The following is a 115,343-nucleotide window of genomic DNA, read 5'->3' as shown; positions in this document are numbered from 1 at the left end:
ATCGGCGGCGCATCTTCGGGGTCGAGCCTGGCGCCGACATGCAGGGCAAGGCCCAGCTTGCGGGCCGAGACATGGGCCCGGACCACGCCGGCCAGGCTGGACCGGTCGGCGATCGCAACCCGGTCATAGCCGAAGGCGGCAGCGGTCGCGACCAGTTCCTCTGGATGCGACGCCCCGCGCAGAAAGCTGAAACAGCTGGTGATCTCGAACTCGACATGGGGGACGGGCTGCATCGGTGCGGAACCTGTGCCGACAGCTGAGGGTCCAGGGACAATGGTCTGAAAAATCAGGCAAAGATGCCGTGGACGAACCAGTCGTCTGCGGCTGCGGCGTCATCGGCGGCCCCGTCCCCGTCGAGCACCAGCCCGGCCGAGCCGCGGCTGCGGAATACCCAGAGCCTGAGCCCGTCCTCGGTCTCGACCCGGTAATAGTCGCGGGCCTCGGCCGGGGCGCCGGGGCTTTCCCACCAGGGGCCGGTCAGCCGTTCGGGGCCATCGGCCAGATGCACCCGATGCAGCCGGCCGCGCCAGCGCAGCCGGGCTGGCGGATCATCGGGCAGGGCCGCCACCACCAGGGCCGGTTCGGGCCGGGCGAGCAGCCGCGCCGGCCGGGGTGCCGTTACCCGATGGGGGCCGTCGTCGATCCGGACAGCCCGCTGCGGGGCGATGGCAGCGGGGATCAGCCTGATCGCCGTTTCGGGCATCACCCCGGCTTCGATCCTGACCGCCCGGACCCGGCCATTGCCGAGCCGGGCATCGATCCGGTCGATCAGGGCGGCGACGGCAGCGCCGCCGGTACCGGTTGAAAGCGGGGCCTGGCCAAGCCCCGGCAGCGATCGGTCCAGATCGGCGAGCGGCTGGACCACGGGTGCCGCCAGAACCATGACCTCGATCCCGAGGCCGGGATCGATCCGGTCCAGCCGTTCGGCCAGCAGCCGCATCATGTGCCGTGGCTCCCGGCTGGCGAGCGCCAGGCCCAGCTCGGCGCGCTGCAGGCGGCCGTCGACCAGATGGACCGACAGCGCCAGCCGCCGGGCACCGAGGCCGGCGGCACCCAGATCTGCCACCAGATCATCGACCAGGGCGGCGGTGGCGGCAGCGATATCCTCGGCCCGTCCGATCGGCTCCGCCCAGCTGATCCGCACCTCGACCGGTGCCGACGGCCGGCGGGGATGCAGGGGATCCGGCGCCCGGTCGTACAGCCGGTCGAGCAGGTCGAGCAGCCCCGGCCCGAAGCGTTCGGCAACCGAACTGCGGGGCAGCGCATCCAGGGCATCGACCCGCCGGATGCCGAGCCGCGCCAGACCTTCCGCAACCCGCCGCAATCTTTCCCCATCGAGACTGATCATCTCCGGCGGCAGGGGGCCGACCAGCCGGGCGAGGGCGGCCCGGGTCTCCTCGGGACCGGCGCGGTCATGTGCCACCACCACGGCGGCATCGGCCGGGGGATATGCCTGTGCCTGTGCCTGTGCGTGGGCCTGGGCCTGGGCCCGGGCGAGGGCAGAGGCGGCGAGCGGTGTGGGGGCGATCGCCGCGGTCAGGCTGAAGCCGCGCCCGCGGATCAGGGCACCGGCCCGGGCGATCAGACCGGCCTCCCCCCGGAAGAGATGCGCAACCCCGGTGATGTCGAGAAGCAGCCCCTGATCGCCGTCGAGGCCGACTGCGGGCGAAAAGCGGTCGGCAAGATCGGCAAGCCAGGACAGGGCCCGACGGTCGCCCCGCGGGTCTGCCGGGGCGAGCAGGATATCGCCGGCGGTCCGCGCCCGGGCTTCGGCCAGCGTCATGCCCGTCCGGACCCCGGCGGCCCGGGCGGCAGGGTTGGGGATGGTGATCATCGGCCCGCGCGGGCCCGGGGCATGACAGGCGGCTGGGCCGTGGCGCCAGTGCCTGGCCGCATCGGCATCGCCGCCCGCCTGCGCGATCAGAATCTGGCGGTCGACGGCGAGCAATGGCAGATGCAGAGCCAGAATGCGCCGGCCGGAGCCGGTGCCGGCGGGGCGTGCGGGATCGGGGTGAGGGCTGGACATGAGAGATATTGAACCCCGGGGCAAGGCGGGACAGCGGCCCCGTGCCGGCGCGGGCGTCCGGTTGCGGGGGCGGGTCAGCCGGCGGTGAGCGGCCGGTTGCCCAGGCTGCGGGTGAGGGTACGGCCGAACCAGCCGCCGGTCCCGGTCTGGCGGGTCGGCAGGCCGTGTACGACCTGGCGTGTCGCCGCGGCACCCGGACCGTGGATCACGTCCAGCATGCCCGCACCGGTTGTATCGTCCCGGTTCGCCTCCGGCCCCTCGGCCGCCCAGGCGACGGTGAAGCGGGCGGGCAGGGCGCCGCGCGCACGGAGCAGGTCCAGCCGCCAGTGCAGCCGGCCGATCGGGCGGGCGGCATAGCCTGCCGCAGCCGGCCATTGCGCGGCTGTGCCGGGGGCCGTGGTCACCGCCCAGCGACTGGCGGCGGAACTGGCCGGCAGACGGTCGAGCAACAGGGCGGGATCGGCATCATGGGCGGCGGTGGCGGCAAGGATCCCGGTGGCGACCGGGCGGAGCATCAGGGCCGGTGCCCCGCCTTCGGCAGCGGCGAATTGCAGGCGCCGGGTGGCGAGCGGGTCGGCATCGGCGACCTCTCCCACCACGGCTGCGACCGCGCCGCTGCGCACCGCCTCTTCCATCACCCAGAGCCGTTCGGCACTACGCCGGGCCGGCACCACCAGCAGCCGGGAGGGATCGAGCCCGAAACCCGCCAGCCCCGGCGCATAAGGGGGCGGCCAGCCGCCGACCCAGAGAACCGGGCCGCTGCGCAGGCGCGCTGCCGCCGCGGCCCAGCTGGCGGCAAGCCCCAGCCCGGCACCATGGGCGGTGCCGGCCGAAGGATGATCCCCCGCTTCCGCGGTCACGATTTCATGCAGCCGGGCCAGGCTGAGCCCGCCTTCGCCCAGGCGGGCATCGATGGCGGCATGACCGGTGCCGATCACGGCGCCCGCCTGGCCACGGTCATCTCCGGTGGTGGCATTGCCGCGGGTCTCGATCCGGGCGATCACCGCCCGCAGCTGCTCGACCCGATCGGGCACCGGGGCTGCGGCAAGACCGGCTGCCGCCGTGTCGTCGAGCTGATCGTCCTTGGCCTGGGGGTCGGGGTCGACCGCGGCCCGCGCAGTTGCTGCGGCAGCGGCCGCGAGCAGGCGCGAAGGCCTGACCCGGATGGCGGGATCGCGCCGGGTGAGGGTGGAAGGGGGTGCGAGACGGGTCGCGGATCCGAAAGCCATGCCATCCTCCGTCGTTGGGCCGCCTTCCGGCACTGGCCACGGGGTGGAAGGAACACCGGCAGAACCGGCCGGTGACGAAAGGAGCGGTGGTGCCGAAATGAGAGCAGGGCAGGTGGTCCCGGCGACCATCAGGTGCAGCTCCGCCATGGCCAGGCTGTGCGGCCGGCCGGGCTGCACGGCTATGGAAGAGGCGGTGCCGGCGACCCGGTCATCGGCCGCGGCCGGTGTGCGCGGACGGCGGGGGCCATCCCTGAAGATGCGGACCACCCGGCCTGGTGCCGGCGCGATGGTCGTCGGCCTGATCGGTATCATCGCTGCCTTCCTGCAAGAGAGGCCGGCCTGCAAGAGGGGCCGGTGATGCAGGCCTGGCCTGTGCGGGCCGGGCTTGCGGGGCCGTTCCAGCGGACCGGGGGGGCGTCCGTTTGTTCTCTTTTTGTTCTAGTCCGGCTTGCGGGTGGAGTCAAGCAGGGGGCAGACATCCGGTGGCTGCGGCCGATGGCTGCGACAGATCGGCATCGGATGACGGTTTCGCTTGCCTCGACCGGCCGGCCGCGCGAGCATCGGAGTGTAACGAGGCCGTCATATCGCCGGATGGTGATACGGAACGGCCCGCGATCTGACGGGGCCGCCTTCGCTGCGGGCATCCTGCATCGCCGCCGACGGTTCCGCTGCCAAGGAAGGGACGGATCGTCCGATCCGCTCCGACGCGCGGCGCGCCTCTTCTGTGCCGACTTGTCCTGCTGCCGCCCGCGCCCGTGACACCCGACATCGGACGACCTCCATCCGTTCCGGATGCTGGGGAGGATGCCATGTCCACCAACACGGCAGAGGGCAGGCCCGCGGGGGCCCTGCCCGACAGAGTTCCGGCGGCGCCGCGGTGCGCCGTCCTCATCGGACCTTATGGAACCGGCAAGACCAGCCTGCTCGAGGCCATGCTGTGGATCTCGGGCACCACCGGCCGGCTGGGCCGGGTGGCCGACGGTACCGCCCGGGGCGACGCCTGGCCCGAAGCACGCGGCCAGATCTCGGGCGGGTTGACCCTCAACACCGCCCGCATCGACTATCTGGGCGAGCGCTGGACGATGCTCGATTGTCCCGGGGCCGCCGATTGCCGCCAGGATATGCGCGACTGCCTGACGGTCGCCGATGTGGCGGTGGTGGTCTGCGACCCCGATCCCGCCCGGGTCGAGGCGCTGGCGCCGATCTTTACCCTGCTTGAGGAAATGCGCGTTCCCCACATGGTGTTCATCAATAAGGTGGACACTTTGAGCGTGCGCGTCGCCACCATCCTCGACGCCCTGCAATCCGCCAGCCGCCGGCCGCTGGTGCTGCGCGAAGTGCCGATCCGCGAACGCGGCGCCTCGGGCGAGGAGCGGGTGGTCGGCCATGTCGATCTCGCCAGTGAACGCGCCTATCGCTATCGCCCCGGATCGGCATCGGAAGTCGTGCGGCTGCCCGCCTCGCTCAGCGCCCGCGAGCAGGAAGCCCGGCAGGTGATGCTCGAAACGCTGGCCGATTTCGACGATGTCCTGCTGGAACAGCTGCTCGAGGAAACCCATCCCGACCGCAAGACCATCTATCGCGACCTCGGCCGGGAATTCGGCCGCGAGACCATCGTGCCGGTGTTCTTCGGCAATGCGCTTGAAGGCTTCGGGGTCCGGCGGCTGATGAAGGCACTGCGCCACGAGACGCCGGATGTCGCCGTCACCGCCTGCCGCGAAGGCGTGCTCGACCCGGTCGATGCCGGGGACGAGGGGGAAGATGCGGTCCTGCGCGGTCATGACGACGGCCGGATGCGGGCCCGGCTGTTCAAGGTGCTGCATCTGCCACATCTGGGCCGGGTCGGGATTGCGCGGCTGTGGTCGGGCCGGCTGGCCGAAGGGGATGACTTTGCCGGCCAGCGTCTGGGCCAGATCGGCATGTTCGACGGCCCGGCCATGATCCGGCGCACCGATGCGGCGGTTGCAGGCGAAGTGGTGGTGCTGCCCCGGCTTGAAAACGTGCCGGTCGGCGTGACGGTCGATGCCAAAGGCGTGATCGCCGAGGGGGGAGCATCTGTGCCGATGCCGGTGGCCGGCCTGGTTCTGGCGGCGACCAGGGCTGCCGACGAAGCCAAGCTGGGCGCCGCCCTGGCGCGGCTGGTGGAAGAGGATCCGTCCTATCGGATCGATGCGCGCCCCGACATGTCCGAAACGGTGCTGATCGGCCAGGGGGCCCGTCATCTGGCCCTGGCGGTGGAGCGGTTGAAGCTGCGCTTCGGCATCGAGGTGGAGACCCGGCCACCCCGTATCGCTTTCCGCGAGGCGCCGCGCCGGCCGGCGGCTGCCCGGGCGCGCCACAAGCGCCAGAGCGGCGGCCATGGCCAGTTCGCCGATGTGTCCCTGGAGCTTACCCCCCTTGGCCGCGGCGAAGGTTTCCGGTTCGAGGACCGGACCGTCGGCGGCTCCGTACCGCGCAATTTCGTGCCCGCCGTGGAGGCGGGCGTGCGCGACGCGATGGTCAGCGGGCCGCTTGGCTTCCCGGTGGTCGATCTGGCGGTCTCTTTGACCGATGGCCTGCATCACGCGGTCGACAGTTCCGACATGGCCTTCAGGACCGCGGCCCGCATGGCGATGATCGAGGCTCTGGGCGAGGCGGATCCGGTGCTGCTGGAACCGGTGAGGCCGGTGCGGATGACGGCACCGGGCAGTGCCACTGCCCGCATGCATGCCGCCATTCAGTCCGCCCGTGGCCAGATCCTGGGCCTGGAAGCGGTGGCCCAGCCCGTGGGGTGGGACCGTCTGGAAGCGATGGTGCCCGATGCCGAATTGCCCCGGTTGATCGACGATCTGGCAGCCGCGACACAGGGTCTGGCGGTGATCGAGGCCGGTGAAGCCATGCTCCAGGAGGTGCCGGGCAAGCTGGGGGAGAAGCTGGCCAGAACCCACGCTGCCTGATCACCCCACCCGGCCATCCGCCATCATCCGTCATCACCCGGTCCCGCAGGGGCCGGGTGATGACGCATTTCGGGCATGGTCTGGAAAAATGCCAGGATGCCGGCCTCCGCCTTGCGTCCACCTCGGGGGCCTGCAACACTTTCCGGGCTGGATGAGGGAGCACGGTCGTGCGGGGACTGCGACCAGTGGGCGAGGACGGCAGGGGCCCCGTGGCTCCGATGGCGAGAGGGCATCGCGCAGGTGCGCATCGGCAGGCATCGGGACAAGACTCCATCCGCACCGACGGTGGCGGCCGGGGATGCAGATCATGATAACGGCGGGGCCTCGGCATCGCCGTCTTCTTCTGCGGCCACGCCGCCCGATGTCAGCTTCGGCCGGCTGATCCGGCCGATCCTGGGGGTGATGGCCATCGGGCTGGTGCTTGTAGGCGCCATCGTCGTGACCGCAGCCGGCGTACAGGACCAGACGGCGCTGAACCAGCAGCAGCGCCTGATCCGCGATCTGCTGAACGCCCGCATGTCGACGCTGGACCGGACCGTGGTCGATTATGCCTGGTGGGACGAGGCCGTCGCCGCAACGACCCCTCCCCTTGACGACGCCTGGCTCGACGATAATTTCGGGGCCTATCTGCGCCGGACCTTTGCCGTAGACGGCAGTCTGGTGATGGGAACCTCAGGACCACCGGTCTATCTTTCTGCCGGTGAGGGATTCTCGGCAGACGAGATCGATACCCTTCCGTCGATGCTGGCACCCTTGGTTGAAGCCGCCCTGGCGACAGGCAGGCAGGAACCGCAGCCTGTCAGACGGACGTTCAGAATCGGTGATGGTATCGTCTTTGCGGCGGCGGCCCGCATTGCGCCTTTCGTGACCGACGGCACCGTTCCGGCGACAGACGGCCCCGGTCAGGCACTGGTCATCTTTCAGCGTCTGGACCGGTATTTTCTGGGCCATGACATGATCGGCGGACTGCCCGACGTGACCCTGGCCCTGACGATGCCGCAGGATGACGCCGCCCTGGCGCTGGACGGTCCGGATGGCGCCCCCGTCGCCTGGTTCACCTGGAGGCCCGACCAACCCGGTCGGGCCCTTCTGGAGAGCACATTGCCGCTGGTCGTCATCGCGCTTCTGCTGATGTCGGCGCTGGTCTGGAGTGCGGCCGCCCGGGCGCGTCTGGCCGTGGGGAGCCTGACGCATAATGCGCGGCTGCTTGCAGACCGCAACCGCCGGCTCAGCGAGCAGGAACAGCGCTTTCGTGATGTCGCCGGCATCGCCAGCGACTGGATCTGGGAAACCGATGCCGATGGCCGGTTCATCTACGTCTCCCGCCGGATCGTGGATCGACTGGGGATTCCGGCCGACCGGCTGATCGGCACCCGTCGCGCCGATTTGCCGGCCATGGCCTGGCGGCGCGCCGAAGAGCGGCGCTGGCGACGGCACCTGGACGAGATGGCGGCCGGTGTCGCCTTCGACGGTCTGCGCTATGAATTGCTGGATGCCCATGGGCGTCGCCGGGTGATCGAAGAAGCGGGGCGGCCGATCCTGGATGCGCGCGGTCGGGTGATCGGCCATCGCGGTGTCTCGACCGACATCACCGATCGCATGGAGGCGGAAGCCCGGGCCTGGGCTGCACATCGCCTGATGCTGGATGCGCTGGACAGCACGCGCGAGGGCATCGCGATCTATGATCGCGATCTCAGGCTGGTGATCGTGAACCGCCGCATGGTCGATCTGTTTCAGGTGGTTGCGGATCTTCTGGTGCCCGGCACCCTGCTCGAGGATCTGGTGCGCGCCGCGGTCGATCGCGGCGCCTATGGCGGCGACAGCCGGTTTTCGGTCGAGGCGGCGATGCGCCGTTACGGCGACATCGTCCATCACCGCAGCGATGCGCTGATCGACGTCCACATGGCCGATGGTCGCCTGCTGGAGTTGAGCGAGCGCGCCACGGCCGATGGCGGGCTGGTGGTCGTCGCCCGCGACGCGACCGATGTTCGCCGGCGTGAACGCGCCCTGGCTGAAAGCGAGGAGCGGTTCCGGGCAATTGCCGAGGCGGCGCCGCTGCCGATGCTGATCGTGATGCAGGAGGGCCGGCGCCTGCTCTTCGCCAACCGTGCGGCGGTAGACGCCTTCGGACTGGACGATCTGGTCGGCGGCCAGACCGAAGGCGGGTTGATCTTCGACCGGCTGTTCGCAGACCCGGGGGCGGCGGCGCTGATCATGGCCGAGTTGACCGGCCGGGCCGCGGCGGAGCGGGTCGAAGCCCCCATGATCCGGGCCGGAGATCGTGCCTTCTGGGGCCTGCTCAGCGCCTGTGCCCTGCGCTATGGCGGTGCGGCATCCCTGCTGGTGGTGGTGCACGACATCACCGATCGGCGCATGGCCGAGGATGCGCTGCGGAGTCGCGAGACCCGCCTGCGCCGCCAGAACGGGGCTATCGCCGCGATCGCCCATGGTGGCGGCCTGTTTACCGGCGACCCCGCCAGCGTCATCCGGGTGGTGAGTGAAACGGCGGCGGAGATCATCGATGTCGGCCGGGTTTCCGTCTGGCTGGCGGATACGATGCAGGCCCGGGCGGGTACGCACGCTCCGGATCCGACCGATTTCATGTGCATCGATCATTTCGATGCGCGGGCCGGCAGTCATCTGCCGACCGACGGACAGCATATCTCGGTGGCCGGCATGCCGCGCTATTTTGAGGCATTGCTGCCTGAACGCGTGCTGGTGGTGGGGGATGCCCGTTTCCATCCGGCAATGACCGAGGTGATGACACTGCCGCGCTATGGCGACAGCCTGGGCGCGCTGATGGATGCGACCGTCCGGGTCGACGGCCGGGTGGTCGGCATCCTGTGCTGCGAGCATTTCGGCTCCCCCCGGCATTGGGCGCAGGACGAGGTCAATTTCGTGGGCTCCCTGGCCGATCTGATTGCCCTCGCCCTGGTAGGGGCAGAACGCAGGCGCGCCGAGGCAGCCCTGATGGAGGCCAAGGAGACGGCCGAGCTGGCCAATCGCGCGAAAAGCGAGTTCCTGGCCAATATGAGCCACGAGCTGCGCACCCCGCTGAATGCGGTGATCGGCTTTTCCGAAATGATCGCGCTTGAGACGCTGGGGCCGGTCGGCAACCCCCGCTATCTGGAATATGCCCACGATATCACCGAGAGTGGCGGCCATTTGCTCGCGGTGATCAGCGACATCCTCGACATGTCGAAGATCGAAGCGGGGCGCCTGGATCTCGACGAGCGGCCGGTCGATCTGCGGGCAATGGCATCGCGTGCCCGGGGGATGGTTCAGGCGCGTGCCGATGCCGGCGGCATCACCCTGGAGACCGAGCTGCCGCCCGGCCTGCCGCCGGTTCTGGTGGATGAGCGGCGCATGAAACAGGTGCTGCTGAACCTTCTTTCCAATGCGGTGAAATTTACCGAGCCGGGAGGCCGGGTGACCCTGGCGGCGGTGCCGGGCAGGGACGGCGGCATGGACATCACCGTGACCGACACCGGCATCGGCATAGCCCCTGAGGATCTGCCCAAGGTGTTGACCCCCTTCGGTCAGATCGAGAGTGCCTTGAGCCGTCGTTTTGAAGGCACTGGGCTCGGCCTTCCCCTGTCCAAGGCGATCGTGGAGTTGCATGGTGGCCGGCTGCTGCTTGACAGCCGGCCTGGCCAGGGAACCACCGTCACGGTTCATCTGCCTGCGGCGCGGGTGGTCGGACGCGGCGGGCTCTGGTTGATGGGCGCCCCGGGCCGGCATCCTGCACCGGGGTGATCACGCGCGGGACCAGGCCCTGCAGGACAGGCGGTCCCGGCTCTGGCGGCAGGGGATCCCCCGGTGGTGGTGGCGGCAGGGCCAGAGCCGAAAGGGCCGTACCCAATACCGCCACACGCGCCAATGCCGTCACCGGCGGACAGAACCGGGCCGATCTCACTACATCAGCACCTGAACGAGGCAGGTATCGGTTGCGGCCAGATTGTAGATATTGCTGCCGGTCACCTGACAGGCGGCCGTGCTGGTGACCACCGATCCGGTACCCGGCAGTCCGTCATCCAGTTCCACATCCAGCCGATGTGCCTGATCGACGGTCAGCAGGGGCGTGGAATTACCGGTGGTTGAGCCGGTGGTCATGCTGCCGATTCTGAGCCACACCCCGCTCGTTGCCCCAACCGTCGCCGAGACCAGCTGGTATTGCCCGCCCAGAGGCGTGGACGGCGCCGATGTGCCGCCTGGCGACATCTTGAGATTGGTCAGGAACTGAGCGGCGGTCAGATGGCGCCAGGCCTCGAGGCTCTCCTGATCGGCGCCACTGCCTGACAATGTGCCGTCACCGTTTCCTCTTTCCGCATCCATGGCCAGAATCGGGCCATCTTGATAGTCCCCGGGCAGGGCGCCATAGCGTTCCTGAAACTGACTGAAGGCGGTGCGGATGGCACCGACCTCCGATACGAAGGCCTGAACACGACTGTTCCCGACCATGCCCTGGGCCTGCAGAACGGTGCCCACCAGCAGGGCGATCACCACAAGCGCAATGGCCACCTCCACCAGGGTGAAGCCGCGATCGTCTTCGGTTATGCCGGGCCCGGCGGCGGGATGGCTCGGATCGGGATGGCCGGCTGCGGAACGGGTTCTGATGCTCGTCATTGTGGTGTGCTTTCACTTTCCGGGATGGACCGGCCGGGTGTCGGGACCGGTCTGGTGGATGGCGGTGTGATTGCAGGGGAGGGGGAAGGTGCAGGAAAGGGCAGGGGCCGCGGATCGGTGGTGAAGCCGCGATACAGGTCGATATCGGCGGGGGCGATCGTGCCGCCGGTGTCGTCGGGCAGAATCGTGGCGCGCAGGAAGACCACCAGTTCCACCGTATGGCTGGCATCGGTATCGGCGCGGAACAGCCGCCCCACCCAGGGCAGATCCTTCAGCACCGGGGCGCCGCTTTCGTCGAAGCGCGCGCGCTCTTCCATAAGCCCGCCCATGATCATGATCTCGCCCGACCGGATGCGCAGAACCGAGTCCAGCTCGCGGACCTCCACCACCGGCACCAGGCTTTCCACCTGGTTCTGAGAGGCGATGGCGACGCCCGGATCGGCGACCTCCCGGGCGATGCGGGTGATGGTCGGCCGGACGGTCATGACCACCGAGCGCTCGTCGGCCGCGATTGCCGGCTGCACGCTCAGCACCAGCCCGATGGGCACGGTGTTCAGCTTCGAATTGACCGTCAGGGTCACGTCGCCGGTGTCGTCATCGGTCTCACGCTCGACGTCCAGGGTGAAGTAGACCGCGTTCTCGGCGACCTTGAGCAGCGCCGTCTGGTTGTTGAGCACGGTGAGGCGTGGGCTGGAGAGCGTGCGCACCGCACCGAAGCGCGCGGCCAGCCCGACCAGGGCGTCGATGTCGGATCCGCTCACCCGGATGCCCAGGACATCGTCGACCCCGTTTGCGATCCGCGCGGCCGGGGCGCCGAACCGGCCGGCGATGGCGACGTCTCCCGACAGGATCGCGGACCAGTCGATTCCGGCCTCGTAGCCTTCGTCGAGTGCGACCTCCACGACACGGGCCTCGATCAGAACCTGCCGTCCGGTGGTCCGGCGCAGGCCGGCGATGACCCGGCGGACGATGTCCTGGGCGTGGCGGTCGCCATAGACGGCGATTACGCCGGTGCGTGGGTTGACGCTCAAACGGGGCCGGCGGTCATCCGCCGGATCGGCGACCTGGGCGGCATCATCGCCGGGAATACCAAGGGCGGCCGCCAGTGTGCGTATGGCATCGTTCCAGAAGGCGCCGTCCGTGTGATTGCGGATGGCGATGGACGAGCCGTTGCGGTCGGCCGTGCCGCCACTGCCGGTGCCGACGGTGTCGAGTTCCGATGAGGCCGCGACACCGCCATCCACCCGCCGAACCACGTCCGGCTGATCGATGCGGTAGATGCGGACCACCGGCCGGTCGCGTTCGACCAGAAGCACGCCGCCTTCGATCCGGTAGACGAAATTCACCTGACGGCCGATCGCCGCCAGCGCCTTGCCAAGCGGCACGCCCGAGAGGCTGACCCGGACCATGCCGGCAAGGGTCGGATCGACCACCACGCCTACACCCGCCTGATGGGCCAGATCTTCCACCACCTCGACAATCGGGATCTGGCCGGCGACCCGGATGTCGACCGGGCGGGACAGAATGGCCCGGGCTTCCGGACCGGGCGCCGGATCATCCAGCTCGCCATCCCCCTCCAGCGGGGGCAGTTGTGGCGGTATCGGCTGCGGAGCCGGCCTTGTATCCGGCGGTGGTGTCGCTGCAGGCACGCCTCCGATCGCCCGATAGTCGCGGCGCTCCAGACCCAGCGCCCGGTCGCGCGGATCGGCTGTGCCACAGGCGGTGAGAGCGAGGAGAACGAGGACGAGCAGAAAGGGCCGGGTGGCGGTCATGGACAGACCTCGTCAGGGAGGATGCCGTCGATGCCGAGACAGATCTCCCGCCCCAGGGCAAGAAGGACCGCACTCCTGCCTTCCGCCAGGCGGATGCTGACGGTGTCCCGGCCGACCGTATCGACCACGGGCTCGCCGGGACGGGCCGGCCCTGCCATTGCAATCCGCCGGCCGTTGATCCAGACCCGCCAGTCCGACCCCGGTCCGTGGGCAATGCCGTCGAGCTTGATGCGGCGTGCGACCGCAGGCGGCTCAGCCGCAGTCGGTCGGTCCGGGCTGCTCAGGCGGCGGCGGTGTTCCGACGGCTCCAGGGCAAGGGCGACAACGGTTCCAGGCGGGTCCGGCGGGATGGCGGGCGCCGCAAGGTCGCGGCGGGTAAGGAGAGGGGTCAGTGGATCCATGGCCTGGCCGTCGGGCAGGGAGGGCAGGCTGGCCGGATCGATGGTGGCGAAACGCAGAACGGCGCGGGCATGCGCCCTGCCTTCATCCGGGCGATCGGCCAGTTCCAGACGGTCGATCACGGCGCGGCCCGGCAGGGCGGCCCGCATGGCCGCAAGCCCGGCACGGATTTCGGCATCCGAGGAGGCCGTCAATTCGGCGGTGACCAGAACCGGCCTGAGCCGGGGCAGAGCCTCTGCTGCGGGCGGGTGCGGCAGCCGACGATCCGCCGGCCGGGGTGCCACCGCTTCGGCCGGGGCGTCGGAAAGCGACAGGCTGACGGTTCCGATGCCGGCCGCCATGGCCAGATCGTTCAACTGCCGGAGCAACGGGGCCGGCGCCGGCGGTGCGAAGAGTGGCCGCGGATCCGCGACAAGCCGCGCCACTCCCTGATCCAACCGCCAGGCCGCGGCTTCGGCCTGCCGGAAACGCCCCCGTGCCGCCTCGGCGGTCCGGGCCAGATCTTCGGCATGCGCCCGTACCCGTTCCACCTCCAGTGCCATCGTCAGATCTGCGGCGATCACGGCCAGGCAGCCCAGGGCCAGAGCCGCCAGCCGGGGCGCGCGCACGGCCAGGCGGCCAGCGGGATCTTTGTCCATGGCCGCGGGCTGGCGCCGGACGGCATGCCGTCGGAAGCGTCGGGCGGAAAGCCGCGGCCTGCAGGCCGTACCGGATCTGCCGGCATCGGCCGGAAGGGGGGTCAGGATCAGCCGGCCGCGGAACGGGCCACCTTCGGGGGCCGTGTCCCCGGCAGGGCCCGTGTCCCCGGCAGGGCCCGTGTCGCCACCGCCACTGAGTGCCGGAGCCTGGCGGATCAGGGGCGGGCGGGCGCCCGGGCCGGGTGGCGGGTCGGCAACCGTGGTCATGCCCAGCCCGGCGGCCGCGACGGTCTCGGCAAAACGCTGTCGCAGGGCGTCGGCCGCCGCGGCATCGTTGCGGGTGATCTCGATCTCGAGCGTCAAGCGGCCGGCCTCCGGGCCGGTCCCGTCGCGTCGATGATCCAGCCCCGTGATGGCCAGGCCTTCGGGCCTGAGCACCGCCAGGCGGTCGAGCACGCAGAGCAGGTCCACCGATGCCGCCTGTTCCATGGCGGCAAGCCCACCCAGTGCAGAGGCAACGCGCACGCCCCCGGCCAGACGTCCAGGATCGGTGCCGCCCGCCGCTGCCGTGCGCAGATCGAACTCCGTGGCGAGCATAAGGTCGCGCTGGGCAGCAACCATCGCCTCGTCCACCAGGCCGGCAGCCTGCAGGCCGGGCAGGATCAGGGCGGCAAACAGCAGACTTGCGGCCGCCAGCCCGGCCAGACTCCGGCTGCGGATCGGCTGATCACGCCAGGGCCGGGCAGCGACCGTGCCGGAGGCAGATATCGGCCCGAAGGTCCGGATACGCAGCGGCGGGGCCTCGTCAAGCAGGGCTGCGAGGGCGAGACGGGTGAGCGGCCCCGGCTGACGACCTCTGTCCGGGCTTGTGGGGCCGGAGATCGCGGCGACTGGCATGGCGACGACCGGCGGCCGATGATGGCGCAGCTCTGTCTCCTCCCCGTCAGGGGATGGGGTGACCAGCGGCGCATGGTCGTCGATCAGCAGCGTGATCAGATCGGGGGTGGTGTGATGCCGATGCAGGTGGCGACGGACTGCCCGGCTCCCGTCCATGGCGGCTTCGGCGGGGGTGAGGCCTGAAAGCGGGCGGCGGCTGGAGAAGACCGGCAGACCGGCTTCGCAAAGGATCTGATCGATCGCGTCGCCGGACGGCTGATCGGACGGCACCGGTACGTGCAGGGCCAGCCACTGCGCGTGGTGACTTTTTGCCAGGGCCATTCCGGCCGTCATTACCGGCGGCAGCGGCCGGAGATGCAGCCCGGCAATCGCCGCCGACCTGGTGCAGGCCTCAACTTCTGCCGAGGCGGGGACGAAGGCGAGTGCCAGCCTGTCCGGCCGGCGGGACGGGTCGATGGCCGTCGCGCCACCGCCCATGCCGCCACCGCCCGCTCCGCCGCCGGGCGGCAGGGGGCGGATGGCGACGAAGCCGCGATCAAGACCGAGTTCGCCTGCAGCGGCAATGATGCGGCGGGTTTCGATCTGCCGGCGGATCCGTTGTCCCAGCCGGGGCAGGGCAATGGTTGCGACCCGTGGCCGGTCGTCTTCAACGATCAACGGCAGCGTACGGCGGAGCCCCTCGCGGCGCCCCGTTGCGGTCAGGGCGCGCCAGGCGGCCGGCGTGTCCGGGCCCGGGCGGAGGGTGACATCGTTCGGGCCCCGCGTCGCCAGCCAGAGCCGGCGGTCACGGTCGAGCAGCAGAACCCGGCGGGGCGGAGAGGGCAGGCGCAGTCTCATCCGCCCACCTCCGCCAGCCCGGAATACAGCGCACCAAGCACCAGCCGGCCGATGCCGGCGACGACCAGTGCCAGAAACATGACCAGGGCCGGTTCCAGCAGGGCGGTCAGTCGATCGACCGAGCGTTCGATGCTGCGGTCCAGCGCCCGGGAGGCGCTGCGGGCGGCGTCGGGCAGTCGACCGGCTGCCGCACCCGCAACCAGCGGTGCCTGGGCGACGGCAGGCCAGGGTTCGAGCAGTGTGAAGGCCTCTGCCGGCGGAACCCCGCGAATGATCAGGCGGCGGACATTGCCGAGCTGCCGGGCAAGTTCGGGATCTGCGGCGCCGATCGCCGCCAGTTCCAGCGCCTCGGTGACGGGCGCACCGGCCTCGGCGGCCAGGATCAGGGCGCGCAGGCTGCGTGCCGCCGCCAGCTGATGGCGCAGCCGGACGATCGGTGTCCAGCGGTCGAGCAGTCGGGCGACGGCCGGATGCCGGCGGACGATCAGCAGCCCGGCCACCAGTGTTGCGGGCAGGCCGATGATGACCCCGATGGCCAGGCCCGGAGCGTCACCCACGGCGATTGCCAGCTGCAGCGTCGGGTCGTCGCCTGCAACGCCGAGCTCGGCCATCAGCCCGGCAAGTTCAGGCAGCGCACCGCCGATGAGAGCGACAAGAGAGGCGAAGGTGGTGACGGCCAGCACGATCGGATAACGCAGCGCCCGGATGATCCGGGCGTGAATGGCGGCTTCGGTCTCGTGATGATGGGCAAGATCGTCGATCGCCGGCGCCAGCCGTCCGGTGCGCGCGGCGACCGCAAAGACCGCCGCGGCCACGGGCCCGAGATCCCGTCCGGCTTCGGTCGCGGCCTCGGCGGGGCTCTGCCCGGCGCGGGTGGCTGCAGCCATGCCGCCGAAGCCCCGTGCAGCCGTGCGGGAAATGCCGCCCTGCGCCGCGGCATCCAGCGCGGCCGGCAGGTCACGTGCGGCTGCCAGGTGAAGGCCGACGGCAGACCAGGCTTCGGCAAGTGCTGCATGACGTTCGGCCGGGCCGGCCACCAGGCTGCCGGAACGGGCAAGTTTTTGCCAGAACCGGGCCAGTCCCTCCCGAACGGGACGGATCGAGAGCGGATCGAGCCCGCGCGCCTCCAGTTGGCCAAGGGCCGTGTCGACATCATCGGCCAGAATGCGGCCATGGAACAGGTTGCCGTCGGCGTCGACCGCGCGGAACCGCCAGCGACGCAGGACGGTGTCCCGCGGGTCCGCTGTCGGGAGTTGCATCATGGGCCGGGCGGAATCGGAGCGGTTGATCATGGCCGGTCCAACGGTCCCACCACCGCCTCTATTTCATCACGGGTGCTGAGGCCGCGCCGCTCGATCTCGCGGGCGTCGGCCAGCAGGCTGTGATGACCGCATCGGCTGAGATGTGCGGCCAGGTGCGGGCGTGCCGCATCCCCGGCAAGCAGGTCTTCGAAGGCGTCGTCGGGGATCAGCAGTTCGGCAACCGGTATCCGGCCACGAAAACCGGTGAAACCACAGGCCGGACAGCCGCTGCCGACGATTCCCGGCCCGGGTGAGCAGTCCGGGCAAAGCCGCCGTACCAGCCGCTGGACCAGGATGGCCGCCAGAACACCCGCCAGCCGGCGTGGCGCAAGCCCCAGATCGCGCAGCCGATCGATGGTGCCCAGGGCATCGCCCGCATGCAGCGTGGTGTATACCCGATGGCCGGTGACGGCGGCACGATAGGCCATGGCGGCGGTGGTCTCGTCGCGCATTTCACCGATCAGCAGCACGTCGGGATCCTGGCGCATCAGCGACCGGATGCCGTCGGCGAAGCTCAACTCCGGCAGACGCGACAGGTCGGTCTGGCGAATGCCGTCCAGGGGATATTCCACCGGATCCTCCAGCGTCGCGACCGCAAGCCGTCGGCGGTCTATCAGGCCGGTCAAGGCGCGCAGGGTCGTGCTCTTGCCGCTGCCGGTGGGGCCCGCGACCACCACGATCCCGTCGGGCCGGCGGGCAATATGGCGCAGCCCCTCGACGATGCGCGACGTGAGGCCCAGACCTTCGAGCTGGCGCAACCGGCGGTCGGCATCCAGCAGCCTGAGAACCACGGCCTCTCCGTGTACGGTGGGATGGGTCGCGATGCGGATCTCCACCGCCAGGCCGTCGATTTTGCTGGTGATCCGTCCGTCCTGGGGACGCAGGGTGAGGACCGCATCCAGCCCCGCCATCACCTTGAAACGGGTGACGAGCCCTGAGGCGATGGCGGCATCCAGCAGGCGGAACGGGGTCAGCACGCCGTCGATCCGCAGGCGAATGCCCAGATGTCCCGGCGCCGGATCGAGATGCAGATCGGACGCGCCGGCCCGGACGGCGGCGGCGATCAGCATATCGGCAAGGCGTGTCACCGCGCTTTCTTCGGCATCGGCGGACGGCCGGTCGCGGAACGGGTCTTCGGGCATGTGCTCGGCCGCGATCGTCAGGCCGGGGGTGACGCCGCTGCCGGCCGCCGCCGCAATCATGGCGTCGATCATCGGATCATTGCGATGCAACCGGCCGATCAGGCGGGCGAAGGCGGTTCGCCCGATAACCATGCGCCGCAACTGCCCCGCATGGCCGAGCCGGCGGCGAATGGTTTCCGCTGCCGTGAGATCGTCGGGATCGATCATCGCAAGCAGCAGTTCGCCCCGTTCGACCCCCAGCGGAACGGCACCGGCGGTGACCAGAAGCTCGGCCGACAACCCGGCCGGATCCGCCGGCACCGGATGACCGGGCCAGGCGGCCAGGCCCGATTCCGCAGCCAGCACCGCCACGAGATCGGCCTCGTCGACCAGCCCCATATGTTCGATCGCACGCAGCAGTGATCCTCCGGGAAGCCGCTCTGCCTCGCGCCGGACCAGCCGGGCGGCATCCGCGGTCAGCAGGCCACGCGCCATCAACGCATCGGCCAGATCTCGTCCACCAGTCTCCGACTTGCTACCGCTGATCATGTTCATAATGAAAATCCACTACCTATACAATTAAACCAAAAGATGTGGATCTGGATCGTTCAAGATGCATTATTGCCAACTACATCTCGTTTAAAGATTGCATACGCAAGGGGTCACGATTTGTCGAGTCTGAATCGCCTGAGACGCGTGAATACCGAAGACGGTTTCGTCTTGGTGGAAATTGCCGTCGCTGTGTTCGTGCTTGCCCTGCTTCTTGGCAGCCTTCTGCCGCTCCTGCGGGCGGAGACTGTCTCGGCACGAGGGGCGGCGACCGATCGACGAATGACGGCGGTCATGGCCGTTCTGGCGGCCGAGCTGGCCCGGAATGGTCGCCTGCCATGCCCTGCAGGCGGCATGGACGGCGTGGCGGAGACTGCCTGCAGCGGTGCCGCAATCGGCCGGGTGCCGACCGCGAGTCTCGGGCTGCCGACGGCAGCCGTTCAGGACGGCTGGTCGCAGCCATTCACCTATGCCGTGGATGCGCGTGCAACACAGACGGCGGATCTGACGGACTGGTGTGGCCGGGCCGACGGCTTCGATGCGCTGACGCTGGACGGGGCCACCCCACACCATCCCGTTTTGCTGCTTGTGGCACATGGGCCGGGTGGTGGCGCCTGGCTGGCCGGGGGCGGACGGGCACCGGGTGCCGCGTCGGACGCCGAGATCGAAAATGCCGATGACGATGCGATTTTCGCAACCGTGCCGATCGTCGCCTCAGGTCCCGACAGGTTCGACGATCGCATTCTGGCATATGCGGAGCCTGCATTCACAAGCATGCATGACATCCATTGCCCCGTCGCGGCCGTCGGGTCGGGGCAGGGGGGATGATCAGCCGGCCGCCACGGTTGCCCGTGCGGCCGTGACCTCGGCTTCCAGCCGGGATGCCGCGGCCGTGTCCGGGGCACCCACCTCCAGCGACGCACAGGCGGCGGCCAGACGGTGATAGCCGTAATTGGCCGCCAGCCCCTTCAGGGCATGCAGGGCACTGCGCCATGCATCCGCATCCCCCGTCGTGGCGGCTGCGGCGATCTGTTCATGGGTGCTGGCCGCACTTTCGGCGAACATGCCGTAAAGGGCGCGTGTCCGTTCAGCGCCGAGGGCCTTTTCGATCTCGTCGCGCCGCACCGGGTCGAGCACCGGGGCGGTCCTGTCGACGTCGTCTGATGGCTCGTCTAGCGTAGCCGGCCCGGAGGGCGGCCGTCCCTCATCGAGCAGGCCAGCCAGGGTGTCGCGCAGTTCGCCCCAGTTCACCGGCTTTGCCACAAAGGCATTGATTCCTGCGTCCAGATAGCGCGAGCGGTTTTCCGGCATCGCGTCGGCGGAGAGCGCCAGGATCGGCACCTTGCCATCTTCTCCCGGCCGTGCGCGGATCCGGCGGGTGGCCGTGACGCCGTCCATCCGCGGCATCTGCATGTCCATGACGATCGCATCGAAGGCGGTTCCGGCCGACATCTCGACCGCCGCCGCGCCATCCTCTGCCACCGCCACCTCGAAGCCCATGCGTCGCAGGGCCTCGTTCAGGAGTTCCCGATTGACCGGGTTGTCCTCGGCAATCAGGAGCCTGCGACCCTTGAACGCGGGCACGGCCATCAGCGTGCCGGCGTTGTGCCTGTCTGCCGATCGGGCGGGGCCGTCCGGATCGCGCTCCCGGCCAGCGGCATGTCCGCTCCGGGTCCGGCAGGGGAGCATGATCGTGAAGACGGACCCGACGCCGGGCAGGCTGTCGACGGTGAGTTCACCGCCCATCGCCGTGGTCAGCCGACGCGAGATGGCCAGTCCCAGACCGGTTCCCGACGGCGGTGTCGCATTATTCGGGGCGGTGATGGCGTCAGAGCGATCCGTCGCCTGAACGAAGGGTTGGAAAATCGCATCCAGCGCATCTGCCGCAATGCCGATGCCGGTATCGGCGACCGCAATGGACAGAAAAGAGGGGGGATCACCCTCGCCCTTGACGTCGACGCGGATCTCGACGAAGCCGGTCTCGGTGAACTTGATGGCATTGCCGACCAGATTCATCAACACCTGCCGCAGGCGCATCGGGTCGGCCAGCACCGTCTCGGGAACAGCGGCGCCGCGGCGGATCGACAGATTGATCCCCTTCTGCGACGCCCGGCCTTCGAACAGCCCGACGACATCATCCAGCAGCCGGCCGATCACGACCGGTTCCTCGTGCAGGACCAGGCGCCCCGCCTCTACCTTCGAGAGATCCAGAATATCGTTGAGCAGCGTCATCAGCCCTTCGGCCGACCGGCGCATCGCCGTCACCCACCGCCGCTGCCGGCCATCCAGATCGGTGGCGGCCAGCAGATCGAGCATACCCAGTACCCCGGTCATGGGCGTGCGCAGTTCGTGGCTCATATTGGCCAGGAACATCGATTTGGCCGCGTTGGCGCGCTCGGCCGAGGCGCGTGCGGTCCGCAGATCCTGTTCAATACGATGCAGTCCGGTGCCGTCGATCGCCAGCACATCGGCGATCAGCCGGCCGTCGGCCATGGGGCGCGGTGTGGTGGCATAGAGCAGCACCCAGCGCGTCACGCCGTCACGGCCGTGAAACGGCAGGCCGAAGCCGGGCGGCGTATCGCCGCGGATCGCGGCCCGGATCGCGGGCAACAGGCGCTGATCGTCGCGCCGTGCCATTTCATCCAGCTGGCGCGGATCGGAACAGATCAGATCGGGGGAGAGGCCGCCGGTCAGATTGCGGATGCCGGCCCCGGCATAGAGCACCGCAATATCTCCGCCCGGATCCAGGCGGATCTGCAGGATTGCCCCCGGTACGTTATCGGCGATGGCCTGAAAGCGCCGTCGTTCCGACGCCAGCGCCCGTTCGGCGGTCAGGCGCCGCCGTTCGACCATCAGAAGCCCTCCCAGAACCACGGTGGCAATGATCCCGCTGAGGACGAGAAGGGGGCCGAACTGCCTCAACAGACGACCGTCATGAACCAGGCCGTGGATGGCTGCGATCAGCACCATGGCCGGCACACCGACCACGGCACCGGCAATAAACAGATCGGACATCCGGATGCCGGTCTTGCGCCGCAGCGCCCACCAGCCCACCGACATCAGGCTGACCACCACCAGCGACAGGGCCGTGGGGATCGCGATCGGCCCGCCCTGCAGCAGCCGGGATGCAACCGTCGTGGCACCCACCACCAGCGTTGCGACCGGGCCGCCGAACGGAGCGGACAACAGAACCAGAACGGCCCTGCCGTCGAAAGCGATGTCGGGGGCGATCTCCACAGGGATCGCCATCGAAATCAGGGCCGAGACCGCGAAGATCAGCCCGACCACGATGCCGCGCGTCAGCCGGCTCATCTGCAGGCGACACTGTCCGAACGCACCGAAGGCGAGGGCGGCAAGCGCGATCACGCCCAGATTCTGTGTCAAGGGCAGCAGCAACGGGCCCCAATGCTGCATGAACATGTGACGGGTGGTCCCTGGGTGACGTCCATGGCGTGCCGCTGCCCGTCGCCGGTCGTGCCGCCTGTCGGCATTTTACACCGCCGCGATGTGCCGCGGTACTTGCAACGATGCATTTTCTTCCGAAACCGACAGTTGATTAAGAATAACAGTCATAATCTGGACGTGATCGCCGTTCAGCTGGAACCGCAACGGCTGTACAGGCATTCTGAGAGGGGGCGCCCTTGACGCCGCCAGGCTTTACGTTTACGTTAACGTCAAACAGCAGCCGGCTTGAGCCGGCCCGCATGGGGAGGTAAGGCATGAGCACCGACGATCTGGTCCGGCGCATGCAGGAGAAGGCCGCCAAGGGCGGGGCTCTTGGATCGACCGTCAAGTTCGAGCTTGAGGACGGGACGATCTTCATCGACGGCCGGTCGACCCCTGCCGAGGTTTCGGCAGAGGATCGCGATGCCGACTGCACCATCCGCTGTTCCGCCGAAACCCTGGACAGGCTGATGACCGGCGATCTGTCGGCGACCATGGCCTTCATGACCGGTAAGCTGAAGGTCGAGGGCGACATGACGGTTGCGATGAAGCTGTCGTCGATTCTCTGAGTATACGGTCGGCTGCGGACGTCGTTCGACGCCTGCGGCCGGCGATCCGATGCTTCCGTCTGTCGACACCGGGTGTGCCCGGCAGATCCCCCCGGAAGCATGTAAGGGGATGCAGGCCTTGTGGCTGCATCCCCTTTTTCGTGACCGGCCCCGATCAGGGACCGGTCCGGATGAAAAAGGCGGGACCCGGAAGGATCCCGCCTTTTCCACGCATGCGCCCGAGGCCGCCTGATCAGCCGGCCTGCTTCATCAGCCAGTCGCCATAGGCCTCACGCAGTTTCAGCTTCAGCAGCTTGCCGGTGGCGGTATGGGGCAGCTCCTCGACGAAAATCACATCGTCGGGCAGCCACCACTTCACGACCTTGGTCTCGAGGTAGTCGAGCATGCCCTGCTTGTCGAGCGTCGCACCTTCGCGCCGGATCACCAGCAGCAGCGGACGTTCCTGCCACTTCGGATGGGCAACGCCGATGACCGCCGCTTCCTTGACGTCGGGATGGCCGACCGCCGCGTTTTCGAGGTCGATGGAGCTGATCCACTCACCGCCCGATTTGATGACGTCCTTGGCGCGGTCGACGATCTGGGCGTAGCCGTCCTGATCGACCGTCGCGATGTCGCCGGTGTCGAACCAGCCGTCCTCGTCGAGGATGTTCTCGTCATCGCGACGGAAATAGGACTTCAGCACCCAGGGACCGCGGACCTTCAGATGGCCGAAGGCGACACCGTCATGGGGCAGCTCGTTGCCGTCATCGTCGGTGATCCGCATTTCGATGCCATAGGCCGGCTTGCCGATCTTGGTCTGCAGCTTGTACTTGGCCTCCTGGTCCAGCGACAGGTGCTTGGCCTTGAAGGTGCAGGCGGTGCCGATCGGGCTGAGTTCGGTCATGCCCCAGGCATGGAGCAGGAAGGTGCCGTGCTTTTCCTGGAACTTGCGGATCATCGACTCAGGGGCGGCGGAACCGCCGACCACGGCGATGCGCACGCCTTCCATGCGCCGGCCGATCTCGTCCAGATGGTTGAGCAGGGCGAGCCACACGGTCGGCACGCCGGCCAGCACGGTCGGGCGCTCCATCTCGATCAGTTCGGCAAGGCCGGGACCGTCCAGCCGCGGCCCGGGGAAGATCAGCTTCGCGCCGACCATCGGGCAGGCATAGGGCAGGCCCCAGGCATTGACATGGAACATCGGCACCACCGGCAGCACGGCATCGGTCGCCGAGATGCCGAGCGTGTCGGTCATGCACACGCCATAGGAATGCAGCACGTTCGAGCGGTGGGAATAGAGCACCCCCTTGGGGTTGCCCGTGGTGCCCGAGGTGTAGCACAGCGACGAAGCGGTGTTTTCGTCGAAGCTGGGGAAGTCGTAGCTGTCGGCCTGATCCGCAATCAGCTCTTCATAGCAGATCGCGTTGGGGATCGAGGTCTCGGGCATGTTGGCCCGGTCGGTCAGGATGACAACCGCTTCAACCGACGGGATCTTGCCGATCAGCTTTTCGATGATCGGGACGAAGGTCAGATCGACCAGGATGACCCGATCTTCGGCATGGTTGACGATGTACTCGATCTGCTCGAGGAACAGGCGCGGGTTGATCGTGTGCAGGATTGCACCCATACCCGAGACCGCAAAATAAGCCTCGAAATGGCGATAGCCGTTCCATGCCAGGGTGCCGACGCGGTCGCCCATGGCGATGCCGAAGCGCGAGGCGAGTGCATTGGCAAGCTGCTGCACGCGCTTATAGGCATCCGCATAGGTGTAGCGGTGGATGGGGCCTTCGCAGGTCCGTGACACGATCTCCACGTCGCCGTGAAACCTGGCGGCGTTCCTGATCAGCGGTGCGATCAGAAGCTGCGTGTCCATCATCTGGCCGCGCATGGATCCTCCCTTGGGATATGCAGTGGCGCCGCTCCGTCTTCCGGAGCCGCGTCGGCCGGCCGCGCCTGAACGGCCGTGTCCTGGAATGTCCGTCGCAACCCATGCCGCACGATACCGCTCCCCCAAGCGGGCCGCCGGTCGTTGTACGGGTTGCCGGCGGGGGCCAGACTACCGCGTCGGTACCGCTTTGTGAACTGGCTTGCACCCTGGCGAAGCCCGCAGAAAACCGCCATTTGCGCGCTTCTCGCAGCAGGTTCCGAAGAGGCGAAGATCTTCGCGTGTGCCGTGGGGTGATCCGTCTGGTGACCCGGGCATGGCCTCGTCAACGCAAGAGGCTGAGCGGTGTGCCGCAGACAAGAAAAAGCCCTGCAGGCGAACCTGCAGGGCTTTTTCAATTGGCTCCCCGAGCCGGACTCGAACCAGCGACCCGGTGGTTAACAGCCACCTGCTCTACCGACTGAGCTATCGGGGATCAGTGCGTCCGGGGCCTTCGGTAGGGCTTCCCGTCCGTGTCGTCTGTGGGCCGGGCTTTTATCACCGCCTTGCCCGCCTGTCCAGCTTTATTTTCGGTGGCTTCCAAAGTCTGTTCGGAAGTGTCCGGTATGCCGGCATCCTGCCGGGGCAGGATGGAAGAGTTGGAGGCCGGGGGCGGGATCGAACCGCCGATCGGGGATTTGCAGTCCCCTGCATTACCACTTTGCTACCCGGCCACCGGGTCTTCACTGCGGGCTGCCGTTCCGATCCGTGATCTGTCGATCCATGATCCTTCAGGCAGCGATGTCTTCAAGCCGTGTCGCCGACTTGGCGTCGATGACCGTCCCGTGACGGATCGCGTTTATAGAGAGGTCGGCAGGTGCGGTCAACCCCGCAATCGCTGCCTCACTGACGATCCGTCGCGAAGCCCAGTCTATCGGCTTGGATGGCCCCCGTCACGGCTCGTCTGCATCTGCGGAGGACGGCGTGATTGTCATCCCCTGCGGCCCCCGGTATAAGTTGCGGCGATGCGTCACCCGATGCCGCGTCGTCGTCTGACCGACCGGAAGCAGCCGAGAGCCCATAGCATGCACGACTACAGCGATGCCCGCCGCAACATGGTGCTGAGCCAGCTCCTCACCAACAAGGTCACCGACGAACGTGTGATCGAAGCCATGGGCGCGGTTCCGCGCGAGCGCTTCGTCCCCGCGAGCCATCGGGCCGTGGCCTATGTCGACGAGGATGTGGCGGTCGGCCATGGCCGTTTTCTCATGGAGCCGATGCTGTTCGCGCGGCTGCTTCAGGCCGCCGACGTGAAGTCGAACGAGGCGGTGCTCGACGTCGCCTGCGCCACCGGCTATTCGACCGCGGTTCTCGCCCGCCTCGCCTCGGCGGTGGTGGCGCTGGAAGATCAGCCCGAACTTGCCGAACAGGCGGGTGAACTGCTCGATCAGCTGGGGGTCAGCAATGCCGCCGTGGTGTCGGGCCCGGTGGTCGACGGCTATGCCGCCCAGGCGCCCTACGACGTGATCGTCGTCGAAGGCGCGCTGGAGGTGGAGCCCAAGGCCCTGCTGGACCAGCTGGCCGATGGCGGCCGCCTGGTCGCGGTGATGAACGACGATGGCCGCGTCGGCCGCGCGACGATCTTCACCAACTATGCCGGGGCGATCGCCCGCCGGACCCTGTTCGATGCCTCGACGCCGCATATCGCCGCCTTCCGCAAGAAGGTCGGCTTCGTTTTCTGACGACGGGACCATCGTGCAGTCCGGGTGACGGGACCCGGAATGCGCGACTGCCGGGCGGGGAGGCCCGGTCGACATCCACGGATGGGGAGACGGGACGGTGAAACGATCGGTACTCGCGGCGGTGCTCGCCGCCGGCACCATGCTGGCGACGCCCTTCGTCGCTTCGGCTGAATCGCTTCAGGATGCGCTGGTCTCGGCCTATGCCGGCAATCCGCGCATCGATGCGATCCGTGCCCAGCTGCGCGCCGTCGACGAGAACATCCCCACGGCTCTGGCGGGACGCAGGCCGCAGGCGCAGATCCAGGCGAGTGCCGGTCGTGCCGGAACCTCCGTCCAGAACAGCAAGACATACGGCACCGATCCGCGCTCGGTCACCCTGCAGATCACCCAGCCGGTCTGGACCGGTGGACGGGTGGATGCACAGCTGGGCCAGGCCGAGGCTCAGGTGCTCGCCACTCGCGAGCAGGTGCGGGCGATCGAGCAGGACGTCCTGCGCGAGGCGGCGTCGACCTATGGCGACGTGTTCCGTGACCGTGCCGTGGTCAATCTCAACGAGAACAATGTCCGCGTGCTGGAGCGTCAGCTGCAGGCGACGCGCGACCGGTTCGAGGTGGGCGAGGTGACCCGGACCGACGTCGCCCAGGCCGAAGCCCGGCTGGCCAGTGCCCGGGCCGATCTGACCGCAGCGCAGGGCGCATTGGCGAGTTCCGAGGCGACCTATCTTCGCGTCGTCGGCCGCACGCCCGAGACGCTGGAGCCGCCGCGTCCCTTTCCGGATCTGCCCGTCACCCGTGCCGACGCCATCGGCCGCGCCCGTGACGACAACCCCTCGGTGCGGGCCGCCCGCTACACCGTCGATGTCGCCGAGCAGCAGGTGAATTCGGCCGAAGCGACCCGCATGCCTCAGATCTCGGTGGTCGGCAGCCATCAGCGCGAGCGCGACAGGTCTTATGCGCTCGACCGGACGGAAGACAGCCGGATCGTCGCCCAGGTCACCGTGCCGCTCTATCAGGGCGGCGGCGAGTTCGCCGGCATCCGTCAGGCCAAGGAAACCCGGGCCCAGCGGCGCGGCGAGCTGATGACCGCCGAGCGTCAGGCCGTGGAGGGTGCCACCGCCGCCTGGGAGCAGCTGCGGTCCGCCCAGGCCTCGATCGCCTCGCTGGACGCCGCCGTGCGTGCGGCAGAGATCGCACTGGAAGGCGTGCGGGAAGAGGCTGCCGTCGGCGCCCGCACCACGCTCGACGTGCTCAATGCCGAGCAGGAACTCTTTATCGCCCGGGTCAATCTGGTTCGGGCGCAGCGCAACGTCATCGTTTCCGGTTTCGAACTGGCGGCGGCGGTGGGCGCGCTCGACATCCAGGCGATTTCCGCCGATGTACCCGTCTACGACCCCCAGGACAATTACCGAGAGGTACGCGAAGCCTGGTGGGGGACGGGCGACTGACCGGAGGGATTGCCCTCCGACCCACCCCGAATGTCGGCCCAACCGGCCCTGCCCGCAGCGGGGCCGGTTCGTCGTTGCTGGCATTCATCGGCCGACTGCCTTAGAGTGGCGGCAACCGGACACGCGCGAGGAGCCCCAAGGGGCCGATGACCGACAGGACTCAAAACCAGGAACCGTCGATGGAGGAAATTCTCGCCTCCATCCGGCGCATCATCGCCGAAGAGGACGGTGAAGAGGGTGGTGCCGCGGCACCGGCTGCGGCCGGTGGTACGCAGCCGCCGCGGGACGATCGTGAGGATGTGCTCGACCTGATCGATGTGGTCGAGCCCGATCCCTTCGACGATCCGGCGCCGGAGCCCGAACCCGATCCGCGCGGCGGCAACGATTTCGACGATGACGATTTCGGCCCCGGCCCAAGCTTTGCGGCGTCTGCCGACGACGATCTGTTCGACGACGAGCCCGCCAGGCCCGAAGCACCTGCGGCCGATCCCTGGGATGCGCTTCAGGACGACGAGGATGACGACTTCGCCTCGGAACCGGAGCCGGACCCCGAGCCGGAACCCGAACCCGCGCCGCCGCCCCGTCCGGAGCCGGCACCGGCACCGCGGCCTGCGGCAGCCGATGGCGACGGGCTGATGTCGCAGGCGGCAAGTGCGGCGACGGTCGCGGCCTTCGCGACGCTCGGCCAGGCCCTGACCGGCGGCGGGCCGACCGAGGGGCGGCCCCAGGCGGCCTTTGGCGGCCGGACGCTGGAAGAGCTGGTCGCCGACATCCTGCGCCCCCTGCTCAAGGACTGGCTGGACCAGAACCTGCCGCCGATGGTGGAACGTCTGGTACGTGAGGAAATCCAGCGGCTCGCGGAACGCTCGCTGCGTTCGTGAACCGCAGGCTGTCCGGCGGGCGTGCCCGCGGGCACGCCCTGATCACGCCGGACGGGGACAAAAGGCCGGATCATCCGGCCGACGCCGCGCCCGGCCCTGCACAGATCGGCGGCCGGTGAGCCTGTTCGGGCCCGACCGACCGCCCCAGAAGACAGCGGAACGGAACGGCATGCTGGACAAGACCTTCAGGCCTCAGGAGGCCGAGGCGCCGATTTACGAAGGCTGGCGCAAGAGCGGAGCCTTCCGCGCGGATGTGCGCTCGGGGGCGGACCCGTACACGATCATGATGCCGCCGCCGAACGTCACCGGCAGCCTGCATATCGGCCACGCGCTGACCTTTACCATCCAGGATGCGCTGATCCGCTATCGGCGCATGACCGGGCGCGATACCCTGTGGCAGCCCGGCACCGACCATGCCGGTATCGCGACCCAGATGGTCGTGGAGCGCCAGCTGGCAGAGCAGGGCATCACCCGCAATGATGTCGGCCGCGACGGGCTGATCGACCGGATCTGGACCTGGAAGGAACAGTCGGGCGGCCGCATCCTCGACCAGTTGACCAGGCTGGGGGCCTCGGCCGACTGGCCGCGGGAACGCTTCACCATGGATCCGGCCTTCTCCGCCGCGGTGCGCAAGGTGTTCGTCACCCTGTACAAGCAGGGGCTGATCTACCGCGACAAGCGGCTGGTCAACTGGGACCCGAAGCTGAAAACCGCGATCTCGGATCTGGAGGTCGAGCCGAAGGAAGTGAAGGGCCATTACTGGCACCTGCGCTATCCGCTGGCCGACGGCTCGGGCCGCCATATCGTGGTCGCAACCACGCGCCCCGAGACCATGCTGGGTGATACCGCCGTTGCGGTGCATCCCGATGACGAGCGCTATGCCGACCTGGTCGGCAAGGAAATCCTGCTGCCGCTGACCGGCCGGCGGATCCCGATCGTCGCCGACACCTATTCCGACCCCGAAAAGGGGTCGGGTGCGGTCAAGATCACGCCGGCGCACGACTTCAACGACTTCGAGGTCGGCCGCCGGCACGGTCTGGACATGATCAACGTGCTCGACGCCGATGCCCGCATCGTCGACGAGCCGGTGATCCCGGCCGCCTATCGCGGTCTCGACCGGTTCAAGGCCCGCGAGCGGATCGTCGCCGATCTGGAGGCGGCGGGGCTGCTTGAGGGGATCGAGCCGGTCACCCATACCGTTCCCTATGGCGACCGTTCGGGCGTGGTCATCGAACCCTGGCTGACCGATCAGTGGTATGTCGATGCGCCCAAGCTCGCCATCCCGGCGGTCGAGGCGGTGGAGACCGGCAAGACCGTCTTCGTGCCGAAGCAGTGGGAAAACACCTATTTCGAATGGATGCGCAACATCCAGCCCTGGTGCGTGTCGCGCCAGATCTGGTGGGGCCATCGCGTGCCGGCCTGGTACGGGCCGGACGGCACGGTGTTCGTCGAGGAAACCGAAACCGAGGCCAAGGCCGCCGCGGCGGCCCATTACGGTGAGACCGTCGACCTCACCCGGGACAGCGACGTGCTCGACACCTGGTTCAGCTCGGCGCTCTGGCCTTTCGGCACCCTCGGCTGGCCCGAACAGACCGCGGAACTTGCCCGTTACTATCCGGGCGATGTGCTGGTGACCGGCTTCGACATCATCTTCTTCTGGGTCGCCCGGATGATGATGATGGGCCTGCACTTCATGGGCGACGTGCCGTTCCGCACCGTCTACATCCACGCCCTGGTCCGCGACGAAAAGGGCCAGAAAATGTCGAAGTCGAAGGGGAACGTCATCGACCCCATCGATCTGATCGACAAATACGGCGCGGATGCCGTGCGCTTCACCCTGCTGGCTCTGGCGGCCCAGGGCCGCGACGTCAAGCTGGCCGAGGCGCGGGTTGCGGGTTATCGCAACTTCTCGACCAAGCTCTGGAATGCGGCACGCTTCGCCGAGATGAACGGGGCGGAGAGCGTCGAAGGCTTCGACCCGACATCGGTCAGCCATGTGCTGAACCGCTGGATCGTGGGCGAGGCGGCCCGGGCGACCCGGGCCGTCACCGAGGCGATGGAAGCCTTCCGCTTCAACGAGGCGGCCCAGGCCGCCTATCGCTTCACCTGGGATATCGTCTGCGACTGGTATCTGGAACTGGCGAAGCCGATCCTGCAGGGCGGCGAGACCGCGGCTCTGGCCGAAACCAGGGCGACGCTCGCCTGGGTGCTGGACCAGATCCTGCTGCTGCTCCATCCCATGATGCCGTTCATGACCGAGCAGCTTTGGGAAACCCGCCCCGGCAGCCGCGCGCCTGCACAGGCGATTACCGGTGCCTGGCCGGTGCTCGATCCCGCGACGCTCGCCGATCCGGCGGCCGATGCCGAGATCGGCTGGCTGATCGAGGCGGTCTCCGCCGTGCGCAGCGTGCGCTCGGAGTTGAACGTGCCGCCGGCCGCCAAGGTGCCGGTGCTGTTCCGTGACGCGTCCGAGGCGACCCGCAGCCGTGCGGCGACCCATGGCGACGCGCTGGCTCGTCTGGCCCGGGCCGAGCGGATCGAGTTCGTCGACGGCGAAGTGGCGGGCACGGTGGAGACGATCGTGAACGGCGAGGTGGTGCTGCTGCCGATCGCCGACGTCATCGACGCCGCTGTCGAGATCAAGCGTCTGGAAGGCGAAATCACCAAGCTCGACCGCGACATCGCCGGCATCGACAAGCGGCTCGACAACCCGGCCTTCGTCGCCAAGGCACCGGAAGAGGTGGTGGAGGAGAATCGCGAGCGGCGCGCCCAGGCGGTTGCCGATCGTGAGGCGCTGTCGAAGGCGCTGGCGCGCGTCCAGGCGATGCGCAGGGATTGATCCGCCGAACGCAACCGGACGGCCGCATTCTTCCCGGATGCGGCCGTTCGCTTTGCCTCAGACATATGATGACCTGAAGTCTCGGAGCCCCCGCCCGATGTTCGTCGTCCATGATCTGTCCGGCCTGGCGCTGCTGGTCGGCGCAGCCTTTGTCGCCGGTGTGCTGAACGCCCTGGCCGGCGGCGGCAGCTTTCTGACCCTGCCGGCCCTGATTCAGGCCGGCGTTCCGCCGGTCATGGCCAATGCCACGGGCACGGTGGCCTTGCTGCCGGGATATGTCGGCAGCTGCTGGGGCTATCGCGCTGAGATGGGCCCGGCCTTTCACGGCCGCCGGCCCTGGCCGCTGCTGATCGCCGCACTGGCGGGCGGCCTGCTGGGGGCCGGGCTGCTGGTGGTGACGCCGGACGATGTGTTCCGCGGGCTGGTGCCCTGGCTTCTGGCGGCAGCCACCCTGCTGTTTGCCGCCGGCGACCGCATCGCCCGCGCACTCACCCGCATGGGGGCCGGGGGGCCGGCACAGATGGTGGCCGGACTGTTCCTGGTCTCGGCCTATGGCGGCTATTTCAACGGCGGGGTGGGTATTCTGCTGCTGGCGCTGTTCACCGTCATGGGCATTGCCGATCTCAACGCCGCCAATGCGCTCAAGAATCTGATGTCGGTGGTGCTGACGACGATTGCGGTGGCGGCCTATGCCGCGGCCGGCGTGGTCGCCTGGCAGCCGGCTGCAGTGATGGCGGTGGCGGCGGTTGCAGGTGGGATCGCCGGTGCGCGGCTGGGCCGCCGCATTCCGCGGCCCTGGCTGAAGGCGGTGATCATCACCATCGGTGTCGCGATGACCATCGCCTTCTTCCGGGCCGGCTGACGGGCTGCCGTCAGCGCGGCTCGTTCCAGTGGATCATCGGCAGCCCGGCTACGGGCGCGCGGAAGAAGGGAATGGTGGTGCCGCGCAGGCTGCCCAGATAGACGGTCTGCAGGTCGGGGCCCCCGAAGGTGACGCTCGCCATCCAGGGGGCAATGGTCCCCTGGGCCTGCATCATGTCGTCGACGGTGATCGTGCCCGCGTCGAATTTGGCCATATAGGCGCGGGAGATCTCGGGATCGCCGTCGTCCAGCAACACCCGCAGCTCACCCTCTGGCGTGATCGCGACCAGACGGTCGACCATGATCAGCGTGCACCACAGATTGCCGAAGGCATCGAAGGCGATGCCGTCGGGGCAGCCGCCCAGATGGGTGGGGCCGAAGATCTCGCGATCGGTCAGCCCCACCCCGGCCGGATCCTCGACCACCCGCATCCGGGTGATGTGCGGACCGGTGGTCTCGACGATGTAGAGCCAGTCTTCGTTTGCGTCGAAGCGGATCTCGTTGGTGAAGGCGAACCCTTCTGCCACCACCCGCAGCCCGTTCTGGTCGACCACCGCGATATAGCCGTCGCGCACGCGCCGGGCGGCGGCCTCGGTCCAGGGATTGACCCGGGTGGAGACCGTCAGCCAGATCCGGTCGCGGCTGTCGCGCAGGACGAAATTCACCTTGCCGATCGGCTGGCCGTCGATCGTGTCGTAAAGCGTGCGGACCTCGCCGTCGCGGGTCATGACTTCCAGAAGATCGGTGCCGAAATTGGAGATCAGGATGTCGCCGTTGCGGGCAAAGGCGAGTCCGTTGGGCAGGGTGCCCTGGGTGAATTTGGCCTCGAGCGCGCCGGCCGTGGCCTGATCGGCGGTGGCGAAGCGGGCGTCCGCACGCTGGGCGATGAAATGCTGACTGCCGTCGGCGGCAATGCGGGTGACGCCCCCGCGGGCATCGGCCGCCCAGAGCGTGCCGTCACGTTCGGCCAGGATGCATTCCGGGCGCTGCAGATCGCGGCCGATCGTGCCGATCCGGTCGCGATCGACGGTGAAGCCGTCCAGCGGATTGCGGGACATGAGCGGCATCTCCTTCCCTGAAGCCGTCAGCCGGTTCAGGGAGCGGCCTTCTATGAGCCATGCACTACCCGATACCGGGCCGGCGGATGCCGGCGCATGATGGGACAGTGTTCCGCCGCAATCTGCAAGACTGAAGCGCCTCTCTGCCCACCTCAGAGCGTCCGCGGCGCCCGATGCAGGTGCCAGCTTTCCGGGAGCGTGAAGCCGGGCAGGTCGCCGCGGATCAGAGACAGGGCGACGGCCGCCACTTCCTGATCATATGCCTTGCCGCCATGGCGGGAGAGTTCCTCGGTCACCGCCGCAAGGTCCAGATGGCGTCGATAGGGGCGGTCGGTCAGCATGGCGTCGATGACATCCGCCACCATGACGATCCGCACCGGCAGGGCGATCTGTCGGTCGCTCAGCCCGCGTGGATAGCCGCTGCCGTCCAGCCTTTCATGGTGATCGGTTACGATGGTCCGGACGATTTCAGGCAGATCGATCCCGTCCATCATCTCGATGCCGATGCGGGCATGGGCGCGGATCAGGGCGTATTCCTCCTGCCGCAACCGCCCGGGCTTGACGAGCAGTTCGGTGGGCACGCCCAGCTTGCCGACATCATGGAGCACGGCACCGAGCCGGATCATCTCGCGGGTTTCGTCGTCCAGATCGAAGGCGGCGGCGATCGCTTCCGACAGCTCCGCGACCTGGCGCTGATGGCCGGCGGTATAGGGATCCCGCGTCTCCACGGCCGTGGCAAGCGCGTCGACGGCGGTCTTCAACGTCCGGGTCAGGCGCCGGCGCAGCGCTTCCTGTTCCACGACCAGGGCATGGGCGCGTTCGCTCAACTGATGGATGACGGTGATGTCGTTGCCGGTGCCGATGACCCGCCGGACCATGCCGTCCGGGCCGCTGAGCGGGATCAGCGTCGTGCGCCACCAGCGTCGCCCGGCCGGCAGTTCAAGGCATTCCTCGTAGGTCAGCGGCACCCGTTCGGTCACGCAGACTGCGTAATTGCGGCAGACCTGGGCGGCGACGTCGTCGGGCAGGAACTCGTCCATGCGCAGCCCCGCCTTTTCGCGAAAGCTCAGGCCGGTGGCATGCGCATGGGCCGCATTGTTCGCACGAAAGATGAAGCCGTCCCCGGCAGGATCGACCACGAAAGCCGGCGCGGCGATCAGATCCAGGAACATCGCCAGGTCACTACCCGTCGCATTCAGCAGCAATGTCGCGATGCGGCTGGAAGAGCCGCCGGCCTCGCCGTCTTCAGTCACGTGTCGCCCGTCCCGCAGAGTATGAAGCGACCCAGACTATCATCCTCCATTCCTGAAAGAACGTTTAAAGCGGTGGATGAGATGCGCGTATCAGGCGTGCGGCACCTTCATGGCATGTCGAGGCCGAGATCCAGGATCGGCGCGCTATGGGTGAGCCAGCCGGCCGAGATCAGGTCGACGCCGCTGGCTGCGACGGCGCCGACCGTCTCGCGGGTGATCCGGCCCGAGGCTTCGGTGATCGCACGCCCGCCGATGCGGGCCACGGCCTCGGCAAGTCCTGCCGGCGTCATGTTGTCGAGCAGGACCGCATCGGCGCCCGCTTCCAGGACCTCGTCCAGCTGATCCAGGCGGTCGATTTCGACCTCGATCTTCACCAGATGGCCGACATGGGCGCGGGCGCGACGGATGGCGATGCCGGCACCGCCTGCGACCGCGATGTGGTTGTCCTTGATCAGCCCCGCGTCATCCAGGCCGAAGCGATGATTGGCACCGCCGCCGGCCCGCACGGCGTATTTCTCGAGCGCGCGGAGGCCGGGCGTGGTCTTGCGGGTGCAGGTGATCCGGGCCCGATTGGGGGCTGCGGCGGCAACCAGGCCGGCGGTGGCGGTGGCGATGCCGGCCAGCCGGCAGGCGAGGTTGAGCGCCACCCGCTCCGCCCCCAGCACCGAGCGGGCAGGCCCCTCGATCGTCATCACCACGTCGCCGGGGGCCACTGCGGCGCCGTCGGGGATGATGATCCGCGTTTCCACCCCGGGATCGAGCAGACGGAAGGCGAGGGCCGCGACGGTGCCGCCCGCCATCACCCCCGGCTGACGTGCGGCCATCACCGCCGCCATGCGGGCCTCGGCGGGGATCACGGCGGCCGAGGTGATGTCGCCGGCACGGCCCAGATCCTCGATCAGAGCCGCGCGCAGGATCGGCTCCACCAGGATGTCGGGAAGAGGAGAGATGTCAGGCAGGGACATGGCGGCGCTCCCGGAGGGCGAGGGGGGTGGTGTCAGTGCGCTGATGGGCGCCGATGCTGTCGGGGCGGTCACGGGCGGCTTCCGCGATCAGACGGCAGACCAGGGCGCGGTCGGCAATCGCCGCCGGCAGCTGCGGGTCGGCCTCGATGGCGGCTGCAAGACCGATCAGGTGGTCGAGCCCTGCGGCATCGCGCAGCACGCCGGCCTGACGGGACATTGCAGTACGCAGGCGCCTGATCGCGACCGCGTCCTCGCCGGTTCCGGCCCGGCCGTTGCGGAGGGCCGGCCGGATGACCGGAGCGCGGGCATCGGGGGAGGTGGAAAGAATGTCGCGAGCCACCCAGCCTCCGCAGACCAGGGCTTCGAGCAGCGAGTTCGACGCCAGACGATTGGCGCCATGCAGCCCCGTCGCGGCCACTTCGCCCGCAGCCCAAAGACCAGGGATAGTCGTGCGGCCGGCGAGATCCACGGCAATGCCACCCATATGGTAATGCGCAGCCGGCGCAACCGGGATCGGCTGCGATGCGGGATCGATCCCCGCCTTCCTGCAGGCCGCGGCGGCGGTCGGGAAACGCGCGGCAAAGCCGGGGCCGATCGCGGCGCGGGCATCCAGGAACACCCGATCGCCCGCGTCGATGGTGGCGGCGACCTGCCGGGCGACGACATCGCGAGGGGCGAGGTCGCCACCGGGGATGCCGGCCATGACCGGTCGTCCGGCGCCGTCGATCAGCGCCGCCCCGGCGCCGCGGATCGCTTCCGAGGCGAGCGGCATGGGATCGCCGCCGAGATCCATGGCGGTCGGGTGGAACTGCACGAATTCGAGGTCGCGAAGCCCGGCGCCGATCCGGGCGGCGAGGGCGAGGCCGCGGCCAGTGGCGCCGGGCGGATTGGTGCTTTGGGCGTAGAGCCCGCCGATGCCGCCGGTGGCGAGCACGACGGCCGGGGTACGGATCATCAGCCGGCGGCCGGCCAGATTGGCGATGATGCCGGCGATCCGGCCCCGGGCATCGGTCAGCAGGGCCGTGGCTTCGGCATTGTCGAGCCGGCGGATGTGAGGTGCTGCGGCCGCACGGGCGGTGAGCGCGGCAAGGATCGCCCGGCCGGTCGCATCGCCCCCGGCATGAAGGATCCGCGCCCGGCCGTGGGCGGCTTCCAGACCGCGGGCCGGACGGCCATCGGTACCGGGGTCGAAGGTCACACCCGCGCTTTGCAGCCAGTCGATGCAGCCGGGTCCGGCCGCCGTCACCAGGGCCGCGACCAGGGGATCGACCAGACCTGCGCCCGCGGCCGCGGTATCGGCGGCATGAAGGGTGGGGCTGTCGTCCGGTCCGGTGGCGGCGGCTATGCCGCCCTGGGCCCAGCCGGTGGCTGCAGGCCCATGCGCCAGAACCACCACCTGGCAGGGGGCGAGATTGAGCGCCGTGGCGAGACCGGCGGCACCGGCGCCGACCACGACCACGCCGGTCGTCAGTGTTTCGGTCGGGGGGTCGAGAGGTGTGAACATGGCCGTCACCGGATGCTGAGCATGCGTTCCACCGCCCGGCGCGCATCCCGGGCGATATCGTCGGGCACCGTGACCTCGTGGCTCATGGTTTCCAGCGCGCGCCGGATGCCGGGAAGGGTGATGCGCTTCATATGCGGGCACATGTTGCAGGGCTTCACGAACGAGATGTCGGGGAAGCCGGCGGCGACGTTGTCGCTCATCGAGCATTCGGTGATCAGGGCGACGCGCGGCGGGCGCCGGCGGTCAACGAAGTCGATCATCTCGGCGGTCGAGCCGGCGAAATCCGCTTCAGCGACCACCTCGGGCGGGCATTCGGGATGGGCGACCACGGTGACGCCGGCATGTTCTGCGCGCATCCGGCGGATGTCCTCAGGGGTGAAGCGCTCATGAACCTCGCAGGCGCCGTCCCAGGTGATGATCCTGACCCGGGTCCGCGCCGCGATGTTTCGCGCCAGATAGCCGTCGGGGATCATGATCACCTCGGGCACGCCCAGGCTTTCGACCACTTTCAGCGCATTGCCCGAGGTGCAGCAGATATCGGAGGCCGCCTTCACCTCGGCGGAGGTGTTCACATAGGTCACCACCGGCACGCCCGGGTGCCGGACCCTGAGTGCCGCCACATCGGCGGCGGTGATCGACTCGGCCAGCGAACAGCCGGCCATGTCGTCGGGGATCAGCACCCGGCGATCCGGGTTGAGGATCTTGGCGGTCTCGGCCATGAAATGCACCCCGGCCAGCACGATCACCGCGGCATCGGTCGCCACCGCCTCACGCGCCAGGGCCAGGCTGTCGCCGACGATATCGGCGACGCCGTGAAAGATCTCGGGCGTCTGATAGTTGTGGGCCAGGATTACGGCATCACGCTCGCGTTTGAGCCTGCGGATCTGCGCCACCTCTTCGGCATGCACGGCCCATTCGATCTCGGGCATCAGATGGCGAAGCGGGGCCGGCATCGGCACGGCGGGCTGAAAGGCGGTCATCGGCTCGATCTCCCGAAGCATCCCCCGGGGAAGGCATTAATGCTCAAGTTGAGCATTTCCAGGGGGTGAAAAATCCCGGCATGGCCGGGCGGTCAAATATAGTCAGAATGAGCATAAGACAGTCAAGCTTTTCGGGAACGTCCGGCGCCATCCCGGCGTTGCGGAAATGCGTACGCATGGTGCGCGCAGCAAGCATCACGGGAGAGCAGAGACATGTCCGACGAAACCGTTCCCGTCCCCGAACGGAGGCGTCGTCCCTGGGCGCTGTGGATCCTGGCCGCCGTCCTGGTGCTGATCGGCCTGGTGCTCGCCATCGGCGGCGGCTGGCTGCTGGCGCTCGGCGGCTCGGCCTATTACCTGCCGGCGGGGCTTGGGCTGATCATTTCCGGCGGGCTTATGGCCATGCGACGCTGGTCCGGCTTCTGGGTCTATGCGGCAGTCTTCATCGCCACGCTGCTCTGGGCCTTCTGGGAAGTCGGGATGGACGGATGGGCGCTGGTGCCGCGGCTGGTCGGGCCGCTGGTGCTGCTGCTGATCGCTGTCGCCCTGACGCCGATGCTGCGTCCGGTCCGTCTGCATGCAAGCGGGGCGGTGGCCGGTGTGGTGGTGCTGATCGTCGCGGCGGTTCTGGTCGGTGTCGTCGTGGTCCAGAATGCGCCGGAACGTCAGCTGGCCAATCTGCCGCCCCCGGGCCGGATGGAAATGACCGATCCCTCTCTGCGGGATACCGGGGCCGACTGGCCGGCCTATGGCGGCACCTATGCCGCCCGCCGCTGGTCGCCGCTGGACCAGATCACACCTGCCAATGTCGACGGGCTGGAACGGGCCTGGGTCTACCACACCCGCGATCTGCCGAGCGAGGCGGCCGAGGGGTCCTATGGTGCCGAGACCACTCCGCTCAAGATCGGCGACACGCTCTATCTCTGTTCCGCCAAGAACATCCTGATTGCGCTCGACGCCGAAAGCGGCGAGGAGCGCTGGCGCCACGACCCGGGCGTCGAGGATCGCTTCATCCCCTATACGGCGGCCTGCCGCGGCGTCAGCTACTACGAGGTCCCTGACCGTGACGTGGGGCCCGATGCGCCGGCCGCGGAGATCTGCGCGACCCGGATCATCGAGGGCACGCTCGATGGTCGCATTCTGGCGGTGGATGCCCGCACCGGCGCACCCTGCGTCGGCTTTGGCGAGAACGGTGCCGTCGACATCAAGCAGGGCATGGGCCCGGTGGTGCCGGGCATGGTGTCGATCACCTCGCCGCCGGTGATCGTGCAGGGGGTGATCGTGACCGGCCATCAGGTGCTGGATGGTCAGAAGCGGGATGCCCCCTCGGGCGTGATCCAGGCCTATGATGCCGTCACCGGCGAGCTGCGCTGGGCGTGGGACATGGTCCGCCCCGACATCACCGGTCTGCCGCCCGAGGGCGAAACCTATACCCGCGGCACCCCCAATATGTGGACCACGGCCTCCGGCGACGAAGAGCTGGGCCTGGTCTATCTGCCGATGGGCAATTCGGCGGTCGACTACTGGAGCAGCGACCGGTCGGAGGCGGAGAACCGCTATTCCACCTCGCTGGTCGCGATCGACGTGAACACGGGCCGGCCCGTCTGGTCGTTCCAGACCGTGCACAAGGATGTCTGGGATTACGATCTGGGCTCCCAGGCGACGCTGGTCGATTTCCCGACGGGCGCGGGGCCGGTGCCGGCGCTGATCCTGCCCAGCAAGCAGGGCGACATGTATGTGCTGGACCGTCGCACCGGTCGGCCGATCACCGGTGTCGAGGAACGGCCGGTGCCGCAGGGTGGTGTCGAGCCCGACGAGCGGTCGGCCACCCAGCCCTTCTCGCTCTACCACACGCTGCGCCGCGAGGATCTGACCGAGGCGAAGATGTGGGGGATGTCGCCGATCGATCAGATGATCTGCCGCATCCAGTACCGTCAGGCGAGCTATAAGGGCTTTTACACGCCCCCGACCACCGACACCCATTGGGTGGAATATCCCGGCTATAACGGCGGATCCGACTGGGGCGGCATCGCCGTCGATCCCAGCCGCGGCGTGATCATCGCCAATTACAACGACATGCCGAACCACAACCGGCTGGTCCCGCGCGAGGAAGCCGAGCGGCTGGGCTGGGCGCCGCGGAGCGAGGAACGCGGGGAATTCGGCGGCCAGGAAGGGGCCGGCGACCCGCAGGCAGGCACGCCCTATGCCATCAACGTCAATGCCGGCTGGCGTCTGCCGGTCACCCTGCTGCTCTGCAAGGAGCCGCCCTATGGCGGCATCCGGGCGATCGACATGGAAACCGGCGAGACCCTGTGGGACCGGCCCTTCGGCGAGGCCCGCACCAACGGCCCCTTCGGCATCCCCTCGATGTTGCCGGTCGATATCGGCACGCCCAATAACGGCGGCGCGGTGGTGACCGCGGGCGGCCTGGTCTTCATCGCCGCCGCCACAGACAACCTGATCCGGGCCATCGACATCGAGACCGGCGAGACGGTCTGGTCCGACGTGCTACCGGCCGGCGGCCAGGCGACGCCGATGACCTACGAGATCGATGGCCGTCAGTATCTGGTGATCATGGCCGGCGGGCATCACTTCATGGAAACGCCGATCGGCGATGAACTGATCGCCTATGCGCTGCCCCAGGGCTGAGAGGATTGCCAATGACGGCGAGCGCCGGCACGAAACGAACGATCTATGCGGCACTCGCCGGCAATCTGGCGATCGCGGTGACGAAATTCGCCGCCGCCTTTTACACCGGCAGCTCGGCCATGCTGAGCGAGGGGGTGCATTCGCTGGTCGATACCTGCAATGAACTGCTCCTCCTCCTCGGCCTTAGCCGTTCATCCCGGCCGCCGGACGAGATCCACCCGCTGGGCTATGGCCGCGAACTCTATTTCTGGAGCTTCGTGGTCGCCCTGCTGGTCTTCGCCCTGGGGGCGGGGGTGTCGCTTTACGAAGGCATCCGCCATGTGCTGGCGCCGGAGCCGGCCGAGAACCTGACCGTCAGCTATGTGGTGCTGGGGCTGGCCTTCCTGTTCGAAGGCTGGTCCTGGCGGGTCGCGCTGCTGGAGTTCCGGGCGCGGAAGGGCGATCTCGGTTGGCTGACCGCCATCCGGCGCAGCAAGGATCCGACGGTGTTCACCGTGCTGCTGGAGGATACAGCGGCCCTGCTCGGCATCGTCATTGCGGCCGCCGGCATTCTCGCCGCCGATCTGCTCGACATGCCCGAGCTGGACGGGGCCGCTTCCATCGGCATCGGTCTGGTTCTGGCGGCGACCGCCGTCTTCCTGGCGCGCGAAAGCATGGGGCTGCTGATCGGCGAACGGGCGGCGCCGGCGCTGCAGACCGCGATCATCGCGCGCGCCCATGCCGATCCGGTGGTCCGGGCGGTGAACGGCGTGGTCACCGTCCATCTGGCGCCGGAACAGGTGGTGGTGGCGCTGAGCGCAGAATTCGAAGACACGACCACCACCACCGCCATCGAGGCCTGTATCGAACGTCTGGAAGCGGCGCTCACCGCAGACCATCCTCAGGTTGTGGCCCTCTATGTGAAGCCGCAGACGCCCGAGGCCTGGCGGCAGCAGGTGGTGCGGCGCAGCGGAGAGGCAGAGGCGGGGCCTTGACCGGCGGCCTTCCGAACATATAGTGAACATCCATGAAGATGTCGCTGAAAGACCGCCTGGCCATTCTGTCCGACGCCGCCAAATACGATGCCTCCTGCGCATCGAGTGGCGGCGATCGGCGCGATTCCGCGGCGACCGGCGGGCTCGGCTCCACCACCGGCATGGGCATCTGCCACGCCTATGCGCCGGACGGGCGCTGCATCTCTCTGCTCAAGATCCTGCTGACCAATTTCTGCATCTACGACTGCGCCTATTGCATCAACCGCTCGTCCAGCAATGTCGCCCGGGCGCGGTTCACGCCGGAGGAGGTGGTCTGGCTGACGCTCGAATTCTATCGACGCAACTACATCGAAGGGCTGTTCCTGTCCTCGGGCATCATCCGCTCCCCCGATCACACGATGGCCGAGCTGGTGCGGGTGGCGCGCGAGCTGAGGTTTGCCCACGGCTTTCGTGGCTATATCCATCTGAAGACCATCCCCGATGCCGCGCCGGAGCTGATCGCCGAGGCCGGGCTGTTCGCCGACCGGCTGTCGATCAATGTCGAACTGCCGACCGAGCGCGGCCTGGCCGAGCTGGCGCCCGAGAAGCGGCCGCGGGAGATCCGCCAGGCCATGGGCAACATCCGGTCCCGGATCGAAGAGGGGGCCGAGCCGACGCTGCGCACCCGCAAGCGCCGGCGCTTCGCCCCCGCCGGCCAGTCGACCCAGATGATCGTCGGCGCCTGTGAGACCAGCGACGCCGAGATCCTGGGCACGGCCGGCGGGCTCTACGATGCCTATGGGCTGCGGCGGGTCTACTACTCGGCCTTCAGCCCGATCCCCGAAGCCTCGCGCCGGTTGCCGCCGGTTCGCCCGCCGCTGGAACGGGAGCATCGGCTTTATCAGGCGGACTGGCTGTTCCGCTTCTATGGCTTCGCGCCAGGCGAGATCACCGCCGGTCGGCCGGACGGCATGCTGGATCTGGAGATCGATCCCAAACTCGCCTGGGCGCTGGCCAATCGCCGGCTGTTCCCGGTTGACGTCAACCGGGCCCCGCGGGAGATGCTGCTCCGGGTGCCGGGCTTCGGCGTGAAGACGGTGGGGGCGATTCTTTCCGCCCGGCGGCATCGCCGGCTCGGGCTCGACGATCTGGGGCGGTTGCGTGTGTCGCTGCCCAAGGTGAAGCCATTCATCACCGCCCGGGGCTGGACGCCGCTCAGGCTGATCGATCGCGAGGATCTGCGGGCATTGGTGGCGCCGCCGGCACAGCTGGCGCTGTTCTGAACCGGGAGGAGCCGCATGCGGGTCGCGTTGACCGGACGGGGAGATTTCGAGGAATGGCGGCGGGCGGCGCGCGCCCTGCTGATGGCCGGGGTGCCGCCCGAACGGGTGGCCTGGGAACCGGCGGACGGCGGGCAATTGTTCGATCCGCCGCCGCCCCTTCCCGATCCGGCCCCCGGCGCCGTGGCGCCGGGTGTGCCGGCGGGGTTTCTCAGCCTTGCCCGGTCGGTGATCTGCCATGCCGATCCGGTCCGGTTCGGACTGCTCTACCGTCTGCTCTGGCGTCTGATGCAGGACCGGCGGCTGCTTGGGCTGCGCACCGATCCGGATGTCGTCGCAGCCGTCCGACTGGAGAAGGCGGTGCGGCGCGATGCCCATAAGATGACCGCTTTCGTGCGCTTCCGCGAGGCGGGGCCGCCGGGCCCGACCGGCCGGCGGCGCTTCGTCGCCTGGTTCGAGCCCGATCACTACGTCGTTGCCCGCACCGCCCCCTTCTTCCGGGGCCGCTTTGCCGATATGGACTGGATGATCCTGACGCCGCGTGGCAGTGCCGCGTTCGACGGCACCACTTTGACGGTCTCGGCCGAACCCGCCACGCCCCCGGATCTGGCCGACGAGACCGAGGCGCTGTGGCTGACCTATTACGCCGGCATCTTCAATCCGGCCCGGTTGAAACCCAGGGCGATGCGCGCGGAAATGCCGGTGAAGTACTGGGCGAACCTGCCCGAAGCCGCCCTGATCCCAGATCTGATCGCCGGGGCGGAAGCGCGGGTGCGGGGCATGGCCGAAACGGCCGGGCGCCCGGCGCCGGCCTTTCATCACCGTCTGGCGGCACGGCGGGTGAAGACGGGCGCACGCGACGGCCCCTCACCGGGAGACTTGTCACCGGGAGACTTGCAACCGGGACCGGCGCAGCCCATGCTTGCCGATCCCATGGTCGCCCCCGGCGGCCCCAGTCATGACGAGGGAGGCGGCCCCAGGGGCCGTTCGTGATCATGCGCCGCAAGCGTCGCGCCAAGATCGTCGCAACCGTCGGACCCGCGAGTGCGGACCCGGCCATGCTCGAGGCGCTGTTTCGCGCCGGGGTGGATACCTTCCGGCTGAATTTCAGCCATGGCAGCCATGACGACCATGCCCGGGTCCATGCCGCCATCCGGGCGCTGGAAGACAAGCATCACCGGCCGATCGGCATTCTGCAGGATCTTCAGGGCCCCAAGATCCGGGTCGGCACCATCCGTGACGGCCGGATCGAGGTCACGCCCGGTCAGGCGCTGCGCTTCGTGCTGAACGGCAGCGAGGGCGGACCGGAGGCGATCCCCTTGCCGCATCCCGAGATCTTTGCGGCGGTGCTGCCCGGCCATCATCTGCTGATCGATGACGGCCGGGTCCGGCTGCGGGTTACCGGCCTCGGCGACGACCATATCGATGCCGAGGTGGAGATCGGCGGCGTCATCTCCAACCGCAAGGGCGTGAACGTGCCCGGCACGGTGCTCGACATGTCGCCGCTGACCCCCAAGGACCGTGCGGATCTGGCCTTCGGGCTGGAGCTGGGGGTGGACTGGGTGGCGCTCTCTTTCGTGCAGCGGCCGGGTGATCTGCTGGAAGCGCGCGGGCTGATCGGCGATCGGGCAGGGCTCGTCGCCAAGGTCGAAAAGCCCTCGGCGCTGGACCATGTCGACGAGATCGTCGCACTCGCAGATGCGGTGATGGTCGCCCGGGGCGATCTGGGCGTGGAGATTCCGCCCGAGGACGTGCCCGGCCGGCAGAAAGAACTGGTGCGTGCCTGCCGCTTTGCCGCCAAGCCGGTGATCGTGGCGACGCAGATGCTCGATTCGATGGTCGCGGCCCCGACGCCGACACGCGCCGAAGCCTCCGACGTCGCGACGGCGATCTATGACGGGGCGGATGCGGTGATGCTCTCGGCCGAATCGGCCGCCGGTCAGTATCCGGTGGAAGCGGTGGAGATGATGGACCGGATCATCCGCCGTACCGAGCAGCACAAATTCTACCGCAGCATCGTCGATGCCTCGGGCCCGCGTGAGGAAACCAGCGCGCCGCATGCGGTGGCCGCTGCCGCCGCCGACCTCGCCGTGGCACTCGGTGCTCCGGCGCTGGTGGCCTTCACCTCCAGCGGCACGACCGCAGCCCGCATCGCTCGCCGTCGCCCCGCCGCGCAGATCCTGGCGACGACCCCGAACCTGCCTGTCTCGCGGCGGCTTTGCCTGCTCTGGGGGGCGCACAGCGTGCTCTCGGAAGAAATCCATTCCTATGAGGAGATGGTGGAGAAGGCGACCCGCACGGTGATGGAGCAGGAACTGGCCGGGCCCGCCGATCCGGTGGTGGTGGTGGCCGGCATCCCCTTCGGGCAGGCGGGGTCGACCAACAACATCCGGGTGGTCCGCGCCGACGGAAACTGACTTTGCCGTCCGGCCGCGAGGTGCGGGAGACGGGGCGGAACCGCATGATCCGGTTCCATCTTTCCCACCTGATCCGACCGAGAGGCCCCCTATGCAGCATGACCCGATCGCCCGGCTGAACACCACCGACTGGAGCGCCGTCGCCGGCGATCTGGATGCAGGCGGCCGGGCAGTGCTGCCAGGTCTGCTCGATGAACGGAGCTGCGCGGCGCTTGCGGGGCTCTACGAGCGGGAGGAGGGTTTCCGGTCGGAAGTGATCATGGCCCGGCATGGCTTCGGGCAGGGCCGCTACAAGTACTTCGCGCATCCGCTGCCCGAACTGGTCTCGGCCATCAGGGAGGTGGCCTGGCCGTATCTGGTGCCGATCGCTCATGGCTGGCATCAGCGGATGGGCCTGGATGTCCGGTTCCCCGACGCGCATCGCGACTTCATCGCCCGCTGCCACGCTGCCGGCCAGAGGCGGCCGACCCCGCTGCTGCTCGACTACGGCCCCGGGGACTATAACTGCCTGCACCAGGATCTCTATGGCGCGCATGTCTTCCCGCTGCAGATCGCGGTGCTGCTTTCGGCGCCCGGCCGTGACTTTACCGGGGGCGAATTCGTGCTGACTGAGCAGCGCCCGCGCATGCAGTCGCGGCCCGATGTCGTGCCGCTGGGGCAAGGGGATGCGGTGATCTTTGCGGTCAATCAGCGGCCGGTCAGGGGATCGCGCGGCGACTATCGCGTCACCATGCGCCACGGGGTGGCACGGGTGCGGAGCGGCCGGCGGCGGACGCTCGGCATCATCTTCCATGACGCCGCCTGACGGAGAGGAACGGCCTCATGCCCGCCAACGGCCTGCTCTTCGACGATCTGCCGCGGCGGAGCGCGCCCGGTGCGCATCTGCTCGATGGTTTCGCGCTGCCGGTCGCGGCCGACCTGCTGCGGGCGGTGGAGGTTGTCGCCGCCGCGGCGCCTTTCCGGCATCTGATAACGCCGGGTGGTCGCCGCATGTCGGTGGCCATGACCAATTGCGGCCGGCTCGGCTGGGTGTCGGACCGGCGCGGCTATCGCTACGATCCGATCGACCCCGAGAGTGGCCGCCCCTGGCCGGAGATGCCGGCGCTCTTCGGGGACCTTGCCGATCGGGCCGCAACGGCGGCCGGTTTCCCCGGCTTCCGGCCCGATGCCTGTCTGATCAATCTCTACACCCCTGGCGCACGGCTGGGCATGCATCAGGATCGTGACGAGGGCGATCTCACCCAGCCGATCGTCTCGGTCTCACTCGGCCTGCCGGCGGTGTTCCAGTTCGGCGGGCCGTCGCGCAGGGACCCGGTCACCAATATCGACCTGGTCCATGGCGATGTCGTGGTCTGGGGCGGCGCCTGGCGGCTTGCCCATCACGGGGTGAAAGAGCTGCGCGACGGATCCCACCCGGCGACCGGGCGGCGGCGGATCAACATCACCTTCCGCTGCGCCGCAGGCGGGTGCTGATCAATCGGGCAGCGGCTGCCAGATGATCTCGGGCCTGTCGCGGAACGCGAAGCGGGCGAGGTGGATGGCGATCACGTCCTGGGTGCGGGCAAGGTCGGCGGGGTTGCCGGCCGTGCAGGTCACCTGCAGATGGTCCGGGGTCGCGGCCATCCGGGCGACCGCCCCCCAGGGGAAATCGGCCCGGGCGGTGTCGCCGGTGACCTCTGCCGGCACCTTGTGGCGGAAATGCCGGCAGAGCAGGGTCATGTAGCGCTGGCCGAGCCGGGTGGCCACGCGGGCTTCGGAACGGGGCATGAGACGGCCTCCTTGGGGGCGTTCCTGGTCGTTCAGAAGCTGGCCTTGAGCGACAGCAGCACGTTGCGTGGCGCGCCGTAATAGTTGAACAACCCCGCACCGCCGACCCGGTCGTAATAGACTTCGTCGAAGACGTTGTTGACCGAGAGCGTGACGTCATAGCCGGGTGCGAAGCCCCAGCCGGCCTGGAGATCGGTCACGACATAGCCGTCTTCTTCGATCTTGAGATTGCCGGCGACATTGTAGAACGAGCTGAGCCAGCGCACGCCGCCGCCCAGATGCACGCCCGCCATCGGCCCGTCCTGGAAGGTGTAGCGGGTGAAGGCCGAGACCACATGCTTGGGCGTATAGGTGCTGTAGGTACCGCCGGATGCGGTGGTGGCGTTCTTGAGGTATTCGGTACAGGTATAGGCGTAGCCCGCCTCCGCCTCCCAGCCCGGCAGGATGGTGCCGGCGATCTCGGCCTCGACACCGCGGGATTCGACCTCTGCGCCCTCGGCATAATAGGTGGTGCCGGTCACCGCGACCGCCCGATCCTTGTCGCGCATCCGGAAGACGTCGAACGTACCGATCAGCCCGCTGTCGCCGAGCCTGGCCTTCACGCCCAGTTCGTACTGCTCGCCGGTGCGGGGGGCGAGCGCCTCCAGGGCGGCATTGGTGCCGGTCTGCTGCTGAAAGATGCCGGAATAGTTGGCGTAAAGCGCGATGTCGGGCGTCACGTCGTAGACGATGCCGACATCGGGGATGAACTCTGCGCTGTCTTTGACGCTCGACACCGATCCGGTGTTGCGGTTGGTCACCCGGGTCTCGGCCCAGGCCAGACGGCCGCCCAGAAGCACGGTCCAGTCCTCGACGGGGCGGATGGTGGCCTGGCCATAGATGCCGAACTGTTCGGGTTCGGTCCGGGTGCGCTGGCTGATGGCGATATCGGGCTCGGCGATGTCCGGGGACGGGTTGTAGACATTCACGGTGCCCAGGCCACGCGCGGAACCGGCGTCCAGGGACTGGACGTAACGCCGCCAGTCGGCGCCGATCAGCAGTTCATGACGCTGCCCGAAGGCTTCGATCGGCTTCAGATAATTGGCATCCAGCGCATAGGCGCGCTCTTCATAGTGGCGCTGAATGGCGATGAGGTCGGTGGTGCCGATGGCCGGATCCACTGCGGTGGAACCATAGGCATATTTCAGATCGACACTGCGATCGGCCACCCGGCCGCCGAACTGCAGCCGGCTGTCGTCACCGAAGCGATGGGTGAGGCTGGCCGAAGCTTCGTTGGAGCTGTTCTCGAACCGGTTCCAGTCGGCGCCCACGAAGGTCGAGCGGCTGAGGCCCAGCGACTGGCCGGTGGTCGAGACCGGCAGGCCGCTGAACGGGGTCGCCTCGCGTTCCTGCCGCCAGGCGCCGAGCGAGAGCAGGGTATCCTCGTCCAGATCGGCATCGATCGCGGCATAGCCGACACCGACCTGGTTTTCGGTCACGTCGGTGAAGCTCTCCCGGTCCTGATAGGCGCCGACCACCCGGCCACGGATCGAGCCGTCGGCGGAAAGCGGGCCGGAGACGTCGGCGACCCCGCGGTAATTGTTCCACGACCCCGCCTCCAGCGTGCCCCGGGCCTGAAAGCTCTCGGTGGGCCGCTTGCGGACCAGATTGACGATGCCGCCGGGTTCTCCCGTGCCGCCGAACAACACCGACGGGCCGCGCAGCAGCTCGACGCGATCGAAGATCGCAAGGTCGGGCTGGGTGCCGTAGATGCTGGAGATCGGTGCCGGCAGGCCGTCGACCAGGGCGTTGTCGATTTCGTAGCCACGCACGAAGATGCTCGACCGGCCGGGATCGTTGGTCAGTGCCAGAAAGCCGGGCGTGCGCCGGGCGACGTCTTCAAGCTGGGTCATGTTCTGGTCGTCCATCCGCGCGCGGGTCGCGACGCTGATCGAACGGGGCACTTCGCGAATGTCGCGCACCTGCTTGCCGCCCACGGCGACACGATCGGAGCCATAGCTGGTGCTGCCCTCGGTCCGGCCGGGATCCGACGGGAAGCTCCGCTCGTCCTCCACCTCCAGCGACGGCAGGCTCTGCGCATCCTCGGCGCGGGCCTGACTGACCATCAATGCCCCCGTGGCGACGGTGGCGAGCAGGGGCAAAACGAGGAACGGGCAGGGCTGGCGCATGGGTCACAGGTCTCCGGCGGAAGGGCTTGCTTTGCCCCAATTGCGAATGAGTTTCAATTACGATCTTGCGCCGGTATGCGCCACGGTCATGGCTTGTGCAGCCGCGCCGAAATCTTGTGCGGCCGTGTCAGGGGGAAGGGCCCCGCGCAGGGGCTTGCACGAGCGGCCGGTATATATGAGAATAAGTCGCAATCGCGTATCTGAAGGAGACGATGCCATGTCGCCGGGGGAGGGGGTGGAGCCCGCAGCTTTGGCCGGCGGCGGCCTGACCGTCGCCCATCCGCGGCCGGGGTTGATGGTGCACACGACCGACGGTATCGAGCGGGATGACCGCGTCCATGACCGGCTGATCGTGCCCTCGCTCACCGCGGTGATCGTGCTCGACGGGCTGGTCGAGGCGAGTTTCGGCGGCCGTCGCCAGATCTGCGTCGCCACCCCCGATGCCCCGGCGGCCTTTGCCGTGGCCCTGGCCGAGCCGGATCTGCTGCGCCGCCAGTTCCATACCGGCGCCCATGTCCGCAAGGTGACCCTTCGCCTGGAACGGCCCTGGCTGGAGGCCGCGGGTGTCGAGCCCGGGACGGCGGTCGGACGGTTCTGCGGCCGGCATCTGGCCGCGGTGTCGTGGCGACCATCGGCCCGGCTTGCGGCGCTGGCGGCCGCCCTGATCGCGCCCGAGCCGATGACGGCACCGGTGGCGCGACTGGTTGCCGAGGCCCATACGATCGAGACGGCGGCCGGCATTCTGGCCGCCGTCGCCGGCGAAGATGCCACAGCGGAAGAATGCGGGCTGAAACCGGCCGATCTGCAACGCGCAGGCCGGCTGCGCGAGCGGCTGGAGATGCTGTCGATCGCGTCAGAACGCGACGGCAGCGCCCCGACCCTCGCCGAGATTGCGGCAGACTGCGGCGTGAGCGTCAGCACCATGCAGCGCCTGTTCCGCGCCGCCTATGGCACTTCGATCGCCGGCTGGCTGCGCGGCCGCCGGCTGGACCATGCCCATGCTGATATCGCCGCCGGCCGGTGCAGCATTGCCGAAGCCGCCTTCCATGCCGGCTATGGCGATGTCGCCAACTTCACCACGGCCTTCCGTCGCCGTTTCGGGGTGACGCCGGGGCGGCTTGCCCGGCAGGCGTAACGCGCCGCGACGCGGGCTTGACGCGGGCGCGTGGCGGGCGTGCTATGGGGCGGTTCCGTGACAGACGCCCGTCCCTGAAGGTGCGCATCCGATGACGACCCCGCCGACCCCGCTTTCCCCCGGCAGCCCGGCCACACATCTGCCCGATCGGGCGACGGTGATGCATGTCACCCATCCGGGCGGCCCCGATGTGCTGGCGCCGGCGACCGTGCCGCTGAAGCGGCCGGGACCGGGAGAGGTGCTGATGGCGACGCGGGCGATCGGCGTCAATCATCTGGATCTCTATTACCGCGACGGTACCCTGCCGCTCGAAGGCGGCGGGGTGGACATACCGGGCCTTGCCTCGGTGGGCGAGGTGCTGGCGATCGGGCCGGGTGTGGATCGTTTCGCACCCGGCGATCGCATCGCCCATGCCGGGCCGCCGCTCGGCGCCTATGCGACCCATCGGGTGCTGCCGGTGGGGCGGGTGGTGCGCTTCCCCCATATGATCCCCTGGGAGGTGGGGGCCGCGGCGCTCTTTCCCGGCATTGCCGTGCATATGATGATCTACGGCCTTGGTCTCAGGCTGGACGGGCGCGTCGTGCTGGTGCGTGGCGCCGGCGGCGGAGTCGGGCTCATCCTGGTGCGCTGGGCCGCCGCCATGGGCGCGCGGGTGATCGCAAGTGTGGCCAGCCGTGGCAAGGCCGAAGCGGTGCAGGAAGCCGGTGCCGAACGCGTGGTGGTGGGGACAGGGGCCGCCGCCCTGGCCGATGCCGGCCGGGCCGCCGCCGAGCTGACCGGCGGGGCCGGTGTGCATATCGTCTTCGACGGGCTGGGCGGGCCGGATTTCGCGAAGCTGGCGGCGCTGGTGCGCCCCTTCGGCCGGATCGTCAGCTTCGGCCAGGTGGCAGGGCCGATTCCGCCGGTGGATGTCGGCGTGCTGGGGCCGATGCGGGCACTTGGGCTCGACCGGCCCGGGGTCTTTGCCTATATCGCCGACCGCGAACGTCTGCGCGAGGCGACGTCTGCGCTGTTCACCGCCCTGGTCGAGGGGCTGCTGTCGCCCACCGTCGCCGGGGTCCTGCCGCTGTCACGCGCGGGCGATGCCCATGCGCGGCTGGAGGCGCGCAGCGTTACCGGTTCTCTGGTGCTGATTCCCGACTGACCTCAGGCCGGCGCATCCGTCTCGGGCATCGGGTCGTCGGGCCACAGCATCTGTGGCTGAGGCTGGGGGCTGTCATAGGTGGTGGTGCGGCCCGGGGCACGGCGGATACGTTCGTTCTGCAGGCCCAGAAAGACCGGGGCGGCATTCAGCCGGTGCAGGGTGCATTTGGCGTTGAAGAAGCCGCAGGGCCGTCCGTCCGGCCGGTCGATCTCGTAGCGCTTGATGGTGAAGACGCCTTCGATCAGCCGGTCGCCGGTGAGGTAGGTCACCAGGCGGTTGAGCGCGGCCCCGCCCATGCGTTCGCCCTCGATCCGGTCGAGCAGGCTTTGCGCATGGGTGATGAAGCGGGGCGTGTCGACCATGCGGTAGATCTTGCCCTGACGCACCGGCCCTTCGACCAGCGGCGCCTGGAAATCGCCGATCAGCAGCTGGTCGTCGGTCGCGACCGCCAGCATCTGGCGCAGCTGGCGCACCGCTTCGCCCATGACCACCGGCTGCGTGCCGGGGCGGTCGTTCTCGGGCGGGAAGACCTCCAGCTGGCTGCCGACATGGAAGGCGGCGGCAAGTCCGCTGCCCAGCTGTTCCGGCTCACCATCCTCCGCGCCCGGATCGCGCTCGGCACGCGGGGCGTCTGCGGGTTTCTCCGTCTTCTCCGACCTGTCGGCCTCCACCTTCGCCTCGGCTTCGGCCATCCGTTCCAGCGTGGCATCGGCCAGCACCAGCATCATCAGGGCGAAGAGGGTGATGTCCGGCTTGTGGCCCTGCTGTCGGCTCCACAGCAGCAGGGTGTCGCCGCTCTGCAGGCTGGCGAGATCGATCTCCAGGCCCGATCGCGTCAGCAGCTGCCGGGCCCGGACCACACGGCCCCAAAGGGCGGCGGCAGCCTGTGCCGCCTGCATGGGATCGAGCTTCGACAGGCCGCGGATTTCGAAACCGGCGATGCCGCGGTACTGGATTTCGGTGCAGCCATAGCGCCGGACGGCGGCTTCGACCGCTGCGTCCGGCAGATCCGTGCCCGGCGTGAACGGCAGTTCGATCGCGATCGGCCGGAGCCCCAGAAGCTGCAGGGCCCGGCGCATGCGCCCATAGCTGAACTTGCGCGGACCGACCAGCAGGAAGGGGTCGCGGGCGACCGCCTCGTGCATGTGGGTGGTGGAGACCATCAACAGCTCCAGCCGGGTGCCATAAGCATTCCAGGCCAGAATCTGCATGCGTCCCTGCCGTGACTTTTCGGCCAGCCGCCGGTCCAGATCCGCCAGGTGCTGGCGCATCAGTCGCCGTGCGTCAACGCCACCGCCTGCGGCCGTCTCGGCCGTGCGTCCATCGGTGCCGGTGGGTCCGTTCGCCACAGCTTGCGCCATCTCGTCTCGATCCGGGAGCAGGTTCGCCGAAGGCCAGCCAAACGGCTGCCTTCGGCAAAGACTAGCCGGGGGATGGTATCCAACTGGTTAAGACGGTCACCGTTCTGCAACGGGTCAGCGTCTGCGGTTCCGCCGGCCCGCATTCGGCCAGATATCGGCATCCCGCCATGGCGAGGGCGGCCCGCCCCAACTGGTCCGGCCGCGGCCGCGGTCGTCGAAGGTCGCCAGCACCTCGCCGTCGACGGCTGCGAGGACCGGCGGTTCGGTTTCTTCGTCCAGACCGTCCTCGTCGAATGTCTCGCCATAAGTCGGGGCGGGCAGGGCACCGAAGGCGCCGAGACTGGTATAGACCGGCCCCTCATGGCCGAGGCGGCTTTCGTAAAGATGCATGGTATCGACGGTGAAATCCGGGGTGGTGAAACCGGCATGGGCCGCCAGATAGCGGTCGAGCCGATCATCCGGTGATTGCTTCAGTCTTGCAACCGTAACGTGGGGCGTGAAGCGGCGACGCTCCCGCGGCAGGCCCGCGCCATCGATCGCGGCATCGACCCGGCGTTGCAGATCGGCAAGCGGGGCGCCGCCTTCGACCCCGGCCCAGAGCGTGCCTGGGCGCCGGCTGGGGCCGAACAGACCCAGCCCCTTGAGCGACAGGGTCAGCGGCACGACATCAATCATGTCGAGCGCGTCGACGGCATCGGCAACCGACGGTCCCTCAACCTCGCCGATGAAGCGCAATGTGAGGTGGAGATTGGCGGGCGCCGTCCATCTGGCGCCGACAAGGCCGCCGCGCAGGCCGGCGAGCTGGTCCCGTACCGCGGTCGGGAGAGGAAGAGCGACGAACAGCCTGTGCATGGGCATTTCCTTTCGCTCGCGCAGCCGGCCCGGGCGACCGGTCCTGACATCAAGGACGAGCATTACATGACGAGACCCGCCGCGCCAACCCGAAGCGACACCAGGATTGAAACATCTGCCGCGACGCAGCATCCGCGAAGCGGCGACCCGGCCCGCGCCCCCGATGCGCCCCCGGCGCCCGATCCGGTTCCGGCGCCCGATCCGGCGCGGCCGCATCGCCGGCGGCGTCGACGGGGCGATGCCGCCGCGCGCCGCGGAGAGGGGCCGGCCGCGGCGCCTCGGCCGCCGGTGCTGGGCGTGGCGCTGGGATCGGGGTCTGCACGCGGCTGGGCCCATATCGGGGTGCTGAACGCGCTCTCTGCCGAAGGGGTGGTGCCGCAGGTCATCGCAGGCGCAAGTGCCGGCGCGGTGGTGGGTGCCTTCCATGCCGCCGGCCGGCTTGCGGAATTCGAGGCCTGGGTCCGGGATCTCACCCGGCTCAAGGTCGTGCGGCTCGGCGATTTCAGGATGGGGTCCGGCGGTCTGGTCGGCGGCGACCGGCTGACCGCGATGCTGCGGGAGGCCTTCGGCGAGACCCGGATCGAGGATCTTCCGGTGGCGTTCGGCGCCATCGCCACCGATCTCGCCAGCGGCCAGGAGGTCTGGCTGACCGACGGCGATCTGGTCGACGCGCTGCGGGCGTCGATGAGCATCCCGGGCATCTTCGCCCCGGTGCGGGCCGGGGGCCGGCTGCTGGTCGATGGCGGCCTGGTCAATCCGGTGCCGGTGTCGCTCTGCCGGCATCTGGGGGCCGAGGCGGTGATTGCGGTGACCCTCCACGGCGATCTTGCAGGCTACAGGCGGCGGCTCAGGATCGATGCGGCGGCGATACCCGCACCAGGTGTCGCCTCGCCCCAGGCGGCGGACGCCGTGCCCCGGCCGGTCGATCCCGAACCGGGCCCCGCCAGCCGCGGCCATCCTGCCCCCCACGCCCATGGGCTTGCCCGCAGCGCCCAGACGGCTGCCGCGGCAGGAACCGCCGATCGCCGCGGGGCCCGCCGTCTGCTGGGGCTCGGCGGCCGGCTGATGGGCCTCACCGGGCGCAGCGTCGATCCCGAGCGTCGGGCGGCAGCGGTTGCCGCACGCGTCGGCGGCATCGGCATCGGCGAGGTCATGATGCACTCGATCGGCATCATGCAGGATCGGATTGCACGCAGCCGCATGGCCGGCGACCCGCCGGATCTGGTGCTTGCCCCCTGGGTGGGCCACATTCGCTGGATGGAGTTCGATCAGGGGGCCCAGGCGATCCGTGAAGGGGCGGCATCGGTGGTGCGGGCGCGGGCGGCGCTGCATGATCTGCATCTCGTCCCCGAGGCGCCACCGGCCCCCGGAGACCTGCCGGGGTGATGCTGACCCCGCGGCTTCGGGGGATTTGCCATGAAGATGCCGAACGACTATGGTAACGGCCGTCCACCGGGCGGACGTGGCGCTGCCCGTGTGCCCGGACAAGTGTGGCATCTGAAGGAGGTTCCCGGGGCGTGTCGGAACAGTTCATCCGCGAGATCGAAGAGGATCTGCGTCGCGACAAGGCCCTGAAGCTGTGGAAACGCTTCGGACCCTGGATCATCGGCGCCGCGGTGCTGGTGGTGGTGGGCGTGGCCGCCGATGTCGCCTGGCGCGCCTGGGAAGAAAACCGCCGCAACGAACAGGCCTCCGCCTATGCCGCAGCCGAGGCGCTGGCCGCGTCGGGCAAGCAGGATCAGGCCGCGTCGGCGTTCGAGGCGCTCGCGGCCGATGCCGAGAGCGGCTATGCCGGTCTCGCCCTGATGCGCGCCGCCGAAGCCAGGCTCGCTGCCGGAGATCGCGACGGCGCCCAGGCCGGGTTCGAGGCCGTGGCCGCCCGCGGCGATCTGGATCCCGCTCTCAAGGCGACCGCGACGCTCAAGGCGGCATCGCTGGCCATCCGCACCGAAACGCCCGATCAGATCCGCGCCCGGGTTTCGGGCCTGATCGACGGCGAGGAGAACTGGCGGCCGCTCGCCGAAGAGCTGGTGGCACTTGCCGCCTTCAAGGCCGGCGATACCCAGCGGGCGGGCGAGATCTTTGCGCGCCTGGCCGACGACGCCGATGCGCCGCAGGATCTCCGCGGCCGTGCCGCCTCTTACGCCCGCGTGCTCGGAGCCCCCATCGCTTCCGAGGCCGCAGCCGAGGCTGCCCCCGCCGATGCCGCATCGACCGACGCAGATCAGGAGCCTGCGAAATGACCAGTCTTCGCCCCGGACGGCAGGTGGATGCCGTCCGTCGCCCGTCGCGGCCGGTGCGCGCAGCGGGTGTTGCGGTGTTGACCGCGATGCTGCTGTCGGGTTGCGGCAGCTGGTGGGGATCGGATGACAAGCCGGCGCTGCCGGGCGAACGGATCGCGGTGATGCCGGAAAAGGCCGACATCCGGATCGATCCGGCGGTTGCATCCGAAGCGATCACGGTACCGCCGGCCTGGCAGAACGGCGAATGGCCGCAGACCAGCGGCTACGGCAACCATGCAATGCATGCGCTGGCCGGCCCGGAAACCCCGGTCGAGGCCTGGCGCGGGGATGCCGGAGTGGGCTCTGGCGGGGCCAAGCGCCTGATGGCCCAGCCGGTGATGGCCGATGGCCGCATCTTTGTGCTCGACGCCGATTCGAATGTCGTGGCACTCGATGCCTCGACCGGTCGCCGGGTCTGGTCGGTGGAGCTTGCGCCCGACAGCGACCTGCTGGAGGGCGCCTATGGCGGCGGTCTGGCGATCGCCGACGGGCGGATCTACGCCGCGACCGGCTTTGGTGACGTGGTGGCGCTCAACCCCGCCGACGGTGTCGAGCTGTGGCGGACGTCGATGCACACCCCGTTCCGTGCGCCGCCGGCGGCGGGCGAGGGCCGCGTCTTCGCGCAGAGCTTCGACAACCAGCTGATCGCCCTTGCCGGCGACAGCGGCCGCGAGCTGTGGCGCCATGGCGGCGTGCCGGCGACCCAGATGATCCTGGGCGGGGCGGCCCCCGGCGTTCTGGGCAATCTGGTGGTTGCGGCCTATTCGAGCGGCGATCTTGTGGCGCTGCGCGGCGACAGCGGCCGGGTCGGCTGGGCGGAGACGCTCGCGGGCTTCGCCGCGGCCGGATCGTCGCTGAGCGCGCTGACCGATATTCTGTCGGACCCGGTGATCGATCGCGACATGGTCTTCGCGGGCACCGTCGGCGGCCGGATTGCGGCCTTCGACGTTCGCTCGGGCCTGCGGGTCTGGGAGCAGCCGTTCAAGGTGAACCAGACCCCCTGGGTGGCCGACACGACTGTCTATGTGGTGGTGGACTCGACCCGCCTGGTGGCGATGCGCCGCAGTGACGGCCGGGTGCGCTGGGTGGTCGATCTGCCGGCCTTCGAGGATCCCGAGGATCGCGAGGATCCGATCCGCTGGACCGGTCCGGTGCTGGCCGGCGGCCGTCTTTACTTGGCGTCCAGTGCCGGCAGCCTTATGGCGCTGAACCCGACCGACGGCAGCAAGACCAGCGAAACCGATGTCGGCGGGGCGGTGAACATTTCGCCCATCGTTGCCGATGGCAAGCTCTATGTGCTGCGCGACGATGCGACGCTGATCGCTTATCGTTGACGTGGGGCCCGCGCATCGTCATTGATGCGCATGAACCGATGCAGGGCGCCGACCCCGCAGGCACACGGCCTGCGGGGTCGCGTCCGCTTGGCAGCTTCATCCTGTGGAGCCGGCGGTCGTGACGACCGGGGCGGCTTCGCGACCACCTCATGTCCATTCCGGAGGTCCGCGTCCATGCTGACCGTGGCGCTGGTCGGCCGGCCGAATGTCGGCAAGTCGACCCTGTTCAATCGTCTGGTCGGGCGGCGCATCGCCATCGTCGACGACACGCCGGGTGTCACCCGCGACCGCCGCATGGGCGAGGCGCGGCTCGGCAATCTGCGCTTCAATGTCGTCGACACGGCCGGTCTCGAAGAGATCGAGGATCCGTCGGATCTGAACGCCCGCATGCAGGCCCAGACCCGGACGGCGATCGATGATGCAGATCTGGTGCTGTTCATGATCGACGGCCGCGCCGGTATCACCCCGGCCGACGAGCATTTTGCCGATCTGCTGCGCCGGGTGGAGACCCCGGTCGTCGTGGTGGTGAACAAATGCGAAGGCCGGGCGGGCGATATGGGCCTCGCCGAAGCCTGGGGCCTGGGGCTGGGAGAGCCGATGCCGCTGTCTGCGGCGCATGGCGACCACACGTCGGACCTTTATGACGTGCTGTCGGCCCATGGTGCAGCCCATGCCGAGGCGCTGGAAGATGCGGCCGCGGCCGAAGCCGAGGCTGCGGCCGCCCGTCGCCGCGCGGCGGCCCGCGCCGGGGCCGAGGGTGCCGAGGCGGAGGAACTGGCCGAGCACGGCCCCCGCGAGGTGGGCCTCGACGATTTCGACGATGACGGCTCCGATGTCGATATCGACGAGGATGCGGACGAAGAGACCCTGGCTGCGGCCGAAGAACGGGCCATGGCCGAGATCGGCCGCCAGAAGGCGCTGCAGATTGCCATCGTCGGCCGGCCGAATGCCGGCAAGTCGACCCTGATGAACCATCTGCTGGGCGAGGACCGGGTCCTGACCGGCCCCGAGGCCGGCATCACACGCGATGCCATTGCGGTCGACTGGCTGCATGCCGGCCGCCGCATCCGGCTGATCGATACCGCCGGCATGCGCCGGAAGGCGCGGATCGACGACCGGATCGAGAAGATGTCGGTCGACGAGACCCTGCGCGCGATCCGCTTCGCCCATGTCGTGGTGCTGATGATCGATGCAGAACGCGGGCTCGAGAAGCAGGACATGACCATCGCCCGGCTGATCGTCGACGAGGGCCGCGCACTGGTGCTGGCGGTCAACAAATGGGACACCGTCACCGACGCCGATGCCTTCATGACCGAACTGCGCCGGCGGATGAGCCATGTGATGCCGCAGGTCAAGGGCGTGCCGGTGGTGACGATCTCGGCGCTGGCCGGTCACAACACCGATCGGCTGATCGATGCCTGTTTCGACATCTACCGGATCTGGAATCGCCGGGTGTCGACCGGCCGGCTGAACCGCTGGCTGGAACGCATGACCGAGAATTACCCGCCGCCGATGGCCAACGGCCGGCGCCTGCGGTTGCGCTATATCACCCAGATCAAGACCCGTCCGCCCGGCTTCGCGATCTTCGTGAGCCAGCCGAAGGAGTTGCCGGACAGCTATGTCCGCTATGTGGTGAACGGCCTGCGCGACAGTTTCGACCTGCCCGGCGTGCCGGTGCGCGTGGTGCTGCGGACGAGCGAAAACCCCTTCGCCGACCGCAAGAAGAAGAGGTGACGGCATGACCGGTCTCGCCATCGGTATCGAGGATGTCCGGGCTGCGGCAGCGCGGCTGGAGGGAGTTGCCCACCGCACGCCGGTGCTGACCTCTGCGACCGCCGATGCGATGACCGGCGCACGCCTGTTCTTCAAACCAGAGAACCTGCAGCGGATGGGGGCCTTCAAGTTCCGCGGCGCCTATAATGCACTGGCGAAACTGAAGGCACAGCCCCGTCCCCCGCGGGGTGTCGTCGCTTTTTCGTCGGGCAACCATGCCCAGGCGGTGGCGCTGGCGGGGCGTCTGCTCGGGCTGGAGACGGTCATCGTCATGCCCTCGGACGCGCCGCTGATCAAGCGTCAGGCGACGGAAGGCTATGGCGGTGAAGTGGTGGCCTATGACCGCTACACCCAGGATCGCGAGGCCATCGGCCGTGAGATCGCCGAAGAGCGCGGCCTGGTGCTGATCCCGCCCTTCGATCATGCCGATGTCATGGCCGGGCAGGGAACCGCTGCGCTGGAGCTGTTGCAGGATGTGATGGCGATGCCCGATGCAGGCGGGCTGGACCTGCTGTTCGTCTGTGTGGGCGGTGGCGGGCTGATTTCGGGCTCCGCGGTTGCGGCAGCCGCCCTGCAGCCGGGCTGCCGGGTGATCGGGGTGGAGCCTGCCGCCGGAGACGATGTCCGCCGCAGCCTCGCAGCCGGAGAGATCGTTTCGATCCCCACGCCACAGACCATTGCCGACGGTGCCCAGACCGCGGCCCCCGGCCGGCTGACCTTCCCGGTGATCCGGGCGCTGGTCGATCAGGTGATCACGGTCGAGGACGCCGCCCTGGTCGAGGCGATGCGCTTCTTTGCCGGGCGGATGAAGCTGGTGGTGGAACCCACCGGCTGCCTTGCCGCCGCGGGCGCCTTTTCCGGCGCCATCGACATTCATGGACAACGCGTCGGCGTGATCCTCTCGGGCGGAAATGTCGATCTCGGACGCTTTGCCGAGCTGATCGGGCAGGGCTGACCGGCTTCGGCGGCGCCTGCAGTCTTTCCTATATTATGCAATAATGTTGTTCTGGCAGCGGATGCCCGCGCTATTACACTACTTTCACGTGCTTTTCGTGCGGGCGATCGCCGTGAACGGGCAGGGATAAGCGTCGAACGCACCCATTATCATGGTCTTCGCGCGCAGATCCCGTCGGATTCACATAACATATACGCCGCGATTGTCGCAGGGCGGGGGCGCCGCCTGCGTTCGCCGGTATCGTGTGGGCAGAAGGCCGGTCAGCTCCACCCCTGATCGCGATCATTGGGTCGGATCAGGATCGTGACGGTCTCTGACGCCTGTTCGATGTCGAGAAAGCGGAATGCCGACGACCGGTCCTCGGAGTCCGGCGGCAGGTCATCGATCACTCGCAGCAGTTCCTCCGGAAGGGAGCCAAGCCGCCCGCCAACCGATGTGTCCCCCGCTTCAGCCGCCGACAGCAGGCTGGCGGCGAGTTCCAGAAGTTCCCGCGTGTTCAGTCGCGTCGGTCGCACCTGCCCGGCCTGCGTTCGGCCGTGCGCGTCCTGTTCGGGCATTGCCTGTCGTCCAAATTCTGCGCCGTGGCGGCAAAAACCCTCATCAGCGCAGCCCGGAAGCTGTACCTGAACGCTGGGGTATGCGCCGGCATCGGGGAGGGAGAGGATGTCCGCCGGCTCTGCGGAATTGCGCCACCTGCCGTAGATCGACGGCAGCACCACCCGTCGTCTGAAACCTTAGATGTCCATCCCGGGACATGTCAACAGGTGTTTGCATAACTTGAAGTTGATTTGATGAAGAAGTGATGTCAGATAAAGAGAGCAGGCCCCGCAACAGCGAGGCGACCAAAGCGGCGATCCTCGATGCGGCGCGCCACGCCTTTGCCGCGAACAGCTATGACACGGTCGGCCTGAGGGAAATCGCCCGGGCCGCGGACGTCAATGTTTCGCTGGTCATCCGCTATTACGGATCGAAGGAACGCTTGTTCGCGGTATGCCTGGGCGATGCGGCCTTCGATGCCCTGCTGCGCGACGTCCCGCGCGAGAGGCTGGCACGGGTTCTGACCCGCCTGACCGTGATGGCCGGCCGGCCGGGCCTGCTGGCGGCTGCGCTGACGGAGGAGCATGGGCGCGAGGCGGCCGATCACGACATCGATGCCGCGGTTCTGGCGGCCTGTGAACGGGTCAGCCGGATCCTGATGAGCTCGATCAACAGCCGGGCGGCGATGCCGCTGATCCGTGAACGGCTGGAGGCGGATGTTCTGGACCATCTGGTGGAGCGGATCGGCGGCACCCATGCGCGGGAGAAGGCGCGGCTGGCACTGGCATTGATGGTCGGCGTGGCGCTGGTCCACGGCGTGCTGGATGACGGCAGCCCGCCCTCGGGGGCTGCCCATGGCGACGGCAAGCCGCCCCAGCTTCGCCTGACCGAAGATCTGATGCGCGCCATCATCGAACAGCTTCCCGGCGCCTGACGGTTGGCCACGAAAAAGGGGCGCCGTCAGGCGCCCCGGAAGTTCCGTCGATCTGGTGCAGGGTGCCCGTCAGTGGCAGCCGCAACCGGGACCATGATCATGGCCATGATGATCGTGATCATGATGGTCGTGGCCATGGGCCGGTGCCTGGGGCGCGGTCTGGGCCACGAAGATCTCGCCATTGGCGGTCAGGCCGGGCAGGGCCAGATCGACGAACAGTTCGGCGATCGCCTCTGGCGGGGTCTGGAGGTCCTTTTCCTCTCCCGGATAGGCGGCGGCGCGCATGCGGGTACGCAGGGCCCCCGGATCGACCAGATTGGCGCGGATGCGGCTGTTCTCGATCTCCATGGCCCAGGTCTTGACCATGGCCTCGAGCGCGGCCTTGGAGGTGGCATAGGCGCCCCAATAGCCGCGGATCCGGCGGGCGGCGCGCGAGGTGACGAAGATCGCGCGGCCGGCTGTCGACAGCTTCAGCAGCGGCTCGCAGTTCCGGATCAGCCGCTGATTGGCCGAGACGTTGACGGTCATCACCCGATCCCAGTCGCGGGGCTTCTGCTGCGACATGGGCGAGATGTTGCCGAGCAGCCCGGCATTGCCCACCAGGATGTCGAGCCGGCCGAAACGCTCGTAGATCTGCTGCCCCAGGCTGTCGAGCTTGTCGAGATCGGCCAGATCATGCGGCACCAGGGTCGCAGTGCCCCCCACAGCCTTCACCCGGTCGTCGGTCTCTTCCAATCCGCCGACGGTGCGGGCAAGCAGGATGACATGGGCACCGGCCATGGCATAGCGTTCCGCAACCGCCGCACCCAGACCGCGTGACGCACCGGTGATCAGGGCGATCCGGCCCTCGAGCGGGCGATCGGCGGGGGCGGCGGGCTGCGTGTCTTCGGTCATCGGTCGCGCTCCGGAAGCTCTGGGGGGCGGCAGCTGCGGTGTCGGCTCAGGCGAAGTCGCTGCGCAGGCGGAACTTGGCGTCGCTGCCGTCCACCTGGCCGTCGGTCAGCGGCAGGGCATAGTCGCCGGTGAAGCAGGCATCGCAATACTGCGGCTGAACCGGATTGCGGCCCTCTTCACCCATGGCACGGTACAGGCCGTCCATCGAGATGAAGGCCTGGCTGTCGGCATTGATGAACCGGGCCATCTCTTCGATGTCCATGCGCGCCGCCAGCAGCTTTTCGCGGCTCGGCGTGTCGACGCCATAGAAGCACGGATGGGTGGTGGGCGGCGAGGCGATCCGCATATGGACCTCGGCCGCACCGGCCTCGCGTACCATGTTCACGATCTTGGTCGAGGTGGTGCCGCGCACGATGCTGTCGTCGACCAGCACCACCCGCTTGCCCTTGATCATCGGCACATTGGCGTTGTGCTTCAGCTTCACGCCCAGATGCCGGATCTGATCGGTCGGCTCGATGAAAGTCCGGCCGACATAGTGGTTGCGGATGATGCCGTAATCGAAGGGAATGCCGCTCTGCTCCGAGAAGCCCAGCGCCGCCGGCACGCCGCTGTCCGGCACCGGCACGACCACATCGGCCTCGACGATGCTCTCCAGGGCCAGCTCACGCCCGATGCGCTTGCGCGCCTCGTAGACGCTGACATTTTCCAGCACGCTGTCGGGGCGGGCGAAATAGATGTGCTCGAAGATGCAGAACCGGCTGGCGGTCTTCGGGAACGGCTTGATCGAGCGCAGGCCGCTCTGCTCGATGACCACGATCTCGCCCGGCTCAACGTCGCGGACGAATTCGGCACCGATGATGTCGAGTGCGCAGGTCTCGGAGGCCAGCATCATGGCGCCGTCCAGCTTGCCGATGACCAGCGGGCGCACCCCCCAGGGGTCGCGCACGCCGATCAGCTTGTCGCGGGTCAGGGCCACGATCGAATAGGCGCCGTGAACCTGGCGCAGCGCGTCGATCAGCTTGTCCACCACATCGGTATAGAGGCTGATCGCGATCAGATGCACGATCACCTCGCTGTCCGAGGTGGACTGGAAAATGCACCCGCGCTGGACCAGCTGGCTGCGCAGGGTCAGCGCGTTGGTCAGGTTGCCGTTATGGGCAATCGCAAGGCCACCGAAGGCGAAATCGGCATAAAGCGGCTGGATGTTGCGCAGGCCCGCACCGCCGGTCGTGGCGTAGCGGACATGGCCGATGCCCATATTGCCGGCCATCTGCGCCATCAGCCGTTCATCGGCGAAGGCGTCGCCGACAAGGCCGACCGCACGGTGAGGATGGAACTGGTCGCCGTCGTAACTGACGATGCCGCAGGCCTCCTGGCCGCGGTGCTGCAGGGCATGCAGACCGAGGGCTACGTGACGGGCAGCCTCCTGATGGCCGTGAATGCCGAAGATGCCACATTCCTCGCGCAGATGATCCTCATCTGCATGGACCAGGTCCCGGCCGTCGGGCCCGGATCGGAAGGGATGGGTGATGATCATCGCCTCGCACCGATTTCGACGACCGTCTTGGGACTTGCGGTCGCTCCGTCAGCCGGATGCGGTCAGTTGCCCTGGCCTTGCGTGCCCTGGCCGCCCGCAGGTGCGGGCTCGATCGCATCGAGCAGGCGGTTCATATCATGTCTCTGCCCTTCGCCGTAACCGATTTCACCGCCGGAGGGGGTTGCACCTGTCACATTGCCCGAGGGGTTGTTCTGCGCAGGAGCCGTTCCAGGCGCGGTGTCGCGCGGCATGCCGGGCATCGCACCGCCCAGCGTGCCACGCACCGCATCGCCTGCGGCGCCGGCCGCAGCGCCCGCCGCCTGGTCTGCGCGCTCCAGGAACTGGCTGCGCATGCGCTCGGGCACCAGTTCCTGAATGATCCGCGCCGCTTCAACCACCGCGGGACGGGTTTCCGATTTCCGAACCCATTCGGGCTCGCCATTCGGGCCCCAGACCCAGAGCAGGCCCAGATAGATGGCTGCCATCACCGCCAGGCCGCGGGCGACACCGAAACCGGCGCCGAGCAGGCGGTCGAGGAAGGTGAAGGGGCTGCCCGAGACCACGTCGCCGATGGCACGGGTGATCACCGACAGGATCAGCAGCGAGACCAGAAAGATGACCGCGATGGTGGCGATGTCGCCGGCGGTCTCGCTGGCGATGAAGTCATCGGCAAGCGGGCGCAGCGGATCGAAGAGATAGGCCGTGATCAGCGCGGCGCCGACCCAGGCGACGATCGACAGCACCTCGCGTACGAAGCCGCGGATCAATGCCACCAGGGTCGAAAGTGCGACGATGGCGAGCACAACCACGTCGGCGAGCGTCAGGGACATCCGGGTCTTCCTTCAACAGGGGCGGACGGCGGGGAGGGCAGGGAGGCCCGCTTCCGTCAGTCGATCGTTCCGCGCGGCTGGCCGCGCCGGCCGGGCCGGGCAGCGCCGTCCCGGTCGCCGGCCTGATCGCCGGCAGGTTTGGGGGCGTATTCGCCATTCGGCCCCACGAAGAGTTCCACCAGTTCGGCCAGGCGCTTCAGCGGCCGGATCTCGACGGGCATCTGCCGGCCGACGCCGGCCTTGGGAACGAAGGCGCGGGTGAAGCCCAGCTTGGCGGCTTCCTTGAGCCGCGCCTCCATCTGCGAGACCGCACGCACCTCGCCCGAGAGCCCCACTTCGCCCAGCACCACCGTTTCCTTGGGCAGGGCCCGATCGGTGAGCGACGAGAGCAGTGCTGCTGCAACTGCGAGATCGGCGGCCGGTTCAAGGATGCGCAACCCGCCTGCAACGTTCAAGTAGACGTCGTTCGACCCGAGCGAAAGGCCGCACCGCGCGTCGAGCACGGCGAGGATCATGGCCAGACGTCCGCCATCCCAGCCGACGACGGTGCGGCGCGGCGTGCCGAGCGCCGAGGCGGCCACCAGGGCTTGGATTTCGACCAGCACCGGCCGGGTGCCTTCCAGCCCCGCGAAGACGGCGCTGCCCGATATTTTCTCGTCGCGATCGCCAAGGAAGATGGCCGAGGGGTTTTCCACCTCCATCAGGCCGAGGTCGGTCATCGAGAACACGCCGATTTCGTCGGTGGCGCCGAACCGGTTTTTGACGGCGCGCAGGATTCGATAGGCATGGCCGCGCTCGCCCTCGAAGTGGAGCACGGTATCGACCATGTGCTCCAGCAGGCGGGGACCGGCGATCTGGCCTTCCTTGGTGACGTGGCCGACGATGATGACCGCGATGCCGCGCCGCTTGGCCAGCTGGATCAGCTCCTGACCGCAGGCGCGCACCTGCGACACCGTTCCCGGTGCGCCTTCCAGACCGTCATGGCGCATGGTCTGGATACTGTCGATCACCGCCACCGCGGGTCTGTCCGCCGGGGTCTTCTCCAGCGTCGAGACGATGTCGCGGATATTGGTTTCGGCGGCGAGCCTGACCGACGACCCATCGAGGCCCAGCCGATGGGCGCGCAGCCGGACCTGATCGACCGATTCTTCGCCCGAGACGTAATAGGCATCGACCCCATTGCCGGCCAGTGCCGCCAGGGCCTGGATCAGCAGGGTGGATTTGCCGATACCGGGGTCACCGCTGATCAGGATCGCCGCCCCCGGGACCAGGCCGCCGCCCAGCACCCGATCCAGTTCACCGATGCCGCAGCGCCGCCGGGGCACGACCTCGACCGGCCCGTCCAGGGTGACGAAGGACAGCCCGCGCCGCGCGGAAGCCACGGCCGAACCGCGTCCACCCGCCACCGGCTGGGGCAGGACCTCTTCGACCATGGTGTTCCATTCGCCGCAGGCTTCGCAGCGCCCGGCCCATTTCGCCGCAGTGGCACCGCAGGACTGGCAGACGAAATGCGTGGTGGCTTTGGCCATCGACTGGTTTCCCGGAATCCGTCGCGTCGAAACGCGTCAGGGCCGGCGCAGTTCCATCTGGATCGGCCCGTCGGCACGACCATGGATGAACTGGTCGACATAGGGGTTGCCGCTGTGGTCGATCTCTTCCACCGGGCCGTGCCAGATGATCCGGCCCTGATAGATCATCGCCACATGGTCGGCGATCTTTCGGGCGCTCGCCATGTCGTGGGTGATGGTGATGGCAGTCGCACCCAGGCGCTTCACCTGATTGCGGATCAGATCGTTGATGACGTCGGCCATGATCGGGTCCAGCCCGGTGGTCGGCTCGTCGAAGAACAGGATGTCGGGGTCGGTGGCGATCGCCCGGGCCAGGCCGACACGCTTCTGCATGCCGCCCGACAGTTCCGCCGGGGCCAGTTCCGCAACATCGGCGCCAAGACCCACCAGGGACAGCTTCTCGATCGCGATCTCCCGCGCCTTGCGCCGGGCCACCCCCTTGCCCTGGATCAGGCCGAAGGCAACGTTCTGCCAGACCGGCAGGCTGTCGAACAGCGCACCGCCCTGGAACAGCATGCCCATGCCAGCCATGACCTCTTCGCGGTCGCGGGCGCCGAGCCCCATGGTCTCGCGGCCGTCGATGCGGATCGAGCCCTTGTCGGGATGAATGATGCCCAGGATCGACTTGATCAGCACCGACTTGCCGGTGCCCGAGCCGCCGATCACCACCAGCGACGATCCGGCATCGATCGAAAGATCCACGCCGCGCAGCACCTGCTTGCGGCCGAACGATTTGTGCACGTCGGCGAGCGCGATCTTCGGGGTGGCGGTGGTCATGTCGCCTGGGGCTCCTCGGGGACAGGGCTGTGGTTCAGCGCGCGAAGAACAGCTCGGTGATGACATAGTTGAAGATCAGCAGCAGGATCGAACTCGACACCACCGCATTGGTCGTGGCACTGCCGACACCCTGGGCGCCGCCGCGGCTGTTGAAGCCGTGATAGCAGCCCATGGTTGCGATCAGGAAGCCGAACACCGCCGCTTTCACGAGCCCTGAGATCACGTCCAGCGGCTCGACGAAATTGAAGGTGTTGACCAGATAGGTGGTGGAGATGAAGCCCAGCTTGTAAACGCCGACCAGCCAGCCGCCCATCACGCCGATGATGTCGGCGATCAGCACCAGCACCGGCAGCATCAGGGTCGCAGCCAGAACCCGCGGCACGATCAGGTATTTGTAGGGGTTGGTGCGCAGCGTGGTCAGCGCATCCACCTGTTCCGTCACCCGCATGGTGCCGATCTCGGCCGCGATCGCGGCCCCCACCCGGCCAGCGACCATCAGCCCGGCAAGAACGGGGCCGAGTTCGCGGGTGATCGACAGCACCACCACGCCTGCGACGGCACTTTCAGCCGAAAAGCGGGCGAAGCCGGTATAGCTTTGCAGGGCCAGCACCATGCCGCTGAACAGCGCAGTCATGCCCACCACCGGCAGGCTGTAATAGCCGATCTCCATCACCTGCCGGCCCATGGCGCGGAAATAGAAGGGCGGGGTGACCAGATGGCGCAGCACGACCAGGACGAAGAGCGCAACGCGGCCCACGGTCTCGAACAGGGAGAGCAGGGCCCGGCCGATGGCGGCAAGCGGGTTCATGGGGCGGGGTCGACCTCCGTCTGCGGCGTGGGCACGCCAATCGGATAAACCTGCGTCTGGCCCGACGCCATCGGCTGCCGGGCATAGCGGCGGCCCAGGCGGGTCAGGATCTCATAACCGATGGTGCCGGCGTCTTTTGCCAGCGCATCGACGTCGCGATGATCGCCGATCAGCTCCGCCACGGCGCCGCCATGGATCAGCGATTCCGGCAGGGTGCTGACATCCACCGTCACCAGATCCATCGACACGCGGCCGAGGATCGGGGCCCGATGGCCGGCAATCACCACCTCGCCCTTGCCTGCGGCCGACCAGGGCCAGCCATCGGCATAGCCGATCGCCAGCGTCGCCACCCGCATGCCCGACCGCGCGCGGGCTGCCGCACCATAGCCGACGCTCTCGAAGCTGTCGATGGTTCGCACCTGCAGCACCCGGGCCTTCAGCCGCACGACCGGGACCATCGGGTTCGGGCGCCCGGGTATCGGATTGACGCCGTAGAGCGCCACGCCCGGGCGACCGAGATCGAAATGGAAGTCGGGGCCGAGGAACAGCCCGCTTGAATTGGCAAGGCTGAGCCTGCCACGCCCGATCGTATCCGCCACGACCCGGAAACGGTCGAGCTGGCGCCGGTTCAGCGGATGGGCTGCATCATCGGCACAGGCGAGATGGCTCATGGTGATGCGGATATCGACGCCGCCAAGGCGTGCCGGGTCGGCTGCGAGGGCCTTGAAGCCTGCCTCGTCGAAACCGAGCCTGCTCATCCCCGTGTCGATATGCAGGGCGGCCGGCAGCGGCCCGCCTTGGGCCTGGCCGGCGCGGGTCCAGCGGTCGAGGTCGTCGGGGCCGTTCAGCACCGGACGGAGGTCAAAGGCCAGAAAATCCGCACGTTCTCCCTCGGCCATGCCGTTCAGGATGTAGACCGGCAGGGCGTGGCGGGCGGGGTCGGGATCCGCCCGGAGCGCCCGGCGGAGCGTTGCACCTTCCGACAGATGTGCGACGAAAAGCGCAGGCGCGCCGGCCCGCGCAAGGGTGGGACCGACGATATCCGCCCCCAGCCCGTAGCCATCGGCCTTGATCACGCCCGCGATCTCGGCAGCCGGGTTGTGCGCGCGCATCAGCCCGGTGAGGCGGGCGTGGTTCTCTGCCAGCGCGTCGAGATCGATCTCGATCCAGGCAGGCGGCGGGGCGGCAGGTGCCGCGGGCAGGGCAGGGGTGGTGACCGGCGTGCTCATTCGCTCGACGGGGCGTTGGCGGCCAGCAGGGCTGCGTGGTCGCGATCCAGATTGCCGAAGCGCGTGGTGTTCAGGTCGAAATGCAGCCGCACGGTGCCGATCGGGCCGTGGCGCTGTTTGGCCACGATCACCTCCGCGACGCTGCGGGACATCTCGAACCTGCTTTGCCAGTGGGAATAGCGCTCGGCGAACTTGTCGGGCTTCTCGTCCGGGCGCTGCTTGGGCTCGGCGCGCGCCAGATAGTATTCCTCGCGGAACACGAACATCACCACGTCGGCGTCCTGCTCGATCGATCCGCTTTCGCGCAGGTCCGAGAGCTGCGGCCGCTTGTCCTCGCGCTGCTCCACGGCACGCGAGAGCTGGGACAGCGCGATCACCGGCACGTTCAGTTCCTTGGCGACCGCTTTCAGCCCCTGGGTGATCTCCGACACTTCCTGCACGCGGTTGTCGGTGGCACGTACTGCCCGCATCAGCTGTAGATAGTCGACCACGATCATCGACAGACCGTGCTGCCGCTTGAGCCGGCGGGCGCGGGCACGCATGGCCGGGACGGTGATCGCCGGCGTGTCGTCGATGAACAGCGGGATGCGCGACAGCTCGCGCGCCGCCATCACCACCTTCTCGAAATCCTCGGGCGACATGGTGCCGCGACGCAGCCGGTCGGAAGGGACGCCGGCGGCACCCGCCAGAAGGCGGGCGGCCAGCTGCTCGGCCGACATTTCGAGCGAGAAGAAGCCGACCACGGCGCCGTCGACCTGTTTCGGCTTGCCGCCGGCCTCCTCGGGCTCGGTGCGGTAGGCGCGGGCGGCGTTGAACGCAATGGTCGTCGCAAGCGCCGTCTTGCCCATCGACGGACGGCCCGCCAGGATCAGCAGGTCCGAGGGCTGTAGCCCGCCCATCAGATTATCCAGATCGATCAGTTCGGTGGCGACACCGACCAGGTTGCCGTCGCGCTTATAGGCAGCTTCGATCTGGTCGAGCGCCGTGCTGAGGGCCCGATCGAAAGAGACGAAGCCACCCTCGATCTCTCCCTGTTCGGCCAGGGTGTAGAGGCGGTGCTCGGCATGCTCGATCTGCTCGATGGCCGGACGTTCGGCGCGGCCGTCATAGGCCTCGTTCACCACCTCTTCGCCGATGTCGATCAGCGCCCGGCGGAGCGCGAAATCGTGGATGATCCGCGCATAGTCCTCGACATTGATGATCGAGATCGCAGAGCCGACCAGGCGCGCCAGGTAGGCGGCGCCACCCACACCGGACAGGGCGGGGTCGGCGTCGAACAGCGGTTTCAGCGTGGCGGGATTGGCGATCTGACCGCGCTCCATGAAGCGCAGGATCTGGCCGTAGATCCGCTGGTGAACCGGCTCGTGGAAATGTTCGGGGCGCAGGAAGCTGCTGACCCGATGGGTGGCTTCGTTGTTGATCAGCAGGGCGCCCAGCAGCGCCTGTTCGACTTCGGCATTGTTGGGGCGGCTGCGGACCGCGAGCCCGCTGCCGGCCGCATCGGAGCCTGCCGTAAGCGCCGTGGAGGCGCCGGCGGTGACGGCGGGCAGGCCGGCTGCGTCGAAATCGGTATCGGTCATCGGCCTCGGGATCGGTGCAGAAGCAGGTCAGGGCAGAAACAGATCAGGTCGTGGGCGACCGGTGGCCGGGACGGGTTGGCCCGGCCACCGGTCGCCCACGGTCGCGATCATGCACCGGCGGGCGTCGGGATGAAAGGCTTCTGAGGGCGGGGACCCCTGGCGGGCCAGGGCGTCGCGTCAGCAGGCCACATGCAGCTCGTGCCGACGCTCCCGCGCGGCCCATTCGCGTTCGGTGTCGGTGATGTAGTCGCGGGTCAGCGGCACGGCATCCTGGCGACGGGCCAGCTGAACCTGGAACACCACCTGACCCCAGTGACGGAACGAGGCTTCGCAGCCTGCCAGATAGAATTCCCACATCCGGCAGAACCGCTCGTCATACAGCGCCAGGACCTCGTTGCGGTGCTCCATGAAACGCTCATACCAGTGCTTCAGCGTTTCGGCATAATGCAGTCGCAGGATTTCGACGTCGGTGACGACCAGTCCGGCGCGCTCGATCGCCGGCATCATCTCCGAAAGTGCCGGGACGTAGCCGCCGGGGAAGATGTATTTGCGGATCCAGGAATTGGTGACGCCGGGCCCGTCGGTGCGGCCGATGGTGTGAACCACGGCCACGCCGTCATCGGTCAGCAGGTCGTAGACCTTGCGGAAATACTCGTCATAGTGCTTCAGGCCGACATGCTCGAACATCCCGACCGACACGATCCGGTCGAAACGTTCGGAGAGGTCGCGATAATCGGTGAGCCGGAAATCGGCGCGCTGGGCGAGGCCTGATGCTTCTGCGCGGGCGCGGGCCACCTTGTGCTGTTCTTCCGACAGCGTCACGCCGACCACCTCGACATCGGCATGACCCGACAGATAAAGCCCGAGACCCCCCCAGCCGCAGCCGATGTCGAGCACCTTCTGCCCGGGTTGCAGCAGCAGCTTTGCCGCCAGGTGCCGCTTCTTCTGCCGTTGCGCCGTCTCCAGATCGTCATCCGGCGTCTGGAAATAGGCGCAGGAATACTGACGGTCGGCATCCAGAAACAGCCGGTACAGTTCTTCGGACAGGTCGTAGTGATGGGCGACGTTGCGTCGCGCCCGGTTTCGCGGATTGTGCTGATAGAAGAAGTTGATCAGCCTCGTTGCCCAGACCGGCCAGTGATGGGCATGGGCCGACTGGCGGGCATAATTCTTCACGCCCAGATCGAGCAGGGCGCGCACATCCCCGTCGATGATGTCGAACTGGCCGTTCATATACCCTTCGCCGAGGGCCATCGACGGGTTGACCGCCATGCGCCGGAGCATGGCAGGGTCGTGGATCTGGATGCGGACATGCGGGGCGGTGCCGTCGCCGAAGCGGTGACTGCGTCCGTTCTCGTCATTCACAACCAGCGTCCCCGTGCGGATCAGTCCGCCGAGGAAGGTCAAACCGGATATCACGGTCAATCGCCTCCGTCAGGAGCCGTGACCGGGCCGTGGCGAAAGACGCCGGGTCTATGCGGGGGCAACTCCACGCGTACGGATGCCGGAAACCGTGCGGGAGGAGCACGGGCCGGGTGTTGTGGGTCAGCCGACGCGCGGGGGGATCGTCCGACGTCGCTCGCCGGTCCGGGCCGGCGTATTTTAGACACGTTCCAATCCTATGCCCCTTCAAAAGCGCCCGTCAAATGTCTACGGACTTGATGTGCCGCACTGTTGAATTTTTGCCACAGCATCCGGATGGGGCAGATCTCTCGTAAAATCTGCAGGTCCTGTTGCGGTTCCAGAAAACCGGTTTGTCAAAACGATACGGCCGCGTCCCGGACGTACCGGAACGCGGCCGCATGTGTCGGCCCCAAGGGGCCCGACGGATTGTCGGGGCGGAAGAGGATCAGACCTCTTCCTCCTCCTCAACCTCGTCGGCCTGATAGGCAGCGCTTTCCTCGGCGAGCTCATAGGCGTCGTCGAGCTGCTCGTCGGCCTCGGCCGCGCGGCGCTGCTGGTTCAGGAAGTCGTCCATGCTGCGGACGACGATGATGGTCACGTCGACCACAACGTCGGGGTGCAGCGAGATGGAGACGGTCTGGGTGCCCAGGGTCTTGATCGGCTCGCGCAGCTGAACCTGGCGGCCGTTGATCTCGAACCCGAACTGCTCCACCGCAATGGCGACGTCGCGGGCGGTGACCGAACCGTAGAGCTGGCCGTTGTCGGCCGCCTGACGGACGACCGGCAGAACCTGGCCGGTCAGCTTCTCGGCCAGCACCTCGGCCTCGCCGCGACGCTGATCGTTCAGCGCCACCAGGGCCTTCCGCTGGGTCTCGAAATAGCTGAGGTTCTCCTTGGTCGCGCGCATGGCCTTGCGCTGCGGCAGGAGGAAGTTGCGCGCATAACCCGGGCGGACCTTCACGCGGTCGCCGATCTGGCCCAGGTTCTGAATGCGCTCAAGCAGGATCACTTCCATCGGATGTACTCCTAAGGCTGTGTCAGGCGGCACCGGAGCGACGGCGCAGCCCGGCCCAACGTTCGACGAAGCCCAAGACAAGGATCAGCAGGATCGGCCAGTACAGCATCAGTGCCAGCAGATAGACCGCAGCGAGGATAAACCCGCCGCCGCGGACACCGCGGGCAAGCCCGTGTGCCACACCCAGACCGAGGACCAGATAGGGCATCGCGGCCAGCACCGCGGCAACTCCGGCAAAGAGGCCGAAATCACCGTCGCCGCCGGTGGCGATGGTCAGTGCGACGCCGGCGACCAGCACCCAGCGAACCGCCTCAGGCGGATCGAAGGAGGCAAGCGGCGGCACGGGCCGCATCGATCCCCCGAGCAGCCGGTCCGCGGCGAAGCGGCCGAGCATGCCGGAAAGGACCATCTGCACCACCCAGAAACACGCAGCGAAGGCGACGAAACGCCCCGCCAGACTTTCGGCCAGAACCGCGGCATTCGCCGTGGCAGCATCTGCCGCCATCAGCTCGATCAGCGGTTCCAGCGTCCGCGCGACCTCGCCGCGCAGGCCACCCTCGGCACCGGCTGCGAACAGCCATCCCCCGGCAACCAGCACGCCGGCAAGCGCGATGGCCACCGTCATCAGCCGTCCTGCCGGGTACCATTCGGTTCCCCCCGCACCATCGGGGCGGGAAAGCAGGGCGAAACGGGCGATGACAAGCACGGGCAGCGCGGTGACCACCGCAAAGCCCAGGCCGTAGAGAACCTGCTCGGGCCCGGCCAGAGCCGCTGCGGTGGCGGCGCCTGCGATGGTGCCGGCCACAGCCGAAATCACCCCGCCGGGCAGCCCGTAGCGGAAGGCGGCGGCGAAGAGCGGGGCGGGCGCCAGATAGGCTGCGATCACGCCCAGCACCCCCGTCACGACCAGCAGGCTGCCGACGCCCGAAAGGGCACCCGCCGCCAGGGTGATGGAGAGGTCGCGCGACAACCGCATGGGCGTCCTGTTCCGCTATCCGCCTCCGAAGCCGGGGCACCGTTACCGGTACCGGGTCGAAGGTCGTGTTTCCGGGACCATCCGGACCTGATCAGTCGGTCGGTCCATCGGATCCCGTCGATCACCGTCTTGAGCGGACGGCGTCGGAAGGGCTGATGGGTTACTGCACCACGAAGGGCAGGAGGGCGAGAATGCGCGCGCGCTTGATGGCGCGGGCGAGCTCACGCTGCTTCTTCGCGGACACGGCCGTGATCCGGCTCGGCACGATCTTGCCCCGCTCCGAGATGTAGCGGCTGAGCAGCTTCACGTCCTTGTAGTCGATCACCGGCGCATTCGCACCGGAGAACGGGCAGGTCTTCTTCCGGCGGAAGAACGGGCGACGCTGGCCCTGAGCCGCCGGAATCGTGACGGCGCTCTGCGACTTGTTGGAAGCCATGACGATCTATCCTCGCGATTTCTGATACAGGATCAGCGGTCGGCGCGCTCACGACGCTCGAAGCGGTCGCCGCGATCACCACGATCGCCGCGATCACCACGGTCGCCGCGGTCACCACGCTCGAAGCGGTCGCCGCCACGGCGCTCGCCACGCTCACCGCGTTCGCCACGCTCACCGCGTTCGCCACGCTCACCGCGGCCACGGCTCTGCATCATCACCGAGGGCTCCTCGGAGACTTCGTCGACGCGCACGGTCAGATAGCGGAGCACATCTTCCTGGTAGCGGAGCATGTACTCGATCTGAACCAACGCCTCGGCCGAGGCCTCGATGTTCAGGTGCAGATAATGGGCCTTGCGGTACTTCTTGACCCGGTAGGCGAGCTGGCGAAGACCCCAGTTCTCCTGCTTGATCACGCGGCCCTGGGCGTTCTCGAGGATGGTCTTGATATCCTCGCCCAGTTTCTCGACCTGCTGGGTCGAGGCGTCCTGACGGACGATGATCGTCGTCTCGTAGAAGGGCATATAATGGACTCCTTACGGCTTTTTCCTGCCCGACGCCCCGGTCTCCGACGATCGCCTTCCGGCGTGTCGGACCGCCCGGGCGGGACGGGCTCAGCCGACATCACGTGATGCCGGCAAGGAGCGGTGTTGTGCATCCGGCCATGCCATGATGGCGTGGACGCACGACATCCCCACCACCGGATCGAGAGACCCGGCGTGGAGGCGCGCACTATACGTCATGCCCTTCGGCGCGCAAGGCAAATCGCCGCCGGCGGCCCGTCTGGCGGGTGGTCGGGTACAAGGCGGCTCCCGATGGATGCCGACACTCGCCCTGCGATCACAAATTTCCCGCAAAATACGTATCAAGGGTTGATTTCACCTCTCGCATCTTCCGCGGCGTCGGCTAAACTGAGACCGACCCGGCGCTGGATGTTCCGCATCGCAAAGCCCCGGAAACTGCTGGTCGTGCCAGTCATGGCGGCCATATCCGGTGCGGTGGGACGATGCGGTTCTTGACAATCGGTCGCGGTCGCGGTCATGACTTGGCGACGACCGGCCGGGCCTGCGGGCTTCGGTCCGGCGATCGGGTCGACAGCCAAGACTGAAGCGAGGCTCCATGGCACGTGCGTTCGTCTTTCCCGGACAGGGCTCGCAGAAGGTGGGCATGGGACAGGATCTTGCAGCGGCCTTTGCCGCGGCCCGTGAGGTCTTCGAGGAGGTGGACGAGGCGCTGAAGCAGCCGCTGACCCGCCTGATGTTCGAAGGCCCGGCCGAGCAGCTGATCCTGACCGAGAATGCCCAGCCGGCGATCATGGCCTGCTCGATGGCCGTGGTTCGCGTCCTCGAGCGGGAAGGCGGCGTCGATCTGGCCCAAAAAGCCGCCTTCGTGGCCGGGCATTCGCTGGGCGAGTATTCGGCGCTTTGCGCGGCCGGGGCGCTGGACATCGGCGATACGGCCCGTCTGCTCAAGATCCGCGGCCAGGCCATGCAGATGGCGGTTCCGGTCGGGCAGGGCGCCATGCTGGCACTGATGGGCGTGGACCCCGACGAGGCACGGGCCATCGCCGACGAGGCCGCGGGGTCCGGCGAGGTCTGCGTCGCCGCCAACGACAACGCGCCGGGCCAGGTGGTTCTGTCGGGCCACAAGACCGCGATCGACCGCGCGGTCGAGGTCGCCAAGGCCCGCGGCAAGCGGGCGATCCCGCTGGAGGTGAGCGCGCCTTTCCACTGCCCGCTGATGCAGCCGGCCGCCGAGCGGATGGCCGATGCCCTGGCGCAGGTGGAGATCGACGCGCCGCGCCTGCCGCTGATCGCCAATGTGCTCGCCGCCCCGGTTTCCGATCCGGACCGCATCCGCGGTCTGCTGGTCGAGCAGGTGACCGGCATGGTTCGCTGGCGCGAAAGCGTGCTGGCGATGAAAGAGGCCGGCGTCGAGGAAACCGTGGAGCTGGGGGCGGGCAAGGTCCTCTCCGGTCTCACCAAGCGCATCGACCGCGCGCTTTCGGCCCAGTCGGTGGGAACGCCGGCCGAGATCGAAGCGTTCCTGAAGTCTCTCTGAGGACGGCCTCTTAATCGTCCTGCGATCTTTCCCGTCCACCACAGTGATGGATCATCCATGTTCGATCTGACGCAGCGCACCGCGCTCGTGACCGGGGCCACCGGCGGCATCGGCGCCGCCATCGCCCGCGCTCTCCATGCCCAGGGCGCCGTGGTCGCGCTGCACGGCCGCCGCGCGGATGCGTTGGAAGGTCTTGCCGCCGAGCTTGGCTCGCGTGTCCATGTTCTGCCGGCCGACCTCGCGGCGGATGGCGCGGCCGAGCAGCTGGTGAAGGATGCCGAAGCCGCCATGGGCGGGCTCGACATTCTGGTCAGCAATGCGGGGCTGACCCGCGATACGCTGCTGATGCGGATGAAGGACGCCGATTTCGATCAGGTGATCGACGTCAACCTGAAGGCCGGTTTCCGTCTGGCCCGGGCCGCGATGAAGGGCATGATGAAGCGCCGCTACGGCCGCATCGTCGCCGTCACCTCGGTCGTCGGCCATATGGGCAATCCGGGGCAGGCGAACTACGCCGCCTCGAAGGGCGGGCTGACCGCCATGATCAAGGCGATCGCGCACGAAGTTGCTTCGCGCGGGATCACTGCCAATTGTGTTGCACCCGGTTATATCGCAACGCCGATGACCGACGTGCTGACTGACGAGCAGAAGACCGGTCTGCTCGAGAAGGTGCCGGTGGGCCGTCTCGGTTCGCCGGAAGACGTCGCCGCGGCCATCGTCTATCTGGCGAGCGCCGAGGCGGCTTACGTGACCGGTCAGACGCTCCACGTCAACGGCGGCATGGTCATGATCTGACCGCCGGGCCGGGGACGCAAACCGGACCAGCCCCGTGACCTTCATTGCCGCGGCATGTCCGCCGCGGCTGGCCAAGGTGCGGAAAGTGTGCTACAGCCCTGTTCGATTTCGGCGGGGCTGCCAGGCACGAGACAAACGGCAGTACGGCGCTACGCCCGAACGAACGCCACTTGCCAGTGAGCTTGAGGGACGACGACTGATGAGCGACATTGCTGAGCGCGTGAAGAAGATCGTGGTCGAACATCTCGGTGTCGACGAAGAGAAGGTCACCGAGACGGCCAGCTTCATCGACGACCTCGGTGCCGACAGCCTCGATACCGTCGAACTCGTGATGGCCTTCGAGGAAGAGTTCGGGATCGAGATCCCCGACGACGCCGCGGAGAAGATCCTGACCGTTCAGGACGCCATCAAGTTCATCCAGGAGAACCAGTCCTGATCGGACAGGTCTCCGGGCGACGTGCCGGCCATCAGGCCGGCACGGCCGCGCCCGCTTCCATGCGGGTGAGCTGATCCTCCGGAGCCGGTGCTGCGATGCCGATCAGGCGTCCCCGCAGCCGGCTCCGCCGCGCAACCCTGACGGGCCGCGGAGATCCGCTATGAAACGGGCGTGGTCGGCCGGTCCGGAACGGGATCGGCTGCAGCGCCCGCTTCTGGCGTTCCGGCTGGCGTCGTGCTGCCGGCATGCGACCCATTTCAGGCAGAAAGGACGCGCTGACCGAGATGAGACGTGTCGTCGTCACCGGGCTGGGTCTTGTCACTCCGCTCGCGGTCGGGGTGAAGGCGAGTTGGGAGCGTCTGCTCGCCAGCAAGTCCGGAATCCGTCACATCGACACCTTCGATGTGTCCGACCTTTCCGTCCGCATCGCCGCCATGGTGCCCAAGGGCGCCGGTGACGATGCCTTCCGTCCCGAGGACTATGTTCCCGCGAAGGACGTGAAGAAGATGGATGAGTTCATCCATTACGCGCTGGGGGCCGCCGACGAGGCGATCCGCGACGCCGGATGGGCTCCGGAGGCCGAGGAAGAACTCGATCGCACCGGTGTCATGATCGGCTCTGGTATCGGCGGCCTGCCGACCATCGCCGAAGGCGCGGTCACCATGGAACAGCGCGGTCCACGCCGCGTGTCTCCGTTCTTCATCCCGGCCGCGCTGATCAATCTGGCCTCGGGCCAGGTCTCGATCAAATATGGTTTCCGCGGGCCGAATCACGCCGTGGTCACCGCCTGCTCCACCGGTGCGCATGCTATCGGCGATGCCGCCCGGCTGATCATGTGGGACGATGCCGATGTGATGGTGGCAGGCGGCTCGGAAGCCGCCGTCTGCCGCATGGGCATTGCCGGTTTCGCCGCGGCCAAGGCTCTGTCCTCCGGCTATAACGATACGCCTGAGCGTGCGTCGCGGCCCTGGGACAAGGGTCGTGACGGCTTCGTGATGGGCGAGGGTGCCGGCGTGGTCGTGCTCGAAGAGCTTGAACATGCCAAGGCGCGTGGCGCGAAGATCTATGCCGAAGTCGTCGGCTACGGCATGTCGGGCGATGCCTATCACATCACCGCACCGTCGGAAGACGGCAATGGCGGTTTCCGCGCCATGCAGGCGGCGATGAAGCGGGCGGGGCTCAACCCCGACCAGATCGACTATGTCAACGCCCACGGCACCTCCACGCCGCGCGGTGACGTGATCGAGCTGGCGGCGGTGAAGCGCCTGTTCGGCGAGGCGGCCTACAAGCTGTCGATGTCGTCGACCAAGTCGTCGATCGGCCATCTGCTGGGCGCTGCCGGCGCTGTCGAGGCGATCTTCTCGATCCTCTCGATCCGCGACGGTGTCGTGCCGCCGACCCTCAATCTGGACAATCCGGACGAGGGTTGCGACATTGATCTGGTGCCCCATCAGGCCAAGGAACGCGAGGTGCGTTATGCCCTCTCCAACTCCTTCGGCTTCGGCGGCACCAACGCCTCGGTGATCTTCGGCCGGCCCGAATGAGCCTCTCCGAGTGATGCCGACACTATGATCCGGGATCTGCGGGCTCTGCCGTGCGCTTCCTGAAGCATCTCATCATCGCCCTCGTCTCCCTGGCGACCCTGGTCGTCGCGGGGGCGGGGGCGTTGTTGTGGTGGGGCTCCGTCTGGCTGGAAACGCCCGGGCCGCTGACCGAGGCCCGGACCGTGCTGCTGCCGCGGGGGACGGGCGTCGCCGGCATCACCCGTGAACTCGCCGATGCCGGGGCGATCGACCAGCCGGCGGTCTTTCGGGCGGCGGTGGTGCTGCTGGATGTGCAGACCCGGCTGAAGGCCGGCGAATACCGGGTCGAGCCGGGGCAGAGCCCGTCCGACATCATCGACATGCTGGTCGAAGGCAGGGTCGTGCTGCACCGCCTGACCCTGCCCGAAGGCATCACGCTTCGCGCCGCCTGGGAGGCGGTGGCCGGCGACGACCTGCTCAGCGGCGACATGCCGCCGATGGAGGGGTTCGCCGAAGGTGCGTTGCTGCCCGAGACCTACACCTATACCCGTGGCGATGATCGAGGCGCCCTGATCCGCCGGATGAAGGCGGCGATGGACAAGGCACTGGACGAGGCCTGGGCGGCAAGGCGGCCGGACCTGCCGCTGTCGACGCCCGAAGAGATGTTGATCCTGGCCTCGATCGTCGAGCGGGAGACCGGCATTCCCGACGAGCGGCCGCTTGTGGCCGGCGTGTTCGTGAACCGGCTGAAGCGCGGTATGCGGCTGCAGTCGGATCCGACCGTCATCTATGGCCTGAGCGAGGGCACCGGCCGGATCGACCGCGGTATCACCCGGTCCGATCTGGGCAACGCCCATGACTGGAACACCTACGAGATCGACGGTCTGCCGAAGACGCCGATCGCCTTGCCCGGCCGTGCAGCGCTGATGGCCGTGGCCCAGCCGGCGGAGACAGATGCGCTGTATTTCGTGGCAGACGGGACGGGCGGCCATGTCTTTGCGCGCACGCTGGCCGAGCACAATGCCAATGTCGCCAAATGGCGCCGGATCGAGCGCGAGCGTCGCCGGGCAGCGAAGGCGGCAGCCGGCGACTGACGCCTCAGCCGCAGACGGTGTCCGGAGTCCGCCCACGGGCGGCGGGATCGATTGCCTCGCTCCAGGCATCGAGAACAGCCGCTCTGGCCGCCTGCGTCTGGCGCGCCTGACGCAGAGCCACGCGAAGCGTCGCCCGCAGATGCCGGGCATCCTGATCCTCGTCATCGACCAGGGCGTCCGGGGCCATTCCGTCCTGCAGTGCGGCCAGGAACCGCTGACGCAGGGCCAGCACCCGCGGATCGCCATGCGCTGTCATCAATTCCTGAAAGGCCTGATGAGCGATCGGGTCGAAAGCGCGCGGCCGACCGAGGGCATCGCGCAGCGGATTGCACGCATGCAGCGTCAGACCGGCGACCAACCCGTCGGGGATCGGCGTATTGGCGGAGGCGGTGCGACCAGCGGCCAGCAGCTTCGGCAGAAGATGGGTGTGGGGGCCTTCGGGAGAGGTTTCCCCCGTCTTTGGAACGGCCTGAAAGACCTCGATCCTTGCCAGCCGGGTCATGAAGACCCGATGGGCGCCGGTGGCTGCGGCAGCCCGGCGCGGGCCCGGATCTTCCCCCAGCAGCGGCCGGCCGGCCAGCCTGCGGAGAACCGAGAGAGCCTCGGGCGTCGAGGCGCGCAGGCAGGCCTCGGTATGAGGAATGCCGAGGCCCAGATCGAACAGGATGCCGTTCCGGTCTTCCGGCCGTACGGCATCCGCATCGGGGCCGAGTTCGGTGACCACCGTCCGGGCCGGCCCGGCGGCGGCGGCTTCGGGCAGGCAGAAAGCGATGGCCGACGACCAGCCGACGCCGTCGGAGGACGGGGTCTCGTAGGCCAGCGGCCGGGCATCGCTCCGCAGCGTGATGGCGATGGCACCACGGTCAGTCGCCAGCCGGCGGCGCTCGGGGTCCTCTGCGGCATCGACCGATAGCGGCTCGCCGGCATCGCGCATGAACTCGGCGATGGCGCCGAAGCTGCCTGTGCTCCAGGCCTGGGCCGGATCGGCCAGAAGCCGTCCGATCAGCGGGCCTGCTGCATCCTCATATCCGGAGATGGATGCGTGAGGCATATCGTTGTCTCCCTTGACTGTTCCGACATCCGGGTGCGGGCCCAGGGCACGACCAGCAGATGGCCGTCGGCCTGGCCATGCAGGGCGCGTATGCCATAGGCCCGTGCCAGCCTGTCGGGGGTGAGCACGGCTTCAGGTGGTCCGTCGGCAATCAGGCGACCCTCTGCCAGCAACACCAGCCGGTCGCAGAACCGGGCGGCAAGCCCCAGATCATGCAGCACGGCCACCACCAGCCGGCCATCGCCTGCAAGGGCTTTGAGCAAGTCCATGACATCGAGCTGGTGTGCGGGGTCGAGGGCTGCGACCGGCTCGTCTGCGAGCAGGATCGGCGCCTCCACGGCCAGTGCCCGGGCCAGCAGAACCTTGAGCCGTTCACCGCCTGAAAGCCGGTCGACCCGGCGGCCGGTGAAACCCTGCGTCCCGGTCGCCGCCATGGCTCGGGCGATTGCGCGGCGATCTGCGGGCCTCCGGCCGTCACCATGAGGCAGGCGGCCGAGCGCGACCACGGCTTCTGTCGGCAGCGGCCAATGCACATCGGCGCCCTGGGCCAGATACGAGATCCGTCGCGCCCGGGCGGCGGCGGACAATTGGTGCAGCGGTTGCCCGCCAAGCAGCACGCTCCCATGCTGCGGGGTCAGAAGACCGGCGAGCAGGCGCAGCAGCGTGGTCTTGCCGGCGCCATTGGGGCCGATCAGCCCCACCAGTTGCCCCGGGCCGAACGACAGGGACAGATCCTCCAGCCGGGCGCGGTCCGGCCCTGAAAGGGTGAGGTGTCGCGCCTCGAGGGTCGTTGCGTCCATGGGGTCAGCCGTCCTTTCGCGCGGTCTTCAGGATCAGGGAGGCGAGGAAGGGTGCACCGATCAGGGCCATCATCACCCCCAGCTTCAGTTCGGGACGGGTCGGCAGCAGGCGAACGGCGATATCGGCCGAGAGGGTGAAAGCGGCGCCAGCCGGCGCTGCGATCAGCAACAGGGCGCCGGGGCGATGGCTGACCAGCGGCCGCAGCAGATGCGGGACGATAAGGCCGACGAAGCCGACTGCGCCCGCGACCGCGACACCGGGCCCGACGGCAAGGGCTGTGCCCAGAATCGTCGCAAGCCGGGTGCGGGTGACATCGAAGCCGAGACTCGCGGCCGTGTCCTCGCCAAGGGTCAGGGCTTCGAGTGCCCGTCCCAGCCGGGCGAGCATCACCAGGCCGATCATCACCGGCGGCACCGCCAGCCAGACATGGTCCATACTGCGGTCGCTGAGCGATCCCATCAACCAGAAGACGATTTCGAGCGCCGCATAAGGTGACGGTGCAAGATTGAGGGCGAGGGCGGTGAGGGCTGCGGCGAAACTGCCGATGGCGACGCCGGTGAGGATAAGCGCGGTGGTGCCGGCCCCGCGTGCCGCGATCACGGCCAGGACCAGCGTGGCGGCGAGGGCGCCTGCAATGCCACCGAGCGGCAGGGCCAGCGACCAGGCGGCCGCCGCACCGCTGTAGAAGGCGGCGACGGCACCCAGACCTGCCGAGGCGGAGACACCGACCACGCCCGGATCGGCGAGCGGGTTGCGCAACAGCCCCTGCAAAGCTGCGCCGGACATGGCGAGCCCGGCGCCCAGCACAATCGCGAGGATCGCCCGGGGGAGGCGCAGCTGGACCAGAATCAGCGCATCCAGCGTGTCGCGGCCATGGGCGACGTCGGCCATGGCGCGCGGAAGATCCAGACCGTCCGGCCCGGCAGCAATGGAGGCCAGCGTCAGAAGGGCGGTGAGGAGGAGGAGCGCCGCCGATATCCGGGCCGTGGTCAGCGTCATGACCGCGATCCTCGCTGGCGTCCGGCGAGCGACCGTCGCGCGGCCGACAGGCGACCGACCGCCTCTGCGACCCACGGGCCCGGGCAGACCCAGAGGGCGGCCGGCAGGCTGGTGATGGCCATGCCCGCTGCCCGTGCCCGGAAGGCCGGATGGTCGAGCACCTCGCGCGCAAGGGCCGGTGGTGCATCCCCGTCGGAATCGAGCACCAGCAGATCGGGTTTCAGGCGCAACAGCCGTTCGAGGCCGATCCGGCCATCGCCATCGACCGGCGCATCGGGGGCCAGATTGCGGAGACCGGCCGCAGCCAGGATCTCGTCCTGCAGGGTTCCCGCTCCGGCGACACCGCCGCCGGGACGCAGAACCACCACGCCCGGAAGCGGTGTGTCTTTCGCATCCAGGGTCGCCTCGCCAAGCATCCGGTCCATGGCATCGAGCATCTTCCGGCCGGCAGCGGGGTTGCCCACGGCCGCGGCAAGGCTGGTGACCTGGGACCGGATGCCGGCGAGGCTGGTCGCCTCGTCGAGCAGCAGCACCGGGATGCCGGCCCGGCGCAGCATCTGCGTGGTCGTCAGAGTGGTGTAGCGGCCGGCGACCACCAGATCCGGGGCGAGCCGGGCAATCTCCTCCGCCCGGCCGTGATTGAGCACCAGCCCCTGCGCCGCTGCGGGATCGATCGCCGCCGGCCCCGCGGCCAGCCAGGTAACCGATACCAGCCGGCCGGGCGGTGCCAGGCGCAGCAGCAATTCGTCGGCACACAGGTTCATCGACACGATCCGCCGCGGCCCGTCCCCGGCGGAAGCCGAGGGCGGGGCCGCGAGTACCAGGCCGGTCAGCAGAAGCCCGGTCGACAGAAACCTGGTCGACAGAAGCCCGGTCAGGCGGTGCGGAAGGCGCCGTGCTCGCATCAGGTCAGAACCGCATCCGCAGGCCGGCATAACCTGCGCGACCACGTGAGCCGTAGCCCAGAACCTCCTGATACTCCTCGTCAAAGAGATTGTCGATCCGACCGAAGATCTCGACCGTGTCGGTGAGATCATAGGCGGCGGTCAGGTTGACGAGGGTGTAGTCGTCGAGGGTGACGACGCTTCGGTTGTAGAAGGCATCGTAGGCCCAGTCTTTCTGTTCGCCGTTGTAGACGACAGAGAGGCCGGCCCGGCCACGGTTGTCGAGAAAGCGGGTCGAGAGATCGGCACTGGCGATGTGCGGCGCACGACGCACCAACTCCTGCCCGTTGGAGTCTTCTCCGTCTGTATACGTGTAGGCCAGCCGCAGATCGGCCCACGAAACCGGCCGTATGGTGACCGAGGTTTCTATCCCATTGATCCGCGATGTGCCGGGCAGGTTGATCGACGTGCTGCCGCTGCCTTGGATCAGATTTTCGATGTCCTGGCGGAACCAGCCGAAATCGATCACGAATCGACCATCGAAGAAGCTGTGCTCGATACCGGCATCCCAGCCGGTTGCCTCTTCAGGCTTCAGATCGGGATTTCCTTGATAGGTATTGCTGTAGCCGAACAACTCAAACAGGGTCGGGTTCTTGATGCCAGTTCCATAAGAAGCCCGCAGTTTGGTATCCGTGCCCGGGATCAGCCAGGCTGCGGTGAAGCGCCAGGTCTTCTGATCGTCGAAGATTTCATTCCTGTCGTAGCGTCCGGCCGCAGAGAGAAAGAGCTGGTCGTAGAGCCCGAGGCGGTATTCCCCCGCAAAACCTGTGGAATCAAAGGCACGGTCGACCGTTGACCAGGCACTGCTGGTTCGTACGGTTTCGCGTTCATACTCGGTTCCCAGCGAAAGATCGTGACTGACGGCGCCGGTCTCGAACCCGTAGTCGGTCTGATAGTCTGCCTTCAGCCGGCGGCCCAGATAGGTGCTGGTGATGCTGCCATCTGATCGGTAGTCGCGATCATGTTCGGTGTTGGCAAGGCCGACCTTATGATGCCAGCGGCCGTCCGCCATGGCGTAGCGCGCTTCGCCGCGCAGGAAGGTCTGCGTACCGCGGGTTTCCTCATCGGCGTCGTAAGGAAGAGTGGAATAGCCATCCCCTTCCGTACGATAGCGCACGGTCCTGCCGACCAGGGCGAATTCCAGATCCTCCGCCGGCCGCCAGCCGAATTTCGCGAAAGCGGACCGGTTGCGATAGCCGTCCTTCTCCGGATTGCCGGCGCGTTCATCGGCGGATGAGATGCCGTCGGTGCGGAAGCTCTGGGCCGAGACCAGGGCATCGAACGTCTGGTCGCCATAAGAGACCGTGCCGACCGCTTCGCGGGTGTCGAAACTGCCGGCCTCGGTCCGCACACTGCCCGAAAGCGGGCCGGACCCACGTTTGGTCGTGATGTCGATCACGCCACCCACGGCATCCGAGCCATAGAGCGCGCTCTGCGGGCCGCGCAGAACCTCGATCCGCTCGATCTCGTAAGCAAGCAGATGGCCGAAATCGAATTCCGACCCGCCCGAAGGATCGGAGACTTCTATGCCGTCGATGCGCACCAGGGTCTGATTGGCTTCCGAGCCGCGGATGCGGATCTGCGATGTGCCACCCACCGACCCGGTGCGGCTGACCGCAAGGCCGGGCACCAGACGCAGGACATCGTCGACCTGACGGATCTGCAAAGCCTCGATCTGTTCGGCTGTGATGACGGTGACGGCGCTGCCGACGGTCTCGACCGGCACCGGGCTGCGGGCGGCAGAGACGGAAAGCGGGGCGAGACGCGTGGCCTCGTCGGTTCCAGTCTCTTCGGCAGCGGCCAGGTTCGTAATTGCCAGCGGAGACAGCGTGATCAGTGGCAGGGCCAGGCCGGCACGAAGCTGACGGCGCGACCGGTGGCGGGCGGGTGGGCGATTGGTGGACACGGGGATACTCGACCTCGTTCGACTGCGTCATGCGGTCACTGCGAACGAGGCCGGCAGGGTGGCTGGTCGGGGCGGGAAGGGGAAGCCTTGGGGGGCTTATGGGGTCTTCATGCCGCGCCGCCACCGCTTGCAGAACCCATCGGTACACCCCGCCCGACGTGCTCGCCCGTGACCGCGAATGACGGCAGGTCTCCTGGCTCGCGGGTCATCGCACCACCGTCACCTTCCCGGCCCCCGTCGGGGCCAGTGGTTTCGAGACGGGGCACTCTCCGCTTACAGTTGCGGGGGCAGCCGCGGAATTGCCGGATTATGATACCGGCGCACCGCATTCCCTTTTCATCCTGCGGAACGACCGCAGGACACCGTCAGTGGAGCCATCCTGGCGCGAAGATCGCCCGTCTGGCAAGCGCGATGTGACATTCGCGTGTTTTCGCCGGATGGTTGCAGCGGCCGTCACTTCCCAGGCAGGCCGCCGAGCAGCCGGTCCGCCCAGGCGGCCGGCAGGGCGGCGAGCAGCCAGCAAAGGGCCGCCAGTTGCCACGGAAAGGCGATGCGCGCCCGGTTGCGGTCGAGCCCGCGGCGGATGATCCGCGCCGCCCGGTCGGCATCCATCAGGAAGGGCATCGGAAAGCGGTTGCGGGCGGTCATCGGCGTGCGCACGAACCCCGGGCAGACGACAGACACCCGTAGCCCGCCATGGGCAAGGCGCGGACGCAGCCCTTCGCCCCAGGCCTTCACGGCCGCCTTTGATGCGGCATAGGCAGGCGCCCCCGGCTGGCCGCGATAGCCGGCGAGGCTGGCGACGATGGCGATCGCTCCGCGCCCGCGACCCAGCATCAGCTCGGCTGCGGGCAGCACGGTGTTGACCACGCCGTCGACATTGACCGCGAAGATGGCCCTGGTAACCTCTGCCGAAACCGCGCCGCCACTGCCGGTTTCGTTGCCTGAGATGCCGGCATTGGCGATCATCAGGTCGAGGGGCGCGCCTGCACCGATCGCGGTCACCCAGGCTGCGACGGCATCGGCATCGGTGACGTCGAACCGCGCCACATCCACCTCGGCACCACGGCTGCGGGCGGCGGCTGCCACGGCTTCCGTGCGGTCCGTGTCGCGGCCATGCAGGGAAAGTCGGATGCCCGGTCCGGCATATTCCAGCGCCAGGGCAGCGCCCAGTCCGCTGGACGCGCCGGTGATCGCGATATGGCGGGGCGTGGGGGATGCGGTCATGGGACGCGGGTGGTCCTGGTGGACATCCGACGGGCAGCGTCGGAGACTGTGACGTGATCAGACCCGGATGGTCATCCGAGGCTTGGCGGGGGCGGGACGGGTTCGTATAGTCCGCCCGTCCGACCCGCCCCTGATCATCGCTCATCCTCGGGAGATTGGCCATGGCGCTTGCCAGCATGACAGGATTCGCCCGCGCCGATGCAGGCGATGCCCGCTATGGCTGGAACTGGGAAGTCAAGAGCGTCAACGGCCGCGGGCTGGACCTGCGGATCCGGCTGGCGCCCGGTTTCGACCAGCTGGAACCGGTCGTCCGCAAGGTCGCCCAGGACCGTATCCGCCGCGGCCATGTCAGCGTGCAGCTGGGCCTGGTGACCCATGCCCGGGGCGCGCGTCTTCGCATCGATCCCGAGGTCGCCGACGGGCTGGGCGAGGTTCTGACCGAGCTTCAGCGACGCTTTCCCAAGGCGAAGGTGCCGCGGCTCGACGGCCTGCTGCGGGTGCCGGGCCTGTTGCAGATGGTGGAGCAGGAGGAGAGCGAGGCCGTTCGGGCGGCGCGCGAGCATGCGATGACCGAGAGCCTGATCGCCGCCTTCGATCGCCTGGTCATTGCCCGCGCCCAGGAAGGGGCGGCTCTGACCCGGTTGCTGACCGAACATGTCGATGCGATCGAGGGGCTGGTGACCGAGGCTGCCGGCCTGGCCGCCACCCAGCCTGCGACCATCCGTGCCCGGCTGGAGGAACAGCTGCGCAGCCTGCTGCAGGACCGCGCGGGTGCTGCCGAAGACCGGATCGTTCAGGAAGCCGCGATGCTGGCTGCCAAGGCCGATATCCGTGAAGAGCTGGACCGGCTGGTCGCCCATGTCGCCCAGGCACGGGAGCTGATGGCCGCCGACGAGCCGGTCGGGCGCCAGCTCGATTTCCTGGCGCAGGAATTCAACCGTGAGGCCAATACGCTGTGCTCGAAATCTTCCGACACGGCGCTGACGCGGATCGGACTTGCCCTCAAGACCCGGATCGATCAGCTCCGCGAGCAGATCCAGAACGTCGAATGAGCTTCGACATCACCGCCTCTCAGGGACCATGCTGCTGATGACCGACACCACCGCCGCACGCCGCGCCCCTCATGATCGCCGGCGTGGCTTGATGCTGGTGCTCTCCTCGCCTTCGGGTGCCGGCAAGACCACGCTGTCGCGCCGCCTGCTGTCGCAGGACGACGACATCACGCTGTCGGTCTCGGTAACCACCCGCCCGATGCGCCCGGGCGAGGTGGACGGCGTCGACTATCACTTCATCGATCGCGCGAGTTTCGATCGCATGGTGGCCGAAGAGGCGCTTCTTGAGCATGCGACCGTGTTCGAAAACAGCTATGGCACACCCCGGGCCGCGGTAGAGGCGACGCTGGCCGACGGCCGCGACGTTCTGTTCGACATCGACTGGCAGGGCACCCAGCAGCTGGCCGACCGGGCGCGCGACGACCTTGTGACCGTCTTCATCCTGCCGCCCTCGATCGCCGAACTGGAGCGCCGCCTGACGACCCGGGCTCAGGACAGCGCCGAGGTGGTGGCCAAGCGCATGGCCAAGGCGGCGGATGAGATGAGCCACTACGCCGAATACGACTATGTGCTGGTCAACGAGGATGTCGACCGTACTCTGGCGGATCTGGAGGCGATCCTCAGGGCGGAGCGCCTGCGGCGCCGACGCCGGCTCGGCCTCAGCGGCTTCGTGAATGTGATGCGCGAGGGCGCCGGCCGCTGAGAAAGCGCGCCGGCACCCCGACGCATATCAGGCGAGCCCCAGCGCCCCGCGGATACCGGGTGAGAGCTGGGCCGCCAGATAGACCAGATAGGCCCCCAGGAAGATGCCGGATTCCCGGCGTCCGATGCGCCAGCCGGTCCAGGCGAAGAAGAGCAGCAGAACGGTGGCTGCGGCCATCGCCCAGAGATCCAGTGCCAGCACCTCGGGCGGAATCGGGATCGGCTTGACCAGGGCGGTTACGCCGGCGATGCCCAGGATGTTGAAAATATTGCTGCCGATGACGTTGCCGAAGGCGACGTCGCCATGGCGGCGGATCGCGGCCATCACCGAGGTGACCAGTTCGGGCAGCGAGGTGCCGATCGCGACCAGGGTGAGCCCGATGACGGCTTCCGACATGCCGAATTCGCGGGCGATCTCCACCGCCGACCCCACCAGGAAGTCGGCCCCGAGCATGACGCCCGCGATACCGATCGCGGTGATCAGCAGCCCCTTGGGCAGGCTCATGGCCTTCACCTGCGGCTCGTCCGAAACGAAATCCGCCTCGGCTGCATGCATGCGGGCTGCAGCGTCGTTGCTTCGCCGGTCGGAGATGTAGCTGAACAGCGTGTAGCCGGCGAGGCCGACTAGAAAGATCACGCCGGCAATCCGGCCAAGCTCGCCACCCAGGCAGGCGACGATGAAGGCGATGGTGGCGAGCGCGAGCGCGGTACCGTCGCGGCGGAAGGCGGACGGGTTCACGACCACCGGCAGGATCAGCCCAGAGACGCCGAGGATCAGCAGGATGTTGGCAAGGTTGCTGCCAACCACATTGCCGATCGCAATGCCCGGCGCGCCTGCAAGGGCGGCCTGAAGGCTGGCGACCAGTTCAGGGGTCGAGGTGCCGAAACCGACCAGCGTCAGGCCGATCACCATGGGAGAGATGCCGAGACGGGTGGCGGTACCGACGGCGCCGCGCACCAGCAGTTCGCCACCCAGGAACAGAAGTCCAAGGCCGGCAGCGAGCAGAAGATAGGTCATGCGGTCTCCGGTCGAGAGGGAGGCCGGACGTGGCCGGTGCGAATGTCGGTGACACGGCCGGAATATTCAAGGGCCCCCCAATTCAGGGGGCAGACGTGCCCTGCCATTCAGCTTCATGTGTTGAAGGCGCAAGCGCCTTGCCGGGTGCCTCGACGCCAAGTGGCGGTAAACATATTCATCGACAGCCCGAGGGGGTGTCGGCAGGCGGTGCCGCGCGCGCTCGTCTGCGATGCCGGCGCGTCCGGGCCCATGGAGTACGACGATCATGGCGGATGTGGCCGCGAACACGAGCACCACGGCGAATTTCGCCGTCGGGGCCAACAGCATGCAGTATTCCGGGCGGTTCGAGACCGCGGGCGATGTGGACTGGATCCGCCTCAGCCTGGCCGCGGGAACGGTGTATCGCTTTTACGGGTCCGCACAGACCGACGCCAACCCGGATGCCGGCGACATTCTGATGTATCTGCGCCGGCCCGACGGCACCCATATCCTCTCCGACGGCGAGGACGGGGTCGGCCTCAATGCCTACTTCGAATATGTGCCGGCGACCTCGGGGACGTATTATCTGGCGGTCGCGGAGTACGAAGAGGTACCGGGAACCTATGACGTGACCGTCCTGTCCTTTTCCGGTGCCCAGTCGGCAGCCTCGCCGGATCAGTTTCTGACCAGCGGTGGTGACAGCGCCGTCTCGTCCGGTAGCGATGCAGTCCGGATCGCCGGGCAGGGCAACGACTATCAGAACAATTTCTTCCGTATCCTCGGCGAACAGGGCAACGACTCACTCTGGGGCGATGATCGCGTCAACGTCATCTCCGGAGGTTTGGGAGATGACGTGGTGTTCGGCCGTGGCGGTTCCGATGAGATATGGGGGGGCCCGGGCAATGATCTTCTGAACGGGGATGGCGGCAACGATCAGATCTATGCCGATGCAGGGGACGACGAGGTCAATGGTGGCGAGGGCGATGACTATCTTGCCGGCCATCTGGGTGAAGACACGCTCAGGGGCGGGAACGGGTACGATCTGTTGACCGGTGGCGCCGATGATGACCGATTGGACGGCGGGGCGCTCGACGATCAGCTCTATGGCGATGACGGCGACGATTTCCTGATCCCCGGCACCGGAAATGACGATGTGGAAGGTGGCCCCGGCGTCGATCTGATCTATTACGGCGACAACCCGGGAGCAATGTACGTAGACCTGGCCCAGGGGGTCGCCACCGATACGACGGGCAAGATTGATGAACTGACCGGGATTGAGGCGGTCTGGGGATCATCCTTCGCGGATACGATCCGGGGTAATGCGGCCGCCAACCGTCTGTTGGGGCAGAACGGCGACGATCTGCTGGAAGGCGGCGGTGGCGCGGACGTCTTCGTGTACACCAGCATCACCGACAGTGCCGGCGCAGCAGGGCGCGATACGATCGGCGATTTCAACCGCGCCGAGGGCGACCGGATTGATCTGACACGCATAGATGCCGATCCGGATGTCGCAGGCGTCCAGGCCTTCCGCTTCCTGGGCAACCAGGCCTTCGACGGCGCTGCAGGGGCCTTGACGGTTCAGGTTCTGACTGCGTCGACATCGCTGGTCCTCATCGATGTCGACGGAGATCTCGTCCGTGATATGGAGATCGTGGTGCGTGGCATCGGGGCGGGCGCCGCAGGAGATTTCGTGCTCTGACCCGAAACGGATGGCGGACGGCTCCTACCGTTCGCCATCCTCTGCCTGCCGCCGATCGGCGAAGGCGCGTGCCAGGGCACAAAACCCTTCCACCGACACCGTTTCGGCCCGGCGCGTCGGATCGATCCCGGCGGCGGCGAGCAGATCTTCGGCATTGCCCAGGGCCTTCAGGCTCTGACGCAGCATCTTGCGGCGCTGCCCGAAGGCAGTGGCGGTTACGGTGGACAGCGCCTTCAACTCTGCGGGGGCGAGCGGCTCGGGGCGGGTCTCGAAGACCAGCACGGTGGAGGTCACCTTGGGTGGGGGTGTGAAGGCACGCGGGCCGATATCGAAGCCCTTGTAGATGCTGAAGCGCCATTGTGCCAACACCGACAGCCGGCCGTAATCCTTGCCGCCCGGACGGGCGGTCAGCCGGTCTGCGACCTCCTTCTGGTACATCAGCACCATGCCGGCGATGCGTTCCGGCCGCTCGGCCCATTGAACGGTCAGCTGCGTGGAGATGTTGTACGGCAGGTTCGAGGCGATCCAACAGCGCCCGTCGTCGCCGACCGCGTCGAGCAGGCTTCCGGGATCCATCGCCAGGGCATCGGCTTCGATAATGGAAAAGCGGCCGGGACAGGCATCGATCAACGGCTGCAGTGCCTGGACGGCACGGCCGTCGCGTTCAATCGCGATCACGCGGGCGGCGGGGCCGGCGAGCAGGCCGCGGGTCAGGCCGCCCGGCCCGGGGCCGACTTCAATGACGGTGCGACCGGCAACCCCGTTCTCACCCTCTGCCAGCTTTGCGATCCGGCGGGTGAGGTTGAGGTCGAGAAGGAAGTGCTGACCCAGCGATTTTCGCGCGTCGAGGCCCGCGGCCGCGATCACATCCCTGAGCGGGGGCAGGGCGTCGAGCGCCGATGTCGTATCGCGCACCGCAGCGGTGTCGGCCGGAGGCGTGGAGGTCATGAGGGCTCTGTAATTCAGGCAGAAGGGGAGATACGGGCCCGCGCGGCAGCCATGGTGCCGGCAAGGCGGATGGCGGCGGTCAGGCTGTCGACACGGGCCGTGCCACGGCCTGCAAGATCGAGCGCCGTACCGTGATCGGGTGAGGTTCGCACGATCGGCAGGCCCAGCGTCACATTGACGCCGCCATGGAAGTCCAGGGTCTTGGCCGGGATCAGCACCTGATCGTGATACATGCCCAGAACCGCGTCATAGCCCGCCCGGGCCTCTTCGTGAAAGAGGGTATCGGCCGGCAGCGGCCCCCGGGCGTCGATGCCGGCTGCCTTCAGCCGCTCGATCGCCGGGGCGACGATCTCGATATCCTCCCGGCCAAGCGTGCCGTCTTCGCCCGCATGCGGGTTGACGCCGGCAAGGGCGAGCCGAGGCCGGGCGATGCCGAAATCCCGGTGCAGGGCCTCGGCGGTGATGGTGGCGGTCTCGACGATCAGATCAGGCGTCAGCAAGGCCACCGCCCGGACCAGGGCCTCGTGAATGGTCACAGGCACGACCCGGATGGCCGGGCTTGCGATCATCATCACCGGCCGCATGCCGCCACCACACCGGGCGGCGAGGTATTCGGTATGGCCGGGATAGGGAAAGCCCGCGTCGTAGAGGGTCTTCTTCTGGATCGGATTGGTGACCACGCCATCGACCGCGCCCGCCATGGCGAGGTCGACAGCGCGGTCGAGTGCCTCGACCACTGCGCCGGCATGGGCGGGATCAGGGCGCCCCGGGGTGGCAGGCGAGGGAAGTCGGACGGGCAGAACCGGCAGGGCGTCCTCGAAAGCCGTCAGGGCGTCGCTGGCCGACGCAATCTCGCGGATCGGCACCTGCCATCCAAGCTTGCGTGCAATCCCGGCCAGCCGGTCGGGATCGTCGAGGGCAAGGAAGGCCGGCAGGGCCAGATCCGCCCGGCGCATCCAGGCGGCGAGGGTCAGCTCGCCGCCGATACCGGCCGGCTCTCCCATGGTGACGGCCAGGGGCCGCCTTGGGGCATCATCAGACGCGGACATCGATGAAGGCCTGGCGGCGAAGGTCGTGCAGATGGCGCTGGGCCATCGTGTCGAGCCGCTGGCGGATCAGCGCCTCGCGAATGGTATCGCGGTCCGGAAGCCCGGCGATGTCGCCACTGCGGTCGCAGACCACGAACACGCGCACCATGCCACCACCGGTAATCGGCCCGGAAACCTCGCCGGGGCCCAGATTGATCACCGCCTGACGCAGCGCCGGCGCCAGATCACCGACCTTCAGCCGACCGAGATCGGTGGTCGGATCCGCGCCCAGATCCCTGGCGATGCCGTCCACGGCCTCGCAGGAGGCGAGATCGGCCGTGGCCGCCTGCAGCCGCTCGGTGGCGGCACGCTGGGCCGCCGGGTCGTCGCCGGTTTCAAGCGCGATCTGTTTCAGCGCGATTTCGATCTGCGAGGCGTCGCCGCCCGTCACCTTGCGGGTGTCGGCGACCGCCACGATGTGATAGCCCTCGGGCGTGCGGATCGGCGTCGAGACGGTGCCGGCCTGCGCATTGGCAAGGAAGGCATCGATCTCCGGCGCCAGCTGACCGGGCAGAACCCAGCCGACATCACCCGACTGCTGGGCGGTGACGCCGTCAGAAAACTCGCGGGCCAGCGCCGTGAAGGGCGCGCCCGCCTTCAGCTGTTCAAGCAGCCGCTCGGCATTCTGGCGCACCTCGGCCTCGCGCTGCGGGTCGGGCACGCTCAACACGATTTCAAGCACGCGGTATTCGGTCTGGCCGGCATTGGCGCGGATGCGATCCAGCACCGCATTGATTTCATCCTCGCCGACCACGATCCGCGGCCGCACCTCGCGGGCCACCACCTTCTCCCACGCGATTTCCGAGCGCAGACGGTCGATCACCGTGGAGGGCACAATGCCCTGTGCCCGCAACCCCTGTTCCAGGGTGCCGGCCGCGAAGTTGTTGCGGGTTTCGATCTGCGCCTCAGCTCGCGACAGTTCATCGGCGGTGACGTTCAGGCCCAGCCGGCGAGCCGCCTGCAGCTGCAGGCGTTCGTCGATCAGCTGGCGGAGAATCTGCGGGGCCAGGCGCTGACGGGTCTGCTGATCATCCGGCAACTGAGAGGTCTTGATGACCATGTCCATCCGGGCAGTCAGATCGAACACCGAGACGATATCGTCATTGACGACGGCCGCGACCCGGCCCGCCGTCTGCGCGAGCGCCGTGCCGGGCCCTGTCGCCACCACCCCGCACAATGCGGTGGTACCGGCGAAGGCGGCCAGGAGCAGAATGCGCAAGGGCTTCATCGAACGTCCTCTGTGCTCGTTCGTGTGCATGTCAGTAGGTTCCGCCCAGGGTGCGCAGCACCACCCGGACCAGCACATCGGTGGAAGGCTGGATGTCCCGGTCGCGCGAGAAGCTGCGCCGGACTTCGGAAACGATGTAGAGGCAGTTGTCGAGATCGACGGCGAAGCCTGCGCCGTGGTCGATCGAGCGGTCATTCTCCAGATCGCGGCGCAGACTTCCGAAGATCTTGAAATCGTCGGTGATATCGTAGCCTGCACTGAAATAGATTTCTTCACGATCGGAATAATCGTCCGTGACCTCACGCTCATCAGCACGGAGGAGGGTATAGGAAAGGTCGAAGCTTGCGCGATCGACAATCCATGCAGCCCCCAGGTCCGTGCGCCGAGGCTCCAGCGTGTCCTTGTCAAAGCGGAAACGATAGTAGAGATCAAGGTTCGGATCAGGAGTCACAACCACCCGCCCCACATAATCCGAAACCTTGTCTTCCAGGCCGCTGCCTGGTGCAAAAGTGTCGTCGGCTTTGGCGCGGACCGACTGCCCGATCAGGCCGGTAATCTGGCCGCCGTCACCCGTGTAATGGCCGACGCGGAGACCGTAACTCAGCCGCGGCCCGCTTTCCACACGGTCATATCCCGAGAAGCGCTGGGTAGAGAACAGGTTGGTCTCGTCGAATTCGAAGTCGCGACTGTCCTCGTTCGGGATCTTCCACGAGTTTCCGCCGTAAGGGCTGATCACACCCATCACGATCGGTTCGATCATCTGTCGCGTTTCGCCGTCAGAGCGAACCATCGGCAGGCGCCAGTCCAGCGCGATCTCAGGAAGTACCCGGCCGGCGGTGCCGCTGTAGCTGCGGCCTGAATCCGTCACGTCGTCAACGACATAGCCGTCTCCGCGCATATTGGCAGTCAGCGTATAGACGCCGCCTTCACCGCCGATGTAGCTACGGTTCCATCCACCCCCGACGGTCATTCTATAGCTGTCGGTACCGTCCTGACGCGAGAGGCCTGCGAAACTTGAATCCAGTCGCCATTGTCCCCCGAGCGGCCCCATGCCCGGCGCGCCCAGGCGGCTCCACTGTGCCATCGGCAAAGCGACGGGAAGCTGTGACTGCCTTTGAGTGCTCCGCAGGCCCTGGAACCAGTATCCCGCGATCTGCGCATAGTCGCGCCCGTTCAGTTCTTCGGCATACAGCGTCGATGTCAGGGTCTCGCGGTTGGTGATATCATAAACGCGAAGGACTGTATCGTCCCCTGCCCAGATACCATCAAATCCCCAACGCCAGGTGTCGTTCAGATCAAAACGTCCCCGGCCAGCGATATAGCCGCGGACGTTATCCTTCGCGACATCATCTGTTGCATCGGCAATCATGCCTTCGAGCGAGAATGCACCGTTGTCCAGAGCCCGCCTGTACTCGGCACTCAGTCCACCCCCCTGATCGGTTGTCCACATCGGGGTCAGCGTGGCATCCGCCGTCGGGTCGATCACGATATGATAGGGGATGTCGAGGCGACTGCCGAGCGTGCTGTTGGACCTGTAGGTCGGTGCAAGCACGCCGGTGCGACGGTCCACCGTGGGATCCGGGTGGCTGAAATAGGGCGTATACGCGATCGGTACCCCCAACAACTCCACCGTGGCATCACGATAGACGATGTCCCGGGTCTGCTCGTCGTGGGTAACGGTATCGGCTTTGATCTGCCAGAGCGCAGGCCTGTCCGGTTTGTCTTCACAAAGTTCGCAGGCGGTGTAGGACGCTTTGTCCATCCTTGTGAAACGGCCCTCGCGCGTGCTGCCGGCAGCGACGAGCAGGCTCTGGTTGGAAAGTCGCGCCTTCAGGTCGCGGGCGATGCCCTTGGCCAGCCCCTCGTCCAGCTGAGCATAGCTCGCAAACAGGACCGATCCGTCGGATTCAACCATCGCGACGTTGCCCTGTGCCGTCACGATGCCATCACGCCGATTATAGGTCAGGCTGTCGGCACGGACGATGCGCTCGCCCTGTGCGACCTCGACATTGCCACGCGCGATCACGATCTCCAGCTCGCGCGCATACTCCACCTCATCCGCCTGAAGCAGGATCGGCTCGTCGGAGGCAAGAGAGGGCAGGGCCTGGGCGCGGGCCGGATCAGGCAGGGCGCTCAACACGACGACGGCGGCTGCGGCCAGAAGATCGGCGCGCAGGCGATCGAGCGTGGAGCGGCGGCGAGTGGAAGCAGGTCCGGCGACCAAGGCTAGCCGTCCTCCAGATGCAACAGGGTCGCTATGCCGAACAGCGCCGCAACGCCGGCCGGAGTCCAGGCGGCCAGCACCACCGGCAGGCCTCCGGATTGGCCGAGAGCATAGACCACGCCCGTGAGGAAATACAGCAGGAAGCCGGTGAAGACACCGCCGGCAATGGTGATGCCGGCACCGCCCCTGCGGGTGAAACGCAGACCGAAAGTTGCCGAGATGATGACCATGGCCATCATCAGCAATGGCAGGGCCAGGACCGAGTGCCAGTAGAGCCGATGCTGCAGCGCACTAAAGCCCGCATCCCTGAGCTGCGCGATGAAGCCCGGCAGCGCCCAGAACGACATGGTTTCGGGATTGGCGAAGCTGTCCAGGATCTGCTCGCGCGTCATCTGGGTCGCCTGTTCCAGGCTGTCGACCCGTTCCGGCACCTGGTCGGGTGCCGAAACGATCGCGTTCTCGATGTGCCAGACCTGATTGCCCAACGTCGCACGGGCGGCGTCGATCCGGTCGCGGAAGGTCTCGTCCTGCCCGTAGCGGAAGATCGTGACATTGCCGAGATCGGTGCCCGCGGCGGCCATGCGGGTGGCGTGGATGACCACCGGTGCGCCGTCCAGCCGCTCGCGCAGCCACAACCCGCCGGGGCCGACCGACAGAAGACTGCTGTGGCCGCCGATATATCGGGCATCGAGCGATTCGTATCTGGAAGTCATCATGGCGGCGAGAGGATTGAAAATGGCGACCAGGAACGCCCCCAGCAGCAGGGCCACCCCGACGGGCGGCGCCATGAACTGCCAGACGGACACACCAGCCGCCCGCGCCACCACCAGTTCGTTCGTGCGGGTGAGTCGCGAGAAGGTGATCATGCCCCCGATCAGCACCGCGAAAGGGGCGATCTTCTGCAACTGAAACGGGTTTTTCAGGATCGCCATCCCGATCAGCGTCGTGACCGGTACATCGTCCCCGGCGGCACGGCGCAGCAGTTCGATGAGGTCGACCACCAGCACCAGACCCATGACCACGGCAAGCACCAGCCCGACCGAATTCAGCATATGGCGGGCAAGATAGAGGCTGAGTGTGGTGGACACATGCCGGCGCGGGGTCGAAGGGGCCCGGCCTGCCCGCACGCGGCCGGCATTGGATGATGGTTGCGTCATGCCCGGGCCTCCTCAGCCGTCCCGTCAGGGGCCTGGGGCGGAATCCGCCGAAGATGGCGCCCCAGCATGAGCCAGAGGGCGATGGCTGCGGCGCCGAAAATCGAGAGGTAAAGCGGGATGGCGGCAAGCGGCGCCGTGACGATCGCCGAGGTCAGCATGATACCGGCGAGCTGTACGGCAATCATCGCCGCCGCGGCCACCGCCACCCTGGCCCATCTGCTCCGTCGGGAAAATTCGCCGGCAAGCAGGGGGCCGAGGGCAATCAGGGTGAAGGCGAGATTGTAGAGCGGCCAGGCCAGGCGCTGATGCAGCTCGCTGCGCAACTCGCCGCGGAACTTATCTGAAATCCCGGCCTCGGGGTTCAGAAGCTGCGACAGATAACGCTCGCGTCGGTCCGGTGCACCGGGGGCCGCATCGCCCGCAACCAGTGCCAGGTCGACGGTGTAGCGGTCGAAATAGAGAAAGCTGACCCGCCCGTCGGGGCTGCGTTCCTGCCGGTTGCCGTCGACCAGCACGATCCGCTGGCCGGTATCGGTGGCGACCAGGCCGCCCCTTGCCGCCATCATCGTGACCGGGGCGGCCTTGTTGCGCTCGTCCTGCACAAGAATGCCCGCCAGTTCGCCCGAGGGCAGGCGCTCGCGGACGAAGACCGTCAGCCCCGGCACCGGCGAATTGAACCGCCCTTCCTGGAGCAGCACGGCGGCCACATCGCTGCGGATCGAGATCTGGAGTTCGCGGAAATCCCGGGTGAAGGTCGGGACGATGTAGAGCGACAGCAGATACCCGATCAGGGTGAAGACCCCGGCCAGCATCATCGCCGGCCGGATCAGCGCCCATGGCCCCAGGCCGGCGGCCCGCAGCACCACCAGTTCCCGGTCCGAGATCAGCCGGGAATAGACCGTCACCACCGCGCAGAACAGGGCGATCGGCATGATGATGGTCAGGAAAGTGGGCAGCAGCAGAATGGTGAGCTGAACGAAGACCAGTGCCGAAAGACCGCGGTTGACGATCAGATCCAGGAAGCGCACCGACTGCGTCAGCCAGACCACCGCGGCAAGGCCTGCGGTGATGGCGAGCGCCGGCAGCAGCAGCTGTCTGAACAGATAGCGGGTGGCAAGCGGCATGTAACCCGGCATGGAACCCCTGGGCTGGGAAGCGGCTTCACCGTCCATCCCCGGGCGATAACCGGGTGCGGCGAGAGATGCGGAACGGGCGGGGCGTGATATGTCCTGCGGCAGGATGCAGAGACACCGCCCGCCGGGCGCAACTTATCTTGGCCGACGCCCAGGGTCCAGTGCCCGCCTTCGGGGAGGGCCGTATCGGATATGCGTCACCGGTCTTCTGCCGGAGGGACACACCGCCTATATTGCCCGGAGGCACCCGTTGGAGAGCGGTCCGCACCAGGATCACCTTCAGGCGTGTCCGAGCCATGCACAGGAACCCGGAGAGGCAGGCATGACCATCAGCTTCGCGACGTCGTCGATTCCAGCCGACGGCACACTCGTTCTTCCCGTCTCCGAAGGTCGGGCGCTGACGCCCGCGGGGCAGGCGGTCGACGAGGCGACCGGCGGCGCGCTGGGCCGGGCCATGGCGGCCGCCCGTTTCGAAGGCAAGGCCGAGCAGCAGGCCGTCGTGCTGGCGCCACATGGCGTGGGGCTCGATCGGGTCGTCCTGCTCGGCATCGGCAAGGCCGGAGAGTTCGATGCGCTGAAGGCGCTGAAGCTCGGGGGCAGGGCGGTGCGCTCGGCCGCCGGCGCTGCGGCGATCGCCGTCGATATTTCCGGGCTCGACGGAGATCAGGCGGCGCTTGCGGCCGAGGTCGCGCTGGGCGCCCGGTTGCGCGCCTGGCGGTTCGACCGCTATCGCAGCAAGAAGGAGGGTGACGACGCCCCGGTCGATCCGGCGGTGACGGTGATGAGCGGCGCCGGTGCCGAGGCTGCCGGGGCGTTCGAGGCCCGCAATGCCGCCGGCGACGGTGTCGATTTCACCCGTGAGCTGATCTCGGAACCCGCCAACGTCCTCACGCCCCGCAATTTCATGGAGCGGCTGAAGGATCTGGCCCGGCTCGGCATCGATGTCGAGGTGCTGGATCGCGACCGCATGGCGGCGCTGGGTATGAACGCCCTGCTGGGCGTGGCTCAGGGCAGCGTCAACGAGCCCTATCTGGTGATCATGCGCTGGACCGGCCGCGAGGACGACGGCGATCCGGTGGCCTTTGTCGGCAAGGGCGTGTGCTTCGACAGCGGCGGCATCTCGATCAAGCCCGCGGGCGGCATGGAAGAGATGAAGTGGGATATGGGCGGCGCCGGTATCGTCGCCGGCCTGCTTCGCACGCTTGCCCAGCGCAAGGCGCGGGTGAATGTGGTGGGCGTGGTCGGCCTGGTCGAGAACATGCCGTCCGGGACCGCACAGCGGCCCGGCGACGTGGTGACCTCGCTCTCCGGCCAGACCATCGAGGTCATCAACACCGATGCCGAGGGCCGGCTGGTGCTGGCCGATGCGCTGGCCTATACCCGCGATCGCTTCAAGCCGTCCGCCATCGTCGATCTGGCGACCCTGACCGGGGCGATCATCGTGGCGCTGGGCACCTATAATGCGGGGCTGTTCGCCAATGACGATGGCCTGGCGAACGCCCTGCTCTCCGCCTCGGCCGCGACCGGCGAGGGGCTGTGGCGCCTGCCGCTGTCGGACGCCTATGACAAGGACATCAATTCCGACATTGCCGACATGAAGAATGTCGGCAAGGGACGGGATGGCGGCAGCATCACCGCGGCGCAGTTCCTGAAGCGGTTCGTGGGCGACACGCCCTGGGCGCATCTCGACGTGGCCGGCGTGGTCTGGGGCAAGGGTGACACCGATCTGGGGCCCAAGGGGGCCACGGGTTACGGCGTGCGCCTGCTCGACCGCCTGGTCGCCGACCGCTTCGAAGCCGGCGCGTGAGCGGCGGCGGAGAGGCGATGTCCGCCGATGCCGAGGCAACGCCCGCCGGGGTGGAGATCGCCTTTTATCATCTGACCGCGACCCCGCTCGAGCAGGCGCTTCCCGCGCTGCTCGAACGGGTGCTCGCCCGCGACTGGCGGGCGGTGCTGCGGGCGGGATCGGCGGAGCGGGTGAAGGCCCTGGACAGTCTGCTCTGGACCTATGATCCGGACAGCTTCCTGCCGCATGGCAGCCAGGGCGATCCCCTGCCGGAACGCCAGCCCGTCTGGCTGACGGCGGGGGATGATCTGCCCAATGATCCCCAGGTCCTTGTCCTGGTGGATGGCATGGATCATCCGGATCCGTCGGGTTTTGTCCGGGTGCTCGATCTCTTCGACGGACGGGACGACCTGGCGGTTGCGGCGGCACGCGACCGCTGGCGGGCCCGCAAGGCCCGGGGGTTCGCCCTGACCTACTGGCGCCAGCGGCCGGATGGCCGCTGGGAACGGGCCCCCTGATTGCGTGGCCGTCAGCCGGTCCGGTGGAGCGGCAGATCGATTCTGAAGCGGCTGCCGGCATCGGTGGTTTCCCACCAGATCAGCCCGCCATGACGCTCCACCACCGCCCGGGTGACCGCCAGACCGAAACCGATATCGCCCGGGCGTCGGGGTGGCGCCGACCGGTTCCCCGCCGGGCGGGGCATCGTCTCCATTGCCAGATTGGCGGCGCCGGGCTGTTCCACCGACATCCGGACCCGGTGATCATTCAGGCCCCAGGCCAGCCGGACGGCGGTGCGGCTTCCGATTCGCGGCTGCGGCCCCGCAACCTGATCGACGACGCCCAGCAGAGCCTGGGCAAGACGTTCCGGGTCCATCATCACCGTGGTGGCCTCTGCATGGCCCGTCTCATCGGTGGGGCCGCTGACGGTCAGCCCGACATGAGGCAGATCGCGGGCCCGGTGGGAGATGGTGGCCAGCAGATCCACCAGCCTTACCGGCTGACGTGCCAGGGTGAAGCTCCCACTTTCCAGACGCTCCACATCGACCAGCCCGTCGATGACCGACGTCAGGCGATCGGCATTGCGCGAGGCCATCGCAAGCAGCGCAGTCAGTTGCGGGGGGACATCGCCGCCGACCCCGCTGTTTGCCAGGCGTAATGCACCGAGCAACGCCGTCGTCGGTGTGCGCAGTTCGTGAGCCGCAGCCGCGATGAAGGCGGCCTTCAGCTTGTGGACGCGGTGGATTTCGCTGACATCGCGGATCAGGGCGATCACACCCCCGAAGCCGGCCGATGTTTCCCTGAGTGCGACGAAGGTCGCCTCGCCATCGCGGCCGGTGGGGCTGAAGCTCCCGTCGGGGCCGGGACGGGCGATCGGGAAGGCGCGCTCTGCGGTTTCGCAGCCGGACAGTTCGTCGAGCAGGGCACGGGTCATCTGCTCCGCATCTGACGGACGGAGCAGCAGCCCGATGGGTCGCCCTTCTATGGCCGCCGCCGACACGCCGTAAAGCTGTTCCGCCGCCGGGCTGACATCCATGATCCGGCCATCGGCATCGGCCAGCACCACACCATCCGTGAGGTGTTTGAACACCAGGGCCTGACGATGCCGTGCGTGTTCGGCGGCGACCAGATCCGTGACGTCGGCAACGGTCACGGCGCGCCCGCCATCGCTGCCGACACGAACTCTGAGCCGCAGCCAGCGCTCGTCGGCCAGCCTGACATCCAGGGCCGGAAGCAGCGCGCGTCCGGGTTCCGGCAGGCTGTCCAATACATGAAGCAGGCGTCGATGTGCGGTTTCCGGGTCGGCCGCACTGGCGGCCAGAGCGGCGGCCAGCAGCCCCGAGGGCTGGCCGCGGTGGACGGATGCCATGGTGCGGGGCAGATGGCTGCGCAGCCGTTCATTGGCAACGGTCACGCGGCCATTGCGGTCGATGTGCAGAAAGCCGTCGGACATGGCTTCGATGGCATCGCGCAGTCGCCCGCGGCTTGCGCGGAGCCTGAGCTGCATGATCACCGACAACAGAGCGAGGCCCGTGACCGAGACCACGACCCCCGTCGCCGACAGCATGCTCATCGTCTGCAATGTCTGAAGTTCGGCGCGGGCCGCCATGCGGGCTTCGGCGGTCTTTTCTTCGATCCTCGGCAGCAGCCCTGCGAGCCGGGCGGCGATCGGGCGCAGTTCCCGGACCACCTCGCCAGGATCTGCCGTGCTGTCTGCCCGGCGAAGTGTGGCGCGCAGCGTGTCCAGGACCGGCCCGCCATCCGGCAGGGCGCGGACGATTGCGCCCATGCCGGTGCCGTCGATGGCGATCGTCAGCTCTCGGATATGATCGAGCCTGTTGCGCGTGATATCGGGCTCGTCGGGGACTGTCCGGTCCGCCGACGGCAGCCCCGCCACCACGGCCAGAATCGTGCGCTCAAGATCACGGAGGGCGATCGCGGCACGCGGAAGATCGCCCGATGCCGCCGTGATGACGCCGCGGACCATCTCGTTGCTGCGCACGAGCCCCACGGCAAACAGCAGCAGGGCCGCGAGCATGAGCCCGACCGCTACTGGCTTCAGCCAGACGATCACGGCGTCGACGGCGATCGGCGATCGTCTCCCGGCGCTTCGATGATCAGGTGCAGGGCGCGCTGCGGCGCCCGGCCGGTCTTCGGTCATGACAGCTTTCCGTCCGCGACCACATGCAGGCGCCTGCCGGCATGTGTCGTGGTGGGGGCGGTGGTGATGACCGAAGGGATAAGCAAGTCCCGCGCCATGATCGTTCGGGCTGTGGCGATCTCAGCGCGGGCCGATGCCTATTGCAGGCGCCACACGCCGTCCAGGTGCCGCCAGCGTGCAGGCGCTGCCAGTGTTGAGTTGGCAACTGTTACCGAGTGAATACGGCCATCAATCTCGCGGGTCCAGAAATCCAGGAACAAGCGCAACTTCGGAAACCGGGGCGCGATGTCCAGGAACTGCCAGACAAAACTCTGAAGGACTGTCGGATGATCCGGCATGTGATAGAGAATCTCCGCAGTGGTGATGCGATTGTCGCGCAGGATAGCCTCAATCTCTTTCATGACAGCACTCCTTACGGGTGGAAGCATGCGAATTGAGCGGGGATCATCTGGATTATTTAGGATCGTCTCGCTGATGTGTTCAAGATGAAAAATACGGAGTGAAGTCCGAAGACGAGGTCTTCCGATTATTGGCACTCGACGCCGGTTGCTGCTGATATGCCAGGAGTGAATAACGGCAGTCGAGAACCGTTATGACGTCTTGATGCAAAACGCGATGCATTCTGCAGTGCATGGGGTTGCGTCTCAGTCGCAGTCTGCAACGCAAAATCCACCCGTCGCGTCATCGACGCGTTTCGGGTGCGAACAGGCAGGCGCGGCAGGCGGCGTGGGCCGGCCTGCGCGTGGTGACGGCGATCGGATTGCGGAGGAGGGGATGCCGTCAGCGCGGCATCTGTCTTCTCAGGCGTCGGCCAATGCTTCGGCTTCCGCCGTCTCATAGGCTTCTGCAGCGGCAAGCCAGCGCTCTTCGGCGGCTTCGAGGTCGGCGTCGACCTTGCCCTTGGCCCGGGTCGCCTCAGCCACCTTGGCCTGTGGCCCGTCATAGAGCTTCGGGTCGGCCAGGATGGCGGCAAGACGGTCGCGTTCGCGGGTCAGCTTCTCGACCTCTGCTTCCGCTTTCCGGACCACATCCTTGAGCGGCTTCAGCTTTTCGCGCCGCTCTGCGGCGGCGCGGCGCTGGTCGCGACGTGTCGCCCTGGCGTCGGCGTCACCGGCAACACCACCCCGGTCGGGGGTGGCGCGGGCGGTTTCCAGCAGCAGGCGCCGATAGTCGTCGAGATCGCCCTCATAGGGGCGGCACCGGCCGTCGGCAACCAGCCAGAGGCGCTCGGCGGCAAGTTCGACCATGCGCCGGTCATGGGCGATGAAGACGACGGCGCCGGAATAGTCGTTCACGGCCTCGATCAGCGCATCGCGCGCCTCGATGTCGAGATGGTTGGTCGGCTCGTCCAGCAGCAGCAGATGTGGCGCATCGCGGGTGACGAGGGCAAAGAGCAGCCGGGCCTTTTCTCCGCCCGACAGCTGTTCCACCGGCGTATCGCCCCGCGCCTGGGTCAGGCCGAATCGGCCCAGATGCGCCCGCACCTTGCTCTCATGCTGATCGGCCATCACCCGGCGCATATGCTGGAAGGCGGTTTCGCCCGGGATCAGCTCGTCGGCCTGATGCTGGGCGAAATAGCCGATTCTGAGCTTCGACGGCCGCACCATGCGGCCTGCACGCGGTTCCAGCCGGCCGGCAAGCAGCTTCATCAGCGTCGATTTGCCGTTGCCGTTGGCGCCCAGCAGGGCGATACGGTCGTCCTGGTCGATGCGCAGATTGATGCCTTTGAGCACCGGCGGCGCATCGCCATAGCCCAGCGTCACGTCGTCGATGGCGATCAGCGGCGGCGCCAGGGTCTCGGGCGAGGGAAAGGAGAAAGCAACCTCATAGGCGGGCGGCGGCGCGTCGGCCGAGCCCAGGCGCTCCAGCGCCTTCACCCGACTTTGCGCCTGGGCGGCCTTGGTCGCCTTGGCGCGGAATCGGTCGATGAAGGCCTGCAGTTTTTTCCGCTCGGCTTCCACGCGCTGGGCAGATTTTGCCGCGTGCTCGCGCCGCTCGGCGCGCTGGCGCAGGAACTGGTCGAAATTGCCGCGATAGGACACCAGACGCCCGCCCTCGACATGGGCGATGCGGTCGGTGACCGCGTTCAGCAGGTCGCGGTCGTGGCTGACCACCACCAGCGTGCCCGGCCATGCGGCAAGATGGCTTTCAAGCCAGATCGTCGCTTCAAGGTCGAGGTGGTTGGTCGGCTCGTCGAGCAGCAGAATGTCGGCATTGGCGAACAGCGTGCGGGCGAGCGCGATGCGCATGCGCCAGCCGCCGGAAAAGCTTGAACAGGCCGCAGTCTGCATCGCCTCGTCGAAGCCGAGGCCCGAGAGGATGCGTGCTGCGCGCGCCGGGGCGGCATGGGCACCGATTTCGGCCAGCCGGGCATGGATTTCCGCCTGGGCCATGCCGTCATGGGTTGCTTCGGCCTCGGCCAGACGCGTGAGCAGGCGTGCCCGTTCGACATCGGCGCCCAGCACATGTTCGACCGCACTGTCTGGCCCGCCTGGCGCTTCCTGGGCGACGGAGGCCATGCGCGCACCGGGGCGCAGCTCCACCGATCCCGCATCGGGGGAGATCTCGCCACGGATCAGGCGCAGCAGCGTCGACTTGCCGGCACCGTTCGGGCCGACGAGGCCGACCTTCTGGCCTTCGGAAATGGCGATGGTCGCGCCGTCGAACAGCGGCCGACCCTCGATGCGATAGACGAGATCGTTGATGTGCAGCATGGGCGATGACATAGCATGGGCCGCGAGGGCTGTCATCCGCTCCCGGATGAGGGGGGCGCCTGCACTTCGCCGTCATGGAGCGGCGGTTGCCCCGGACCGGGGAAACCGTTATAAGCCGGCTCGATCGCGGCATGCCGATACGCGCCCGGCGACGGGCTGATCGGGGTGGCCGCGGAGACCCGTCGGCGCCCGGGATGTCCCCGCGGCACCGCTTCCTTCCGCTTCCGAGAGACGAGTTCGAGACATGGCCACCGAGCGCACCCTGTCGATCATTAAGCCCGACGCCACCCGCCGCAACCTGACCGGTCAGATCAATGCCCGTTTCGAGGCGAAGGGCCTGCGCATCGTCGCCCAGAAGCGCCTGCAGCTGACCAAGGCTCAGGCCGAGGGCTTCTATGCCGTGCACAGCGAGCGCCCCTTCTTCAACGACCTCGTCGCCTTCATGATCTCGGGCCCGGTCGTGGTCCAGGTGCTCGAGGGTGAAAACGCCGTTGCCGCCAACCGCGAGATCATGGGCGCCACCAACCCGGCCAATGCCGCCGAGGGCACCATCCGCAAGGACTTCGCCGAGTCGATCGAGGCGAACTCGGTGCATGGCTCGGATTCGGCCGAGAATGCGGCGATCGAGATCGCCTACTTCTTCGCCCAGACCGAGATCGTCGGCTGATCCGACGCCTTCGGGACGAACGAAAGGGCCGCGCGGTTTCAGCCGCGCGGCCCTTTTTGATTCCGATGCTGGTCCGGTGTCAGCCCAGGGCCGGCGGGGAGATCAGCACGGCATTGATCGCGACCGGATCAGTCCGATGTTCGACCCGCCCGGCTTCGCCCAGACGGACATCGCCAGCGGCGACCCAGCGCAGGGCCGCCGGATAGATCCGATGCTCGGCGGCATGAATGCGCTTTGCCAGCGCATCATGGTCGTCGCCCGGCAGGACCGGCACGGCGGCCTGAACCACGATCGGGCCGGCATCCATTTCGGGCACCACGTAATGCACCGTGACACCGGTGATGCGCACGCCGGCCGCCAGGGCATCGTCGATCGCGCGCGCCCCCTTGAAGGCCGGCAGGATCGAGGGGTGGATGTTCAGCATCCGCCCGGTCCAGGCCTCGACGAAGGGGGCGGTCAGGATGCGCATGAAGCCGGCGAGGCAGACCAGATCGATCCCGCGCGCCTCAAGCTCGGCCTGGAGTGCGGCATCGAAGGCAGCCCGGTCGGGGAAGGCCTTGTGATCGATGACGACCGCTTCGATGCCAGCCGCGGCGGCGCGCTCCAGCCCGTAGACGCCGGGCTTGTTGGAGATCACCAGCCGGATCCGGGCCGGGTGGTCCGGATCGGCGGCGACCGCATCGATCAATGCCTGAAGGTTGCTGCCCGATCCGGAGATCAGGACGGCGACGTCACGCTTGGCCATGCGGCCTCCATGTTCTCGATCGCAACCAGGGCCTCGCCCGCCGCACGCGGCACCAGACGGCCGATCACGGCTGCGTCCTCACCGGCAGCACCCAGGGCCGCGACCACGGCTTCTGCCTCGGCTGCAGCCACCACGACCACCATGCCGATGCCGCAATTGAAGGTCCGGGCCAGTTCATGCCCCGACAGCCCACCCGTTTCCGCCATCCAGCGGAACACCGGCGGCAGGGTCCAGCGGGCGGCATCCAGATCGGCGCCGACGCCTTCGGGCAGCACCCGCGGGATGTTCTCCAGCAGGCCGCCGCCGGTGATATGGGCCAGCGCCTTCACCCGGCCGGCCCGGATTTCCGGCATCAGCGCCTTCACATAGATCCGGGTGGGGGTGAGCAGGGCCTCGCCCAGGCTGGCGGCTGCGGTCTCGAACGGGGCCGGCGCGGCATAGTCGAAGCCGCCATCGGCGACCAGCTTGCGGACCAGCGAATAGCCGTTCGAATGCACGCCCGAGGACGCAAGCCCGATCACAACGTCGCCGGCACCGACATCGTCGCGCGGCAGCAGCGTGCCGCGCTCGGCGGCACCGACCGAGAAGCCGGCAAGGTCGTAATCCGATCCGGAATAGAGGCCGGGCATCTCGGCGGTCTCGCCGCCGACCAGCGCGCAGCCCGCCTGATCGCAGCCTTCGGCGATGCCCTCGATCACGTCGGCCGCAAGCGGCACCGACAGCTTGCCGGTGGCGAAATAGTCCAGGAAGAACAGCGGCTCGGCGCCCTGGACCACCAGGTCGTTCACGCACATGGCGACCAGATCGATGCCGATGGTGTCGTGACGGCCGACCGCCTCGGCGATCTTGAGCTTGGTGCCGACGCCATCGGTGGACGAGACCAGGATCGGATCCTTGAAACCCGCCGCCTTCAGGTCGAACAGCGCGCCGAAGCCGCCGATGCCGCCGGCAACGCCCGACCGCTTCGTGCGGGCGGCGGCAGGCTTGATCCGGTCGACCAGCGCATTGCCGGCGTCGATGTCGACGCCCGCATCGCGATAGCGGTCACGTGCCCCGGCGGGGGCGGCGGGGGTCTGTGCGGTGCGGTCGTCGCTCATCGAAGGCATCGCCTCTGAGTGTCGTGGTCCGGGGCAGCGGTCACGCGGCCGGTGCCGCGTGCTGCGGCAATCCCGTGTCGTGAAGCTGATTTCCGGGCGAGATGGTTTTCAGCGCGCCGGCTCTCGACTAGAGTTGCCGTCGAACAACAACGGCGGGCGGCCCGGCGGGCGGTCCGGCGCGGTGAACATACTGCAACGATCGGCGTTTGCAATGCTAGCAATGCAGCCAGGCCACGCTGTACCCGGCCTTTCCGCCTTCAATGGCGTCCGACCCGTGCTCCGGCGCCTTATGCCGGCATTCGCCGCCCTTGTGGTGGCGGTGCTGTGCCTGGCTGCGTCGGGGGCCGCCCTGGCGCAGAGCCGCGCCCAGGTCTATACCCAGGATGGTGTCGCGGTCGACGAGACCGCCGGCAATGCCAATGCGGCGCGCGAAAAGGCGCTTGCCGTGGGTCAGCGCAAGGCGCTGGACATGCTGCTCAGCGGCATGACCGATCCGCGCGACCATGGCCGGCTGCCGCAGCCGTCGGACGATCAGCTGCTTCGGCTGGTGCGTTCGATCGACGTGGCGAACGAGGCGGTGGCGCCGCAGCGCTATCGCGCCACTCTGACCGTGCGTTTCGATGCCGAGGGTGTACGCGGCCTGCTGCGCAATGCCGGCATCGCATTCGCGGCCGCCGATCAGGGGCTGTCGCTGGTGGTGCCGGTGATCCGCACCGATGGCGGCATCTACTGGGATGACGGCTGGTGGCGGGCGGCGTGGGAACAGGCTGTCGGCCGCGGCGGGCTCATCCCGATGCTGGTGCCGCTCGGCGATTTTGCCGACCGTCAGGCCCTGCCGGCCGACGGCGCCTCGCTCGCCGACGACGTGGCCAAGGGCGAGCTGGCGAAGCGCTACGATGCCGAGGGTGTCTGGGTGGCCGAGGCGCAGGTGACCGGCAGCCAGCTTCAGGGGCGGATGACCGCCGCCGACGGGACCGTCTACACCGCCAACGGCCAGATTGCCGGCGACAACGGTGTCGCGACGGCCGCCGAGGCGGTGGTGGCCCAGCTGCTGGATCAGGCGCGCAGCGGCTGGCGTGCGACCAACATCGTCGATTACAGCCGGCGTGAGCGCCTGGACGCGGTGGTGCGCTTCGCAAACCTGTCGGTCTGGGCCGAGATCCGCCGGCGGCTGGCCGCGCTCGCCATGATCGAAAAGGTCGAGGAGACGCTGCTCTCCAATGTCGGCGCCGAGATCACCATCCGGTATTACGGCGATCGCGAGGGGCTTCAGGCGGCCCTGACCCGGCAGAATCTGGCGCTGGTGCCGCTGGGGGTCGACTGGGAGCTGGTCGATCGCATCCGCAACCCCGATGCGGCCGTACAGCCCGTGCTGCCGCAGAACTCCGGCCTCGCCCCCTATGGCGGGGTGGCGCCGACCACCACCTCCACCTCGCCGGCGGCGGCGCCCGCCACCAACACCGGCACGCCGGCGGCCGGGACGTCCGGGCAGGGCGGCAGCGTGCCGCCGCGCACGGTGGGAACCGGCGGCTGAGCCATGGCCGCCGGCCTCCGCCAGCTGCCCAATCTGATCACCACCGCCCGGATCCTGATGGTGCCGGTGGTGATCTGGCTGATCCTGAAGGGCATGGTGGCCGAGGCCTTCTGGGTCTTCCTGTTCGCGGGCTTTTCCGACGGGCTGGACGGCTGGATCGCCAAGCGCTTCGACGCCCGGACAGAACTGGGCGCCTGGCTGGACCCGAACGCCGACAAACTGCTGATCGCCGGCACGTTCATCGCGCTCGGCTGGCAGAATCTGGTGCCGGCCTGGCTGGTGATGCTGGTCGCCTCGCGCGATGTGCTGATCATGGGGGCTGTGATGCTGGGCCAGACCATGGGCCAGCCCTTCGCCATCGCCCCTTCGCGGGCCAGCAAGATCAATACCGCCGCCCAGATCGGGTTGGCGCTGATGGTGATGGCCATGGCGGCGATGATATTGCCCGGCCATGGCCCGACCGACGAACGTCACTGGCGGACGGTGACGGAATTGCTGATGCTGGTGGTGGCAGCCACCACCCTGACATCCGGGGCGGGCTATCTGGGGCGCTGGCTGTCCCATGCCCGCACGCATGATCACGAGCCTCGCGACGACGCCGACGGCCGACCGCCGTCCTGACGATCCGAAGGGAGACCGGATGAGCCGTAGTGCACGCACCCTGTTCTGGGCCGCCTTCATCGTGGTGCTGATCGGCAGCCTGTGGCTGCTGGGGGGCGTGCTGCTGCCCTTCGTGGCGGGGCTTCTGGTTGCCTATTTCCTCGACCCCGTGGTCGATCGTATCGAACGTGCCGGTCTGGGCCGCATGGCCTCCACCTGGCTGGTGACGATCATGTTCTTCGGCGTGATCGTGGTCGGGATCGCCGTGCTCGCGCCCTATATCCAGACCAGGATCAGCGCCTTCATCGATAAGCTGCCGGATTACATCAAGGCGGTCCGCGAGGAGGTCCTGCCGCAGCTGGATCTGCTCTGGCGCCGGCTGCCGCCCGAAGTGGCGGATCGCATCCAGGCGATGTTCACCTCGGCCGAGGGGGAGGGCTCGCGCGCGGCAGGCATGATCGCCGATGTGCTCAAAGGCGTGATGAACTCGGTGATGTCGATCGCCAACCTGGTTTCGCTGATCCTGATCACCCCTGTGGTCAGCTTCTATCTGCTGCGCGATTGGGACGCGATGATGGCGCGCATCGACGGCTGGGTGCCGGTCACCGGCCGCGATGTGGTTCGCCGCCTGGCTCGCGACATGGATCGTGGCATTGCCGGTCTGGTCCGCGGTCAGACGCTGCTCTGCCTGATCCTGGGAACCTGGTATTCGCTCGGGCTGGTGACCATCGGGCTCGATCTGGCGGTCCCGGTCGGCATGGCGGCGGGCATTCTGTCCTTCGTGCCCTTCGTCGGCTTCATCAGCGGCTTCGCGCTGTCGGTCGGCTTCTCGCTGCTTCAGTTCGGCACCGACTGGCATGTGATTGCGGCGGGCGCGATCTTCCTGGCCGGGCAGGGGATCGAGACCCTGCTTCAGCCGCCGCTGGTCGGCAATCGTGTGGGACTGCACCCGGTCTGGATCATTTTCGCCCTGATGGTCGGCGGCGCTCTGTTCGGGCTGGTGGGTGTGCTTGTGGCCCTGCCGGCCGCGGTCTGTGTCGCGGTTGTGGTGCGCTATGCGCTGGAGCGGTATCTTGCCAGTGCGCTCTATGACCCGCGGCCGGCGGTCGATGCCACGGTCATCGATGCCACCGGCTCGCCGGATGCCTGCTCCACAGATGCCCCGGAGGCTGGTCGTTGACACGACGCCCCGCTCAACTGCCGTTGGACCTTGCGCTTCGCCCGGCACTCGGGCGGGAGGATTTCCTCGTGGCGCCGTCCAATGCCGAGGCGGTGGCGTGGCTGGACCGGTGGCCCGACTGGCCGGGGCCGGCACTGGCCATCCACGGGCCGGCCGGCTGCGGCAAGACCCATCTGGCCCGTGTGTGGCAGGCGATGAGCGGCGCCGTAGAGGTGGCGGCTGACCGGCTGACCGCCGACGCCGCACCCGTCGACCTGTCCGGCGGTGCCCGCGCGGTTCTGGTCGAAGATGTGGGCGAGGCGATTGCCTCAGGAGCGGACGAGACGGCGCTGTTCCATCTCTACAATCATCTGGCCGCCGCCGGTGGCACCCTGCTGCTGACCGGGGCCGAGCCGCCGGCCCGCTGGGCGCTGGCGCTGCCGGATCTTGCCTCCCGACTGCGGGCGGCCCCTGCGGTCAGGGTGGGGCCGCCGGATGATGCGCTGCTGAGCGCCGTGCTGGTCAAGCTGTTCACCGATCGCCAGCTCAGGGTCAGCGGCGAGGTGGTGCACTGGCTGACGCTGCACATGGAGCGGTCTTTCGATGCGGCCCGCCGGCTGGTCGATCAGCTCGATGCTGCGGCGCTGGCGGAGCGTCGCGGGATCACGGTGGCGCTGGCACGTGGTGTTCTCGGCATCCCGGCGCCACGGGTTCGTGGGCGGGGCCGGGTGGCAGGCGACGGATGATCCTGGGGCTCGACCATGTCATGATCCGCGTGCCGCAAATCGATGCGGCGGCCCGGCTTTATGCGCATATCCTGGACCAGGCGCCGGTCGTTGCCGATGACCACCTCGTCCGGTTCCGGATCGGCGATCTGGAGGTGCGGCTGGTCCGCGCCGAAACCGGCGTAGGGCATGGGGCGGCGGCGGAAGGCCTGGCCCATGCCGCCCTGGCGGTGTCGGATCTGGACCGGACCGCGCGCCTGATGTCGCGGCGCGGGCTTGCCGTCGATCATGGCACCGATGCCGTGGATGGCCGCCCGGTCGTGGTGCTGCGCAGCGGCACCGATCCGGCGCTCTGGCTTCTGGTCGAACAGGATCCGGCGCGTCCGGCAGCGGCGGGCAGCGTTATAGGGCTCGATCATCTGGTCGTGGCCAGTGATGATCCGGAACGGTCTCTGGCAATGCTCGGCGGTCGGCTGGGTCTGGATCTCAGGCTGGATCGTGCCAACCCCGCCTGGGGCGCGCGGATGCTGTTCTTCCGCTGCGGCGATGCGGTGGTCGAGGTCATCCACGAAACATCTGCTGCCGCACCACATCCGCCTGTGTCGGACCGGTTGTGGGGGCTGTGCTGGCGAGTGGCCGATATCGAGGCTACGCATCGGCATCTGGCTGCGGCGGGCATCGCGGTGACGGGGATCCGGACCGGTCGGCGGCCGGGGACCAGGGTCTTCACCCTGTCCGAGCCGCCGGCTGCGGTTCCGACCCTGATGCTTCAGGCCGATCGCTGATCGACCGACGCCGATCGACCAATGCCGATCAGTCTGCGGCGACGGCGTCTGATGCCGTGGCCGCATCATCGGCGGCACCCGGCTCGCCATCCTTGCGGGATTTGCGCTTGCGCCGCTTGCGGCGGGTGGCCTGCAGGACGGCTTCGTCACCCGACAGCGACAGCACGGCAATCGACCGGCCGCGGGCGCCGAGGGCGACCTCGCCGGCCAGAAGACGCAGGGCATCCTCGCCGAAGACCTCGTGCCGCCAACCCTTCAGGGCGGCGATCTGCGCTGCCGAACCGTCGAGCGCCAGGGTCTCCAGATCCTCCTGCGAGGCGATGAGCGTGCGGGCGACGCCGTGCTCTTCGCTCTTCATCTTGAGCAGGACCTTGAGCAGTTCGATGAGCGGCCCAAGGCCGCGCGGCAGTTCGCGCGGCGGCTCGCGATCGGGCAGGGCGTTGCGATTCTCGGCCAGCGCCCGCTCGATCGCCGTCAGCACCTCGTCGCCACCGGCACCCTCGGTCGCCCATTTGGGCAGGCCGCGCACCCGTTTCAGATCTTCCGCGCTACGGGGCTGGCTGGACGCCATCTCCAGCAGGGTCTCGTCTTTCGAGATGAAGGTCCGCGGCACATTGCGCGACTGGGCCTGACGCTCCCGCCAGGCGGCCAGCTCGCGCACCAGCCCCAGGAAGCGGCGATCCAGGCTGCGGGTGCGGATCCGCTCCCACGCCGCCTCGGGCCGGCTTTCATAGGTCTCGGGCGCGTTGAGCGTCGCCATCTCTTCGTCCAGCCACTCCTCGCGGCCGCTGTCTTCCAGCAGCTTCGCGAGCTTCAGATAGACGGTGCGCAGATGGGTGACGTCGGCCAGCGCATAGGCGATCTGCTTGGGCGTCAGCGGCCGGCGCGACCAGTCGGTGAAGCGCGACGACTTGTCGATCGACGCCTTCGCCAGCTTGTTGACCAGCGTTTCATAGCCGACGCTTTCACCGAAGCCGCAGACCATGGCGGCGACCTGGGTGTCGAACATCGGCCGCGGTACGTTGCCGAACAACAGCAGGAAGATCTCGACGTCCTGTCGGGCGGCGTGGAACACCTTCAGGACCGACGGATCGGCGAGCAGCTCCCCCAAGGGCGCGAGATCGATACCGTCGGCCAGCGGATCGACCGCGGCCGCCCGCTGCGCGCCGGCCAGCTGTACCAGGCACAGCTTGGGCCAGTAGGTCTTCTCGCGCATGAATTCGGTATCGACGGTCACGAAGGGCTCCGCCTTCAACTCGTCGACCAACTGCCGCAGCGACTGGGTATCGGTGATCATCTCTGTCATGATCCGTCTATAGCATGATTGCCCGCCCAGCCGCCACGGGCGACACACGTCACGTCACCTTCCGCGGCCTTCATGGCGCCCGCGCGAGGGATGCACGCAGGGGAATCGGGTGAAAGTTTTTAAGCTGCGATAAGGCTTGCGAGGAAGTCGTCGTCCCAAGCGGCGACCTTGCGTCGGAGGCGTAGGGAGTCCTTT

92 protein-coding genes, 2 tRNA genes and 1 riboswitch (1 of these 95 running past the window's edge) are annotated in these 115,343 nt (G+C 68.0%); of the genes, 40 read left to right on the top strand and 54 right to left on the bottom strand.

The window, feature by feature from the left end:
• From CMO28_RS23865 to CMO28_RS23855, 3 genes are all read right to left on the bottom strand, one after another.
• Window positions 1-233, bottom strand: the start of a protein-coding gene (locus tag CMO28_RS23865; protein WP_296718069.1) for an error-prone DNA polymerase. The gene continues 3,019 nt to the left of window position 1, outside the view; 233 of the gene's 3,252 nt are visible here — the first part of the coding sequence; the start codon lies at window positions 231-233; its stop codon lies beyond the left edge, outside the window.
• Between the two features lie 53 nt (window positions 234-286).
• Complete coding sequence (locus CMO28_RS23860; RefSeq protein ID WP_296718064.1) at window positions 287-2,026, bottom strand: hypothetical protein; 1,740 nt, start codon at window positions 2,024-2,026, stop codon at window positions 287-289.
• Between the two features lie 74 nt (window positions 2,027-2,100).
• Entirely contained in the window at window positions 2,101-3,255 is a 1,155-nt protein-coding gene (locus CMO28_RS23855; RefSeq protein WP_296718062.1) for an ImuA family protein, read from the bottom strand.
• Between the two features lie 809 nt (window positions 3,256-4,064).
• Between CMO28_RS23855 and CMO28_RS23850 the strand changes: the two genes are divergently transcribed.
• Both CMO28_RS23850 and CMO28_RS23845 read left to right on the top strand, forming a co-directional pair.
• Window positions 4,065-6,191 (top strand): elongation factor G, encoded by a 2,127-nt coding sequence (locus CMO28_RS23850; RefSeq protein WP_062761376.1) that lies wholly within the window; start codon window positions 4,065-4,067, stop codon window positions 6,189-6,191.
• Window positions 6,192-6,431: 240 nt separating this feature from the next.
• Window positions 6,432-9,947 carry an ATP-binding protein gene (locus CMO28_RS23845; RefSeq protein ID WP_296718051.1) on the top strand — a complete coding sequence of 1,172 codons (3,516 nt, stop codon included), beginning with the start codon at window positions 6,432-6,434 and terminating at the stop codon, window positions 9,945-9,947.
• 159 nt (window positions 9,948-10,106) lie between these two features.
• Here the strand turns inward: CMO28_RS23845 and CMO28_RS23840 are convergent, their stop codons facing one another.
• The 5 genes from CMO28_RS23840 to CMO28_RS23820 are packed head-to-tail and all read right to left on the bottom strand — an operon-like array spanning window position 10,107 to window position 18,337.
• A complete protein-coding gene (locus CMO28_RS23840) occupies window positions 10,107-10,817 on the bottom strand; it encodes a type II secretion system protein (protein ID WP_296718045.1) in 711 nt (236 codons plus the stop codon).
• A complete protein-coding gene (locus CMO28_RS23835; RefSeq protein ID WP_296718042.1) occupies window positions 10,814-12,589 on the bottom strand; it encodes a hypothetical protein in 1,776 nt (591 codons plus the stop codon). The genes CMO28_RS23840 and CMO28_RS23835 overlap by 4 nt, the downstream gene beginning before the upstream one ends.
• Window positions 12,586-15,360 carry a hypothetical protein gene (locus CMO28_RS23830; protein ID WP_296718033.1) on the bottom strand — a complete coding sequence of 925 codons (2,775 nt, stop codon included), beginning with the start codon at window positions 15,358-15,360 and terminating at the stop codon, window positions 12,586-12,588. Before CMO28_RS23830 ends, CMO28_RS23835 begins: the two co-directional genes overlap by 4 nt.
• Window positions 15,357-16,622: a type II secretion system F family protein gene (locus CMO28_RS23825; RefSeq protein ID WP_296718030.1), complete on the bottom strand. Its 1,266-nt coding sequence runs from the start codon at window positions 16,620-16,622 to the stop codon at window positions 15,357-15,359. Before CMO28_RS23825 ends, CMO28_RS23830 begins: the two co-directional genes overlap by 4 nt.
• 26 nt (window positions 16,623-16,648) lie before the next feature.
• On the bottom strand, window positions 16,649-18,337 hold the full coding sequence (locus tag CMO28_RS23820) for a GspE/PulE family protein (protein WP_296718026.1): 1,689 nt from the start codon (window positions 18,335-18,337) through the stop codon (window positions 16,649-16,651).
• 141 nt (window positions 18,338-18,478) lie between these two features.
• On the opposite strand from CMO28_RS23820, the gene CMO28_RS23815 reads away from it, so the two are divergent.
• Entirely contained in the window at window positions 18,479-19,159 is a 681-nt protein-coding gene (locus CMO28_RS23815; RefSeq protein ID WP_296718024.1) for a hypothetical protein, read from the top strand.
• Here CMO28_RS23815 and CMO28_RS23810 read toward each other — a convergent pair whose 3' ends face one another.
• Complete coding sequence (locus tag CMO28_RS23810; protein WP_296718021.1) at window positions 19,160-21,751, bottom strand: hybrid sensor histidine kinase/response regulator; 2,592 nt, start codon at window positions 21,749-21,751, stop codon at window positions 19,160-19,162.
• Between the two features lie 299 nt (window positions 21,752-22,050).
• Here CMO28_RS23810 and CMO28_RS23805 point away from each other — a divergent pair, with 299 nt between their 5' ends.
• Entirely contained in the window at window positions 22,051-22,344 is a 294-nt protein-coding gene (locus tag CMO28_RS23805; protein ID WP_296718018.1) for an SCP2 sterol-binding domain-containing protein, read from the top strand.
• A gap of 232 nt (window positions 22,345-22,576) precedes the next feature.
• On the opposite strand, the gene CMO28_RS23800 is transcribed toward CMO28_RS23805, so the two are convergent.
• From CMO28_RS23800 to CMO28_RS23790, 3 genes are all read right to left on the bottom strand, one after another.
• Window positions 22,577-24,211: a 3-(methylthio)propionyl-CoA ligase gene (locus tag CMO28_RS23800; RefSeq protein ID WP_296718016.1), complete on the bottom strand. Its 1,635-nt coding sequence runs from the start codon at window positions 24,209-24,211 to the stop codon at window positions 22,577-22,579.
• A 396-nt stretch (window positions 24,212-24,607) separates the two neighbouring features.
• A tRNA-Asn gene (locus CMO28_RS23795) sits at window positions 24,608-24,683 on the bottom strand.
• A gap of 164 nt (window positions 24,684-24,847) precedes the next feature.
• Window positions 24,848-24,921: transfer RNA gene (locus CMO28_RS23790), tRNA-Cys, on the bottom strand.
• A 351-nt stretch (window positions 24,922-25,272) separates the two neighbouring features.
• Between CMO28_RS23790 and CMO28_RS23785 the strand changes: the two genes are divergently transcribed.
• The 5 genes from CMO28_RS23785 to CMO28_RS23765 all read left to right on the top strand — a co-directional run bounded on the left by CMO28_RS23785 (window position 25,273) and on the right by CMO28_RS23765 (window position 31,955).
• Complete coding sequence (locus tag CMO28_RS23785; protein ID WP_062765350.1) at window positions 25,273-25,929, top strand: protein-L-isoaspartate O-methyltransferase family protein; 657 nt, start codon at window positions 25,273-25,275, stop codon at window positions 25,927-25,929.
• 97 nt (window positions 25,930-26,026) lie between these two features.
• Window positions 26,027-27,373, top strand: a complete 1,347-nt coding sequence (locus CMO28_RS23780; protein ID WP_296718012.1) for a TolC family outer membrane protein — start codon at window positions 26,027-26,029, stop codon at window positions 27,371-27,373.
• 179 nt (window positions 27,374-27,552) lie between these two features.
• A complete protein-coding gene (locus CMO28_RS23775) occupies window positions 27,553-28,254 on the top strand; it encodes a DUF2497 domain-containing protein (protein WP_296718009.1) in 702 nt (233 codons plus the stop codon).
• 169 nt (window positions 28,255-28,423) lie between these two features.
• Window positions 28,424-31,093 (top strand): valine--tRNA ligase, encoded by a 2,670-nt coding sequence (locus CMO28_RS23770; protein ID WP_296718006.1) that lies wholly within the window; start codon window positions 28,424-28,426, stop codon window positions 31,091-31,093.
• 97 nt (window positions 31,094-31,190) lie between these two features.
• The gene (locus CMO28_RS23765; protein ID WP_296718003.1) at window positions 31,191-31,955 is read left to right on the top strand and encodes a sulfite exporter TauE/SafE family protein; all 765 of its coding nucleotides are present in this window, start codon (window positions 31,191-31,193) and stop codon (window positions 31,953-31,955) included.
• A 10-nt stretch (window positions 31,956-31,965) separates the two neighbouring features.
• Here CMO28_RS23765 and CMO28_RS23760 read toward each other — a convergent pair whose 3' ends face one another.
• The 5 genes from CMO28_RS23760 to nadA all read right to left on the bottom strand — a co-directional run bounded on the left by CMO28_RS23760 (window position 31,966) and on the right by nadA (window position 37,714).
• Complete coding sequence (locus CMO28_RS23760; RefSeq protein ID WP_296718000.1) at window positions 31,966-33,012, bottom strand: SMP-30/gluconolactonase/LRE family protein; 1,047 nt, start codon at window positions 33,010-33,012, stop codon at window positions 31,966-31,968.
• A gap of 152 nt (window positions 33,013-33,164) precedes the next feature.
• A complete protein-coding gene (locus CMO28_RS23755; protein ID WP_296717997.1) occupies window positions 33,165-34,265 on the bottom strand; it encodes an HD domain-containing phosphohydrolase in 1,101 nt (366 codons plus the stop codon).
• A 107-nt stretch (window positions 34,266-34,372) separates the two neighbouring features.
• Entirely contained in the window at window positions 34,373-35,230 is an 858-nt protein-coding gene (gene nadC, locus CMO28_RS23750; RefSeq protein WP_296717996.1) for a carboxylating nicotinate-nucleotide diphosphorylase, read from the bottom strand.
• Window positions 35,217-36,734, bottom strand: coding sequence for an L-aspartate oxidase (locus tag CMO28_RS23745; RefSeq protein ID WP_296717993.1), 1,518 nt, complete (start codon window positions 36,732-36,734; stop codon window positions 35,217-35,219). Before CMO28_RS23745 ends, nadC begins: the two co-directional genes overlap by 14 nt.
• A 5-nt stretch (window positions 36,735-36,739) precedes the next feature.
• Window positions 36,740-37,714, bottom strand: coding sequence for a quinolinate synthase NadA (gene nadA / locus CMO28_RS23740; protein WP_296717991.1), 975 nt, complete (start codon window positions 37,712-37,714; stop codon window positions 36,740-36,742).
• Window positions 37,715-37,927: 213 nt separating this feature from the next.
• Here nadA and CMO28_RS23735 point away from each other — a divergent pair, with 213 nt between their 5' ends.
• From CMO28_RS23735 to alkB, 7 genes are all read left to right on the top strand, one after another.
• Window positions 37,928-40,363 (top strand): membrane-bound PQQ-dependent dehydrogenase, glucose/quinate/shikimate family, encoded by a 2,436-nt coding sequence (locus CMO28_RS23735; RefSeq protein ID WP_296717987.1) that lies wholly within the window; start codon window positions 37,928-37,930, stop codon window positions 40,361-40,363.
• Window positions 40,364-40,374: 11 nt separating this feature from the next.
• Window positions 40,375-41,337, top strand: coding sequence for a cation diffusion facilitator family transporter (locus CMO28_RS23730; RefSeq protein ID WP_062765320.1), 963 nt, complete (start codon window positions 40,375-40,377; stop codon window positions 41,335-41,337).
• Between the two features lie 32 nt (window positions 41,338-41,369).
• Window positions 41,370-42,599 carry a putative DNA modification/repair radical SAM protein gene (locus tag CMO28_RS23725; RefSeq protein ID WP_296717983.1) on the top strand — a complete coding sequence of 410 codons (1,230 nt, stop codon included), beginning with the start codon at window positions 41,370-41,372 and terminating at the stop codon, window positions 42,597-42,599.
• A gap of 15 nt (window positions 42,600-42,614) precedes the next feature.
• Window positions 42,615-43,589, top strand: a complete 975-nt coding sequence (locus CMO28_RS23720; RefSeq protein WP_296717980.1) for a TIGR03915 family putative DNA repair protein — start codon at window positions 42,615-42,617, stop codon at window positions 43,587-43,589.
• Between the two features lie 2 nt (window positions 43,590-43,591).
• Window positions 43,592-45,013 carry a pyruvate kinase gene (gene pyk / locus CMO28_RS23715; protein ID WP_296717977.1) on the top strand — a complete coding sequence of 474 codons (1,422 nt, stop codon included), beginning with the start codon at window positions 43,592-43,594 and terminating at the stop codon, window positions 45,011-45,013.
• A gap of 91 nt (window positions 45,014-45,104) precedes the next feature.
• Window positions 45,105-45,818 (top strand): 2OG-Fe(II) oxygenase, encoded by a 714-nt coding sequence (locus CMO28_RS23710; RefSeq protein ID WP_296717976.1) that lies wholly within the window; start codon window positions 45,105-45,107, stop codon window positions 45,816-45,818.
• 17 nt (window positions 45,819-45,835) lie between these two features.
• Window positions 45,836-46,486, top strand: a complete 651-nt coding sequence (gene alkB / locus CMO28_RS23705) for a DNA oxidative demethylase AlkB (protein ID WP_296717969.1) — start codon at window positions 45,836-45,838, stop codon at window positions 46,484-46,486.
• Here the strand turns inward: alkB and CMO28_RS23700 are convergent, their stop codons facing one another.
• Both CMO28_RS23700 and CMO28_RS23695 read right to left on the bottom strand, forming a co-directional pair.
• Window positions 46,487-46,780, bottom strand: a complete 294-nt coding sequence (locus CMO28_RS23700; RefSeq protein WP_296717963.1) for a DUF2218 domain-containing protein — start codon at window positions 46,778-46,780, stop codon at window positions 46,487-46,489.
• A gap of 32 nt (window positions 46,781-46,812) precedes the next feature.
• A complete protein-coding gene (locus CMO28_RS23695; RefSeq protein WP_296717959.1) occupies window positions 46,813-48,948 on the bottom strand; it encodes a TonB-dependent siderophore receptor in 2,136 nt (711 codons plus the stop codon).
• A gap of 217 nt (window positions 48,949-49,165) precedes the next feature.
• Here CMO28_RS23695 and CMO28_RS23690 point away from each other — a divergent pair, with 217 nt between their 5' ends.
• Together CMO28_RS23690 and CMO28_RS23685 are read left to right on the top strand one after the other, a co-directional pair.
• Complete coding sequence (locus CMO28_RS23690; protein ID WP_296717956.1) at window positions 49,166-50,083, top strand: helix-turn-helix transcriptional regulator; 918 nt, start codon at window positions 49,166-49,168, stop codon at window positions 50,081-50,083.
• Between the two features lie 91 nt (window positions 50,084-50,174).
• Window positions 50,175-51,227 carry a zinc-binding dehydrogenase gene (locus CMO28_RS23685; protein WP_296717954.1) on the top strand — a complete coding sequence of 351 codons (1,053 nt, stop codon included), beginning with the start codon at window positions 50,175-50,177 and terminating at the stop codon, window positions 51,225-51,227.
• A gap of 2 nt (window positions 51,228-51,229) precedes the next feature.
• On the opposite strand, the gene CMO28_RS23680 is transcribed toward CMO28_RS23685, so the two are convergent.
• Window positions 51,230-52,576, bottom strand: a complete 1,347-nt coding sequence (locus CMO28_RS23680) for a hypothetical protein (protein WP_296717951.1) — start codon at window positions 52,574-52,576, stop codon at window positions 51,230-51,232.
• 126 nt (window positions 52,577-52,702) lie between these two features.
• A complete protein-coding gene (gene thpR / locus CMO28_RS23675; RefSeq protein WP_296717941.1) occupies window positions 52,703-53,440 on the bottom strand; it encodes an RNA 2',3'-cyclic phosphodiesterase in 738 nt (245 codons plus the stop codon).
• 66 nt (window positions 53,441-53,506) lie between these two features.
• Between thpR and CMO28_RS23670 the strand changes: the two genes are divergently transcribed.
• From CMO28_RS23670 to CMO28_RS23650, 5 genes are all read left to right on the top strand, one after another.
• The gene (locus tag CMO28_RS23670; RefSeq protein ID WP_296717939.1) at window positions 53,507-54,826 is read left to right on the top strand and encodes a patatin-like phospholipase family protein; all 1,320 of its coding nucleotides are present in this window, start codon (window positions 53,507-53,509) and stop codon (window positions 54,824-54,826) included.
• Between the two features lie 131 nt (window positions 54,827-54,957).
• A complete protein-coding gene (locus tag CMO28_RS23665; protein WP_062765286.1) occupies window positions 54,958-55,683 on the top strand; it encodes a tetratricopeptide repeat protein in 726 nt (241 codons plus the stop codon).
• Window positions 55,680-57,056: a PQQ-binding-like beta-propeller repeat protein gene (locus tag CMO28_RS23660; RefSeq protein ID WP_062765284.1), complete on the top strand. Its 1,377-nt coding sequence runs from the start codon at window positions 55,680-55,682 to the stop codon at window positions 57,054-57,056. Before CMO28_RS23665 ends, CMO28_RS23660 begins: the two co-directional genes overlap by 4 nt.
• A gap of 174 nt (window positions 57,057-57,230) precedes the next feature.
• Entirely contained in the window at window positions 57,231-58,790 is a 1,560-nt protein-coding gene (der, locus tag CMO28_RS23655) for a ribosome biogenesis GTPase Der (protein WP_062765281.1), read from the top strand.
• A gap of 4 nt (window positions 58,791-58,794) precedes the next feature.
• Window positions 58,795-59,784 carry a threo-3-hydroxy-L-aspartate ammonia-lyase gene (locus CMO28_RS23650; RefSeq protein WP_296717934.1) on the top strand — a complete coding sequence of 330 codons (990 nt, stop codon included), beginning with the start codon at window positions 58,795-58,797 and terminating at the stop codon, window positions 59,782-59,784.
• Window positions 59,785-60,044: 260 nt separating this feature from the next.
• Here CMO28_RS23650 and CMO28_RS23645 read toward each other — a convergent pair whose 3' ends face one another.
• Complete coding sequence (locus CMO28_RS23645; RefSeq protein ID WP_062765275.1) at window positions 60,045-60,341, bottom strand: hypothetical protein; 297 nt, start codon at window positions 60,339-60,341, stop codon at window positions 60,045-60,047.
• A gap of 245 nt (window positions 60,342-60,586) precedes the next feature.
• Here CMO28_RS23645 and CMO28_RS23640 point away from each other — a divergent pair, with 245 nt between their 5' ends.
• On the top strand, window positions 60,587-61,255 hold the full coding sequence (locus CMO28_RS23640) for a TetR/AcrR family transcriptional regulator (RefSeq protein ID WP_296717924.1): 669 nt from the start codon (window positions 60,587-60,589) through the stop codon (window positions 61,253-61,255).
• Between the two features lie 69 nt (window positions 61,256-61,324).
• On the opposite strand, the gene CMO28_RS23635 is transcribed toward CMO28_RS23640, so the two are convergent.
• The 13 genes from CMO28_RS23635 to rpsF form a co-directional block, all read right to left on the bottom strand.
• Window positions 61,325-62,149, bottom strand: coding sequence for an SDR family NAD(P)-dependent oxidoreductase (locus CMO28_RS23635; RefSeq protein WP_296717922.1), 825 nt, complete (start codon window positions 62,147-62,149; stop codon window positions 61,325-61,327).
• 46 nt (window positions 62,150-62,195) lie between these two features.
• A complete protein-coding gene (purF, locus tag CMO28_RS23630) occupies window positions 62,196-63,686 on the bottom strand; it encodes an amidophosphoribosyltransferase (protein WP_296717921.1) in 1,491 nt (496 codons plus the stop codon).
• Window positions 63,687-63,748: 62 nt separating this feature from the next.
• A complete protein-coding gene (locus tag CMO28_RS23625; RefSeq protein WP_014745395.1) occupies window positions 63,749-64,516 on the bottom strand; it encodes a CvpA family protein in 768 nt (255 codons plus the stop codon).
• Between the two features lie 56 nt (window positions 64,517-64,572).
• Window positions 64,573-66,045 (bottom strand): DNA repair protein RadA, encoded by a 1,473-nt coding sequence (gene radA / locus CMO28_RS23620; protein ID WP_296717916.1) that lies wholly within the window; start codon window positions 66,043-66,045, stop codon window positions 64,573-64,575.
• 36 nt (window positions 66,046-66,081) lie between these two features.
• Window positions 66,082-66,861, bottom strand: coding sequence for an ABC transporter ATP-binding protein (locus CMO28_RS23615; RefSeq protein WP_014745393.1), 780 nt, complete (start codon window positions 66,859-66,861; stop codon window positions 66,082-66,084).
• 34 nt (window positions 66,862-66,895) lie between these two features.
• Window positions 66,896-67,669 carry an MlaE family ABC transporter permease gene (locus CMO28_RS23610; protein ID WP_062765262.1) on the bottom strand — a complete coding sequence of 258 codons (774 nt, stop codon included), beginning with the start codon at window positions 67,667-67,669 and terminating at the stop codon, window positions 66,896-66,898.
• The gene (alr, locus tag CMO28_RS23605; protein ID WP_296717909.1) at window positions 67,666-68,898 is read right to left on the bottom strand and encodes an alanine racemase; all 1,233 of its coding nucleotides are present in this window, start codon (window positions 68,896-68,898) and stop codon (window positions 67,666-67,668) included. The genes CMO28_RS23610 and alr overlap by 4 nt, the downstream gene beginning before the upstream one ends.
• A complete protein-coding gene (locus CMO28_RS23600; protein WP_062765256.1) occupies window positions 68,895-70,478 on the bottom strand; it encodes a replicative DNA helicase in 1,584 nt (527 codons plus the stop codon). Before CMO28_RS23600 ends, alr begins: the two co-directional genes overlap by 4 nt.
• Window positions 70,479-70,655: 177 nt before the next feature.
• The gene (locus tag CMO28_RS23595; RefSeq protein ID WP_296717903.1) at window positions 70,656-71,897 is read right to left on the bottom strand and encodes an SAM-dependent methyltransferase; all 1,242 of its coding nucleotides are present in this window, start codon (window positions 71,895-71,897) and stop codon (window positions 70,656-70,658) included.
• Between the two features lie 430 nt (window positions 71,898-72,327).
• Complete coding sequence (rplI, locus tag CMO28_RS23590; protein ID WP_296717900.1) at window positions 72,328-72,897, bottom strand: 50S ribosomal protein L9; 570 nt, start codon at window positions 72,895-72,897, stop codon at window positions 72,328-72,330.
• 22 nt (window positions 72,898-72,919) lie between these two features.
• On the bottom strand, window positions 72,920-73,873 hold the full coding sequence (locus tag CMO28_RS23585) for a hypothetical protein (RefSeq protein WP_296717898.1): 954 nt from the start codon (window positions 73,871-73,873) through the stop codon (window positions 72,920-72,922).
• A 160-nt stretch (window positions 73,874-74,033) separates the two neighbouring features.
• Window positions 74,034-74,309, bottom strand: coding sequence for a 30S ribosomal protein S18 (gene rpsR / locus CMO28_RS23580; protein ID WP_014745386.1), 276 nt, complete (start codon window positions 74,307-74,309; stop codon window positions 74,034-74,036).
• 32 nt (window positions 74,310-74,341) lie between these two features.
• Window positions 74,342-74,830 (bottom strand): 30S ribosomal protein S6, encoded by a 489-nt coding sequence (gene rpsF / locus CMO28_RS23575; protein WP_296717895.1) that lies wholly within the window; start codon window positions 74,828-74,830, stop codon window positions 74,342-74,344.
• Window positions 74,831-75,425: 595 nt separating this feature from the next.
• On the opposite strand from rpsF, the gene fabD reads away from it, so the two are divergent.
• The 5 genes from fabD (at window position 75,426) to mltG (ending at window position 80,215) form a co-directional block, all read left to right on the top strand.
• A complete protein-coding gene (gene fabD, locus CMO28_RS23570) occupies window positions 75,426-76,367 on the top strand; it encodes an ACP S-malonyltransferase (protein ID WP_296717893.1) in 942 nt (313 codons plus the stop codon).
• Between the two features lie 57 nt (window positions 76,368-76,424).
• Window positions 76,425-77,162 (top strand): 3-oxoacyl-[acyl-carrier-protein] reductase, encoded by a 738-nt coding sequence (gene fabG, locus CMO28_RS23565; RefSeq protein ID WP_014745382.1) that lies wholly within the window; start codon window positions 76,425-76,427, stop codon window positions 77,160-77,162.
• 199 nt (window positions 77,163-77,361) lie between these two features.
• The gene (locus tag CMO28_RS23560) at window positions 77,362-77,598 is read left to right on the top strand and encodes an acyl carrier protein (RefSeq protein WP_014745381.1); all 237 of its coding nucleotides are present in this window, start codon (window positions 77,362-77,364) and stop codon (window positions 77,596-77,598) included.
• Between the two features lie 284 nt (window positions 77,599-77,882).
• Window positions 77,883-79,142, top strand: a complete 1,260-nt coding sequence (gene fabF / locus CMO28_RS23555; protein ID WP_296717887.1) for a beta-ketoacyl-ACP synthase II — start codon at window positions 77,883-77,885, stop codon at window positions 79,140-79,142.
• A 50-nt stretch (window positions 79,143-79,192) separates the two neighbouring features.
• Window positions 79,193-80,215, top strand: a complete 1,023-nt coding sequence (gene mltG, locus CMO28_RS23550) for an endolytic transglycosylase MltG (protein WP_296717885.1) — start codon at window positions 79,193-79,195, stop codon at window positions 80,213-80,215.
• A 4-nt stretch (window positions 80,216-80,219) separates the two neighbouring features.
• Here the strand turns inward: mltG and CMO28_RS23545 are convergent, their stop codons facing one another.
• The 6 genes from CMO28_RS23545 to CMO28_RS23520 all read right to left on the bottom strand — a co-directional run bounded on the left by CMO28_RS23545 (window position 80,220) and on the right by CMO28_RS23520 (window position 87,143).
• Complete coding sequence (locus tag CMO28_RS23545) at window positions 80,220-81,266, bottom strand: DUF6925 family protein (protein ID WP_296717883.1); 1,047 nt, start codon at window positions 81,264-81,266, stop codon at window positions 80,220-80,222.
• On the bottom strand, window positions 81,218-82,066 hold the full coding sequence (locus CMO28_RS23540; protein WP_296717879.1) for an ABC transporter ATP-binding protein: 849 nt from the start codon (window positions 82,064-82,066) through the stop codon (window positions 81,218-81,220). Before CMO28_RS23540 ends, CMO28_RS23545 begins: the two co-directional genes overlap by 49 nt.
• 4 nt (window positions 82,067-82,070) lie before the next feature.
• Window positions 82,071-83,066, bottom strand: a complete 996-nt coding sequence (locus CMO28_RS23535) for a FecCD family ABC transporter permease (RefSeq protein ID WP_296717876.1) — start codon at window positions 83,064-83,066, stop codon at window positions 82,071-82,073.
• Window positions 83,063-83,971 carry an ABC transporter substrate-binding protein gene (locus CMO28_RS23530; protein WP_296717872.1) on the bottom strand — a complete coding sequence of 303 codons (909 nt, stop codon included), beginning with the start codon at window positions 83,969-83,971 and terminating at the stop codon, window positions 83,063-83,065. Before CMO28_RS23530 ends, CMO28_RS23535 begins: the two co-directional genes overlap by 4 nt.
• 4 nt (window positions 83,972-83,975) lie before the next feature.
• Complete coding sequence (locus CMO28_RS23525) at window positions 83,976-85,916, bottom strand: TonB-dependent receptor plug domain-containing protein (RefSeq protein ID WP_296717870.1); 1,941 nt, start codon at window positions 85,914-85,916, stop codon at window positions 83,976-83,978.
• A gap of 165 nt (window positions 85,917-86,081) precedes the next feature.
• A riboswitch (cobalamin riboswitch) is annotated at window positions 86,082-86,298 on the bottom strand.
• A gap of 71 nt (window positions 86,299-86,369) precedes the next feature.
• Window positions 86,370-87,143 carry an SDR family NAD(P)-dependent oxidoreductase gene (locus CMO28_RS23520; RefSeq protein WP_062765226.1) on the bottom strand — a complete coding sequence of 258 codons (774 nt, stop codon included), beginning with the start codon at window positions 87,141-87,143 and terminating at the stop codon, window positions 86,370-86,372.
• A 161-nt stretch (window positions 87,144-87,304) separates the two neighbouring features.
• Here CMO28_RS23520 and CMO28_RS23515 point away from each other — a divergent pair, with 161 nt between their 5' ends.
• Together CMO28_RS23515 and gmk are read left to right on the top strand one after the other, a co-directional pair.
• The gene (locus tag CMO28_RS23515; protein ID WP_014745372.1) at window positions 87,305-88,195 is read left to right on the top strand and encodes a YicC/YloC family endoribonuclease; all 891 of its coding nucleotides are present in this window, start codon (window positions 87,305-87,307) and stop codon (window positions 88,193-88,195) included.
• 28 nt (window positions 88,196-88,223) lie between these two features.
• A complete protein-coding gene (gene gmk, locus CMO28_RS23510) occupies window positions 88,224-88,898 on the top strand; it encodes a guanylate kinase (protein ID WP_296717856.1) in 675 nt (224 codons plus the stop codon).
• Between the two features lie 27 nt (window positions 88,899-88,925).
• On the opposite strand, the gene CMO28_RS23505 is transcribed toward gmk, so the two are convergent.
• Window positions 88,926-89,915: a calcium/sodium antiporter gene (locus CMO28_RS23505; RefSeq protein WP_296717852.1), complete on the bottom strand. Its 990-nt coding sequence runs from the start codon at window positions 89,913-89,915 to the stop codon at window positions 88,926-88,928.
• 265 nt (window positions 89,916-90,180) lie between these two features.
• On the opposite strand from CMO28_RS23505, the gene CMO28_RS23500 reads away from it, so the two are divergent.
• Window positions 90,181-91,593: a calcium-binding protein gene (locus CMO28_RS23500; protein ID WP_296717848.1), complete on the top strand. Its 1,413-nt coding sequence runs from the start codon at window positions 90,181-90,183 to the stop codon at window positions 91,591-91,593.
• A 24-nt stretch (window positions 91,594-91,617) separates the two neighbouring features.
• On the opposite strand, the gene rsmA is transcribed toward CMO28_RS23500, so the two are convergent.
• From rsmA to lptF, 6 genes are read right to left on the bottom strand one after another with little or no spacing between them, the layout of a single operon-like run.
• A complete protein-coding gene (gene rsmA, locus CMO28_RS23495; RefSeq protein WP_296717844.1) occupies window positions 91,618-92,541 on the bottom strand; it encodes a 16S rRNA (adenine(1518)-N(6)/adenine(1519)-N(6))-dimethyltransferase RsmA in 924 nt (307 codons plus the stop codon).
• A gap of 14 nt (window positions 92,542-92,555) precedes the next feature.
• Entirely contained in the window at window positions 92,556-93,590 is a 1,035-nt protein-coding gene (gene pdxA / locus CMO28_RS23490; RefSeq protein ID WP_296717841.1) for a 4-hydroxythreonine-4-phosphate dehydrogenase PdxA, read from the bottom strand.
• Entirely contained in the window at window positions 93,577-94,857 is a 1,281-nt protein-coding gene (locus CMO28_RS23485; protein WP_296717837.1) for a peptidylprolyl isomerase, read from the bottom strand. Before CMO28_RS23485 ends, pdxA begins: the two co-directional genes overlap by 14 nt.
• Before the next feature lie 31 nt (window positions 94,858-94,888).
• Window positions 94,889-97,081, bottom strand: a complete 2,193-nt coding sequence (locus CMO28_RS23480) for an LPS-assembly protein LptD (protein WP_296717833.1) — start codon at window positions 97,079-97,081, stop codon at window positions 94,889-94,891.
• A gap of 2 nt (window positions 97,082-97,083) precedes the next feature.
• On the bottom strand, window positions 97,084-98,238 hold the full coding sequence (lptG, locus tag CMO28_RS23475; RefSeq protein WP_296717830.1) for an LPS export ABC transporter permease LptG: 1,155 nt from the start codon (window positions 98,236-98,238) through the stop codon (window positions 97,084-97,086).
• Window positions 98,235-99,374: an LPS export ABC transporter permease LptF gene (gene lptF / locus CMO28_RS23470; RefSeq protein ID WP_296717825.1), complete on the bottom strand. Its 1,140-nt coding sequence runs from the start codon at window positions 99,372-99,374 to the stop codon at window positions 98,235-98,237. Before lptF ends, lptG begins: the two co-directional genes overlap by 4 nt.
• A gap of 319 nt (window positions 99,375-99,693) precedes the next feature.
• On the opposite strand from lptF, the gene CMO28_RS23465 reads away from it, so the two are divergent.
• Both CMO28_RS23465 and CMO28_RS23460 read left to right on the top strand, forming a co-directional pair.
• Window positions 99,694-101,178: a leucyl aminopeptidase gene (locus CMO28_RS23465; RefSeq protein WP_062765197.1), complete on the top strand. Its 1,485-nt coding sequence runs from the start codon at window positions 99,694-99,696 to the stop codon at window positions 101,176-101,178.
• Between the two features lie 17 nt (window positions 101,179-101,195).
• Window positions 101,196-101,675 carry a DNA polymerase III subunit chi gene (locus CMO28_RS23460; RefSeq protein WP_296717819.1) on the top strand — a complete coding sequence of 160 codons (480 nt, stop codon included), beginning with the start codon at window positions 101,196-101,198 and terminating at the stop codon, window positions 101,673-101,675.
• A gap of 11 nt (window positions 101,676-101,686) precedes the next feature.
• Here CMO28_RS23460 and CMO28_RS23455 read toward each other — a convergent pair whose 3' ends face one another.
• The 3 genes from CMO28_RS23455 to CMO28_RS23445 all read right to left on the bottom strand — a co-directional run bounded on the left by CMO28_RS23455 (window position 101,687) and on the right by CMO28_RS23445 (window position 106,530).
• The gene (locus CMO28_RS23455; protein WP_296717817.1) at window positions 101,687-103,816 is read right to left on the bottom strand and encodes a sensor histidine kinase; all 2,130 of its coding nucleotides are present in this window, start codon (window positions 103,814-103,816) and stop codon (window positions 101,687-101,689) included.
• Between the two features lie 137 nt (window positions 103,817-103,953).
• A complete protein-coding gene (locus CMO28_RS23450) occupies window positions 103,954-104,217 on the bottom strand; it encodes an usg protein (protein WP_296717814.1) in 264 nt (87 codons plus the stop codon).
• A 399-nt stretch (window positions 104,218-104,616) separates the two neighbouring features.
• Window positions 104,617-106,530: an ATP-binding cassette domain-containing protein gene (locus CMO28_RS23445; protein ID WP_296718625.1), complete on the bottom strand. Its 1,914-nt coding sequence runs from the start codon at window positions 106,528-106,530 to the stop codon at window positions 104,617-104,619.
• A gap of 244 nt (window positions 106,531-106,774) precedes the next feature.
• Here CMO28_RS23445 and ndk point away from each other — a divergent pair, with 244 nt between their 5' ends.
• Window positions 106,775-107,197: a nucleoside-diphosphate kinase gene (gene ndk / locus CMO28_RS23440; protein ID WP_014745359.1), complete on the top strand. Its 423-nt coding sequence runs from the start codon at window positions 106,775-106,777 to the stop codon at window positions 107,195-107,197.
• Between the two features lie 79 nt (window positions 107,198-107,276).
• Here ndk and purN read toward each other — a convergent pair whose 3' ends face one another.
• Both purN and purM read right to left on the bottom strand, forming a co-directional pair.
• Window positions 107,277-107,942, bottom strand: coding sequence for a phosphoribosylglycinamide formyltransferase (gene purN, locus CMO28_RS23435; protein ID WP_296717807.1), 666 nt, complete (start codon window positions 107,940-107,942; stop codon window positions 107,277-107,279).
• Complete coding sequence (gene purM / locus CMO28_RS23430; RefSeq protein ID WP_296717803.1) at window positions 107,915-109,039, bottom strand: phosphoribosylformylglycinamidine cyclo-ligase; 1,125 nt, start codon at window positions 109,037-109,039, stop codon at window positions 107,915-107,917. Before purM ends, purN begins: the two co-directional genes overlap by 28 nt.
• Before the next feature lie 289 nt (window positions 109,040-109,328).
• Here purM and CMO28_RS23425 point away from each other — a divergent pair, with 289 nt between their 5' ends.
• From CMO28_RS23425 to CMO28_RS23405, 5 genes are read left to right on the top strand one after another with little or no spacing between them, the layout of a single operon-like run.
• Complete coding sequence (locus CMO28_RS23425) at window positions 109,329-110,573, top strand: DUF2066 domain-containing protein (RefSeq protein WP_296717801.1); 1,245 nt, start codon at window positions 109,329-109,331, stop codon at window positions 110,571-110,573.
• Between the two features lie 3 nt (window positions 110,574-110,576).
• Window positions 110,577-111,194, top strand: a complete 618-nt coding sequence (locus CMO28_RS23420) for a CDP-alcohol phosphatidyltransferase family protein (protein ID WP_296717798.1) — start codon at window positions 110,577-110,579, stop codon at window positions 111,192-111,194.
• 19 nt (window positions 111,195-111,213) lie between these two features.
• Window positions 111,214-112,353, top strand: coding sequence for an AI-2E family transporter (locus tag CMO28_RS23415; RefSeq protein ID WP_062765175.1), 1,140 nt, complete (start codon window positions 111,214-111,216; stop codon window positions 112,351-112,353).
• A complete protein-coding gene (locus CMO28_RS23410) occupies window positions 112,350-113,078 on the top strand; it encodes an HdaA/DnaA family protein (RefSeq protein WP_322107981.1) in 729 nt (242 codons plus the stop codon). The genes CMO28_RS23415 and CMO28_RS23410 overlap by 4 nt, the downstream gene beginning before the upstream one ends.
• Entirely contained in the window at window positions 113,075-113,842 is a 768-nt protein-coding gene (locus CMO28_RS23405) for a VOC family protein (protein WP_296717793.1), read from the top strand. The genes CMO28_RS23410 and CMO28_RS23405 overlap by 4 nt, the downstream gene beginning before the upstream one ends.
• A 28-nt stretch (window positions 113,843-113,870) precedes the next feature.
• Here CMO28_RS23405 and rnd read toward each other — a convergent pair whose 3' ends face one another.
• Window positions 113,871-115,139 carry a ribonuclease D gene (gene rnd / locus CMO28_RS23400; RefSeq protein WP_062765169.1) on the bottom strand — a complete coding sequence of 423 codons (1,269 nt, stop codon included), beginning with the start codon at window positions 115,137-115,139 and terminating at the stop codon, window positions 113,871-113,873.
• Between the last annotated feature and the right edge of the window lie 204 nt (window positions 115,140-115,343).

This window comes from Tistrella sp., assembly GCF_002684955.1.
GTDB classification, from domain to species: Bacteria; Pseudomonadota; Alphaproteobacteria; order Tistrellales; family Tistrellaceae; genus Tistrella; species Tistrella mobilis.
Note: the sequence above shows the minus strand (reverse complement) of the source record. Positions and strands in the feature narration are given on the sequence as shown.

What these genes read in the sequence shown, in the direction of transcription:
- CMO28_RS23650 (WP_296717934.1), top strand. Translation starts at nt 58,795, where the DNA reads ATGACCGGTCTCGCCATCGGTATCGAGGATGTCCGGGCTGCGGCAGCG.
- purM (WP_296717803.1), bottom strand. Translation starts at nt 109,039, where the DNA reads ATGAGCGACGACCGCACCGCACAGACCCCCGCCGCCCCCGCCGGGGCA.
- rpsR (WP_014745386.1), bottom strand. Translation starts at nt 74,309, where the DNA reads ATGGCTTCCAACAAGTCGCAGAGCGCCGTCACGATTCCGGCGGCTCAG.
- CMO28_RS23805 (WP_296718018.1), top strand. Translation starts at nt 22,051, where the DNA reads ATGAGCACCGACGATCTGGTCCGGCGCATGCAGGAGAAGGCCGCCAAG.
- CMO28_RS23455 (WP_296717817.1), bottom strand. Translation starts at nt 103,816, where the DNA reads ATGACCGAAGACCGGCCGGGCGCCGCAGCGCGCCCTGCACCTGATCAT.
- CMO28_RS23850 (WP_062761376.1), top strand. Translation starts at nt 4,065, where the DNA reads ATGTCCACCAACACGGCAGAGGGCAGGCCCGCGGGGGCCCTGCCCGAC.
- CMO28_RS23760 (WP_296718000.1), bottom strand. Translation starts at nt 33,012, where the DNA reads ATGTCCCGCAATCCGCTGGACGGCTTCACCGTCGATCGCGACCGGATC.
- CMO28_RS23690 (WP_296717956.1), top strand. Translation starts at nt 49,166, where the DNA reads ATGTCGCCGGGGGAGGGGGTGGAGCCCGCAGCTTTGGCCGGCGGCGGC.
- CMO28_RS23775 (WP_296718009.1), top strand. Translation starts at nt 27,553, where the DNA reads ATGGAGGAAATTCTCGCCTCCATCCGGCGCATCATCGCCGAAGAGGAC.
- CMO28_RS23770 (WP_296718006.1), top strand. Translation starts at nt 28,424, where the DNA reads ATGCTGGACAAGACCTTCAGGCCTCAGGAGGCCGAGGCGCCGATTTAC.
- CMO28_RS23460 (WP_296717819.1), top strand. Translation starts at nt 101,196, where the DNA reads ATGTCCGCCGATGCCGAGGCAACGCCCGCCGGGGTGGAGATCGCCTTT.
- CMO28_RS23610 (WP_062765262.1), bottom strand. Translation starts at nt 67,669, where the DNA reads ATGAACCCGCTTGCCGCCATCGGCCGGGCCCTGCTCTCCCTGTTCGAG.
- rnd (WP_062765169.1), bottom strand. Translation starts at nt 115,139, where the DNA reads ATGATCACCGATACCCAGTCGCTGCGGCAGTTGGTCGACGAGTTGAAG.
- lptF (WP_296717825.1), bottom strand. Translation starts at nt 99,374, where the DNA reads ATGCCGGGTTACATGCCGCTTGCCACCCGCTATCTGTTCAGACAGCTG.
- pyk (WP_296717977.1), top strand. Translation starts at nt 43,592, where the DNA reads ATGCGCCGCAAGCGTCGCGCCAAGATCGTCGCAACCGTCGGACCCGCG.
- CMO28_RS23825 (WP_296718030.1), bottom strand. Translation starts at nt 16,622, where the DNA reads ATGATGCAACTCCCGACAGCGGACCCGCGGGACACCGTCCTGCGTCGC.
- purN (WP_296717807.1), bottom strand. Translation starts at nt 107,942, where the DNA reads ATGGCCAAGCGTGACGTCGCCGTCCTGATCTCCGGATCGGGCAGCAAC.
- fabG (WP_014745382.1), top strand. Translation starts at nt 76,425, where the DNA reads ATGTTCGATCTGACGCAGCGCACCGCGCTCGTGACCGGGGCCACCGGC.
- CMO28_RS23860 (WP_296718064.1), bottom strand. Translation starts at nt 2,026, where the DNA reads ATGTCCAGCCCTCACCCCGATCCCGCACGCCCCGCCGGCACCGGCTCC.
- CMO28_RS23800 (WP_296718016.1), bottom strand. Translation starts at nt 24,211, where the DNA reads ATGCGCGGCCAGATGATGGACACGCAGCTTCTGATCGCACCGCTGATC.
- CMO28_RS23840 (WP_296718045.1), bottom strand. Translation starts at nt 10,817, where the DNA reads ATGACGAGCATCAGAACCCGTTCCGCAGCCGGCCATCCCGATCCGAGC.
- fabD (WP_296717893.1), top strand. Translation starts at nt 75,426, where the DNA reads ATGGCACGTGCGTTCGTCTTTCCCGGACAGGGCTCGCAGAAGGTGGGC.
- CMO28_RS23640 (WP_296717924.1), top strand. Translation starts at nt 60,587, where the DNA reads ATGTCAGATAAAGAGAGCAGGCCCCGCAACAGCGAGGCGACCAAAGCG.
- CMO28_RS23505 (WP_296717852.1), bottom strand. Translation starts at nt 89,915, where the DNA reads ATGACCTATCTTCTGCTCGCTGCCGGCCTTGGACTTCTGTTCCTGGGT.
- CMO28_RS23745 (WP_296717993.1), bottom strand. Translation starts at nt 36,734, where the DNA reads ATGTTCACACCTCTCGACCCCCCGACCGAAACACTGACGACCGGCGTG.
- CMO28_RS23425 (WP_296717801.1), top strand. Translation starts at nt 109,329, where the DNA reads ATGCCGGCATTCGCCGCCCTTGTGGTGGCGGTGCTGTGCCTGGCTGCG.
- rpsF (WP_296717895.1), bottom strand. Translation starts at nt 74,830, where the DNA reads ATGCCCTTCTACGAGACGACGATCATCGTCCGTCAGGACGCCTCGACC.
- CMO28_RS23515 (WP_014745372.1), top strand. Translation starts at nt 87,305, where the DNA reads ATGGCGCTTGCCAGCATGACAGGATTCGCCCGCGCCGATGCAGGCGAT.
- CMO28_RS23420 (WP_296717798.1), top strand. Translation starts at nt 110,577, where the DNA reads ATGGCCGCCGGCCTCCGCCAGCTGCCCAATCTGATCACCACCGCCCGG.
- fabF (WP_296717887.1), top strand. Translation starts at nt 77,883, where the DNA reads ATGAGACGTGTCGTCGTCACCGGGCTGGGTCTTGTCACTCCGCTCGCG.
- CMO28_RS23660 (WP_062765284.1), top strand. Translation starts at nt 55,680, where the DNA reads ATGACCAGTCTTCGCCCCGGACGGCAGGTGGATGCCGTCCGTCGCCCG.
- CMO28_RS23540 (WP_296717879.1), bottom strand. Translation starts at nt 82,066, where the DNA reads ATGGACGCAACGACCCTCGAGGCGCGACACCTCACCCTTTCAGGGCCG.
- CMO28_RS23685 (WP_296717954.1), top strand. Translation starts at nt 50,175, where the DNA reads ATGACGACCCCGCCGACCCCGCTTTCCCCCGGCAGCCCGGCCACACAT.
- CMO28_RS23500 (WP_296717848.1), top strand. Translation starts at nt 90,181, where the DNA reads ATGGCGGATGTGGCCGCGAACACGAGCACCACGGCGAATTTCGCCGTC.
- CMO28_RS23535 (WP_296717876.1), bottom strand. Translation starts at nt 83,066, where the DNA reads ATGACGCTGACCACGGCCCGGATATCGGCGGCGCTCCTCCTCCTCACC.
- CMO28_RS23695 (WP_296717959.1), bottom strand. Translation starts at nt 48,948, where the DNA reads ATGCGCCAGCCCTGCCCGTTCCTCGTTTTGCCCCTGCTCGCCACCGTC.
- CMO28_RS23725 (WP_296717983.1), top strand. Translation starts at nt 41,370, where the DNA reads ATGAAGATGTCGCTGAAAGACCGCCTGGCCATTCTGTCCGACGCCGCC.
- CMO28_RS23765 (WP_296718003.1), top strand. Translation starts at nt 31,191, where the DNA reads ATGTTCGTCGTCCATGATCTGTCCGGCCTGGCGCTGCTGGTCGGCGCA.
- CMO28_RS23735 (WP_296717987.1), top strand. Translation starts at nt 37,928, where the DNA reads ATGTCCGACGAAACCGTTCCCGTCCCCGAACGGAGGCGTCGTCCCTGG.
- CMO28_RS23645 (WP_062765275.1), bottom strand. Translation starts at nt 60,341, where the DNA reads ATGCCCGAACAGGACGCGCACGGCCGAACGCAGGCCGGGCAGGTGCGA.
- CMO28_RS23810 (WP_296718021.1), bottom strand. Translation starts at nt 21,751, where the DNA reads ATGTTCATGCAGCATTGGGGCCCGTTGCTGCTGCCCTTGACACAGAAT.
- CMO28_RS23720 (WP_296717980.1), top strand. Translation starts at nt 42,615, where the DNA reads ATGCGGGTCGCGTTGACCGGACGGGGAGATTTCGAGGAATGGCGGCGG.
- gmk (WP_296717856.1), top strand. Translation starts at nt 88,224, where the DNA reads ATGCTGCTGATGACCGACACCACCGCCGCACGCCGCGCCCCTCATGAT.
- CMO28_RS23485 (WP_296717837.1), bottom strand. Translation starts at nt 94,857, where the DNA reads ATGAAGCCCTTGCGCATTCTGCTCCTGGCCGCCTTCGCCGGTACCACC.
- alkB (WP_296717969.1), top strand. Translation starts at nt 45,836, where the DNA reads ATGCCCGCCAACGGCCTGCTCTTCGACGATCTGCCGCGGCGGAGCGCG.
- rsmA (WP_296717844.1), bottom strand. Translation starts at nt 92,541, where the DNA reads ATGACCTCCACGCCTCCGGCCGACACCGCTGCGGTGCGCGATACGACA.
- CMO28_RS23405 (WP_296717793.1), top strand. Translation starts at nt 113,075, where the DNA reads ATGATCCTGGGGCTCGACCATGTCATGATCCGCGTGCCGCAAATCGAT.
- nadA (WP_296717991.1), bottom strand. Translation starts at nt 37,714, where the DNA reads ATGACCGCCTTTCAGCCCGCCGTGCCGATGCCGGCCCCGCTTCGCCAT.
- CMO28_RS23670 (WP_296717939.1), top strand. Translation starts at nt 53,507, where the DNA reads ATGACGAGACCCGCCGCGCCAACCCGAAGCGACACCAGGATTGAAACA.
- ndk (WP_014745359.1), top strand. Translation starts at nt 106,775, where the DNA reads ATGGCCACCGAGCGCACCCTGTCGATCATTAAGCCCGACGCCACCCGC.
- pdxA (WP_296717841.1), bottom strand. Translation starts at nt 93,590, where the DNA reads ATGTCCGCGTCTGATGATGCCCCAAGGCGGCCCCTGGCCGTCACCATG.
- CMO28_RS23785 (WP_062765350.1), top strand. Translation starts at nt 25,273, where the DNA reads ATGCACGACTACAGCGATGCCCGCCGCAACATGGTGCTGAGCCAGCTC.
- lptG (WP_296717830.1), bottom strand. Translation starts at nt 98,238, where the DNA reads ATGACGCAACCATCATCCAATGCCGGCCGCGTGCGGGCAGGCCGGGCC.
- nadC (WP_296717996.1), bottom strand. Translation starts at nt 35,230, where the DNA reads ATGTCCCTGCCTGACATCTCTCCTCTTCCCGACATCCTGGTGGAGCCG.
- CMO28_RS23635 (WP_296717922.1), bottom strand. Translation starts at nt 62,149, where the DNA reads ATGACCGAAGACACGCAGCCCGCCGCCCCCGCCGATCGCCCGCTCGAG.
- CMO28_RS23545 (WP_296717883.1), bottom strand. Translation starts at nt 81,266, where the DNA reads ATGCCTCACGCATCCATCTCCGGATATGAGGATGCAGCAGGCCCGCTG.
- CMO28_RS23820 (WP_296718026.1), bottom strand. Translation starts at nt 18,337, where the DNA reads ATGAACATGATCAGCGGTAGCAAGTCGGAGACTGGTGGACGAGATCTG.
- rplI (WP_296717900.1), bottom strand. Translation starts at nt 72,897, where the DNA reads ATGGAAGTGATCCTGCTTGAGCGCATTCAGAACCTGGGCCAGATCGGC.
- CMO28_RS23445 (WP_296718625.1), bottom strand. Translation starts at nt 106,530, where the DNA reads ATGCTGCACATCAACGATCTCGTCTATCGCATCGAGGGTCGGCCGCTG.
- CMO28_RS23520 (WP_062765226.1), bottom strand. Translation starts at nt 87,143, where the DNA reads ATGACCGCATCCCCCACGCCCCGCCATATCGCGATCACCGGCGCGTCC.
- CMO28_RS23530 (WP_296717872.1), bottom strand. Translation starts at nt 83,971, where the DNA reads ATGCGAGCACGGCGCCTTCCGCACCGCCTGACCGGGCTTCTGTCGACC.
- CMO28_RS23855 (WP_296718062.1), bottom strand. Translation starts at nt 3,255, where the DNA reads ATGGCTTTCGGATCCGCGACCCGTCTCGCACCCCCTTCCACCCTCACC.
- CMO28_RS23835 (WP_296718042.1), bottom strand. Translation starts at nt 12,589, where the DNA reads ATGACCGCCACCCGGCCCTTTCTGCTCGTCCTCGTTCTCCTCGCTCTC.
- CMO28_RS23415 (WP_062765175.1), top strand. Translation starts at nt 111,214, where the DNA reads ATGAGCCGTAGTGCACGCACCCTGTTCTGGGCCGCCTTCATCGTGGTG.
- alr (WP_296717909.1), bottom strand. Translation starts at nt 68,898, where the DNA reads ATGAGCACGCCGGTCACCACCCCTGCCCTGCCCGCGGCACCTGCCGCC.
- purF (WP_296717921.1), bottom strand. Translation starts at nt 63,686, where the DNA reads ATGATCATCACCCATCCCTTCCGATCCGGGCCCGACGGCCGGGACCTG.
- radA (WP_296717916.1), bottom strand. Translation starts at nt 66,045, where the DNA reads ATGGCCAAAGCCACCACGCATTTCGTCTGCCAGTCCTGCGGTGCCACT.
- thpR (WP_296717941.1), bottom strand. Translation starts at nt 53,440, where the DNA reads ATGCACAGGCTGTTCGTCGCTCTTCCTCTCCCGACCGCGGTACGGGAC.
- CMO28_RS23625 (WP_014745395.1), bottom strand. Translation starts at nt 64,516, where the DNA reads ATGTCCCTGACGCTCGCCGACGTGGTTGTGCTCGCCATCGTCGCACTT.
- CMO28_RS23600 (WP_062765256.1), bottom strand. Translation starts at nt 70,478, where the DNA reads ATGACCGATACCGATTTCGACGCAGCCGGCCTGCCCGCCGTCACCGCC.
- CMO28_RS23710 (WP_296717976.1), top strand. Translation starts at nt 45,105, where the DNA reads ATGCAGCATGACCCGATCGCCCGGCTGAACACCACCGACTGGAGCGCC.
- CMO28_RS23560 (WP_014745381.1), top strand. Translation starts at nt 77,362, where the DNA reads ATGAGCGACATTGCTGAGCGCGTGAAGAAGATCGTGGTCGAACATCTC.
- CMO28_RS23730 (WP_062765320.1), top strand. Translation starts at nt 40,375, where the DNA reads ATGACGGCGAGCGCCGGCACGAAACGAACGATCTATGCGGCACTCGCC.
- CMO28_RS23450 (WP_296717814.1), bottom strand. Translation starts at nt 104,217, where the DNA reads ATGAAAGAGATTGAGGCTATCCTGCGCGACAATCGCATCACCACTGCG.
- CMO28_RS23615 (WP_014745393.1), bottom strand. Translation starts at nt 66,861, where the DNA reads ATGACCACCGCCACCCCGAAGATCGCGCTCGCCGACGTGCACAAATCG.
- CMO28_RS23700 (WP_296717963.1), bottom strand. Translation starts at nt 46,780, where the DNA reads ATGCCCCGTTCCGAAGCCCGCGTGGCCACCCGGCTCGGCCAGCGCTAC.
- CMO28_RS23585 (WP_296717898.1), bottom strand. Translation starts at nt 73,873, where the DNA reads ATGCGGTTGTCGCGCGACCTCTCCATCACCCTGGCGGCGGGTGCCCTT.
- der (WP_062765281.1), top strand. Translation starts at nt 57,231, where the DNA reads ATGCTGACCGTGGCGCTGGTCGGCCGGCCGAATGTCGGCAAGTCGACC.
- CMO28_RS23830 (WP_296718033.1), bottom strand. Translation starts at nt 15,360, where the DNA reads ATGAGACTGCGCCTGCCCTCTCCGCCCCGCCGGGTTCTGCTGCTCGAC.
- CMO28_RS23465 (WP_062765197.1), top strand. Translation starts at nt 99,694, where the DNA reads ATGACCATCAGCTTCGCGACGTCGTCGATTCCAGCCGACGGCACACTC.